Genomic DNA, 114070 nt, shown 5'->3' on the forward strand with positions numbered 1-114070 from the left:
ACTCCGTGGCCTGGGCGTTCACCCTGGCACCGGCCCTGACGACGGCGGCCCTGCTGAGCGTGGCCACCATGATCATCTATCCGTTCGAGATGACGACCATCGCGGTCTTCGGCGGTGACCACGCCGTGGGCACCTTCTACGGCCTCTACAGCACCCTGGCCGGAATCGGCATCGCCACCGGCAACCTGCTCACCGGATGGACCCTGGACGTCGGCGCGCGCCTCGGCCTGCCCGCCCTGTCGTGGCTGGCCCTGACGGTGATCGGTCTCGCCTGCGCCACGGCCGTCGCCGCCCTCGACCGTACGGCGGGCCTGCCCCAGCCCGCCCAGGCCGTCACGGCGTAACGCGCCGGGTGCGGGGCGCGGGGGGCGCCTCCCGCGCCCCGCGCTCAGCTCCCCATCCGGCGCGCCAGGTCACGCACCGCTCCGGCCAGCAGGTCCACCTCGTCCCGCGAGGTGAACAGCGCCGGGGTCACCCGCACACAGGCGCCCCCGACCAGCCCGCCACGACGAACCGTGAAGATCCGGTACCGGTCCATCAACTCGGTGGTGATCGCGGCGTTGTCCGCCTCGGACGTACGGCCGGCGATCCGGAAGGCGGTGATGGCACCGTACATGCCGTCCTCCTCGGGGGTGAGGACCTCCACGTTGGGCACCTCCAGCACCTGGCTCACCCAGCGGTCCCGCAGGAACCGCAGCCGCGCCTGCTTGACCGCGGCGCCCAGCCGGTCGTGGAAGTCCAGGGCGGCGCCGACCGTCAGGACGGGGGCGACGTCCTGGGTGCCGCAGTGCACCCGGGAACGGATGTCGTCGGCGGGATAGGACTCGTCGCAGAAGGCCGGTTCGACGTCGGCCAGACGGCTCGCGCGGATGTGGATGAAGCCCGTGCCCAGCGGCGCTCCAACCCACTTGTGCAGGGAGAACACCCCGAAGTCGGCCCCCAGGTCGGCCATCGTGAAGTCCAGATGCCCCCAGGAGTGGGCGGCGTCCACGATCACGTCCACGCCGCGCTCGCGCGCCATCGCGACGATCCGCTCGACCGGTGTCACCAGGCCGGTGATGTTGTTCATGTGGCTGAGCAGCAGCAACCTGACCCGCGGGTGCTCCTTCAACGCCGTGGCGTAGGCGTCGAGCACCGCCTGCCGGGTCGCGGGCTCCGGGATGGTCAGCCGTTCGACCTGGACCCCCCGCCGCTGCCGTAGCCAGTTCATGGCGTACCGCCCACTGTGGTAGTCCAGGTCGGCGTACATCACCGCGTCGCCCGGCCGCAGCCGCCGATACCCGGCGATCAGCAACTGCAGGGCCTCCGTACCGCCCCGGGTCAGGGCGATCTCCCCGGGCTCCACCCCCACCACGGCCGCCACCCGCCGCCTGACCTGCTCCGCCTCGTCCTTGTAGGTGGTGCGCAGCAGGTGGGAGCTGTACTCGTTGAGCCGGTCCGTCGCCCGGTGGTAGGCCAGGCGCACCGGCTCGGGCATGATCCCGTAGTAGCCGTTCTCCAGGTTCACGAAGTCGTCGCTCACCCGGTACTGCCGTGCCACCGACCGCCAGAAACCCTCGTCCCGGGCGACCTGTTCAGGCGTGACACCGGCCGGTGCGACCGGGACCGGCGTGTCGTTCCCCCGACCGGCGAGGGCCGACGCGTCACCCCCACGACCGGTGAGAGGTACGGCCAGCGCCCCCAGCACGGCCACCATCCTCCGCCTCGACAGGCTCCCCGAAACGTTCATCGAACACCTCCACGCCGACCGGTTCGTCATCACACTGTGCGACCGACCGGCTCCGGGACCGGGCATTCGCGCGGTACGGGCGTGGCGCGGGGCCTGCGGGCCGTACGCCCCACGGGCCAGGTCCGGCCGGTCGCCCGCGACGCCGCTCCGGCGGCGGGTCGGTCATGGAACTCCAACCATGGGCACTGTTTGTTTGGAAGCAGCTACGAAGAGAAGTCGCTCATGATCGGAATCGCACCGCCGACACGGCGGCGTCGGCCTTGGACGCGAGCCGTCGTCGCGACGGTGTCGAAGCCGTATAAGGGGATTTTTGGGTTTTTCCTGGCCTTTGGTTGGAGGGGGTGGGGGCAGCACGGTTTCATGGCAGACCTTCCCTTTCATGACCGTGCCGACTTCGACAACGCCGACCGTGGCTTCGTCGCGAAACTCAGCCCCGCCCTGGTGAAGGGGGCCGACGGGAAGGTCGTCTGGGACAACGACGTCTACGCCTTCCTGGACGGCGACTGCCCGCAGGACGCGCATCCGAGCCTGTGGCGGCAGGCGCAGCTGTGCGTCAAACAGGGGCTGTTCGAGGTGACCGAGGGCGTCTACCAGGTACGCGGGCTGGACCTGTCGAACATGACGATCGTGGAGGGCGAAACCGGCGTCGTCGTCATCGATCCGCTGATCTCCACCGAGTGCGCGGCGGCGGCGTTGCGGCTCTACCGGGACCACCGGGGCGACCGGCCGGTCACCGGCCTGATCTACACCCACTCCCACGTCGACCACTTCGGCGGAGCCCGCGGTGTGACCGACGGCGAGGGAATCCCGATCCTGGCCCCGGCCGGCTTCATGGAGCACGCCGTCTCGGAGAACGTCTACGCGGGCACCGCGATGAACCGCCGGGCCCTGTACATGTACGGCCAGCTCCTGCCGCGCACCGCCGAGGGCCAGCTCGGCTGCGGACTGGGGATGGGCACCTCGGCGGGTACGGTCACCCTCATCCCGCCCACCGTCGACGTCACCCACACCGGGCAGGAGGAGACGATCGACGGGATACGGATCGTCTTCCAGCTCACCCCGGGCACCGAGGCCCCGGCGGAGATGAACTTCCTCTTCCCCGACCGGCGGGCCCTGTGCATGGCCGAGAACGCCACCCACAACCTGCACAACCTGCTCACCCTGCGCGGCGCCGAGGTCCGTGACGCGCGGGTCTGGGCCCGCTACCTGGACGAGGCGATCACGCTGTTCACCGACAAGGCCGACGTCGCCTTCGCCTCCCACCACTGGCCCACCTGGGGCAGGGACGACATCGTCGCCTTCCTGTCGCAGCAGCGTGACCTGTACGCCTACCTGCACGACCAGACCGTACGGCTGATGAACCACGGCCTGACCGGCGTCGAGATCGCCGAGACCATGCGGATGCCGCCCGCCTTGGAGCAGGCCTGGCACACCCACGGCTACTACGGATCCGTCAGCCACAACGTCAAGGCGATCTACCAGCGCTACCTGGGCTGGTTCGACGGCAACCCGGCCCACCTGTGGGAGCATCCGCCCGTTCCGCAGGCCAGACGCTACGTCGAGTGCCTGGGCGGCGCCGCGGCCGTCGTCGCACACGCCCGCCGCTACGTGCGCGAGGGGGACCTGCGTTTCGCCGCGACCCTGCTCAACCACGCCGTCTTCGCCGACGAGGACAACACCGAGGCCCGCGAACTCCTGGCCGAGGTCTACACCCGCCTCGGGCACGGCGCCGAGAACGCCACCTGGCGCAACTTCTATCTGGCCGGTGCCGCCGAACTGGCCGACGGCCCCTCGGCGGGTACGGCCGACACCACCTCACCGGACATGCTCAGCGCGCTGTCCGCCGAGCAGATCTTCGGCTCCCTGGCCATCCGCGTCAACGGCCCGAAGGCGTGGAACGAGCGGTTCACCATCGACTGGCACCTCACCGACCTGGACGAACACCACCGCACCACGATGTCGAACGGCGCGCTGACCCACCGGCGGACGTCGCCGGGGGAGAGCGCCGACCTGACGCTACGGCTGACCAGGCAGCGGCTGCTCGACCTGATCGTCGGGGGCGGCTCCGGCGGTCTTGACGGCATCGACCATGACGGGGACGCCACCGTCCTGCGGAGGCTGGGCGCCGTACTGGAGGAGTCCACGCCGGACTTCGCCATCGTCACCCCCTGAGAGGCCGCCCGAGCGGTCGGCGGCATGGCTGACGGTCCGGCCGTTCGCCCGGTCGGCGGACTGGCTGACGGTCTGACCGCCCGGCCGGGCGGCGGGCCGGTTGACGGGGGCCCAGGCCGCCGCCAGCATGCCGCCCAGCAGGCCCAGGACCATACCGGCCAGGAAACCGCCCAGGTTGGAGTAGACGAAGGAGGCCAGGGACAGCACCACGCTCACCAGGCCGAGGAAGACCCGCTGGCCGGGCTGCAACCAGATGAGCACTCCCGCGAGCACCATGACCAGCGCGACCAGGTAGCCCGCTCCCACCGCGCCGAACATGACGGCCACCGGCAGGGCGTCGATCGTCAGGGAGACGGACAGCAGCTCCAGGCCCGCCGTCACGATGAACAGGCCGCCCCAGAAGGGTCGTGAGCGCCGCCACGATCTCATGGTCCTCCGTTCGCGGGTCAGAAGCGGTTCGCGGGTCAGAAGCATTCGTGCTCGCCGCGCAGGATCTTCAGCCCGAGGTCGGGCAGGCTCAGCGTCGCGGCGGAGACGGCCCGCGCGCTCAGCCGTACGTCGTGCAGGGTGAAGGTCCGGCTCTGGCCGCCGAAGGTGCCCGCCGGGCCTCGGGCGGCGGGCACCCCGTTCAGGGTGGAGGCGTCGCGGCCCAGCTCGACGCCCCGCAGCGTGGCCGCGCCACGGGCCGCCGCGGTGTCGATCACCATGTCCTCGATCGTCACCTCGTTGCCGTCCTGGCCGCCGGTGATCCTGATGGTCACCGTGCCCACGGGGGTCCGCACCAGCGCGCTCTGGCACAGGCCCTTGGCGAACGCCCGCCGTACGCCGGTCACGATGACCGGGATGGCCTGGCCCTCCCGGTCGCGCACCACACCGGCGGACAACGTGAAGTCCTGCCCGCGCAACTCGTCGGTGAAGAGCTTGAACGCCTGCCCTGAGACGACGAACGTGGCGCCGACGACCCCCTGGGCGACGGCGCCGACCAGCAGCGACGTCACCGCCGCGACGGGAAGGAGGATCAGGAGGAAGCGCCTCCAGCGCACGCGCCCCTGCTCGGCCATGATCGCCCCTCACCACCCCGGAAGAGCCGGCGATTCACCACGGAACGCCGTGGCCCGACCCGTTTCAGATCATGAGCGGCATTCGCCGAGCCTGTCGACGCACACGCCGGACCCCCCACCACCTATGACCCGAAGCTGGACAACCTTTCCAAAGACCGGAAAGATCTCTGAACCACACCGGGCCAGGGACGCCGGAGGGCTGTCTCAGGGAAGGCGGTCGCCCCTGCCGATCGGCCCGTACCCGCCAACCCACAGGATCGCGACACCGGAATGCCGCCGGACCCACATGCCCCCCTCTGTCCGGCCGCGGTGGCCGCTACGGCGGCGATCGAGCCGCGGTGTGTTCCGAATGCCATGGAGAAAGGCCGCCACGGCGGAGCGCCACTGTGCGGCAGGTTGGAGGTGACCATTCGAGCCGTCGGTCCCGCGAAGTGAACAGCTGTTCCAGGAAGGCGTGTTGAATCTCGTGACGGACATTGGAAGAAGGCCGGTACCTGAAATCCAGGAAAGGCGGTCGATGTTCGGAACGAATGGTCGCATCGGGCTTCTCAGAGCTGCGGTGAGAAATGAACAGGAGAAGGCCGTGAGATCGGATCGTCAATGATGAGGCGCAGCCGCCGTACCGTCGCTGTGACCGCCTTCGCGATTCTGTCCGTCGTGGTCGCGGGGTCGGTCTGCGTGACCACGGCCGGCTCGGGAGCGCGTCAGCGTTCCGCGGCGGCTTCCAGGGTGGCGCTGGCCGGGGTGAGTCTCCGGGAGAACAACCCGGAGCTCTCCCTGATCCTCGGCGCCACGGCGATGCGGCTGGACCCCGATCCACTCGTCAGGGCCGCACTGATGGACGGCATCATGGCGACCCGGCAGCAGCAGTTGGCCGGAAGCGCCGATATCTGGGCGGCGGCGTTGAGCGCCGACGGTCGACTCGCTTTCACGAGCGACAACGGGAGGGGAGTGCGTGTCCGGCCGCTGCCCGACAGGCGTTCCGTCAGGGACGAGGTGTACATGCCTGCGAGCTTCCTTCTGAAGGACGCCGCGGCGGGTGAGGTGGCGTTGTCGCTCGACGGAAAGGTCGCACTCATAGACACGGCGAACGTGTGGGACCCGCCGGTGGAGATCTGGGATCTGACGAAGCCAAAGAAGCCCCGTCATTCGGCGACCTTCGAAGGAGGTCAGCCGGAGGGGGATGTGGAAAGTCTGACCATCACACCGGACGGCAGAACCGCCCTGGTCAACCGAACCGACTCCGAGACCGATGTGGGTCATGTTCTGGTGCTGGACATCACGGACAGGTCGCATCCGGTCAAGGTGGCCTCGTTGTCTTCCAAGAAGACCGGCTCCGGGAGGCTTGGGGTCGACGCGACCGACAAGGTCGCGGTGATCGTCGGCAAGGACGGGGCCGTGGTGTGGGACATCACGGATCCATCCAAACCGAAAGAGACGGCGAGCATTCGGCGGCCGGGCACCGCTGAATGGAGAAGCGTCGCGCTGGGGCCCGAAGGGGACGTGATGGTGGTGGGGACGGGCGACGGAGCAGTCGTGTGGGACCTGCCGAGCGGAGGTGATCCCGTTCAACGAGGAGCGTTCTCCCAGGGCACGGGTCCCGTTGACATGATGTCGGCGGTCTCGGACCGTCACACCGTTCTGATCCGCCAGGGAATCTATTCTGTCGCGCTGTGGGAGATAACCGACCCGTCCCACCCCTTCAAGGTCGCGCAGCTGGGCGGGGTCGACAGTTTCGCCAGGTCGGTCGCGTTGAGCCGGAACGGAATGACCGCTTTCGTCGGCGTAAATCAGGGGAGCGGGATCTGGTGGAACCTTGCGGAAATCAGCGGCGACCCGTTGCGTGACCTGTGCCGAGGCGGCGCGGCCCCCAGCGGGTTCATTCTCGACAAGGACAAGTGGGATCGGTACGTCGGCGAAGGCTGGGCCGACCATTTCGGAGACCGGACCTTTTTCCAGCCGTGTAGCGACCCCTTGTAGGGAGCAGCCTGACCGGGCCGGCGAGCGCACTCGCCGGCCCGTCGGCGGCGTCCTCACCGAGAATCCCGGCCTCGAACCCCGCCGCCGGGGATCACGACGTCAGTAGCGCCACAGGTGGGCGGTGATGACTTCTTCGAGGGGTTTGCCCTCGGCCCAGGCCTGGTCGGCCGCGCGGACTGCGGCGAAGGCACCCAGGAGTTCCTCGCCTAGGGCGTCGCGGACGCGGTCGTTGCCGAGCAGGGCCGCGCGCTGTTCGTCGGGGGTGGCGGGAAGACGGTGGATGTTCGCCGCTTCGCGGCGCTCCGCTGACCACGTGTCCGGGTTCTCCTGGACGGGCTCCGGCGGGGTGAGACCGTCGGCGATCCCGGCCAGGCTGGAGGCGATGACGACGGCGAGGGCGAGATGGGGGTTGGCGGAGGCGTCGGAGGGCTTGAGCTCGACGTTGGCGTGGGAGGCGCCGAGCAATTCGGTGGCGGGGACGAACCGCAGGGCGGCCTCCCGGTTCTCCACCCCCCAGAAGGTGTAGGCGCTGGAGAAGTAGCCGGGCCTGAGCCGGTGCAGGGAGGGGACGCTGGGCGCCGTGACGGCGGTGATGGCCGGCAGGTCGCGTAGGAGACCGGCCAGGTAGGCGGCTCCCTCGGCGGTCAGGCCGTACGGGCCGTCGCCCCCGGAGAGCAGGTTGACCCCGTCGCGGGACAGCGAAGTGTGCAGGTGCCAGCCGTTGCCGACCCCGGCGCCGGTGATCAGGGGGGCGAAGCCCGCCCGCAGCCCGTGCGCCCTCGCGGCGGCGTGGATGGTCTGCCGGGCGAGCAACTGCTGGTCCGCGGCGGTGACGGGGTCGGCCGCCGCGATGCTGAGCTCGTACTGGGCCGGGCCGTACTCGGCGTGGAACTGGTTGACCCGCACGCCGTTGTCCCGCAGGTCACCCAGGAGCTGGGCGGCGAAGCCGTCGACGTCGAGCAGGACGCGGGGGCCGTAGGCCGGGCCGGGGAGGGCGAGCTGGGTGCCCCCGCCGGGGCCCGGCTCGGTGTGGCTGAGGTGGAACTCCATCTCGTAGCCCGCGCGGAACTCCAGGCCGAGTTCGGCCGCCCGGGCGACCTGACGCTCCAGCGCGTCCCGCTGGTCGTACGGCCAGGCGGAGCCGTCGGCGGCGACCTGCCTGCCGGGGACCCACGCGAACGAGGGCTGTCCGGCCAGCTGGACGATCCGGTCGGAGACGGGGATCAGCCGGATGTCGCCGGACGGCGTGGCGAGCCCCGGGTGGCCGAAGGTGATGCCGTCGTGGGAGTCGAAAACCGCGAACAGCGTGGTGACGCCGACCCCGCGTTCCGCCACGGACGCCAGCTGGTCGACCGGGACCGTACGGGAGCGGGTGATGCCGTTGTTGTCCGCCCAGGCGATGGTGATGCCGACGACGCCCTCCTTCGCCAACGCCTCCGCCTTCGCCTGGAGATCGACGGTCGTCACGTTCTGTGCCATGGATCGCTCCTTGGGAGTTCGGTGGTTGTCAGGCGGTCACGGCGAGACGTGGTCCGGGGCGTGGAGGGTACGGCCGGGCGCGACGGGGATGGCCGGAACCGGTGTGCCGGGCGGGCGTTCTTCGCGTCGAGGGGCACGCTGGCGAAGATACCGTCTGGGGTCACGGCGACGAGGGCGAAGATCCGGATACACGCCGGGAGAGCACCGGGAGCCGGGGCCGTCCCACTCCGGCAGGCGAGGCCGGTCTTCGGAGGCCACGGTTCAGGCGATCACGGCGATCACGGCGATCACGGCGACCGCGGCCGGTCACGGTGGCCGCGGCCGGTCACCGGTGCCGTGGTGCCGGAGGGCGCCTCGGTGGCCGGTCCGACCCAGGCCACCGACCGGCCCGTGGCGACGAGCTTCCCTCGGCCGCCACCGGGCGAAGAAGGCGCGCTCCTACCGGGACTCTCCCATGAGCGCGGCGAGCACCGCCGGAGGCAGTTCGCCGGGCTGACGGGGCACACCGGCCTCGCCGAGGACCTGGACGGCGTGTTCCTCGGGGAGCAGGGCGAGCCAGTCGAGGACGGCGGCCCGGTGGGCGTCGGCGGTCAGTTCGCCGTGCACCCTGAGCCTGGCCAGGCCGCCGTCGGGGAAGACGTCGAGACGGACGTGCGTCACGGGGGCGGCGGAGACCGGGCGGAAGAAGTGGCGCGTGTCCGGCTGCAGCCTGGTCCTGGGGATCAGGTCGAACCACTCGGTGTCCTCGCCGGGACGATCGGCGTCGGTCCCTCTCAGCGTGGCCCAGCCCGCCGCGTTGCCGACGAAGTACGACGTGTCGATCTCCACCCGGCGGACCCGCCCCCGGGCCGCGAGCCTGATCGACACGTGGTCGTTGCCGCCGTCGCGACGGCGGGCGTTTTCCCAGCCGTCGCCCATGGTCGCGGCCCTGCCGGGCAGCAGCAGTTGCACCGGCGAGGAGTAGAAGGTGTTCGAGCAGTCGATCACCGATCCGCCGTTCTCCAGCGCGGCCAGGTCGATCGTGCCGTCCAGGAGACGGGGGTCCGGCACGGGCTCGCCGTACACCCGGAACCGGGCCACCCCGCCGTCGGGGTAGATGCTCAGCCGGACGTGGGTCCAGCGTCGTGGGTCTGTCACCTCGAAGGCGTTCTCGGCGTCGCCCTCGATCGCGCTCCTGCCGACGATCGTCTCCCAGGTCGCCTGTTCGAGCTCGGCCGGTGACGGCGCCCCCTCGACGCTGGTCGCCTCGACCGAGGCGTAGGGCGGGTAGTTGCCCCTGAACCAGGCGGTGTCGATCACCACGCCGCGCACCACGCCGGGGACGCCGAGCCGGATGATCGCGTGGTCGTTCCCCGGTTCGCGGCGGCGCCGGGTCTCCCAGCCGTCGTACACCTTGCCCTTGTGGCCGAAGTCCTCCGTCGAGAACACCGAGGGACCGGGCTTGATCAGGTTCTCGCGTTCGGCGAACAACTCGTCGTTGGCGTACACGACGCTGCCGGCCAGCGCGCGTGAGGCCAGGTCGGGAAGGTGGGTGAAGGTCATGCCTCTCCTCGGTTGAGCAGCTGGCCCCGCGGCGGGCCGTCGATGTCGATCCGTACGCCGCGCAGCCAGGTGCCGCGGACCACGCCGGTGAGCTCGCGGCCGTGGTAGGGCGTGACGGGGTTGCGGTGGTGCAGCCGGTCCCTGTCGACCGTGAACACCTGGTCGGGGGCGAACACGCAGAAGTCGGCCTGGTGGCCCGGGGCGATCCGGCCCTTGCGGGACAGACCGGCCACCCTCGCGGGGCCCTCGGCCATCCAGCGCGCCACGTCGGTCAGGGTGTGGCCGCGACGCCTGGCCTCGGTCCACACGGCGGGCAGGCCGAGCTGCAGCGACGCGATGCCGCCCCAGGCCGCGCCGAAGTCCCCGGTGTCGAACCGCTTGAGCTCCGGTGTGCACGGCGAGTGGTCGGAGACCACGCAGTCGACGGTGCCGTCGGCGAGACCCCGCCAGAGCGACTCGCGGTTGGGCTCCTCGCGGATCGGCGGGCAGCACTTGAACTGGGTGGCCCCCTCGGCGATCTCCTCCGCGGTGAACGTCAGATAGTGCGGGCAGGTCTCCACGGTGATCCGGACGCCGTCGTCCCGGGCCGAGCGGATCATCGGCAGCGCGTCCGAGCTGGACAGGTGCAGGATGTGCACCCGGCAGCCGGTCGTGCGGGCCAGTTCGATGACGCGTGCGATCGCGAGGTTCTCCGCGCCACGGGGCCGGGAGCGCAGGAAGTCCCGGTAGCTCGCGCCGTGCGCCGCCGGGGCGTGATCGATCACGTGCGGGTCCTCGGCGTGCACGATCATCAGCGCGTCGAACGTCCGGATCTCCCGGAGCGCGTCCGCCAGCTCGTCCGGCTCAAGGTGGGGGAACTCCTCCACACCGGAGTGCAGCAGGAAACACTTGAACCCGAACACCCCGGCGTCGTGGAGTCCGCGCAGCTCACGCAGGTTGCCCGGTACGGCACCGCCCCAGAGGCCGACGTCGACGAGCACCCGCCCCTCGGCGGCCTCCCGCTTCACCCGCAACGCGGCCGTGTCGACGGTCGGCGGGAGGCTGTTCAGCGGCATGTCGACGATCGTCGTGACGCCACCGGCCGCGGCGGCCCGGGTGGCGGTCGCGAACCCCTCCCACTCGGCCCGGCCGGGGTCGTTCACGTGCACGTGGCTGTCCACGAGGCCGGGCAGCAGCACCTCGTCGTCGCCGAGTTCGACGACCTCGGCGGCGTCGAGATCCGTGTCCGGCGGTTCGACCGCGACGATCGTCCCGTTCCGCACGCCGACGCCGCACGCCCTCTCCCCGGCGGGGGTGACGACGCGACGGGCACGGAACAGCAGGTCAAGCCCGGCCATCAGGAGGCACCCCCGGTGTGGACCGGCCATCCGGTCACGGTCTTGGGGCGCGGTTTCGCGTAGGTTCGCACCTTGCTCGTGGTGAGGCCGAGCCGGACGAGCCCTTCGGCGAGGGTGACCGCGGCGGCGACGCCGTCCACGACCGGCACCCCGGTGGCGGCGGTGATCTCCCGGTCGAGACCGGCCATCCCCCCGCATCCGAGGCAGATGACCTCGGCCCGGTCGTCCTCGACGGCCCTGCGGGCCTGGGCGACGATCGCGCCGACGGCCCGGCCGGGGTCCTCGTCGAGTTCGAGGACCGAAAGCCCGCCGGCCCGGACCGACGCGCACCGGCCGGTCAGCCCGGCGAGCCGCAGCCTGTCCTCGATCTGCGGCACGGCGCGGTCGAGGGTGGTGACGACCGAGTAGGTGCGCCCGATCAGCATCGCGACCTGCGCGGCGGCCTCGGTGATGTCCACCACGGGGACGTCGAGCAGTTCCTGGAGCCCCTCGCGGCCGTGCTCGCCGTACCCGGCCTGGATCACCGCGTCGTACGGCTCGGCGTACCGGACGACCCGGTCCATCACCGCGACCGCGGCCAGGTAGCTCTCGAAGTTCCCCTCGACCGACTCGGGCCCGAACGACGGGGTGAGGCCGACGATCTCGACGCCCGGCGACGCGTACGCCGCCGCCTGGGCACGGATCGTCTCGGTCATCGACCGGGTGGTGTTCACGTTCACGATCAGGATGCGCATGACGGCCCACCTCGTACGGCCCGCAGTTCGGCGGGGGTGACGCCGGTGAGGTCGCGCAGTTCGGCCTCGCCGACGGCGCCGCAGTCGAGGCCCCGGGCGAGGAACCCGGCCATCGCCCTGGCGGTCGCGGGCTCGTCGAGGAAGCCGGACTCCCGGCGTTCGAGATAGCCGCGCAGCCGGGCCGCCGCGCCTGGCAGCCCCTCCCTGAAGAAGGCGTAGACGGCGGCGTACCGGCTGGGCAACTGGGCCGGATGCAGGTCCCAGCCCTGGTGGACGCCGTCCTCAAGGGCACGCCGTACCAGGCGCGCGTGCAGCCTCCAGGCGGCGCGGACCGTGTCGCCGTCGCCGACCGGGAGCACGTTGGTCGAGCCGTCGCAGACGCGTACGCCGGTGCCCGCGGCGGCGACCCGCATGACGGCCTTGGCGTGGTCGGCGACCGGGTGCTCCACGCTCTGGTGGGCGGCCGAGACCCCGAGTGCCGCCGAGTAGTCGTAGGTGCCGTAGTGCAGGCCCGTGCAGCGCCCGGCCGAGGCGTGGATCATCGGCGCCAGCGGCGAGACGCCGTCCACGCCCATGATCGCCTGTGGTGTCTCCACCTGGATCTCGAACCGCAGGCTCCCGTGCGGCAGCCCGTGGGCGGCCTCCAGCCGTTCGGCGGTCAGCGTCATCGCCTCCACCTGTTCGACGGAGGTCACCTTCGGGAGCGTGACGACGAAGCCGCCGGGCGGCGGGCCGAGGGCCTCCAGGAAGATCGCCAGGGTGCGCAGGCCGCGCCGCCGGGTCGGCGCCTCGAAGCTCTTGAACCGGATTCCGCAGAAGGGCGTGCCTTCACCGGAGGCGAGGGCCTTGGCGGCGGTCCGGGCGGCCGCGTCCTCCTCGGCGTCCGGGCGGTCGCCGTAACCGTCCTCGAAGTCGATCCTCAGGTCCTCGACCGGTTCGCGCTCCAGCTTGGCCAGGACCAGGTCGTACACCTCCGCCGCCGTCCCCGGCGGCAGGCCGAGCGCGTCGGCGAACTCCTCGGCGGTCCGGCCGTGCGCGGCCAGCGCCGTCCGGGCCTGCTCGCCCCACGTCCGTACGGTGTCCGGGGTGTAGCGGTCGGCCGGGACGTAGACGGTGTGCACCGGCTGCCTGCCGGTCGGCTCGCCGGGGTAGGCCGTGCGCAGCCGTTCGTCCGCCGCCGCCAGCCGGACATCCAGCTCGGCGGAAAGCTCGGCGGCGAGGCCGGTGGTGAGGTCGGGGCCGTTCACGATCCGGCCTGGATGACCCGGCCGTCACGGACGACGACCTGAGGAGTCGGCCGGTCCACCACGGCCTGGGCCATGGACTCGGCGCGGACCAGGACGAAGGTGGCGGGGTCGCCGGGCTGGAACCTGACCGGTTCGAGACCGAGCAGGGCGGCGCCCCCGTGCGCCGCGACCTCGTAGCACGCGGCCAGTTCCTCGTCGGTACGGGCGTCGGTGCGGTAGGCGAGCAGGTGCGCACGGTTGATCATGTCGCCGTCGCCGAACGGCGTCCACGGGTCCCGCACCCCGTCGGATCCGAGGCCGACCGGCACCCCGGCCTCGCGCAGCGGCCCGACGGGCGGGATCGGGGACGCGCCGAGCGCGCAGGTGGTCAATGAGACTCCTGCTTCGAACAGCGTCTCGGCGAGGTCCTCGCGGCCCTCCAGGCAGAAGGCGTGGCTGATTGTGGTCGGCACCCCGCTGGACCTCGCCCTGCGGGCGATCTCGACCACCTGCGCGACACCCTCCTCGCCGCGGTCGTGCAGGTGGATGTCGACGGGTACGGCGTGCCGCTCGGCCATGCCGTACAGCAGGTCGAGGTGGCCGTGCAGGTCGCCGTCGACGCCCACGGGGTCGAGCCCGCCGACGATGTCGGCGCCCTCCCGCAGTGACCGCTCCATCAGCTCCGCCGTCCCCGGCGCCGTGAGCAGGCCGAGCTGGGGGAAGGCGACGATCTGCACGTCCAGCAGGTCCCCGCGCGCCTGGGCGGCCTCCCGCACGCCGTGCACGTTGCTCAGCCCGTACACCGGGGCGACGTCCACGTGCGCCCGCCACGCCCGGGTGCCACGGGCGATCGCGCTGTCCATGAGCGCCCCGGCCCGCTCGGCGACCGGCGCGGTCATCCCGGCCCGTGCCGCGACGTCGCCCTCGATCAGGTCACGCAGCGTCCCGGCCGGGGTACGGCTCAGCCAGGGCTGCCCCCAGGTGGTCTTGTCGGGGTGGATGTGCGCGTCGACCGGGGCGGGCAGGGCGAGCAGCCCGCCGCAGTCCACCACCTCGCAGTCCTCGGTTCTGCGTTCGAGGGGGACGACGCGACCGTCCTCGACCAGGACGTCGTGGGGGCGGACATGGGTGAACAGAATCTGAGCCATACCGGCTGATCCCCTTAACCTGAGGGCGACAGTGTCCTAGAATTATCAGACATCAGATGATTAGAGAAGCAGAGGAAGAATGCGCCACGTGGGCCGGACCTCCCTCGTCGACTCCGCCATCCACGAGCTCCGCCAGGAGATCGCGAACGGCGTCTGGCCGGTCGGCACCAAGATCCCCACAGAGGGGCGGCTGGCCGAGACCCTGGGCGTGAGCAGGCTCTCGGTGCGCGAGGCCGTCCGCGTCCTCGTCCACGCCGGTCTGCTCGCCACCCGTCAGGGCGACGGAACCTACGTCACCGCGACCGACGAGAACGAGGTCGCCCTCAGGCGCCGCCTGGACCGCGCGGCCACCATGGACATCATCGACGTACGGCGCGGCCTGGACCTCGTGGCGGCCAGGCTCGCCGCCGAACGACGCGAACCGGCCGACCTCGACGCGCTGCGGGAGACGCTGGAACGGCGCACCGCCGCCCACGAGGCCGCCGACCTCGACGCGTTCGCCGACGCCGACGTTGACTTCCACCTGGCCGTCGCCGCGGCCTCGCACAACCCCGTGCTGCTGGACCTGTACCGGGGCATGAGCGAGGCGGTGCGCGAAACGGTCCGCCGCGACCAGTGCATGGAACACGCCGTGCTCGACGCCGACTCCACCCACCGGGACCTGTACCGGGCGATCGAGGCGGGCGACGCGGCGGGCGCGGTCACGATCGCGCTCGCCATCCTCAACGAGCAGGAGAACGATCTCTGAAGCGCCTCAGGGGAGCCTGATCAGGCGCCGCTCGACGGCGGCGGTCACCGCGGCCGTACGCGTGTCCACGCCGAGCTTGCCGTAGATGTGCACCAGGTGGGTCTTGACCGTCGCCTCGGTGATGAAGAGCCGCCTGGCGATCTCCCGGTTGCCCGCGCCGCTCGCCAGCAGCTCCAGGATCTCCACCTCCCGGGCGCTCAGCGCCGGGCCGGGGTCGCGCATCCGCCTCATCATCCGGGCCGCGACCTTGGCGGACAGCACCGACTCGCCCTTGGCCGCGGCCCTGATGCCCTGGAACAGCTCCTCCGGCGGACACGCCTTGAGCAGGTAACCGGTGGCCCCGGCGTCGACGGCCCGCATGATGTCCGCGTCGGTCTCGTACGTCGTCAGCACCAGGACCTGCGGCGGAGTGGGCAGCTCCCGGATCCGCCGGGTGGCCTCGACCCCGTCGACGCCGTCGCCGAGCTGCAGGTCCATGAGCACGACGTCCGGGGAGCTTGAGGCGACACCCCGCAGTGCCTCGTCCCCACCGGCGGCCTCGCCGACGACCTCCATGTCGGGCTCACCGCCGAGCAGCGCCACCAGCCCCGCCCGGACCACCGGATGGTCGTCGACCAGAAACAGCCTCATCGCTCCTCCTCCCCGTCTCGTGCCGCGCGCCGGTCGGGACCGTGGCCGCGATCCCCGTTCCCTCGCCGGGGACGCTCTCGACGACCAGGACGCCGTTCACCTCCGCCATCCTGTCGCGCATCGCCCGCAGGCCGTATCCCCGGCCCGGCGCGGGGGCCGGGGCGTCGAACCCGGCGCCGTCGTCGAAGACGTCCAGCGTGACCTCACCGTCGAGGTAGGACAGGGTCACCATGGCAGTGCCCGCGCGGGAGTGGTCGCGGACGTTGGCCAGCGCCCCCTGCGCCACCCGCAGCAACGCCGCCTGCACCTCGGGCTCCAGCGGGTGCTGCTCGCCCTCCTGACGGAAACGCACGTCAGGCCCGGTGCCGTTCCCGGTGTCCGCGCAGAGCCTGGCCAGGGCCTCGGGCAGCGAGGCCTCGACCAGGCCCGGGGGCTGGAGGTCGCGGACGAAGCGCCGGGCCTCGTCGAGGTTCTCCGCGGCCGCTGCCGCCGCCCGCCGTACGTGGGCGCGGGCCAGTTCGGGGTCGGAGGCCCACATGCGGTCGGCGGCCTGCAGAAGGATGCCCATGCTGGTGAGCCCCTGGGCGAGGGTGTCGTGGATCTCCCTGGCCAGCCGCTCGCGCTCCTCCAGGACGCCGGTACGGTGCCGGGAGTCGGCCAGCGTTCCCCGGGTGCTGATCAGGTCGTCGATGAGGAGCTGCCGGGCGGCGCTCTCCCGCTGGAGCTCCCAGAAGATCACCGCGGTCATGGCGGCGATGCCGATCGGCGCGAGGATCAGGCTGAGATCGAACTCCCGCGCGATCTTGAGCTGGGCCGCGATCACGACCAGTGTGAGGGCGGCCGCGGCCACCGCGAAACCACGCGCGTTCAGCGACCGCAGGCACAGGAAGAGCAGGGGGACCGCGCACCAGCTGAACGACGGCGCGAGCACCACGAGCACGAGCCAGACCGCCGCCACTCCCGCCAGCCAGACGACGCGCCCGCGTCCGAGGCGGTTCCAGAGGACGACGCCCGCCGTGTAGGTCAGGGCCAGGAGACCGCCGACGACCAGCGAGGCGACGGTCCGCGTCCCCATGTCGTGCCGGGACACCAGCCGTAGGGCGGAGGCGGCGAGCAGCAGGTAGAACCCCGCGTGCATGGCCCAGTTGAGCCAGATACGTTCCCTCATCACCCTCCTTGTCTGGTCTTTCTCGACGTTATCCCCTGGCGAGGATCGGCCCGAGCGGTACGGCCACGCGTCAACCGATCGGTTGACTTCTCCCTCGACCCTTCGGCGTCCGGGAACCGCCCATGCTTGCGATGGCCGGGAACGCCGTCTCCGGAAGCCTTGGGTGTGCAAGGTTCCACCGACCCGCACCTGGAGAAACCAATGACAGTCCGTTCCGCGCGTCCCCGCCTGGTCGTCGGCTCCCTCGCGGGGCTCGCCATCATGGCGGGCACCCTCGGTTTCGCCGCCGCCTCCCCCGCGCAGGCCGCCCCCGCCAAGAACGGGCAGGCCGTCGTGCAGACCGACGTGCTCTCCGCCGACGCCGCCCTGACGATCGCCGACGCCGCGATGAAGGAGGCCGCCAGGCGGAAGCAGCGTGTCACGGTGGTGATCGTCGACCGGTCCGGCGTGACCCGTCTGGTGCTGAAGGGCGACGGCGCGGGCCCGCAGACCGAGGAGTCGGCGCGGCGCAAGGCCTTCACCGCGGTCTCCTTCGGTAAGACGACAAGTGAGCTTGGCAAGGGCGTGACCGGCGGCGGCCCGAACATCGCCGACATTCCGGGCACTCTCTTCCTCGGCGGCGGTGTTCCCGTGGTCTCCGGCGGCGCGCCCGTCGCGGGCGTCGGTGTCGGCGGCGCGCCGAGCGGCGACATCGACGAGGCCATCGCCCAGGAGGGCCTCAAGGCCGTCGCCGGTCGGCTCCGCTGACCGACCCGTCCCGCCGGGCCCCGTCCCGCCGGGCCGGACGTCGTCGGTGGCCGGGAGTCGAGGCAGGGGACCAGGAGGTCAGGGATCCGGGAGGCCGGAGGTCGGGAGACCGGGTATCGGAAGCAGGGGAGAGGGACGATGTGGATGAGGCGCCGGGCGATCCTGCTCTCCGGACTCGGCCTGCTGGCCGCTGCCTGCGGCGGCCGTACGGTGAGTCGCACGGTGAAAGGGGAGAAGGTGCTCAACGAGGAACTGCTGACGCGCGCCGCGCGAGGCGACGTCGCGGGTGTCCGGGACGCGCTCACCTCCGGGGCCGACGTCGGGGCCCGCGACGGGCTCCGCCGTACGGCACTGCTGCTCGCCGTGGCGGGCGACCACGTGGAGGTCGCCGAACTGCTGATCGCGGCCGGCGCGGACCCGAACGCGCTGGACTCCAGGCACGACACCCCCTGGCTGGTCACGGGCGTGACCGGAAGCGTCGCGATGCTCAGGGCCCTTCTGCCCGGCAGGCCCGACCTGACCATACGCAACCGCTACGGGGGCGTCTCCCTGATCCCCGCCTGTGAGCGTGGGCACGTGGACTACGTCCGGGAGGTGCTGAAGACCGGCATCAAGGTCGATCACGTCAACGACCTCGGCTGGACCGGCCTGCTTGAGGCGATCATCCTCGGCGACGGCGGCCGGCCCTACCAGGAGATCGTCCGCCTGCTCATCGCGGCGGGCGCCGACGTCGACCTCGGTGACCGCGAGGGCGTCACCCCACTCGCCCACGCGGTCTCCAGGAGGCAGACCGCGGTGGCCGGCCTGCTCCGCGCCGCCGGAGCGCACTGACGGCTCAGGAGGAGTGGGCCTCAAGGGTGGGCCAGGTGCCGTCCTCGGTGAACTGCTGCGCCCAGTAGTACGGGTTCACCTCGCGAAGGGTGCGAACGCCCCATCCCGCCGGGCTGGAGTCGTCGGGCACACCGACCTGCACGTCGGGCCCCCACAGGGCCAGGCGCTCCTGGCAGACGCCACAGGGAGGAAGAAAGAGGACGCGGTCCCGCGCGGACTCCCGGAAGACGCACACGGAGGCGGTGATCCTCTTGTTGAGCGTGTAGGCCTGGCAGAAGGCCCCGGTCTCATGACACAGGGAAACCCCGCCGTTGAAGTTGTCCAGGCCGACGCTGGTGATGATCTGCCCGTCCTCCAGGTAGACGGCCGCGGCGCCCCCCGGTTCGTCGGCGGGCCAGCGCCGTTCCATCTGCGCGACGGCCGCGTCCACAAGGGCTTGATCAAGTCGCATCCGGTGTCTCCCGTTGTAGAACAGGCCTCCACGATACGAGGCGCGGGCCACGGGAGGCGTCCCGTGGCCCGCGCGTTCACCGGCCCTCGGTTCCGGCCAGAAGGTCGTTCCGGCCAAAGGTCAGCAGGTCAGGGGGTCAGGATGTCGTCGATGGCGGCGTGCAGGTTGGGCTGCGGGCCGATGTGGCGGGGGTCGCTCGCGGGCTGTCCCGTTCCGGTGAGCTTGAGGGTGTCGCGGGCCTGGACGGGGGTGAGCACGCCGCCGTTGGCCTTGGCCACGCCCTGCAGGGAGGCGACGGTTCCGGCGATGATGGCGCTGGCGCTTGAGGTACCGCTGAACCTGCCGGAGTAGATCTTGTTGGGGTTGGTCTCCGAGGGAGTCAGGTCGTTCGCCAAGGGGACGCCCAGCGTCGCGACACAGGCGCCGTAGGCCTGGAGGTCGACGCGGGAGCCGTACGTGGAGAAGGACATCGCGGTCCGCTCGGCGGGCGGGGCCGAGCCGAGGCAGTTGGTGCCGCCGGGGCTGGGGGGCGCTCCGGCGCCGACGATGATGGCGCCCGAGTCGGGGCGGCCCATGATGACGGCGGAGTAGGGGTCCAGGGGATCGTCGAGGTTGCTGCTCGCGTTGCCCCCCGCCTCGACCACGGTCACTCCGGCGGCGACGGCCAGGACGATCTGGTCGTAGACGCTGCTGTCGTACTCCCAGGGGTAGTGCTTGTACGCCTCGGGTTCGGCCCCGAACTCGAAGAGCATGACGTCGCCCGGCTGGGAGTGGGCGGTGGTGTAGGCGACGGGGTCGGGGATCGCGTTGCCGGTCAGGTGCAGGGTGGCGTGCGGCGCGATGCCCGCCATGCCGACGCCGTTGTCGTCCTGGGCGCCGATGATCCCGGCGACGGCGGTGCCGTGGTAGATCGTGCCGGCGTCGGTGGAGCACGGGTCACCGAACGCGGACGGCAGCTGGACGATCTGACCCGCCGCGACGCGTCCCGCGAGGTCCTCGTGGCAGAGGTTCCAGCGGTTGGCCACTCCGCTCAGCTGGGTCGGGGTGATGTGGGTGGTGGTGGTGCCGTCGCCCAGCTGGCCGGTGCCGTTGACGCCCCAGGTGAAGAACGACGAGCCGGCCTTGCCGATGTTGTGGGTACGGCCCGCCGCGACCCATTCCAGGGAGGGGGAGATCGCGGTGGGGGAGGGACGGTCGGCGGTGGTGCCGTCGCCGAGCTGTCCCTGGGCGTTGTCGCCCCAGGCGTAGGTGGTCGAGGTGAGCGAGGAGGTGGTGGCGAGGCTGTGCAGGGCTCCGGCCGAGACGTCGCTGACGTTGGTCAGGCCGGGGACGGCGACCGGGGTCTTGCGGTCCACGGTGGTGCCGTCGCCGAGCTGTCCCTGGTCGTTGTCACCCCAGGCCTTGACGGTGCCGTCGTTGAGGACGGCCAGGGTGTGGTAGCCCCGGCTGCTGATCAGCCTGACGTCGGTCAGGCCGGTGACGGCGGCCGGGGCGGTGCGGTTGGTCGTGGTGCCGTCGCCCAGCTGGCCGGTGCCGTTGCCGCCCCAGGCCTTGACGGTGCCGTCGTTGATGAGAGCCACGGAGTGGCCGTAGCCCGCCGCGATTCCACCGGTCGAGGTGATGACGCCGGTGAGGCCGGGGACGGCGATGGCGACGGGGGAGGCGGAGCCGGCGTAGCCGAGTTGTCCCTGGCTGTTGTCGCCCCAGGCGCGTACGGTGCCGTCGGTCAGGACGGCCAGGGCGTGGTTGGGGCCGACGCTGATGCTCGCGGCGTTGTAGATCCCGGCGACCTGCACCGGGACGGAGCTGTCGGTCAGGGTGCCGTTACCGAGCTGTCCCTGGCTGTTGTCACCCCACGCCCACACGGTGCCGTCGCTCTTCCTCGCCACGGAGAAGTCGTTGCCCGCGGCGACGGACATGAAGTTGTTCAGGCCGGGGACCTGCACCGGGATCTTCCTGGCCGCGGTGTCCCCGGTGCCGAGCTGTCCTTGGCTGTTGTCACCCCAGGCCCAGACATGGCCGAGGGAGTCCAGCATCAGCGAGTGGTCGTCTCCGGCGGAGATCGTCTGCCCGCCGTAGGCGGGGATGATCGTGGACTGGACCTCGATGTCGGTGACGGTGATGCCGTCGCCCTTGCCACCCGTCTGGGTGTGGGCGTACTCGGCGTCCACCCCGCCGCCCGACACCGAGGTGGCCGAGTTGAGGTACTTCTGATGGGGGCGCAGCGGTTCCGAGAAGGAGCGGACGTTCGGTTTGGCCTGGGCGATCTCCACCGAGGGCAGGGCGTTGAGGTCCTTCAGCAGGCCCTCGACGCCGCTCTTGGGGGCGGTGACGACGAACCAGGAGTTGAGGTCGGGCAGTTGCCTGCCGGTCTTCCTCTCCAGCTGGAGGCGCTGCTCGGTGGTCTTCGTCTCGGAGGCCGAGGACAGGGGCCTGATGGAGGCGTCCTTGTACTTGGCCAGGACCTTCTGGATGTCCGCGGTGTCTCCGGAGTCCCTGGCGACCAGGCCCTGCCCGCGCAGCCGTACGGCGAGGCCGGGCTTGAACTTCACCGAGAGCTGGGTCGTGGAGAAGCCCTTGGGCAGGGGGGCGTGGGTGCCCGGGGCGGTGCCCTTGTCCTTGCTGTGGTCGTAGGCCGGGGCGGGCTCGGCCGAGGCGGGATTCGCGGCGACCACGCCGGACAGCGCGCCGACGGCCACGGAGAGCAGGGCCGCGGTGAGCCACCGTGACCGTGGTCCTCCGTGACCCCGGGTGGCGGAGTGAGTTGGCACCGAATTCTCCTCTTCTCGTCGTCCTCTGGGGTGCGCGGGTGCCGCCCGGCGTTCGTGACTTTGGGCGTGCGGGCACGCCGAATGGCGCGTTTCCCGCGCGATGGGTTTGTTGTGGGACCAAGGGAGCCGACGGGTCAGCATAGGCCGATCACATGTGTGAAAATCAACTGTGAATTTGATTTGCACGATTGGCTTCCGGGTGGATGCGCAGCGTCATTGTGCTGGCCGTTGTCGCAGGAAATTGGCTGTGCACCGGCTTGACAACGCCGATTTCGCGTCGTAGGGAATCCATTGGGCCGATGGAGATCGGCGCGTTTCTGCGAAGAGGTTGGAATTCGAAATTTCCCGATGCGTTCCGTCCTGTGGAAATGATTCTGACGGCTTTTCCCGTCACGCGGAACGCTTCCTCGGGCGTGGGTTGACGACCGGTCCGCCGATCCGGCGCGGAATCCGCTTCGGGTGTGGGTCACGCCCTCCGGTCGTTCCCGTCGAACAACCTGTCCAGGTGCAGGTCGATCGCGGCGAGCGCGTCCCGGGGTTCGATCACGTTCAGTTCGATCAGGGGGGTGAGGCCGGTGAGGGCGAGGAGCAGGTTGGTCTCGGTCGCCGGGTCGCGGCCGGGGGCGATGTGCCCGTCGGCGATCGCATGGCGGACCAACCGTTCGACAAGGGCCCGTCCCCGGGTGAGGCCGTGACGCGCCTGCTCGTGGACGGCCTCGTCGTGCAGTGCCTCCAGGACGTAGGCGGTGCTCATCCGGCTGGTCGCGCGGGCGTCGGCGTGCAGGGGGAGCATCTCCATGAGCGTCAGTCGCAGCACGTCACGGGGGTGCGGGTGGTCGCCGAGCTTTTCGAGGCCCTGGGCGACGCGTAGCGAGGTCCGCTCGGACGCGAAGTCCATGGCGAAGGAGAGCATGGCGGTCCGGGAGGCGAAGTAGTGCTGCAGCTGCCCGAGGGAGATGCCCGCCTCCTGCGCCACCACGCGCAGCGTCAGGTGTGTGACGCCGCGCTGCTCCACGACCCGCCACAACGCGCGGGCGATCGCCTCGCGGCGTTCACGGTGATCCACCTGTTTCGGCATCGCCGGTCCCTCCCTCGTGTCCCGGAGTCTTTCCAATACAGTTGACATAATACAGCTGACCTATAATCCTGGCCCCACTCAGGGAAGGAGACGTCATGTCTGGACAGCCGAGGGTGCGGACCACGGAGGGCCCGGTGCGGGGGCTCTGGCGGCAGGGGCACGCGGTGTTCCGCGGCATCCCCTACGCCCGGCCTCCGGTGGGGGAGCTCCGCTTCGCCGCGCCGGCCCCGCCGGACCGCTGGGAGGGGACGAGGCAGGCGACGGAGTTCGGCCCCGTGGTTCCGCTGTCCCTGCCGGTCGACGTGGGCCCGCAGCGGGGCACGGACTGGCTGACGCTCAACGTCGGCACTCCGGACCCGGGCGCGGCGGGACTGCCGGTGCTGGTGTGGCTGCCCGTGGGCGGCTACGTCACGGCGATGTCGAGCGACCCGATGTACGACCCGGCGGCGCTGGCCGAGGCGGGACTCGTCGTGGTGACCGTCAACTGCCGCGTGGGCGCGGAGGGGTTCGCGTTCCTCGACGACGCGCCGCCCAACCGCGGATTCCTCGACCAGATCGCGGCACTGGAATGGGTGCGGCGGAACATCGCCGCCTTCGGAGGCGACCCCGACCAGGTCACCGTGGCCGGACAGTCCGCCGGGGCGGGGTCGGTCGCCGCCCTCCTGACGATGAAACCGGCGCGCGGCCTGTTCCGGCGGGCCGTCGCCCACTCGGTGCCGGGACTGCACAGCACCCCCGCGCTGGCACGGCGGATCACCGCCGCGCTCGCGGACCGGTTCGGGGCGGCGGCCCCCACCGCCGCGGCCCTGCGCGACGTCGACCCCTGGCACCTGGCCGCGGAGCTCACCTCCTTCAACGCCGGTCTCCACGCGCACCGGGAGAGCTGGGGGCGGATCACGGGGACCGGCACCTCCCTGTGCCCCGTCGTCGACGGTGAGGTCCTTCCCGAGACGCCCTGGCCCGCGCTGACCGGTGCGCGCGCGAGCGGGACCGAACTGCTCGTCGGTCACACCCGGGACGAGTTCCGGCTGTTCAGCGTCATGGGCGGACGGCGGGGCACCTTCACCGAGCAGGACGCCCGCACGGCACTGGAACTGCTCGCCCCCCAGCCGCACGGCGCGCAGGCGTACCGCGCCGCGTTCGCGCAGGCCGGCCCTGAGGAACTGGTGGAGGCGGTGTACTCCGACGCGCTCTTCCGCATGCCGTCGCAGAAGCTCGCCGAGGCGAACGCCGCGGCGGGCGGCACCTCGTACCTGTTCGAGCTGCGCTGGAGCGCTCCGGCCCTCGGCGGTGCCCTGGGCGCCTGTCACAGCCTCGACGTCCCCCTGGCGTTCGGCACCCTGGACAGCCCCGTCGGCACACAGCTCATCGGCGACGAGCCCACCCCCGAGGCCGTCGCTCTCTCCCGCGAGCTGAAGGAGGCGTGGATCCGCTTCGTCACCACCGGTGACGCGGGGTGGGCCGCCCACCGGCCCGACCGGCGGCTCACCCGCGTCCTGGACGCCCCGTCGGAGACCCTGCCCTACCCGGAGCAGGCCTCCCGCCGGATCTGGGAGGACCACTTCCCGGCCCCCTTCGACCTCCCGTAGACGCCGCGGCGCCTGCCGATCATCGGTCGAATTCTCCTGTGATGAGCCGCATAGGGGGATCTGTCCGAAAATCGTGGACGGCGGTTTGCGATGATCGTCGGGTGAACCCCCATCCTTCAGGAATCGACCAGGTGCCGGTACGGGAACGGACGCGCCGTTTTCTTGAGAGTTCCCTCCTGCAGCGGGCCGTGGTCGCGGTCATCGTGATCAACGCGATCACGATCGGCTGTGAGACGTCCTCCTACCTCGTCGATCACGTCGGCGGACTGCTCCACGTCGTCGACAGGATCGCCCTGGCGGTCTTCGCCGTCGAACTGGCCGCCCGGCTGTACGCCTACCGTGGGGCCTTCTTCCGCGACCCGTGGAACTGGTTCGACACGATCATCGTGGGCGTCGCGCTGGTTCCCGCCTCGGGCCCGACCTCGATACTGCGCACCCTGCGGATCCTGCGCGCGTTACGCCTGGTGTCGGCCGTGCCCAGCATGCGCAACGTCGTCAACGCCCTGCTGTCCGCCATCCCCGGCATGCTGTCGATCGTCGGCCTGCTCGTTCTGGTCATGTACGTCTCGGCGGTCCTGGCGACACAGCTGTTCGGAGGGATCGCCCCGGAGTACTTCGGCGAGCTGCCCACCTCGCTGTTCACCCTGTTCCAGGTCATGACCGGTGAGGCGTGGCCGGACATCGCCGAGAGGGTCATGGGGCGGGAACCGTGGGCGTGGGTGTTCTTCGTCGGCTACATCCTCATGACGACCTTCGTGGTGCTGAACCTGTTGATCGCCGTCGTGGTCAACGCGATGGACGACCAGAACACCTCGACGGAGGAACAGCGGACCGAGGACCGGCTGGCAGCCATCGCCGAGGACCTGGCCCGGCTGCACGCCAAAATCGACACGATGCATTCCTCCAGGAACGACCACCACACGGCACTCTGACCGCTCCCGGGTCCGGGCCGGACGGCCGATCCTCGTTCAGACCCCCCTGCTGATGGCCGCCGGCGCCTGTGGAACGGGCTGGGCGAGGATGGCCTCCACCTCCTTGGCGGTGAGGTCACCGCACTCGCGGAGAATGTCCAGGGCGGCGCGCCACCGCGCACGCGCGAGGTCGGACTCACCGAGGTCGTGCAGGGCCTGTGCCAGTCCCCACAGTTGCTCGGCCTCACCGGAACGGTTACCGGTCTCGCGGATGACCCTCAGGCTGTCCTGGTAGCGGTCGAGGGACTCGCGGATCCGGCCGGCCAGCCGTACGGACCGGGCGAGGTTGCCCAGGATGAGGCCGAGACGGTACCGGTCGCCCAGGGTCCGGAATATCCCGGCGGCCTCCTCGTGCGCCACGATCGCCTGATCGTGGTCACCGATGCGCTGGTGGACGAGACCCAGATTGGACAGGGCCCGAGCCTGTCCGTTGGAGTCCCCGACCTCCTGGAACAGCAGGATGCTGCGTTCGTGGCAGCGCACCGCCTCCGGCAGGTCGCCGCGCAGGCGTGCGACGAGGCCCAGGTTGTTCAGGGCGCGGGCCATCTGGTGCCGGTCACCGATCTCCTCCCACTGCCGGAGGGCGAGATCGAACTCGGCGAGGCTCTCGTCCAACCGGCCGGTGTTGCCGTACGCCATGCCCAGCAGATTGTGGGCCCGTGCCTCAAGGACCCGCCGGTCGCCGTCGCGGGCGGTCCTGACCGCGATGGAACTCAGCCGGATCAGCTCCGTCCAGCGGTCGCGGACCACCAGCGCCGGATAGGCCTCCAGGGCGAGCAGGGCGATGTCGGCGGTCAGGTCGTCGGAACCGGCCAGTTCGTCCATGATCATCGGCAGATGGGGGGCCACGAAGTCGATCCAGGCACTCGCCTCCGAGCGGTCGTCGAACGCGAAACCGGAGGGATGGGCCGGCGGCGGTCCGGTCGTGAGCGCGGAGGCCTCCTCCGGGTCCAGCAGGAGGGCGGCCTGCTGGGTGAGGGCCAGGTAGTGATCCAGCACCCGGCGCCGGGTGGCGCTCCACCCGGCGGTGTCGGCCCGCACGCGGGCCTGCTCGCGGGCGTAGAGCCGGACCACGTCGTGCATCCGGTAACGGCCGGGAACGGGCGAGTCGATGAGGCGGGCGTCGACGAGCTGTTCCAGGACGGCTTCTGCGGCGGCCCAGGGCAGGCCGGCGAGCGAGGCCGCCAGCGGCAGGTCGAGCTCGGTCACGCCGACCATCGCGAGAGACGCGAAGACCCGCGCGCCCTCCTCACTCGTCTCCCGCAGACTCACCGCGAGGCTCGCCCGCGCGCTCAGCTCACCGGCCTGCAGTTCGTTCAGGCGCCGGTGCTCCTCGGCCAGCCGGTCGGCGATCACCCGGATCGACCAGCTCGGACGGGCCGCCAGCCTGGCGGCCACGATGCGCAGCAGGAGCGGAAGGCGTTCGCAGAACCCGACGACGTCGCCGGCGGCCGTCGGGTCCGCGACCACCCGGCCCGCACCCGCCAGCCGCTCCAGCAACGTCACCGCCTCCTCCTGGGCCAGCGGCTCCAGGTGCACGAACTCGGCTCCGTCCAGGGTGGACAGCACGCTCCTGCTGGTCACGACCGTCACACATCCGCGTTCCGCGGGCAGCAGCGGACGGACCTGCTCGGCGGAGAAGGCGTCGTCGAGCACCAGCAGCAGGCGCCGCCCCGCCAGCACCGAGCGCCACAGCGCGCTCGCCGCCCCTGTTTCGCCGGGCACATCCGTGCCCGCCACACCGAGCTGGGGGAGCCACTGGACGAGGACGTCGTACGGCGTCAGCGGCGCTCCCGCGGCAGACGCGCCCTGCAGGTTGACGTAGAGCTGCCCGTCGGGGAACCCGTGCGCCATCCGATGGCTCGCATGAAGCGCCAGCGCGGACTTCCCGACTCCGGCGACTCCGTCGACGGCCACCACGTGGGCGTGCCGGGGCTCGCCGGGATCCAGCATTCCGCAGAGGACCTTCACCTCCAGGTCCCGGCCGGTGAACATCGGCGGCGGTGCCGGAAGTTGCCGCGGCACCGGAGTGGGCGCGGGGTGGGCGCCGGTCGTGGGGGAGTCGGCGGGAGACGGTACGGCGATGGCCGGATCAGCGGTGAGGATCTGCTGATGGAGGTGCCGCAGCTCCGGGCCCGGGTCGATACCGAGATCATCCGCCAACCGGCTCCGGAGGTCCCGGTAGTGGTTCAGGGCGTCGGCGGGACGGCCGCAGCGGTACAGGGCCAGCATGAGCTGACCGGCCAGGCGCTCGTCCAACGGATGTTCCCTGGTGCGGGCGGCCAGCTCGAAGGGCATTTCCGCGTGCCGTCCGAGCCGCAGCAGGACATCGCCCAGATCCAGCTCGGCGGCGAACCGTTCCCTTCCCAGGGACTCACGTACGGAGTTGAACCACGGGGTGTCCAGGGAGGCGAAGAGATCTCCCCGCCACAGGCCGAGCGCCTGCTCCAGCAGGGAGGCGGCGGTGCCGTCGTCATCGGCCGTGCGGGCCCGGGCGGTCAGGTCGCGAAAACGGTGCAGGTCCACGGTGGAGGCGTCGACCGCGAGGACGTAGCCGCCGGAGGCCCGCGAAAGACGCGCCTCACCGGCGACCGGAGCCAGTGCCTGACGCAGGCGGGACACGTAGCTGTACAGGGTTCCCTCAGCCCGTTGGGGAGAACGCTCACCCCACACCCGGTCCACCAGCTGCTCGACCGATGTCACCCGGTTCGCATCGATCAGCAGCGCCGCCAGCACGGATCGCTGCCGGGCGTGGCCCAGCTCGATCGGCCGACCGTCGGCTCGCGCCTCGACGCCACCGAACAAGCCGAACTCCACGGCCATTCCGTTCACCTTTCCAGCGGGAATTCCGGCCCGGGACGGCCGGTCGGACCAGCCGGTTCAAGGTTGGCCCAAGGTTCGTCCACAGGCAATGGCGCACAGTGGTTCTCGTTCCACCAAAAAAGCGGAAGAGCGGATACGGGAAACACGCCGGCCGCCGGAGGCGGGTGGTTCACCGGAAACCTGGAAAGACCGGAACAGCTTGATTTGGGCAGACCGTGGAGACGCCCTCTCCCAAGGCGTTTCCGTGGCGGTTCAACCGGCCGGGCAGACGGGACGATCCCAGACCGGTGGGCCGTTCGGCCGACGGGCATCCCACCGCAGGAACGGAACGGAGCCATGTCCACCCCCAAGGAGATGACCTGGAATGCTCGTCAGCCGCCTGCTCCTGATCTCAGAGATCACGCTGACCGACATGGTCGTCGGTACGGCCTTTTCCGCCTTGGCCGCGCCGGACGATCCGGCGGCCGAGCGGCCCGCGGTGACCGTCGACGCGGGCGAGGCCTCGTAGGCCGTCGTCGGCATCGACGACCGCATCGACCGGACCATTTTCGCGCGTGCCGAAAATCGGCTTTCGGACAAGGACCGCACCACTCTCACCAACGGGTGTCCCCGGTGAGCCGCCCGAATCAGCAGGCTGACCGGTTCGGAGACCGTGGAACGGCACCGCCGCCTCTCCTACGGCATCGGCGACACGAAGGCCGGTGACCGGGAAAAGGGCGAATACGGCTTCGACTCCGAAGCCGACGACAGGACCACCTGGTACGGCTCGGTGTTCGCGTTCCCTGTGGTCACCCGTACGGCAAGCACATGGATCACCACCGGCGCAGGGGGCCGGCGGGCTCGGGAAACGCCTCCCAGGCCCGTCCCGGCCCTCCGCCGGGTCGGCCCATGATCGTCGGGCTCCCGGTTCGGGAACCGACGACGTGAGGGCGGTCTCGCCGGCAACAGGGGCGTCGGCGAGACCGCCCGAGGCCTGCCGGGCGCCTGTCAGGCGGGGGCGGGGCCGTACGCGGGTCAGGGGTTCGGCGGGCGCCACATCGGGAACATCGGCGGGCCGCCGGGCATGAATATCGGGTCGCCGAGGTCCTGGTAACCGTGGCGCAGGTAGAGCCTGCGGCTGTGGGTACTGCTGGCCTCCAGGTACGCGGGTATGCCCGCCTCGTCGAGCCCGCGGTGGTACCCCTGGAGCAGCCGGGTCCCCGTCCTTTGCCGCTGGTGCCCGGGGAGCACGGCGAGGAACGCCAGATAGTGGTGCGGTTCGTGAGGATGGCGCTTGTCCATCTCCTCTCCCATCCGCCCGATGCGCTCCGCGTGGGGACCGGCCAGCTCCGCCACCCGGGCGTCCCGGCCGGGGATCTCGGGAAGCGGCTCGACGCCCTTGTGGAACCACACGGCCACGGCGGTCATGTCGGCCGTCGCGTGGACCTCGCCGTGGACGAGGGCGCTCTCGGTGGCCATGGAGAAGAAGGGGGGCATCACCTGGCGGCGGTCGTCGTCCGACGGGATCATCCAGGCCGAGATCTCCTGCTCGTGGAAGGAGGTGGCGATGATCGCGCCGACGGCCTCGGCCGCTCCGGGAACGTTCTGGATGCGGATGATCTCTGTCATTCGGCCCCTCCCACGGCGGCCTGGGCGCCCCGCCCGATGTTCGCGTACACCTTCGGCCGGTTGGACCGCAGGGTGAGTCCCCACACGACGCCGAGCCCCACGGCGACGAAGTAGACGGCGGGCATGATCCAGCGCAGCGGGGAGTCGGAGGCCACGCCGAGCACGGTGTCGAAGTTGATCATGACGAGCGCGATGACCACGACCAGCAGGACCGAGGAGATGCCCGGGGCGATCCTGGTCCGCCAGGCGTTCTCCTCGTTGGGGTTCTTGGAGAAGAAGACCAGCACGGAGACCGAGGTGGCCGCCAGCATCATGAGCAGCCCCAGGCCGCCGAACGATCCGACGGTGAAGAACAGCTGGACGACCGGGTCCAGGCCGAAGGCCGCGTACACGACGATCGTGATCAGCCCGATGACGCTCTGCGCCAGTGAGCCGTTGATCGGGGCGCCGGTCCCGGGGGAGGTGCGACCGAAGGTCTCAGGAAGCACCCTCTCCCTGCCGAGGGCGAAGATGTAACGGGAGATCGTGTTGTGGAAGGCGATCAGCGCGGCGAAGAGGCTCGTCACGAACAGGAGAGAGCCGATGGTGGCGATGGTCGCCCCCAGGTGCCGCCCGGCCAGGTTGAACAGCAGGGCCGAGCTCTGCTCACGTGAGGCGTCGACGATCTTGCCCGAGCCGATCGGCACGGTCATCGCCCAGGACGAGACGGCGTAGAGGCCCGAGATGACGGCGAGCGCGACGTAGGTCGCGATCGGCACCGTACGCCTCGGGTCCTTGGTCTCCTCGGAGAACACCACCGACGACTCGAAGCCCGCGAAGGACGCGATGCAGATCGCGACCACCGCACCGATCCCGGGGACGAAGAGGCTTGCGGGGGAGAAGACGTCGAGGCTGTAGCCCGAGGCCGACGGGTTGATCAGATCCGCGACGTCGAACACGATGACGACGGCTATCTCCGTCAGCAGCAGGACCGACAGGACCTTCCCGTTCACGTCGACCCGCATGAGGCCGAGCACCCCGGTCAGCACCCAGGCGACCAGTCCGATGACCCACCAGGGAGGGGAGCTTCCGAACCAGTCAGTGATCGGCTGCTGGGCCGCCGCGCCGATCATGCCGTAGAGGCCCACCTGGAGCGCGTTGTAGGCCAGCAACGCGACCCACGCGGTCGCCACTCCGATCGGCCTGCCGAGTCCTTTCGCGGTGTAGGCGTAGAACGCCCCGGCGTTGACGACGTAACGGGCCATCGTCACGTAGCCGACGGCGAACAGGCCCAGGATGGCTCCGAGCAGGATGAAGGCGAGCGGTACGCCGGTCACGCCGGTCGCGGCGTAGGCGGAGGTCACCGAACCGCCGATGACAGTCAGCGGCGCCGCCGCCGAGATGACGAAGAACACCACCGACGGCACACCGAGGCGGTCCTGGGCCAGTGCGGCGGAGACGGCGCTGGCCCTTCGTTCTGTCACGGACATGGGGAGGATCCTTGGAGTGAGGGGGGTGGGTTCACCGGCGGCTGATGATGGAGTCACCCACGGCAGCCTCGGTCTGGGCGATCAGTTCCTGGAGCGGCGCCGGGAGGGCGGCGACCGAATCGGAGAGATATCCCGGGTTCTGTTCCCACAGGACGAGCCGGCTGCCGCCGGTCACGACGAGCAGCCCCAGCAGGACGTTGTCCTGGACGTTGAGCGGTTCACGGCGTTGGATCGCCAGGTTGACGCGTCCACCGGGCCACGCCGCGATGTTCACGTCGACCGGTGCCTGCCTCCGCGACGGGCGTCTGCCGGGCGGGCGCAGCAGCCCGTCGGCGGTCATCCGGGCCGCCACGTCGGCGAGCGCCGTACGGGCGAAGAACTGCAACCAGGTATGGAGGCGGTGGGCGGGCTCGGCGATGATGTGGTCCAAGGCGGTCCTGGTGACCGCGTCTCCGGGCGGCGCCGTGTCAAGAACGACGAGCCGTATCTGCCCCGCTGCCAATCCCACGGTTGTCCGCCCGGCGAGCATCAGCTCTCCCAGGATGGCGGCGGCCAGCCCCAGACCGGCCAGGCGGGCGTGAAGCCGCGGCCGGCCGGTCGAGTTGTCATGCATGACAAAGAACAGGTCGTCGGCCAATCGGGTTCTTGGGGGATTAACTCCAACCACGAACGGCGATCGTATAGCTAAATCATTAAATCTGTCATTATGTGAACGAAGTTCCGGATCCGGACATAGCTCAGCCTGGTGAGATCCGAAGAAACGGACAGGCGGCCGACAACCTGGAGCTGTGTCGAACGGTCTATCGAAAGTTCCGCCGAATTTGGGAATTCGCCTATTTTTGGCCGGTCGCGGACGGGCGTCGGGGGGCGGTCCGTCAAGGCCTCCCAGGGCCGGAACAACCCCGGTCAGAAGGCTCCCGAGGGTGCCGTCTCGTGAATCCCATGGGGTTTAATACGGTGTTTTTTGGTATTTTCAGACTGGCGTAATACCCCTACGGACCTCCTCGTCGTGACGGTCGGCTCCCGGCCGTCCTGGAGTTCCAGCTGTGTCGCCCGGTTCTCCGGCCCTCACCTCCGGCCAGGGACGGCATGGGCCGGGGCGGTCGGCGTGAGGGGGGCCGCTCCCGAATACAGGCAGGCGGCCCGATCTCCGGGAGCCGACGAGAGGCGCGGGAGGAATGACCGGCCGTGCTCGCCCCGTGCGGGACCTGCTGGACACCTGTTGGACGCAGCCGTCGGTTCGAGACGAGCGGTCGGCCGGTCATGACGGCGGGCGTGGAGCGGTGAGGGCGCTTCCGGACGGGTCGCCCCCGCGCTCAGAAGGCGCGGCCGTCCTCGCCGATGTCTCCTTCGGCTTCGATGCGTTCCTTGCGGACCTGTTCGGTGATGGTCTCCTCGTCGGTGACCTTCTCGGTGGTCATCCGGACCCGTTCCACCGGGACGGTGTTCTTCTCCACCACCGCCCGTTCCTCGTGCAGGGTCACCTCGTGCTCGGCCTCGGAGATGTCCGGGCCCCGCAGCGCGGCGTCCCGGTTCTCCTCGGTGATCGGCTCGCGCTCGATGCGTACCTCCTCTCGGGTGACCGGCACGGTGACCTGCTGCTCCTCGGTGACCACGTACTTCCGCAGCCGCGCCCGGCCGATCTCGTGGCTCTCGGTGTGGGTCGTCAGCCGCTCCTCCGAGCGGGTCATCGCGTCGTCGCCGGTGAGGTCCGCGCGTCCGGCCTCCCGCTCCCGGCCGACGGAGCCCAGGCGCTCGCGCTCCCGCTGGCCGCCGGTGTGCGCCCAGCCGGTCTCACCCGGCTGGTTGGCCTCCCTCCAGGAGGCGTCCAGGTCGATGCCGTAGTAGTTGTACAGCTCGCGCTCCTCCTGTGGCGACATGTGGCCGCCGGACTCGACGTCGATGTTGGGAGCGTCCTTGATGCGGTCCTTGTCGTAGGCGACCTCGACGTGGTCGCCGACCACGTCGGCGCCCTGGATGGGGACGAAGGTCTCGTTGATGCCGAACAGCCCGGTCCGCACGCACAGCCACTCGGGGCGACCGGTGTTGTCGTCGAGGTAGACGTGCTTGACCTTGCCGATCTTGTCCCCGTGGTTGTCGTAGACGGTCTGGTCGATCACCGCTGAGATCTGGTTCTGGGTAATCATCCGGTTTCTCCCTTTTTGTCCGACTCTCTACCGCGTACCGCGATGCCGTGAAAGAAAACCTGATCGGCGGATTTCCCTGTCTCCTCGGGGGTGCGGGCGCCACCGGGAGGCCGGGAAGGGCGGGAACGGCGGTTCGACATCGATCGACCCCGGAACGCCTCCCGGCGGGATGGGCACCATGACGTCGGAGTACTCCGGTTGGCAGCCGCCGCCGGATCCGTCACCAAAGCTGGTGGAGTGGGCAAAGAACGCATGAAATCGCCTCATGCGGGCTCGTGGGAGAAGGCCAGGTCAGCCCGGACCGTGCACCGTCGGGTCATGGCCGGCCGAGCGCCGGTTGTCGAGGTCGAACTCGCGGGGCGTCGTGACGGCTGTGTCGCCGTAGAGCCTGAACAGGCGGATCCCGCTGTCGTCCTGGTCGCTCTGTTCCTCCAGCAGCGACCAGCAGCGCGCGGTCAGGGCGCGGGCTCGGGCGCCGGGCCAGGACGGGGGGAGAAGCTCGGGAGGAAGGAGCGGGTCCGCCTCCATCGCGCGGGTGAACTCCGCGGCCAGCTCCACCGCGACGGTCAGCCGCTGCGCCCCGGACAGATCGGCGGAATCCTCGATGAGCGCGAGCCGGGGCTCCGCCACCGCGGCGAGCCGGTCGTAACGTTCGGCGATCTCGTCCAGCGGCCACATGGCGCGGGTGAGCGCGACGGGATCGGTCTCCTCGCCGCGACGGAGGTCTCGGGTGGTCAGGAAGGTGACGTGGTTGAGGATGTCCAGGCGGCGGGCGTGCTCCTCGACGTACGGCTCCCAAGGATTGGCGCTGAGGTAGAGGCCCCCGTGGATGGCGGCGCCGCCGAGGAAGGTGAGGCAGGCGCGCAGCGCGTCGCGGGCGGGCCGCGCGCTCTCCGGTACGGCGAAGCCGACGAGGTGCCAGGCGCCGTCCCAGGGGGCGAGCCCGGCGTCCTGGCGGAAGGCGTGGGTGACGAACTCGACGTCGAGGCCCATCGCGCGTTCGGTGCCGCCGGTGGCGCGCAGGATCGCCTTGCGCCCTCGTCCCTCCTGGACGAAGCGTCCCTCGGCGACCAGGCGTTTGATGCACAGGCGAACCTGCTGGTCGTTCATGCGCAGCAGGTTCGCGGTCGCGTAGAGGTCGCCGGCGTCGACCGTGAGGTCGGTGCGGACGAGCGCTTCGACGAGCATCCGGGTGGGGACATGGACGTCCATGCTGCGGCCCTCCAAAAGAACTATCGTATTGGGCTCGATAGTCGAATGCATGAAAGATTCTGTGTCGGGCGCCGATGTTCCGTGGTCATGGGGTGTGGTCCACCCTGACGACCTCGTCGCGGCCGGTGCGGGGCGGGTCGCAGTGGGCGGCCAGCTCGTCGAAGTATCTTGCCGGGTCGAGTACGGCGTCCGGCGAGTGGACGCCGGGGGTGCGCACCGTGCCGTCGAGGATCTGCGCCGCCGCGAGCGACAGAGGGATCCCGGTCATCCTGGCCATCCCGCGCGGCGAGGCGATCAGCCTCGCGCCGACCCGGTACGGCCGGCCGTACCGGAGTCCGGTGGCCAGTGCGAAGAAGGGGGGAAGTGAGCCGGGGCCGCGCAGAGAGAGCCGACGTATGGCCGAGCGGGCGAAGCGGGCGGCGGTCGGGGTCTCGATCGCGGCGGCGGCCTGTTCCAGGGAGAGCCTTCCCCGGTCGACCTCATCGCGCAGGGTCATCAGGTAGGCGGCCGTCTCCGGCCTGACCACCATGACGCAGGCGGAGTCGCGGGTGACCGAGCAGGTCGCCGGGAGGGTCAGCGGTTCGGGATGGCCGACGGTGTAGACGGTTCCGGTGCCCAGCCCGGGGTAGTCGAGCCGGACGGGTTCGAGCGGCGGGCCCTCGGCGGGTTCCCCGCCCGACCAAGTCATGATTTTTCCTGACAGCTGGTGCATCCAGTGGACGAGGGCGGCCGAGTTTCCGTCGGACGCGTCGTCGGCGGGGTCGTCTCCGACGAACGGGACGTCCACCGGCCAGGCGGTGAAGACGTCTTCGACGGTGTCCAGTTCTCGGCTCGCCAGCGCGGCCAGCATGTTGCCGGTGCCCGGGCTGGCCCCGGCTCCGACCACGGCGATCACGCCCGCCTCCCGCGCCTCGGCGTCCATGGCGAGCATGTCCAGCGTCGGTTCCCAGTCGTCGCAGATGTCGGCGTAATGGGTACGGCTCTCGATCGCCGCCCGCAGGATCGGCACACCGAGCCGGAAGAAGGGGCCGGTGGTGTTGAGGACCAGGTCGGCATCGTGGAAGAGCTCGCGGAGCCGTACCGGGTCCGAGGCGTCCACCGGCGCGACCGAGACGCCCGGGAAGCGGGCGGCCAGGCGTTCGGCGGCCGCGGTGTCACGGTCGGCGATCGCCAGTTCCGCGATGTCCGCGCGCCCGGCGAGCGCCTCGACGACGGGTCCGCCCATCGCTCCGGCTCCGCCCAGCGCGACCACACGGTATCGCTCGCCCATCGAAGACCATCCCCTTACGGACGTTGAGGAACGCCGGCCACAGCCGCTGGTACCTGGGCGTGGAATGCCGGTCGAGGTAGGTGGGATCGGACAGGAACCGGAGGACGCCCTCGCGCGGGTACCGCCTGGTCTGCTCTCCCACCTGCCGAACGGGGCCGCTCCGGAGGCGTGGTTCCTCCATGGTCACCGCCCGTGCTTCTTCACGAAGTCGGTGAGTGAGTCGAGGTAGCCGGGTACGTAGAGCGAACGGGGGGCGGCGACGTACGTGATCAGACCCCGGACGCTGCCGGGGGTGTCCAGTTCGTACCTGGCCGCGCTGTGGGAGCCGCCCCGGAGCGTCTCGACCGTGAGCAGGCCCTGGGGGACGCCCGCGCGATAGGCGGCCTCGGTCTCCTTGACGTCGACGTTGCGGTCGTGGTCCCCGAGCACGAGAAGAGTCGGGGTGCGCACCCTCGGAAGCTGGTCCGTGACATCGGCGCGGAAGTTCCGGAGAACGAACCGCCACCGGTCCTTGCTCATCGGCGGGTCGTCCAGCCTGGAGGCGAGGTACTCGTCATACCCGGCGCCTTCCTCAAGAAGGCGGATCTGGGCGGCACGTCGGCGGAGTTCGGCGCCGAGCCTGTCGTCCGGCGCGCCCTGGTCCTGGAGTTCGGTCCGCAGGTTGTACTCGCCCTGCCGCAACCAGTTCACCGCCGCCCCTACCAGGATCATGAAGCGCAGGTCGGTACGGTCTCCCGCCACCTTGGGCAGCACCCAGCCGCCCTGGCTGATCCCCCACACTCCCAGCCGATTCGGGTCGATCTCCGGTCGCCGCTTCGCCCAGTCCAGCGCGGCGTCGACCTCCGCGCTGCGATCGCTCATGCTCTGGTGGAGCCAGTTCCCCGGCGCGCCGTCGACGCCGGGCTTGTTCCAGGACAGCGAGGCGTATCCGGCACGTGCGAACGCCTCCCAGATCGGCCGGTAGAACCCGTCCCTGGAGGCGTCCGCCACTCCGTCCCCGTGAGCGAGGACAACCAGCCCTCGCGGCCCCTTCCCCTCCGTCGGCAGCGCGAGCACCGCCTTCAGCGGCTGCTTCGGACCGGGGATGGTCACCCGCACCTCGCGTACGGCGAAATCGTTCTGCACGACGATCCACGCACCGGCCCCGGCGACCAGGACGAGCACGCAGGCGAGGGCGATCCAGAGTGGTCCGACCCGCTTCCTTGCTTTCATGTAACTATCGTAATGAATACGATCGTAGGATTGTCAATAGAAAATTGGTCATGCCGGTACCGTGGCCATCGGCGCCCGCCTCGGAACGGATGGGCCGTGACCAGGCCGAACCCGTGCGCCACCAGGCGGTGGGGGACGGAGAGCCGGGCACGGCGGGGCGCCATCCCTGCCCCGCCGTACCGTTCAGGCCGATGACGTGCGGAAACGCGTTAAGGACAGACCTGCTGGTAGGGCTGTCCGGGGATGTACTGCCGCCATTCCTGCGGGGTGAGGGAACGGCCCACGACGGCGCAGACCTCCGCGGAGGGGTCCTCCGGTATCCTCTCCTGCCACAGCCGGATGGTTCTGTCCTCTCCGCCGCCGGCCAGGGTGGTGCCATCGGGGCTGAAGGCGACGGTGTTCACTGAGCCGTTGTGTCCCATCAGTGGGGCGCCGATCGGGTGGCGGGTGGCCACGTCCCACAGGCGGACGGTCCTGTCCGTTCCACCGCTGGCCAGGGTGGTGCCGTCGGGACTGAAGGCCACCGTGTTCACCGAACTGCCGTGTCCCATCAGGGAGGTACCGATCGGCTGGTGGGTGGCCACGTTCCACAACTGGACGACGCCGTACCAGCTGCCGGTGGCCAGCAGGCGGCCGTCGGGGCTGAAGGCCACCGTGTTCACCGCGCCGCTGTGGCTCAGGAGGGGGGCGCCGATCGGCTGGTGGGTGGTCACGTCCCACAGCTGGGTGGCGCCGTACCAGTTCCCGGTGGCCAGCTTGGTGCCGTCCGGGCTGAAGGCCAGCGTGTTCACCGCGCCCTGGCTCCCCTTGGGGGTGAGGGTACCGATCGGGCGGCGGGTGGCGGCGCTCCAGAGGTGAACGCTCGTGTCGCTGCCGGAGGCGGCCAGCAGGCGGCCGTCCGGGCTGAAGGCCAGCGTGGCGATGCCGCCGGCGGAGCCGGTCACGGGAACGCCGATCGGGCGGCGTGCCGTGACGTCCCAGAGCCGGAAAGTCTTGTCGTTCCCGCCGCTGGCCAGCAGGCGGCTGTCCGGGCTGAAGGCCACGGTGGTGACATCGAGCGTGTGGCCGGTCAGAAGGACACTGTTCTCGTGGCGCGCGGAGGTGTTCCACAACCGGATGGTCCCGTCGTCGCTGGAACTGGCCAGGATGCCGCCGTCCGGGCTGAACGCGATATCCGTGATCGGGCCGGTGTGGCCGCTCAACGGGACGCCGATGGAGCTCTGGGTGTGGGCGTCCCACAACTGGATGCGTTTTTCGCCCTTGCCGACGATGGCCAGCGTGGCGCCGTTCGGACTGAACGCCAGTTCGCTGGTGTAGCCGGTGGGCAGCGGATGGCCGACCCGCCCGTGAGTGGCGACGTTCCACAACTGCACGTTCGCGTTGTCGCCGAAAGTGGCGACGGTGGCGCCGTCGGCGCTGAACCTCACCCGAGGGGAGGGGCCGACGTCACCGTCGAACAACGGACCGTTCATGCGACGGGTGGCCAGGTCCCAGCTTTGCACGTGCGTCTCGTTGACGTAACTGGTGGCGAAAGTGGCGCCGTCGGGACTGAAGGCCACGCCGGTCACGCCGTGGGCGGGAGTGGCGGGCAGGGTGACGGCCGGGCGGCGGGTGGCGACATCCCACACCTGGACGTTCCCGCTGTCGCCGACGGTGTTCAGCCTGGTGCCGTCCGGGCTGAACACCACGAGGGCGACGGCGGTGGTGTGACCGGTGGACAGGGTCGCGGTCAGGCGGCGGCCTGCGACGTCCCACAGCCGTACGTCCTCGCCGGCGCCCGCGGTGGCCAGCAGGCGGCCGTCCGGGCTGAAGGCCATGGTGCGGACATCGCTGTCGCGGGCGGGACCGGCGGGCAGAGTGGCGACGAGGTGACGAGCGGCGACCTGCCACAGTTGCACACTTCCATCGGTGCCCGCGGCGGCCAGCAGGCCGCCGTCCGGGCTGAAGGCCACGGTGGTGACGCCCCCGGCCGGGTTGTTCAGGACGCCGTCCAGGGCGCCGGTCAGTGTGGTGAGCATGGTGTAGCGGGCCTCGGCGGTGGGGGTGAAGTGCCAGGACGCCGCGGCCAGCAGTCCGGCCAGGGCCGGGTCGGTGGCGGCCAGTTCGTCGCTGCTCTTGGCGACGAGCCGGGCCAGGACCTCCCGGCCGCGGGCGTCGGCCTGGCGGGCCGCGGTGATGGCCACCCCGGCGGCGGCCGAGGCCAGGACGCTCAGGACGGTCAGCGCGGCCACCGCCAGACGTGCCAGCTTCCTGCGCCGGACGGTGGCGCGTTCGGCCTGGTCCGCCGCCTCGACGGAGGCCCGCAGGAAGGCGCTCTCCAGCGAGGTGAGGTCCTGCGGGTGGGCCAGCAGGGGCCGGGCGGCGCTCAGGCGGGTTCCCCGGTACAGGGCACCGGGGTCACCACCGAGTTCCTGCCAGCCGGTGGCGGCCTCGGTCAGGTGCCGTTGCACGCGTAACAGCTCGCGTTCCTGATCGATCCATTCGCCCAGGCGCGGCCAGGAGGAGATGAGGGCCTCGTGAGCGAGTTCGGCGGTGTCCTCGTGCAGGGTCACCAGCCTGGTGGCGGCCAGCTGTTCCAGCACCTCGGCGGCGTCGGGGCTCGTGTCGGGAAGCAGCTCGGCGTAGGAGGCGGGGCGGCGGGTGTCTGCCGCCTGCTCACCCGGGTTGATCAGCCGCAGCAGGATCCGCTGTGCCTGGTGGGCCTGGGCGTCCGACAAGTTCGCGTACAGCTGTTCGGCGGTGGCCGTGATCGCCCCATGTATGCCGCCGGCCCGCTCGTAACCGGACAGGGTCAGGGCGTTGCCGCGACGGCGTCGCCAGGTCTCCCGCAGGGCGTGCGAAACCAGCGGCAGGACGTTCGCCTGCCCCGCGGCGTCGGCGATGAGGCGGGCCAGCAGCGCGCTTTCGACCACACAGCCCGCCTGCACCGCGGGCCGGCTGATGGCTCGGCGCAGCTCCTCGACGTTCATCGCCCCGACCAGCAGGTGGGACTCCCGCAGCGCCGCAAGGAGATCGGTGTGTTCGGCGCAGCGGGCGTAGAAGTCGGCGCGTACCCCGAGGACGACACGGACGCGGCTGTTGGCCGCCCGGGCGGCGGTGACCAGCGCCTCGATGAACCGGGCACGCTCGTCGGCGTCTCGGCACAGGGCGAAGACCTCTTCGAACTGGTCCACGACCACCAGCAGTTCGCTGTCCGCGGGCCGGTCGGTCAGCGCCTGCAACACGGCCAGATGCAGGGCACGCGGGGTTTCGTCCAGTTCCTTGCGCAGGGTGGCGGCCGATTCATGACCCAAGGTGGCCAGGCGCGCGGCACATTCGTCCAGGGGATGCGGTCCGGGCGTGAACAGCAACGTCGGCCAGGAAGCCGTTTTCTGTTCCTTTCCGAACGCGGACAGTAACCCGGCCCGCAACAACGACGACTTTCCCGCCCCTGATGCGCCGAGCACCATGAGAAAACGGTGTTCGCGCACGCAGGTCATCAGCTCCTCGGTGAGCCGCTCCCTGCCGAAGAACCAATCGGCGTCTTCCGTTTGAAAAGCAGTCAGGCCGAAGTAGGGATTCCGCTTCTTATCGCTTTCGGCCTTGGTGTTCCCTTCGGCCGATTCTGCGGCGACCGTCTTCCATCGGTCCTCCCATTCATGCACGTCACCTCCGCATGCCTGTACATAGGCGATCGTCACGGCGAGGCTCGGTAGTTTCCGGCCCGCCGCCGCGTCGGCCAGCGTCGCCGCTGAATAGTGAGCCCGGCTCGCCAATTCTCGATAAGGAGGTCCCCCCGATTTCGCGCGTAACAGCCGCAGGTCAGCAGCGAAACGCGTTAACGCACTGTCGTTGTCGTCCAAGGGACGCTCGGCTCGCGGCATCTCCACCCCCGCCCATCAGGTCACCGAGCCATTGTCCGGTGCTTGTTGTCTGGTGTGCAGCCTTCGATACCGGACAACGAACTATGGCTAGGAATGGTTCGCAGACGGACGGCGAGAGCCGGATCCTCGCGAAGCCCCGACTGCGGGGCGGCGGCAGAGAAAAGAAGAGGAAATGAATGCGTTGATTTCCACGACCGGGGGATACGTGAACGAGCAGCCAAAACGACTGTTGAACAAAACACCGGCCACCGCGGAGACCGATCACTGGCTCGCCAAAGCCGACGCGCTGGCGTCGGTGATCGACGAGCACCGGGAACAGGCCGAGTACGAACGGGTGACTCCCGCGCCCGTCATCGACGCGCTCCGGGCCGCGGGCGTCCACCGCATGTGGGTGTCCAAGGACTTCGGCGGCGGCCAGGTGAGCCTGAGAACCGGATCGGCCGTCATCCAGCGTCTGGCGGCCGCCAACCCGTCGGTCGCCTGGCAGATGGGCGTGCAGGGGGCGATCGGACGGCTGTCGGACTACCTGCCCGAGCAGACCGCCCGCAAGCTCTTCGCGGAGAACGACACGCTTGTGGTCGGCGGCGTCAACCCGTCGGGACGGGCGGTCCCGGTCGACGGCGGGTTCCGGCTGAGCGGCACCTGGGCGTTCGCCAGCGGCTCCGCGCACGCCGACTGGCTGATCTGCGCGGCGGTCGTCACCGGCGAGGACGGTACCCCCCACATGACGGACACCGGGCCGGAGACGCGCATGCTCTTCGTCCCCAAATCCGAGTGCCGGATGCTCGACACCTGGCACACCATCGGCCTGCGGGGCACCGGCAGCGAGCACTTCGAGATCGAGGAGACCTTCGTCACGGAGGACTTCACCGTCGCCGTCGCCGACATGCTCCGGCCGCCGGCCGCCCGGCCGTCCCGGGCGTACGCCATCGGCTACTACGACTTCGGGCCGTTCACCTCGGCGTCGACCGCCGTGGGAACCGCGCAGGGCGCCCTTGAGGCGTTCAAGTCACTGGCCACGAGGAAGACACCGGCGGCGGCGACGAACCCCCTGGCGGGCAGTCACACCGTGCAGGAGAAGCTGGGGCGGGCCGAGGCGCAGCTGCGTGCCGCCCGCCTGGCGCTCGTCGACGCCGCGTGGCACGCGGAAAACTGCGGAGAGGACGGCGGCGACGCGCTCAGCGCGCTGATCCGGCTCACCGCCGCGACCGTCGCGGAGAACGCCACGAGCGTCGTGGACACCGCCTTCCGCCTCGCCGGGACCACGGCGATCTACACCTCAAGCCCGCTGGAGCGTTACTTCCGCGACGTCCACACGGCCGTCAAACACATCACCCTGTCGCACACCCATTTCGAGACGGTCGGCCAGTACCTGCTGGGCGGCCCCCTGATGATGCGACGTTAACGCCGGTCACGTACAGAGGAGAGAGTCATGCAGACCATGAAGGCCGTACAGCTTCTCGCCCCGCGTAAGACGATTCTGGCCGAACTTCCCAAGCCCACGGTTCCGGCCGACGGGCTGCTGATGAAGACGCGATGCGTATCGATCTGTTCAACCGACGTCTCCTTCTTCGAAGGCCACCTGTTCCCCTCCGAATATCCGGTGGTCCTGGGCCACGAGTATCTCGGCGAGGTCGTGGAGATCGGTTCGGAGTTCACCGGCCCGGGTATCGAGGTCGGCGACCGCATCGTCTACTGGGGACAGACCGACTACGACGGCTTCGCCGAATATCGGACACTGCGTCCTATATTCTCCGGAGAGATCAAAACGGATGTCTTCGAGGCCGATCGTAATTTCTATGACGACCGGCGGGCGGCCGCCGTCAAAGTGCCCGGAGAGCTCGACGACCTGCAGGCCTCCTTCATCGAGCCGACGACGGGAGTTCTGCGTTCGGTGCTGGCCAACGCGCCCAGGATCGGCGACCGGGTGCTCATTCTCGGTACCGGGCCCATCGGGATCATCGCAGGAAGCATCATCAAGAAACTGCTGGCGCCGCACTCGGTGGTCTCCGTGGACGCCAATCCGCACCGCAACACCCATGCGGAGGCGCATTTCTCCGAGCGCGCCTACTTCCCGGACGAACTGATCGAGGAAGTGCAGGAGAGCACCTTCGACTACGTCTTCGACTGCCTGCCCACCGTCAATGTGGCGGATCCGGCGAAGGACCCGAGGCGGGTCGCGATGCGCAAGCTCAAACCGCGCGGCAGGTACGTGCTGTACGGCGCGTCCCAGGAGATGCAGAGCTTCGACACGTGGCTGATGCTGGCCAAGGGCATCAACATCAGCGCCTCGCCCTTCGACGTCAGCAGTTTCCCCATGCACCACACGGCCAACGTCATCACCGCCGCCATGCAGATGCTGGTCTCGGGGATCGTCGACGGTAAGCGCCTGCTGTCCACCGTCCACCCGTTCGACGACTACGACGGTCTCGTCAAGATCCTTGAGAACTACCGTACGACCACCGGGCTGAAGACGGTGGTCGACTTCCGGGGGGACGCCTGGTGATCCGGGCCGAGTCCGGCGAGTTCTCCGGCACGGCCGCCGAGATGTCGCGGCCCGCCTGATCCACCCGCGCGCCGGAGGCGATGACGTCTGTGCCCGCGCCGGCGATCCACACGGTGACCGGCGTCCGGCGGCGCGTGAGCGAACCGCGCCGCCGGGCGTCCGGGTACGGCGTCACCCGCTGAGCCGATGACCTCCGGCCGTACCGGTCAACCGGTACGGCCGGGCGGGTCAGGTCCGCCGAGCCTCCCGCACCGTTTCTTTCAGCAGAGAAAGAGATCACCGATGTCCGTTGACGCCGTTTCGTTCCGACAAGCCATGGCCCGGGTCCCCGGCCCGGTGACCGTGGCCACGACCGTCGATGCGGCAGGCCGCCGATGGGGCTTCACCGGTAGCTCCTTCAGCTCCCTATCCCTCGACCCACCCCTCGTCCTGCTGTGCCTGGACCGCTTCGCCAGCACGCACGACGCCTTCACCTCCGCCGACCGCTTCATGGTGAACATCCTGGCGACCGAGCACGTCGAGGTCGCGCAGCGTTTCGCCACCTCCGGGATCGACCGGTTCGCGGCCGGTGACATGCGGCCGTACGAGATGAACCTGCCGGGGCTGCCCGGCGCGCTGGTGCGTCTGGCATGTTCCATGCACGCCGTCCTCGACGGCGGTGACCACAGCATTCTCGTCGGCCGGGTCGAGGAGCTCCACACGGACCCGCACCGGATGCCGTTGCTGTACTGCGACCGCACCTTCACCCGTCTCAAAGCCACAGCCGCCCTTTCCTGACGCCCTTAGAGAAGTGGAGAACGACATCGTGCAAACCGCCGACTACGTGATCGTCGGAGCCGGTTCCGCGGGGTGTGTCCTCGCGCACCGGCTGAGTGCCGACCCGCGCATCAGCGTGGTGCTCGTGGAGGCCGGAGGCCCCAGGCCCGAAGAGCACCCCGAGATCCAGGTCCCCGTGCTGTTCCCCAGAATGTTCGGCAGCGCGCTCGACTGGGGTTTCACCACGGTGCCGCAGACCGGGCTGGACGGTCGTACCATTCCCATTCCCCGTGGTAAGGCCCTTGGCGGTTCCTCCGTGATCAACGCGCAACTGTGGACCCGTGGCCACCCGGCGGACTACGACGGCTGGGCGGCGGCCGGGCTCGACGGATGGGCGCACACGGACCTGCTGCCGTACTTCGATCGGGCCGAGGAGAGGATTCGGCTGGCGGGGATGCGTCATCCCGTCCCCCCGACCGCCGACTTCCTCAGCGCCTGCGCCCAGCTCGGGTACCAGCCGGCCGCCGAGAGGCAGGACGGGTACATCCTCGCCCGCGCCACCCACCGGGACGGCCTCCGCTGGAGCTCGGCGGACGGCTATCTCCGCGAGCCGGGCGAGCGTCCGAACCTCACCCTGGTCACCGGCGGCCTGGTGCGCAGGGTGCTCATGGACGGGACCCGGGCGACCGGCGTCGAGGTGGAGACGGAGAACGGGATTCTCCAGATCGGCGCCGGCCGCGAGGTGATCCTCGCCGCCGGAGCGGTGGGGAGCCCGCACCTGCTCATGCTGTCGGGGATCGGCCCGGCCGGGCAGCTGGCCGCGCACGGCATCCCGGTACGGGTGGACGCCCCCGGAGTCGGCCGCGACCTGACCGACCACCTGGTGGTTCCCCTCGCCTTCGCCGCTCGCGGGTTCGAGTCTCCCGGCGCCGCCGCGGACCTGGAGGACATGCGGCTCTACCTCAAGGAGCGGACCGGATCCCTGAACTCGATCATCTCCGAGGCACTGCTCTTCCTGCGCACCCGCCCCGAGCTGACGGCCCCGGACGTCGAGATCGTCCACCTGACGACCCCCTTCGGCGAGCACGAGTCGGCCGCCGGGGACGGCCTGGCGCTGGGTGTCATCGTGCTGCGTCCCGCCAGCCGGGGAAGCGTCGAGCTGCGCTCGGCCGACCCGCACGACGCGCCGGTCGTCGACCCCCGCTACCTGTCCGACCCGGGCGACACGGACCTGCGGACGGCCATCGCGGGCGTGCGCCAGGCCCACCGGATCCTCGACAGGCCGGACTACGCGCGCTGGCGCGGAGAGCCGCTGACCCCGGGCGCGCTGGCCACCGACGACGCGGACATCGCCGCGTACATCCGGCGGACCGGGCTGAGCATCCACCACCTGGTGAGCACCTGCCGGATGGGGGCCGATCCGCTGTCGGTCGTGGACCCGGGCTTCCGCGTGCGAGGCGCCTCCGGCCTGCGTGTGGTGGACGCCTCGGCGATGCCCGGCATCGTACGGGCGCACACCCACGCCCCGGTCACCATGCTGGCCGAACGCGCGAGTGAGCTCATCCTTCAGGACGGCTGACGCTCCGGCCCCGCAGCGTCTGCTTCTTGGCCTTGTTGCCGCACGTGTTCATCGAGCACCAGCGGCGGGTGCCGGGCCGTGAGGAGTCGAGGAACAGGGCGTGGCAGTCGGGGTCGGCGCACTCGTGGACACGGTCGATGGAGGGGCCGGTGACCAGGTCCACGGCGTCCCTGGCGATGAGCGCGAGGACCGCGGGGACCGGGGCGGCGGCCAGCCATCGCAACCGGCCCGAGCCGTCGAGCTGGGGCGCCGGGACCGGGAGCGCGGCGATCCGGTTCACGGTGTCCCCGGCCGTGGAGAGGGCCGCGGTGAGGGCCGCGGCGCGGGCCGTACCGCCCTCCACCGGTTCACGCGCCGCCGCGACCAGCGTGTGGATCGCCTCCCGCAGCTGTCTCGCCTGGGCGTCGTGACCCACCGCCGCGGCCTCGGGCACCGACTCCCAGGGGCCGAACCGGCCCACCCACGCAGCCAGCGCCGCCGAGTCCGGCAGTTCCTCCTCGGGCCGGGCCGTACCGCGATGCCGCAGCGTACGGATGAAGTCCAGGCACAACCGGCCTGATCCGGATCGGAAGCTCGGCGCTGGCGTCATGAATCAACCCTACTTGCGAACCGGTTTAACTGGTACCGTTTTTGGAACCGGTCAAACTGGTTCTAGGTCAGAGAGGACCTTCATGCCCATCGACATGCCCCGGTCAGGGGCCGCCGCGCCGGGGCGCAGGATGATCCTCCTGCTCGCCCTGTCCTGCGGTGTCGGCGTCGCGAACATCTACTTTCCACAGGCCATCAGCCCCCTCGTCGCCGCCGACCTGAACGTGTCTCCCGACACGGCCGCCACGGTCGTGACCGCCGCGCAGTTCGGCTACGCGGCCGGCATCTTCCTGCTGGTCCCCCTGGGCGACCGGCTGATGCACCGGAAACTGATCGTCACGCTGCTGTCCATCGCCGGGCTCGGTTCACTGGTCGCCGGTCTCGCCACCACGCTGCCGGTCCTGGTGGCCGCGAGCGTCCTGATCGGTGCCGCGACGGTCGTCCCGCAGATCATCATCCCGATGACGGCCGGGCTGGTCCCCGAGCAACGACGTGGCGCGGTGACCGGCACGCTGCTGAGCGGGCTCATCGGCGGCATCCTGCTGGCCCGGACCTTCGGCGGCGGCCTCGGCCAGTGGCTCGGCTGGCGCGCCCCCTACCTGGTCGCCGCCGCGGTCGTCATCCTGCTCGCGGTGATCCTGGCGTTCGCCGTACCCACCACGACCCCGTCGTCACGCGAGCGCTACCCCGCCCTGATCGGCACCGCGCTGCGTCTGATGCGCACCGAGCCGGACCTGCGCCGCTCGTGTCTCTACCAGGCGCTGATCTTCGCGGGCTTCACCGCGGCCTGGACCAGCCTGGCCCTGCTGATCACCGGGCCCTACCACCTCGGCGCCTCCGCGGTCGGGCTGATCGCCCTGGTCGGGGCCGCCAGCATGTTCTCAACCCCGATCGCCGGGCGGCTGGTCGACCGTCACGGGCCCAACCCGGTCAATCTGGTCTGCATGGTGGGCGTCATCGCGGCCGCCGCCTTGCTGACCCTGGGCGGTCTTGGCGGTCCCGCCGGGCTGGTCGGCGTCACGGTCGGCATGCTGCTGCTCGACGTGGCCATGCAGTCCGGCCAGGTCGCCAACCAGGCGCGCATCTTCGCCCTGCGCCCCGAGGTCCGCAGCCGCCTCAACACCGCTTACATGACCTGCGCCTTTCTCGGCGGCAGCATCGGCTCCTGGCTCGGGATCCGCGCCTACTCCGCCCTCGGCTGGGGCGGCGTCTGCCTGCTGGTGGCCGTGCTCGCCGTACTCGCGCTGGCCCGCAGCCTCTTCGCCGGCCGCGCCCGCGCCGTTGTCGCACCCGAGCCCGCACCGCAGGCGGATGCCGCCACCCGTTGACCGTTCCGCCGGTGAACGGACGCGGGTGACGTCGGCGGGGAACCGGTCGAGTCCGAGCGTGCGGAGCGGGAAACAAGCAAGGCCCAGGTCGATGACCTGGGCCTTTTGCGATCTGGGCGGGTAGGGGGTCCCGCCCGCCGCCGGGTGGGCGGCGTCCTGGGACCCACCCTGGCCTCCTTGCTGGAGCGTTGACATCTGATATATTAGAGTTTACGTTGCACATGCAAGGAGAGGGGTAGGCATGGGTCAGAGTCGAGTTGTTGTCATCGGCGGCGGTAACGCCGGCTTGTGTAGCGCGTTGGCCGCCCTTGAGGGTGGGGCCGAGGTGACACTGCTCGAAGCCGCCCCGGAGTCCGAGCGTGGTGGGAACTCCGGATTCACCGCGGGGGCCATGCGCTTCGCCTACGACGGCAGGGAGGAGATCGTCCAGCTCGTCCCCGACCTGTCGGAGGAGCAGCTCGCGAAGACCGACTTCGGCAGCTACTCGAAGGAGCAGTTCTTCGACGACATGGCCCGGGTCACGCAGTACCGCTGCGACCCCGACCTGGTCGAACTGCTCGTGACACGCAGCTTCGACACGTTGAAGTGGATGCGCGACAAGGGAGTGCGGTTCCTGCCGATCTACGGCAGGCAGGCGTTCCAGGTGGACGGGAAGTTCACCTTCTGGGGCGGCCTGACGCTGGAGGCCAACGGAGGCGGTCCCGGGCTCGTCGACTCGCTGTTCGACGCGTTCGAGTCGGCGGGCGGCAAGGTGTTCTACGGCCACCGCGCCATCGGCCTCACCGAGGACGGCGGCAAGGTGACCGGCGTCGTGGTCCGGGCGGGCGGGGAGATCCGGACGATCTCCGCCGACGCCGTCGTGCTGGCCTGCGGCGGATTCCAGGCCAACGCGGAGTGGCGCACCCGCTACCTGGGGCCGGGGTGGGAGTTCGCCAAGGTCCGCGGCACCCAGTTCGACGTGGGCGACGGACACCGCATGGCGATGGACATCGGCGCCATGTCGTGGGGCAACTGGTCGGGCTGCCACGCGGTCGGCTGGGACAGCAACGCGCCCGCGTTCGGCGACCGCGTGGTCGGCGACGGGTTCCAGAAGCACAGCTACCCCTTCGGGATCATCGTCAACAGCCGCGGCGAGCGGTTCGTCGACGAGGGCGCGGACTTCCGGAACTACACCTACGCGAAGTACGGCCAGGAGGTCCTGCGGCAGCCGGGGCAGATCGCCTGGCAGGTCTTCGACAGCAAGGTGAACCACCTGCTGCGTGACGAGTACCGGATCCGGCAGGTCACGAAGATCGTGGCGCCGACCCTGGAGGAGCTCGTCCGGCGGATGGACGGCATCGACGAGGAGCGGTTCCTGCGGACGGTCGGCGAGTACAACGCGGCGGTCGACCAGTCGGTCCCCTTCAACCCCAACGTCAAGGACGGGCGGGGCACCTCCGGGCTGGCGGTGCCGAAGTCGAACTGGGCCAACACCCTCGATTCGCCGCCGTACGAGGCCTACGCGGTGACGTGCGGAATCACGTTCACCTTCGGCGGCCTGAGGATCGACACGTCGGCGCGCGTGATCGACGTCACCGGCGAGCCCATTCCCGGGCTGTACGCCTGCGGGGAGATCGTCGGCGGGATCTTCTACTTCAACTACCCGGGGGGCAGCGGGCTCACGGCGGGCTCGGTGTTCGGGCGGATCGCAGGATCGGCGGCCTCGGGCGCGCTCGACCGCTCCGCCACGTCCTCAGCGAGCGTGTGAGGTGGCCGTACCGGGCGGAGTGATCGTCACCGGTGCGGGCGGGGGCATCGGAGCCGAGGTGGCCAAGTGCCTCGCCGCCGCGGGCTACGGCGTCGTCGTCAGCGACCTGGGGGTGTCCGTCGACGGCCACGACCCGGACGGGCAGGTGGCGGAGTCCGTGGCCGAGGTGATCCGGGCCCGGGGCGGTCGCGCCCTGGCCCACCAGCACGACGTCGTCTCCTTCGACGCGGCGGCAGACCTGGTCAGGCGCGCGGTCGAGGAGTTCGGCTCGCTCGACGGCCTTGTCACCTGCCACGGCATCCTGCGCGAACGCATGATCTTCAACATGACGGAGGACGAGTGGGACTCGGTCGTCTCCGTCCACCTCAAGGGCACGTTCAACTGCGTGCGCTTCGCCACGGAGCAGATGCGCCGCCAGCGCGGCGGAAGCATCGCGCTGCTGAGTTCGGCGGCGGGGCTGGAGGGCAGCCCGGCGCAGGCCAACTACGCGGCGGCCAAGGCGGGCATCGTGGGCCTCGCCCAGAGCACGGCGCTGGCGATGGGACGCTACGGCGTCAACGTCAACTGCGTCGTCCCCTCCGCGGCGACGCGCATGACCTCACGACTGACCGACCGGATGCAGGCCAGCAGGCCCGGCGCCGAGCGGCAGGGCCCCGAGCTGGTCGCCGAGCTCGTACGCGCGCTGCTCGACCCGGCCAACCGCCACATCACCGGGCAGACCTTCACCGCGGCCGGTCGCAAACTCGCCCGGTGGGAGCCTCCCCAGGAGCAGGAGAGCGTGCGCCTGGCCGACGAGTTCACCTACTCCGACGTGACCGGCGCGGTCCGGCAGCGGCTCGGAGTCACGCCGCTGCGCCGGTTCGCGGCGCTCGGGCTGCCGACGCCGGCCGCGTCCGACCCCCAGACCACGGACATCCTCGAAGTGGGAGACGGAACATGAACGCTCGGCCGACAGTGAGCTCCCCGCACGATCCAGCCGCCACGCGCGCCGAGGAGACGTCGCGGTGAGCGGGCGCAGTGTGCGGCTGGAGATCGGCACCGCCGTGGGAGCGGCGGACGAGCACCACGTGCGGGTGCGCGGGCTGGATCTCGTCGACGACCTGATCGGCGAGCTGACCTACACCGAGGTCGCGCTGCTCGCGGTGACCGGCCGCAGGCCGACCCCCGCCGAGACCAAGGTGGTCGACGCGGTGCTGGTGAGCCTGCTCGACCACGGCCTGACGCCCAGCGCGCTCGCCGCCCGGCTGACGTTCTGGTCGGCTCCCGAGGCGATCCAGGGTGCCGTCGCGGCCGGTCTGCTCGGCGCGGGAAGCGTGCTGCTCGGTTCGATGGAGGGCTGCGGGCGCCTGCTCACGGACATCGCCGACGACGTCGCCGGCGGCGCCGCGGCCCGTGACGCGGTGGAGACGCGGCTGCGCGCCATCGTGGACGCGGGTGGGCGGATTCCCGGCCTCGGGCACAGCCTGCACCGCGACGGCGACCCGCGCGCCGGGAAGCTGCTCGACGTCGCGCGGGACCAGAAGGTCGCGGCGCGGCACGTCGAGCACCTTGAGCTCGTCGTCGAGCGGGCCGCCGCGCTCACCGGCAAGGCACTGCCGCTCAACGCGACGGGCGCCGCCGCCGCGCTGCTGCTTGAAGTGGGTGTGCCCTGGCGACTGCACCGCGGTTTCGCCCTGATGAGCCGTACGGCGGGCCTGGTCGCGCACATCGGCGAGGAGCTCGAATCGCCCCTCGCCCCCGCGGTGCGCGCCGCGCTGCGGACCGCGAGCCGCATCGAACCGGAGGTGTGAGCGGTGTCGGAGGCCGTGGAGCCACAGCCGGAACCGGGGTGGGAGATCTTCGTCTGCGACGAGTGGCGGGCGCGGGTGCTCCAGGAGATCACAGGCCTGTACGGCCCGCCGTACGCGGACGGAAACGTGCCCTGCCTGGCGTTGCTGCCCCCGACGTTCCTGGTGGCCCATCGGACCGACCCGGACGCCATGGGCGTCCCGGACGCGCCGGTCAGGCTCAACGCCGGCAACTGGTGCCGGTGGGAGGCGCCCGTGACGCCGGGGGAGATCCTGGAGCGGCGCACGGTGATCGAGTCGGTCACCACGAAGCCGGGCCGCGACAGCGACCTGACGTTCTACCAGCTCGCGACGACGTACCGGCGCCGCATGACGCACGACGTGGTCGCGCGCACGTCCACGACGACGATCCGCACGGGCGCCCGGCAGGGTCGCGGCGGTTCCGGGCACCGCACGGAGCCGCCCGCCGACGCCGTACCGGTCATCGAGGTCACCCCGAGCAGCCGCGAGGTCGTGCGGTACGCCGCGGCCACCGACGACTTCTACGAGGTGCACTACGACCACGCGTTCGCGCGGGCGAGGGGTCTGCCGGGGACGATCACCCATGGCCTGCTCAAGCTCGCCTACCTGGCGCGTGCCGCCGTGCAGTGGGGCGGACACGGGACGTTCGTGCGGGAGCTGAGCGCCTCCTACCGAGGGATGGACCGGGTCGGCGCGCCGTTTCGCGTGCTCGCCAGGGCGGACGACGGCGACGGGGACGGGCCCTCGCGTCACCTCACGCTGTACGGCGTCTCCGCTGACGGCGGGGTCAGCACCGTCGGCCGCGCGGTGATCGAGAGAAACGAAGGAGAGGATGGGCAGTGGCTGAGCGACTGACGGTGCAGACGGTACGCGGACCGGTCCCGGTGTCCGAGCTCGGGCGCGTCCTGCCGCACGAGCACGTGGCGTGCGACCTGTTCCGCGTGACACGGCAGATGGGTCTCGCCGCGTTGAACGACCCGGACGAGGCGGTCCGGGACCTGAAGGTCTTCAAGGAACTCGGCGGCGGATCCGTCGTCGAGGCCACCAGCGGCGGGCTCGGCCGTAAGCCCGCCGTGCTCCGGTCGGTGTCCGAACGTGCCGACGTGCACATCGTCATGGGCTGCGGGTGGTACCGGGAGCCCTACTACGAAGAGGACATGAACAAGCTGAGCACGGCCGAGCTGACCGACCGCCTGCTGATCGACATCTTCGAGGGCGAGGGCGGCGTACGGCCGGGCGTGATCGGCGAGATCGGCGCCGACCGTGAGTGGGTTTCCGGGGTCGAGGAGCGGGTGCTGCGCGCGGCCGCCCGAGCCCAGCAGGAGACCGGGCTCGGGCTGATCCTGCACGCGGTCAAGAGCGAGGTCGGCGCCTGGCAGCTCGACGTGCTTGAGGACGAGGGCTGCGACCTGAGCCGGGTCGCGGTCGGCCACTGTGACACATATCCGGACGTCGACTACCACGAGCGGCTGGCCGAGCGCGGCGCGATGGTGATGTACGACGGCAACGGCCCGGGTGACGCGCTGCTCCAGGAGCAGCGGATCGCGAACGCGGTGGAGCTGATCCGCCGCGGATGGGCAAAGAGCCTGCTGCTCTCCCACGACGTCTGCGTACTGGGCATGCGCGAACGCCGTGGTGGGCCGGGTTATTCGTACGTGCTGCGGCAGGTCGGCCCCGACCTGATCGCGGCCGGGGTTCCCGAGGACGTCGTGGAGACGATCTTCAGTGAGAACCCGCTGCAACTGCTCGCCGGGCACCGTCCCGACGGCAACTGAGGAACGCCTTTTCTCCCGGCTCGAACGTTCGGGGACGACCCTGCCGGATGCATTGGCGCCTGTTCTGTCACGTTCCGAGAAAGTGTGAGGATGCCATGAACGACAGGACCGGTCGGACGATCGATCGACGCCTCCTGCTCGCCGGGGTGGCGGGGGCGGGCGTCGTCGCGCTCGCCCCGTCGGCCGCCTTCGCGGCGGAGGAGAGGGCCCGCGGCTCGAAGCCGGGCGGGCGAGAGAAGGTGCTGCCCGCGCAGACGTCGTGGGACCCGGTGCCCGCGATGACCGGCATGAAGCAGGTACAGATCCCCGACGTGCGGCTGGCGGTCTGGGACACCGGCGCCGGAGGCAGGGGTCCGGGCAGGGGCCAGACCGTGGTGCTCATGCACCCGCACACCGGCAACGGCGGCTCGTGGGGCTACCAGCAGGCCGCGTTCGCCGCCGCGGGCTACCGGGTGATCAGCTACTCGCGGCGGGGATACCACGGCTCTGAGGCCGGCCCCGCGGAGCGGCCCGGCACGATGGTCGGGGACCTGACGGCCCTGATGGACGCGCTCGGCGTCGGAAGGTTCCACCTGGTCGGCCTGGCCGCGGGCGCGTTCGTGGCGTTCGACGCCGGCCTGTCGGTCCCGGACCGGCTGCTGAGCTGCACGGTGGGCGCGACGCTGGGAGGGATCCAGGAGCCGTCGTGGAACGAGGTCACCACGGCGATCCTGCCGGAGGGCTGGTTCGGACTGCCCGAGACGTTCCGCGAGCTCGGCCCGTCCTACCGGGCCGCGCGGCCGCAGGCGATGACGACGTGGATCGAGCACACGAAGCTGCCGGTCACGACCGTGCAGCAGCCCCCGCAGAACACGCTGACGTGGCCGGCGATCGAGTCGATCAGGACGCCGACGCTCCTGCTCACCGGCGACTGCGACCTGTACCTCCCGCCGGCGCGTCTGCGCGAGATGGCGGGCCACGTCAGGAACGCCGAGGTGGCGATCTTCAGTGAGGCGGGGCACGCCCCGCACTGGGAGTCCTACCGCGAGTTCAACAAGACGGTGCTGTCGTTCATCGGTAAGCACCGGCGGTAGACCATGGAAGCGGCAGGCATCGGGGCCGAGGAGCCCGTGGACCTGAGAATCGAGGGTCACGTCGCGACCGTGACGCTGGACCGGCCCGACGTGCTCAACGCGGTCGACACGCCGACGTACCGGTGCCTGCTCGCGGTCTTCGCGAAGATCGAGGATGGGGCGGACATCCGGTGCGTCGTGGTGCGAGGGCGGGGCAGGGCCTTCAGCGTCGGCGCGGACCGGACGGAACGCGCCAAGATGACGGACGACGACCTGCGGCGCAGGCGCAGGCTCGTCCCCCGGGTGTTCTCGGCGATGTACCACTGCTCGCGACCTGTGATCGCGCAGGTGCACGGCTACGCGCTGGGCGGTGGCCTTGAGCTGGCGCTCAGCTGTGACCTCGTGGTCGCCGCCGAGGACGCCGTCATGGGGCTCGTCGAGACGACCCTCGGCAGCATGCCCGCGGGCGGCGGCACGCAGTTGCTCCCGCGGCTCGTGGGCATCCCCAGGGCGAAGGAGCTGATCTTCACCGGCCGCCGGTTCACCGGCGCCGAGGCCAGGCAGTGGGGGCTGGTGAACCACGCGGTGCCCGCCGCCGACCTTGAGACCACGGTCGGCGCGCTCGCCGCCGAGATCAGCGCGGCGGCACCGCTGGCGGTCGCGCAGGCCAAGCGCGCCATCGACCTGTCCACCCAGTTGGAGATCGACAGCGGGGTCGCGCTGGAGGCCGAGCTGTACGAGCGGCTCCTCACGAGCGCGGACCGGCTCGAAGGGCTGGCCGCGGCGCGGGAGGGCCGGCGGGCGAACTTCCGGGGCCGATGACAGGGCCAATCACGAAGCCGATGACAGGGCCGGTGACGAGGCCGGTGACGAAAGGAATGCACGATGATCGAAAGGTTGGGATGCGCCATCGGCGGGCTGGCCGACCCGGAGCACCCGGGGGACGTCGCCGCGACGGTGCGGATGATCGAGGACGCGGGCTACGAGTCGGCGTGGTCCTATGAGGCGTTCGGCGCCGACTGTTTCACGCCGCTGGCCTGGTGGGGCTCGCACACGCGCACGATGCGGCTCGGCACCGACATCGCCCAGATGGCGGCGCGCCCCCCGACGGGGATGGCGATGGCCGCGATGAGCCTCGACCAGCTGTCCGAAGGGCGGGCCGTGATCGGGCTCGGGCTCTCCGGGCCGCAGGTCGTCGAGGGGTGGTACGGCATGCCCTTCGAACGCCCGCTGGGCTGGACCCGGGAGTACGTCGCGATCATGCGCGCGACCATCGCCGGGGAGCGCGTCGCGTACGAGGGCAAGACGTACCGGCTTCCCGCTGAGGGAGGATCGGGACTCGGCCGCCCGATCCGGTCCACGCTGCGCGGCGGCCGTACGGACATCCCGATCTGCCTGGGCGCCGAGGGGCCGATGAACATCTCGCTGGCGGCCGAGATCGCCGACGGCTGGCTGCCGACGAACTTCTCGCCCATCGCGGACGAGTGGTACCGGGAGCGGCTGGAGCTGGGCTTCGCCCGCAGGCCCGGTGGCCGGCCGGAGAACTTCGAGATCGCACCCGCGGTCTCGGTGGCGTTCGGCCCGGACCTGGAGTCGGCCGCCGACCGGATCCGCCCGTTCATCGCCTACCAGGTCGGGGCGAACGGGGCGGAGAACATGAACTTCCACCTCAACGCCATCGCGCGGCTCGGGTTCGAGGAGCCCTGCCGGGAGATCCGGGCCAAGTTCGTCGAACGGGACCGTGAGGGCATGGTGGCCGCGGTGCCGACCGAGATGGTCGAGGCGGTCGCGCTGGTCGGGACGCCGGAGAAGATCCGGGCCGACCTGGAGACGAAGTGGAACAGATGCGTCGCGACGAGCCTGATCGCCAGGGCGCGCGTCGACGACCTGCTCAAGCTGGCCGAGGTGTTCCGTACAACCACGGGCGCCGCGCAGGGGCAGCCCGCCTGATTCGTATGACCGTTCGGTCGGTGAGGAATTCGCAAATGGTGATGAGGTACGAGCACTGGATCAACGGCGAACCGACGCCGTCGGCGGGCGGGGAGCGGCTCACGTCGACCAGGCCCGGCACGGACGAGGTCGTGTGCGAGATCCCGTTGGGTGTCCGGGAGGACGCCGACCGGGCGGTGGCCGCCGCGAACGCCGCCTTCGCCAAGTGGGCGGCGGAGAAGCCGATCCGCCGCGGCCGGGTCCTGATGGCCATCGCGGCGGGGCTGCGGCGTGAGCGGCAGCGGCTCGCCGAGCTGGAGGCCGCCGAGACCGGCAAGCCGCTGCGGCAGGCGGACGTCGAGATCAGGGGCGCGGCGGCGTTCTTCGAGTTCTACGCGGGCCTGGTCAACGTGCCGACGGGGGAGATCATCGATCTCGGCGACGGCTACCACGGATACACGCGGCACGAGCCGTTCGGCGTGGTCGGGGTCATCACCCCGTGGAACGTCCCGCTCAACCAGGCGGCCAGGGCGGTGGCGCCCGCGCTGGCGGTCGGCAACGCCGTGGTCTGCAAGCCGTCGGAGTTCACGTCGTCGACCACGCTGGAGCTCGGGAGGATCGCCGCCGAGGCCGGGCTGCCGCCGGGGGTGCTCAACGTGGTGACCGGCATGGGCGACGTCGTGGGCAGCGCGATCGTCGAGCATCCGCATGTCCGGAAGGTCGCGTTCACGGGTTCGGTGCGCGCCGGTCGCATCGTCGGCCGGACCGCCGCCGAGAAGATCATCCCTGTCACGCTCGAACTGGGCGGGAAGTCGCCGAACATCGTGTTCGCCGACGCCGACCTCGACGCCGCCGTCGCCGGCGCGTCGAGGGCGTTCGTCGGGAACGCCGGGCAGGTCTGCTCGAACGGCACCCGTCTGCTGCTGGCCCGCGAGATCCACGACGAGTTCGTGGCGCGGCTGGCCGAACGGGTGCGGGCGGTGAAACCGGGCGAGGACTACGGCTCGCAGACGACGAAGGACCAGTTCGAGAAGGTGCTGTCCTATTTCGACGTCGCGCGCGAGGAGGGCGCCACGCTGGTCACCGGCGGGCGGGCCACCGGCGACGGGTGGCTGATCGAACCGACGATCTACACCGGGGTGACGAACGAGATGCGGATCGCCCGCGAGGAGATCTTCGGCCCGGTCCTGGTGGTCATCCCGTTCGACGACGAGGCCGACGCCGTCGCTAAGGCCAACGACTCCGACTACGGTCTCGCGGCGGGCCTCTGGACGGCGGACCTCGGCCGGGCCCACCGCGTCGCGGCCGCCCTGCAGGTGGGACAGGTCTACGTCAACGAGTGGACGGCCGGGCTGATCGAGGGCCCGTTCGGCGGCCACAAGAACAGCGGCCACGGCCGGGAGAAGGGTGTGGAGGCACTGCGGCACTACACCCAGTCGAAGTTCGTCTCGGTCAGGATCGGCAGGAGCGCGAGCGGTGGGTAGGCACGGCCACCGCTCGTGACGCGTACGGCGGGCGGGGCCGGTGATCTCGGGTGGGCGTCCCCTGGTGAGCGAGGGACATCGGGGGCCCCACCCGGCCTGACGTTGGCCTACACGGCCTACACGGCCTATATCGAGGTCGCGGACGGGCGCTTCCTGGGCCCGCGCGTGGACCGGGACGTCCCGCGCCTGCCCGCCGCCAGCTGGGTGATCGACGGTGTGTCGCTGTCGGTCGCCGGCATCAGCGCCTCGACCTTCTCGGTGGAACGTGTCTTGTGGGCCTGCATCGCGTTGTACGCGGCCTGCGGGTCGCCGGCGGCGATCGCCTCGGCGACCGCGCGGTGTCCCGCGACGGACTCGGCGAGGCTGCCGGGCTGGCTGAGGTTGCGGAACCGCAGCAGGCGCACGCGCCCGTCGAGAACGCCCAGGGCGTCGCGTAACCCGCCGCTGCCGGCCATCGCCAGCATCTTCTCGTGCCGCTCCTCGATCATGCGGACGTACGCGGGGACGTCCTCGGCCTCGGCGGCCCGTTCCAGATCGGCGACCGAGAGCAGCAGGGCGTTGCGCTGTTCCACGGTGCCGCGTACGGCGGCCCACGCGGCCATCATGGGTTCCAGCGCGGTCTTGATCTGGTAGACGTCGGTGATCTCCTGCGGGCTGATCTCCCGGACGAAGACGCCGACGCGCGGGGTGATGGTGACCAGACCCTCCACGCTCAACTGCTGCAGAGCGTCACGCACCGGCGTCCGGGACACACCGAACCGCTCGGCGAGATCGTCGGTCGAGATCCGCTCACCGGAGGCAATCGTGCCGTTGTAGATCAGCGCGCGGATCTCCTCGGCGACCACGTCCTTGGCCGAGAGAATCCGGACCTGTGAATCCAACGATTTCACCTACTCCATTAGCGCTGATGTGCGAACCCCCTGAGGTAATCGTAGCCGCCCGGAAGGGGCGGCCAGTGGCGATCGGGCGGTGTCGTCGGGCGCATCTGAGATGCTGATCCTTGACATGTAGTACATCAGCGCTCACACTTGAGCTTGTGCGCACTTCCCTGAGACTCCGTGTTCTTTCGGCGAAGGACGTCGTCATCGAAGAGATCCGCGCGCTGATCCACAACGGCACGATGACCTCCGGCGACCGGATCTCGACCGACGAACTCGCTGAGCGGTTCGGTGTGTCCCGGACGCCGGTGCGTGACGCTCTGCAGCAGTTGAGCGTGGAGGGTCTGGTCACCATCACCCCGCGCGTCGGCGTCTTCGTCCGGGAGATCAGCCCGCAGGAGATCACCGACGTCTACCAGATCAAGACCGCGCTGGAACCCATGATGGCCGCGTGGGCCGCCGTACGCGGCACCCGGGAACAACGTGCCGCGTTCCGCGGGACCTTCGACGAGCTCGAACGGCTGGCTCACTCCAACGACGTCCAGGAATACGTGCGGGCGCTGGAGGAACGCCGTGAGGCACTGCTCACGATGGCCAGGAGTGACGGGTTGCGAGACTCGTTCGCGGTGCTCGACGGGCGGGTGCGCCTGCTGCGGTTCCGCAACCTCAGCCAGCCGGGCAGGCTCACCGAGTCCGCGGCTCAGCACCGTTCCATCGCGGAGGCGATCGAGGCCGGTGATCCCGACGCCGCCTACGTCGCCATGCGGGACCACATGCTGGACGCCACCGCACGGGTGCGCCTTCTCGTGGTGTCGGAGCAGCCGAACGGCGACCCGGCGCCCACCGCCTACTCAAAGTTGTCGAAACGCACGGAAGGTGCCAGATGATCAACAAGGTCGTGGAGTCGGCGGCCGAGGCCGTCGCCGACATCGAAAGCGGTTCGATGATCGCTTTCGGCGGTTTCGTCGGAGTGCCCGGTGTCCCGAGCACCCTGATCAAGGCGATCGCCGAGCGCGGCCTGCGCGACCTGACGATCATCGCGTGTGAGTCAGGCCGCGGTCGCGCCGGCGCGCAGTCGTACGGGGTCCCCGGCGGCGGCCAGCCGTACATCCCGGAGCCTGAGGACGGCGTCTACCCCGTCGGGTACCTCGCCGAGCTCGGCCAGGTGCGCAAGGCGATCACCACCTTCTCCTCGCTCAACAACCCGAACTTCGACGGGCCGTTGGAGGCGGGTGTCCGCCGGGGCGAGGTGGAGATCGAGCTGATCGGGCAGGGCAGCCTGTGCGAACGGCTGCGCTGCGGGCGCGCGGGTCTCGGCGGCGTCTACACCCCGGTCGGCGCGGGCACGAAGATCGGCGCGGGCAAGGACATCCGTCACTTCGACGGCGTGCCGCACGTCCTTGAGACGGCGCTGCGCCCCGATTTCGCCATCATCTCCGCCTACCAGGCCGACCGGTTCGGCAACCTCGTCTACCGGCACGGCGCCAGGACGACGAACCCCGTCGTGGCCGGCAGCGGCAACGTGACGATCGTGGAGGTCGAGGAGGTCGTCGACTACCTGGACCCGCAGCACATCGTCACCCCCAGTCCGTACGTGGACCGGATCGTCCTGAGTGACAGGCGCCTCATGGTGAGGTGACCAGCGGTCCAGCGAGTTCCAGGACCGAGGCGGTCGGGCGGCCTCGGGTGAATCCATCCTCGGGAAAGGAGTTCGGGGGACACTGGGCCCGAACCCCCGGCCAGGCTATGACGCCAGCTCAACACCCCTCCGCGCCATCCCTGACCAGGGTTGGAATCGCGCGACGCATCTCACAGGACTTCCGTGAGGGAGACGTCATCAACCTGGGCGTCGGAGTGCCCATGCTGTGCAGCCTCTTCATCGAGGACGACGAGGACATCTTCCTGCACAGCGAGCACGGCGTCCTCGGGCACGGCAGGCAGGCCCGTACCCAGGACGAGGTCGATCCGTCGCTGGCCACGGCAGGCAGGCAGCCGATCATCCCCCGTCCCGGGATGGTCGTCATGGACCACGCCGAGTCCTTCGCCCTGATCCGGGGCGGTCACCTCGACGCGACGATCCTGGGAGCGTTCCAGGTGAGCGTGCAGGGTGACCTCGCCAACTTCTGGCTGCCCGGGGCGATCGCGGGCGCGATCGGCGGCGCCCAGGACCTCGCGTTCTGCGCCCGGCGGGTGATCGTCGCCATGCAGCTGCTGCCGCGCCCGCGGCGGTTCGTCAACCGGCTCGACCTGGAGATGACCGCGCCGCGGTGCGTCGACCGGCTGGTCACCGACATCGGCGTGATCGATCTGGAGGACGGCAGGGCGATCGTCCGCGAGCTCGTGCCCGGCTGGAGCCTTGAGGACGCCCAGCGGCTCACCGAGGTGGAGCTCGTGGCCGCACCGGAGGGCATCGCCGAGGTGACGCTCAAGAGCGACAGGGACGACCTGTGGCACGCGGCGTAGCGGACGGCCGGACCGTCGAGACCGTACGCGGCCCGGTCGCGGCGTCGGAACTGGGCCGGATCCTGCCGCACGAGCACGTGGTCTGCGACCTCATCAAGGACCGGCCGCGGCCCGACCCCACCCTGGACGAGTCCGAGGACGCCGTGGCCGACCTCAAGGAGTTCAAGGCGGCGGGCGGCAGCACGATCATCGACTGCACGAACAACGGCCTGGGAAGGAACCCCGGTCTGCTGCGTTCGGTCTCCGAGCAGACCGGCGTGCACATCGTGATGGGCTGCGGCTGGTACCGCGAGTCCTTCTACGAGGAGGACATGAACAAGGTCAGCGTCGCGGAGCTGACCGAGATCCTCCTTGAGGACGTCAGGACCGGGGTGCACGGCATCCGGCCGGGCGTGATCGGCGAGATCGGGGCCGACCACGGCTACCTGTCCGCGGTCGAGGAGCGGGTGCTGCGCGCCGCGGCGAGGGTCCAGAAGGAGACCGATCTCGGGCTCGTCCTGCACGCGGTGAAGAGCGACGTCGGGAGATGGCAGCTCGACGTGCTTGAGGAGGAGGGCTGCGACCTGCGGCGGGTCGCCGTGGCCCACTGCGACATGTACCCCTACCTCGACTACCACGAGCTGCTCGCGAAGCGCGGCGCGCTGGTGAGCTACGACCGCAACGGCCCCCGCAACCCCCACCAGCAGGAACGGCGCATCCGCAACATGGTGGAGTTCATCCGCCGGGGCTGGGCGTCGCACCTGCTGATCTCCCACGACGTGTGCATCCCGGGGGATCGCGCCGGCGCGGGAGGACCCGGGTACGCGTACGCGCTGAAGCAGGTCGTGCCCGACCTGCTGGAGGCCGGGGTCCCCGGGGAGGTCGTCGAGTCCATCATGGTGGACAACCCCGTGCGCCTTCTCGTCGGCTCCTGATCCCTCCCATCCCAGCCATGTTCCATCGACGTCAGGAGAGAACGAGTGACTGACAACCCAGAGGTGGTGCTGTGCCGGACCGAAGGGCGGGTGCGCGTCATCACCCTCAACCGTCCCCGGGTCCGCAACGCGCTGAACGGCGAGATGATGCGGCGCTTCCACCAGGCGGTGGACGACGCCGTCGCCGATCCGGATGTCGGCGCGATCGTCGTCACCGGCAACGGCCCCGCGTTCTCGGCGGGCGCCGACCTCAAGGAGGCCGGGACGGGTCCCCGGCCTGACGACCTGTGGGACCGGTACGCGCACGCGGTCGACAACGACCGGATCTACGAGCGGTTGTCGCGGGTGCCGTTGCCGGTGATCGCCGCGGTCAACGGGTTCGCCGTGGGCGGCGGTTGCGCGCTCGCGGTGTCGTGCGACGTCGTCATCGCGGCCGACACGGCGCGGTTCGGCTATCCCGAGACCAACCACGGGATCGCCCCGGTCACGGTGGCGGTCGGCCTGAGCCGGGTGGTCGGGCGCCTGCAGGCCCTCGACCTGCTGTTGTCGGGCCGGTTCTTTGACGCGGCCGAGGCCCACGCGATGGGCATGGTCACCAGGATCGTCCCCGCCGACGACCTGATGACCGAGGCCGTCGGCTACGCGCAGGCCCTGGCGGAGAAGTCGCCGACCGCGATCCGCCTCACCAAGCGGGTCTTCCGGGCCGTCCAGGAGCTCGACTACGACCACGCCTTCGAGTACGCCCGCGACGTCAGTCTGATGACCCGTGAGGCGATGACCGGCGGTCTCGGGGTGACGAGATCGTCGGCCGGTACGGAGAACCGAGCCGCGGAATAGCCATTGTACATGTGATATTTCAGGTGTAACATTCAAGGCTATACCGCAAGAGAAATCAGCCAAGCGCGGATTTCCATCACTCGGGGACGGGATCGCCGCCGTCTCGGCACGACCCCTATCAATCATTCCTTGGACTTTCGGAATCGGGTCAGTGCCCGGGACATGGGAGCGAACAATGAAGGTACGCAGGGTTGTTGCCCCTGCCGCGCTGGTCACGATACTGGCGGCCGCCGGTTGTGGCGGTGGTGAAGGTCCGGCGACGAACGAGCGGCCGACCATCCGATGGGGCGTGGCCACCGAGGGCATCACGTCGATGGACCCGGTCCGTGCCGTACAGCCGGTCGACCGCAGCCTGTCGATGATGTTGTTCGACGGCCTCGTCCGTTATCAGCCGGGTAACGCGACGGCGCCGTTCGAGCCGGGGATCGCGAAGGAGATCCCGCAGCCCGCGACGCAGGACGGCAAGCAGGTCTGGACGATCGCGCTCCGCACAGGCGTGAAGTGTCCCGCGGGCCAGAAGACCCCGGCGTACGACCTGACGTCCGACGACGTGGTGTTCTCGCTGAAGCGGGCGGCCGACCCCGAGAAGTCGACGTTCGCCTCGGTGTTCGCCGCCTACGACACGGTCGAGGCGGTGGACGCAGGCACCGTGAAGGTGACGATGAAGCAGCCGGTCTCGCCCGCCGCGTTCCTGCCCACGATCTCGAACTGGCAGGGCGGGCTCGTGGTGTGCAAGAAGGCGGTCGAGGCCGAGGGCGAGGACTTCGGCAAGCGCCCCGTGGGGCCGGGGCCGTTCAAGTTCGAGAGCTGGACCCCGGGCCAGCGCATCACGTTGCTGGCCAACGACGACTACTACCTGGGCAAGCCGCTGTCCGCCGGGTGGGACATCCGGTTCATGGCGGACGACACGGCCAGGCAGGCCGCCCTGTTCGGCGGTGACCTCGACGTCGCGTCGCCCACCGCGACCGGCGACAAGGGCCTTGAGGTCATCGACTCCAGGAAGGGGTTCAAGGTCGTCGAGACTCCGCTCTTCGGCACCTGGTACCTGTTGTTTAACACGAAGGTCGGCCCGACCGCCAACCCTGAGGTGCGCAAGGCGCTGGCCTACGCGGTGAACCGCGAAGACTACGTGACCCTGACCGGGAAGCGGACCGCGAAGCCGACGCTCAGCGTGTGGGGGGCCCAGCTGCCGGGCGGCGTCCCCGACGCCCACGTGGAGCAGGCAGGCCTGGCGTACGAGTTCGACGTGGCCAAGGCCCGCCAGATGCTCGCGGCGGCGGGATACCCCAACGGCTTCGACGTCACCGTCACCGCGCCCAGCAACGCGACCACCTTCCAGGTCCTCCAGGCCCAGATGAAGGCGATCGGCGTCAACGTCAAGATCAAGACGGTGGACGTGCCGACCTGGCAGACGGCGATCATGACCGGCCAGGAGCCGCTCATGCTCACCCTCATCTCCTACCGGCCCACGCCGCAGATCCCGTACACGGACTTCTTCTACGGCCCCTCGGCCGTACGGGGCGGCAAGCACCCGGCGCAGAACTTCGGCGGGTACGACGGCGCCGACGCCCTGATCGAGAAGGCGGCCAAGACGTCCGACTCCGCGGAGCAGGCGCGGCTGTGGCAGGAGATCAACGACAAGATCCTCTCGGACGCCGCGGCGAAGCCGCTCTTCGTGGCCTACCAGGCCTACGGCGCGGTCTGCGGGTTCACCATGGGCGGCGTCGAGCCGCCGACCACGATTCCCGGCAACTGGCAGCCGAGTTACAAGTCCACCGTCGATGCCCAAGCGAAGGACTGCTGATCCCACGCGGTGCGGAGAAGCTGTGCGGAAGAGAGGTGCTGTAGTGGCCGAGGTCGAGTTCCAGGTCGTGACCGATGGCGTCGGCGTCATCACACTGAATCGGCCGGAGAAGCTCAACGCGTTCAACTTCGAGATGCACCGGCAGCTGGCGGCGGTGCTCACCGGTGACGAGCTGCAGGACTGCCGCGCGGTCGTGCTGCGGGCCGAGGGCAGGGCGTTCTGCGGCGGCACCGACCTCAGCGAGCTGGGCGACCATTTAGGGCAGAGCAGGACGCCCTCGTTCGAGGTGTCCACCGGAACCGAGATGTCGCACAACTTCCGGTACGCACGGCCCGTGATCATCGCGGCGGTGCAGGGCTACGCGCTGGGTCTCGGGACGCTGGTCGTGAACCTCACCGACCTCGTGATCGCGAGCGAGGACGCCGTGTTCGGGCACCCGGAGGTCACGCACGGCCTGGTCCAGGGCAACGGCATCCCGCGGCTGCGCGAGATCGTCGGCACGCGGGCGGCGATGTCGATGCTCGTCACCGGCAGGCGCGTACCCGCGGAGGAGGCCCTGCGGATCGGCATCGTGAACGAGGTCGTGCCCGCGGAACGGCTTGAGGAGAGAGCCATGGAGGTGGCGCGGCAGATCGCGGCGAACCCGGCCTACGCGGTGCACATGGCGAAGAGGTTCTTCTACGAGTCCGCCGACATCCCCTACGGCGCCGCCGTACAGGCGGGCTACCGGGTCATGCGCACCGCGCAGCTGGCCAGGCGGGAGAACGGGGCGAACTTCCAGTGGTGACCACACCACGGGCGGCGACCGAGCCGGAAGGAGCCCCAAGTGATCGATAAGCTCGCCTGCTCGATCTACACGCTGGGTGCCGAAGCCGCCGAGGTCGCCGAGGCCGCCGGTTACGAGTCGGGGTGGACGTCGGAGTCGTACGGCACCGACTCCTTCACCCCCCTGGCCTGGTGGGGCGCCAAGACCAGGACGATGCGCCTCGGCACGGGCGTCGCGCAGATGGCGGCCCGCGCCCCGACCGCGACCGCGATGGCCGCCATGACGCTGGACCGGCTCTCCGGCGGGCGCGTGGTCGTCGGCCTGGGACTGTCCGGCCCGCAGGTGGTCGAGGGGTGGTACGGGATGCCCTTCGAACGGCCGCTGCGGTGGACCCGCGAGTACGTCGCGATCATGCGCGACACGTTCGCGCGGGAGCGGGTCTCCCACAACGGCGAGATCTACAGGCTCCCGGCGACCGGCGGAACCGGGCTGGGGCGCTCGATCCGTCCGGGCATCCGGGACGCCCGTACCGACATCCCCATCTACCTGGGCGCGGAGGGGCCGAAGAACATCTCGCTGGCCGCCGAGATCGCCGACGGCTGGCTGCCGACGAACTTCTCCCCGGAGTTCGACCACTGGTACCGGGAACGGCTTGAGGCCGGGTTCCGCCGCCGGCCCGGGGGACGCCCCGAGAACTTCGAGGTGGCCCCCGGCGTGGCCGTCGCGTTCGGGCCGGACGTCGAGACGGCCGCCGACGAGCTCAGGCCGGGCATCGCCTTCCAGGTCGCGGCCAACGGCGCCGAAGGCATGAACTTCCACTACAACTCCATCGCCCGGCTCGGTTTCGAGGAACCGTGCCGGGAGATCACCGAGCGGTTCAAGGCCCGTGACCGCGAGGGCATGGCGGCCGCCGTACCCACGGAGATGGTCGAGGCGATCGCGCTGGTCGGCCCGCCCGAGAAGGTCCAGCGGGACCTTGAGACGCGGTGGCACAACTGCGTCGCCACGACGATCATCGCGCGGACCTCCGTACAGAACCTGCCCATGCTCGCCCACGTGTTCGCGGCATCGCGAGCCGCCTGCGGCGCACCCGTGACCTCACGAGCGGAGAACGGCTGATGGCGCGTTACTTCCTGAAGCTGTTCGGGCGGCTGCTGCTGACCCTGGCGGTGGTCTCCACCGCGGTCTTCTTCCTGATCCGGCTCACCCCCGGCGGTCCCGCCGTGGCCATCCTGGGCCAGGACGCGTCCCCGGACGCGGTGGCGCGGCTCAACGAGAAGCTCGGGCTCACCGACCCGGTGTTCCTGCAGTACTGGAAGTTCCTGACGCAGCTCGCCCAGGGCGACCTCGGCAACTCGCTCACCAACGGCCTGCCGGTGAGCGAGACGATCCTGAGTGTGCTCCCGCACACGCTCGAACTCGCGGTGGCGGGACTCCTCATCGGCAAGCTCGGCGGCATCACCCTCGGCATCGTGGAAGCGGTGTGGAAGGACAGGTCGCCCGACGTCATCGGGCGGATCCTGTCGCTGATCGGGCTGTCCTTCCCGAGCTTCTTCGTCGCCGTGCTGCTGATCCTGTTCATCGCGCTGCCACTCGGTCTGCCGACCAACGGGGTCGCCTCCTTCGCGGATCTCGGCGCGAACCTGCAACGGATCCTGCTGCCCGCCCTGGCCATGGGGATCGTGAGCACCGCCTACACCTCCCGAATCACCCGCTCGCTCATGGTCGAGGTCATCGGGGAGAACCACGTCCGTACGGCGCGGGCGAAAGGGGTGCGGGAGGGCCGCGTCCTGGTGCGCCACGTGCTCCAGCCCGGCTCGCTTCCCCTCGTCCCGATCGCCGGTATCTCGTTCATCACCCTGGTGGGGGACGCGGTGCTCATCGAGACGGTGTTCGCCCGCCCGGGGCTGGGCAGCCTGATGGTCAACGCCATGCAGGCACGTGACTACGCGACCGTGCAGGGCTGCATCATCGTGATCACCACGGTGATCGTCCTCGTGAACGCGGCCGTCGACGCCCTCTACCACGTCCTCGACCCCCGAACCAAGACGGTGTGAGGTCCTCCATGGATCCGACAGGCATCCGGCCGCTCCGTATCCACAGCCCTCGGCGCCCGAGCGACGTCGAGACGACACGAATGCCGGTACGAGCATGACGACGAACGACTCGGGAGCGGTGGTGACCGCCGCCGTCCCCCCGCCGGACAAGGGCGGCTCACGATATGTCTCGCAGCCCCGCAGGAGGGGACTGCGCCGGCTCAATCCGCTGCTGATCATCGGCGGGCTGATAATCACCTTTCTGGTGTTCGTCGCGCTCTTTCCGGCCCTGTTCACCTCCCAGGACCCGGCACAGCAGGACCTGGCGGCCCAGCTGGAGCCGCCGAGCGCCGAACACTGGCTCGGCCGCGACCAGTTCGGCCGGGACATCTACACGCGGCTGATCTACGGCACCCAGGTCTCGATGGTCATCGGGGTGTCGTCGGTGCTGCTGGGGATGGCCGTGGGCATTCCGGTCGGGATGATCGCCGGCTACTTCCGTGGGAAGACCGAGCGCGTGATCATGTGGATCGTCGACGTGAAGATGGCGTTCCCCGGGCTCATCCTCGCCCTGCTCTTCGTCGCCCTGTTCGGGCAGGGAGTCTGGAACATCACGCTGGCGATCGTGATCGGGATCATCCCGGTGTTCGCGCGGCTCGCGCACGGTCCCGCCCTGGCGTTCCGGGAGCGGGAGTTCGTGAAGAGCAGCATCGTGTTCGGCGCGCGGGCGCCGTGGATCCTGTACAAGCACATCTGGCCCAACCTGCGCAGCGAGATGGTGGTCATCGCCAGCATGACCGCGGCCGTGACGATCCGGATCGAGGCGGGCTTGAGCTTCCTCGGCCTCGGTCTGCCGCCCCCCACGGCCACGTGGGGTGGCATGCTCCGCGACGGCACCACCTACCTGCAGACAGACCCGTTGTTCTCGCTGGTGCCCGGACTGGCGATCTTCGTCGCCGCCCTGGGCTTCAACCTCCTCGGTGACGGGCTGCGGGATGCCCTGGACCCCCGGACCGCGAACAGTTGACCTGCCGGAGACCGGCCGACCCGAAGGTGTGTCGATGACCGACGTGACCGAGTCCGAAATCCACGAACATCCGCGGACCCCGGCGCCGGACGGATGCCTGTCCGTGCGGAACCTGACGACGGTGTTCACGACCAAGCGCGGGACCGTGGCGGCGGTGACCGATGTGAGCTTCGACCTGCGTGCCGGAGAGACATTGGGGATCGTCGGCGAGTCCGGGTCGGGCAAGAGCGTGACCGCGATGTCCATCCTCGGGCTGATCCCGAAGCCCCCGGGCAAGGTCGTGTCCGGCGAGATCCGGGTGGACGGGAAGGACCTGCTGGCGCTGGACCGCCGCAGCCTGCGGGCGGCGAGCGGGTCGGACGTGGCGATGATCTTCCAGGATCCGATGACCTCGCTCAACCCGGTCCACCGGATCGGGGCGCAGATCGCCGAGGGGATCCTGGCCCACCGGCGCAGGCCGTCGAAGGCCGACAGGGAGGCGGCCCGGCGCAGGGCCGTCGAACTGCTCGCGGCCGTCGGGGTGCCGGCGCCGGAGCGGCGCGCCCGGCAGTATCCGCACGAGCTGTCCGGCGGCATGCGGCAGCGGGTGATGATCGCCATGGCGATGAGCTGCGACCCGAAGGTGCTCATCGCCGACGAGCCGACCACCGCGCTCGACGCCACGATCCAGGCGCAGATCATGCGGCTGCTGCGCGAGGTACAGCAGCGCACCAACGTCGGGATCATGCTGATCACCCACGACATCGGCCTGGTGGCACAGAACGTCGACCGCGTCCTGGTCATGTACGCGGGGCGGGTGGTGGAGATGGGCACCGTCGAGGAGGTGCTGGGAAACCCCAAGCACCCCTACACCGTCGGCCTGCTCCGGTGCACGCCGAGCCGGCTGCCTGCGGACTCCGTCCGGCGGCGGCTCACGCCGATCCACGGCCTTCCGCCCAACCCGACGGACCTGCCCCCCGGATGTTCCTTCGCGCCCCGATGCACTCTCCGCGGCGACCGGGAGCGGTGTCTCCTGGAACAGCCGGAGCTGCGCCCGGCGCCGACGGACGACCACCGGTCCGCATGCCACTTCCTTGAAGAGGTCACCCCCTGAGCGTGTCCCCGCGCTCGTGCTCGACGGTGAGGAGTCGGAACTGATGTTCCACAGCACACAACAAGACGTGGTGGATCCCGCGGAACCGGCCGGTGAGGAACTGCTGCGGATCGAGGGACTCAAGGTCCACTTCCCGCTCGGCAGGCGCAGACGCGGCCGGTACGCCGAGACGGTGTACGCCGTCGACGGCGTGGACTTCACCCTGCACAAGGGCCAGACCGTCTCGCTCGTCGGGGAGTCGGGGTGCGGCAAGTCGACCGTCGCACGGTCACTCGTCGGGCTGGCCCGCCCGACCGCCGGGTCCATCCGGTACAAGGGCATGGACCTGAGGACCGCGAGCCGCAGCCAGATGCGGATGCTGCGGCGGGAGGTGCAGATCGTCTTCCAGGACCCGTTCGCGTCGGTCAACCCGCGGATGCGGGTGCGGGACATCATCGAGGAGCCTCTGCGCGTGCAGGGGCTCCCACGGGACAAGTACGTGGCCGAGGAACTCCTGGAGATGGTCGGGCTCCAGCCCGTGTACGCCAACCGGTTCCCGCACGAGTTCTCCGGCGGGCAGATGCAGCGCATCGGCATCGCGCGCGCGCTCGCGCTGAAACCGCGGGTGCTGGTGCTCGACGAGCCGATCTCCGCGCTCGACGTGTCGATCCAGGCCCAGATCATCAACCTGCTCATGGACCTGCAGGACGAGCTGGGACTGGCCTACCTGCTCATCGCGCACGACGTGGCCGTCGTGCGCGCCGTCAGCCACCGCGTGCTGGTGATGTACCTGGGCCGGATCGTCGAGGCGGGCCCCGAGGTGCTGTCCGATCCCAGTCACCCGTACACGCAGGCACTGCTGAGCGCCATCCCCTCGGCGGAGGTCGGCTCCCGCGGCTCCAGGAAGGAGATCATCCTTGAGGGCGACGTCCCCAGCCCGACCGACCCGCCGAGCGGCTGCCGGTTCCGCACCCGGTGCTGGAAGGCCGCCGACGTGTGCGCGGAGGAGGAGCCCGGACTGCTCGACCGCACCGGGCTGGGCGTGCTCAACGCCTGCCACTTTCCCGTCCGCGAGTAGTGCGCGAAACGCCGAAGGCCCGGAAGCCGCTGTGGCGGCTTCCGGGCCTTTCCCGCGCCGGAAACTAGAGGCGGTAGATGTGGTACACCTTCTGGAAGGTCTCGTGGACGGTCCAGGTGCCGTTCCAGCCGACGGGGAAAACCGCGCTCGACCCGGGCGTGAGCTTGACGGGTTCGCCGCCGTCCTCCTGCACGGTCATGCTGCCGGAGATCACGTAGATGGACTCCTCCCGGTTGGGGTACTCCCAACGGGACGAGCCGGGCGCGCACTCCCAGGTGCCGATGATGAACTTCTTGTCCTCGCTCATGTGCAGGACGCGGTTGCGGGTGAGAATCTCGGCGGGCTCGATGGGCGTGGCACTCGGCGGTACGAGAGGCCGCTGCTTCGAGTCGCTCAGATCAAGGTCTTCGGGGCGAAAGTTCATCGTCATGGATCGCTCCTCACTTCGTCGGGGTCGCCGGACGGCCCGGCCCCGGTCCTCGCCGGGGCCGATGGCGGCGGTGCTGCGTGAAGTCTTCCTTTGAATTCTATACTTGATATATCACATGTCAAATCTGGTGCGTATAAAGCGCGACGGTCGTCACCCGTGCGCCCCGCCGCCCGGCCCGCTGTCCCCGGCCTCCCAGGCGGTCGCGCGGGGGAGGTCGAGGACGCGTTCGAGCCAGGAGCCGCGGGCGGCCTTCGACGCCCGGCTGACCGTGGTTCCTGGAGCCTGCTCCGTGAAGCCGTGGAACGCCCCCGCCCAGATGTGCAGCTCGGCCTGGCCGCCGACCGCCCAGATGCGTGTCGCGTAGTCGACGGCCTCGTCACGGAACACCTCGCAGGCGCCCGCGTCGATGTAGGCGGGCGGGAGGCCGGACAGGTCGCTCGCCCGCGACGGCGCGGCGTACGGGGACACCTCCGGGCCGCCCGCGTCGTCGCCCAGCAGGAAACGCCAGCCCCAGAGGTTGCTGTTACGGTCCCACCAGCCGATCCCGTCGTACTGGTGACTCGACGCCGTGGTGTTCCTGTCGTCGATCATCGGGCAGTACAGCCCCTGCCCGGCGATGGCGGGCCCACCCCGGTCACGCGCCAGCAGCGACACGCCCGCGGCGAGGCCGCCGCCCGCGCTGCGCCCCATCACGACGATCCGTCCGGGGTCGAAGCCCAGTTCGCCGGCGTGCCCGGAGACCCAGACGAGGCCCGCGTAGCAGTCCTCGACCGGCGCGGGATGCGGATGCTCGGGCGCGAGCCGGTACTCGACCGAGACCGCGACGAGCCCGTAGACGTCGACGAGCTCCACGAAGCTCTCCATGGACCAGAACCGGTTGCCCATGCACATCCCGCCGCCGTGGATGTTGTACAGCGCGGCCGGCGTCGTGACCCCTCCCTTTGGGCGCAGGATCGAGACGGTGAGGTCGGGGGCTCCCGCCGGGCCCGGGATCACCCGGTCCTCGAACTCCACCGGGCGGTCGCCGAGGATCTCCTCGATGGGCTTGGTCATCGACCCGCCGCCGTCGCGCCCCGCGCGTACGGTCTCCGGGCCGAGCGGCGGGCCCCCGCCGACGTGGAGCGCCTCGTAGGCGGGCAGAAGGTCGGGGTCGAACGGGACGGGTGTCACGGTCATCGGGATTCCTTCGGGTCTCGGGCAGGGGGGAACGGCCGCGTCCCCGTGTCGGCGGAAACCGGCCTGTGAGGGGGAGTCGTCCAGGGCTCGGCGCCCCTGGGCTCGCAGGCCCCGGTTCCGCGTCCGGCCGGGCGCGTGACGCCGTTTCGAGGGGAAAACAGCTTAGATACTAGATGTGATGTATCAATTCATCTATTATGTGATGGGGCGCCCGGGCCGGACGGCACACGCCGTCCGGCCCGGGAAACCGGGTCTAACGCGCCGGGTCGAACTCGGCGGGATAGACCGTCGTGCCGATCAGCCTGCCGAACCCGTCGAGCGTGAAATGGTCGAGGACCTGCCGGGACTCGTCGAGCCCGAACAGCACGCCCCGCGAACGGACGCTGCGGATGTCACGGTGGTCGGCGACCGTCACCGCCGCGCAGGGGAGCGCCTTCTCCCGCCAGGCGAACAGGAAGATGCCGGGGCGCAGTTCGTAGGCGGTGCACTCGTCGGTGTCCGCGAGCCCCTCCTCGGAACCGGCCAGGCACTGCCAGGCGTACTGCCGCGGTCCGAGGTAGATGTGCTCGTACACGCGGTCGTGGCCGTACTCCCACAGCACACGGCGGCCGGTGAGCGCGGTGGACGGCGCGGGCGGGAGCATGGTCGACTCGACTCCCTCGATCCGCGCCGTCGCGAAGCACTGCAGGACCCGGGGCCGGCCCGGTGAGGGATCGCCGGCCAGGGTGAGCACAGAAAGCGCGTGCCCGCTCGTGAAGTCGAGCGCGAGGCTCACGGACTCCGTCGGCGTCTGCGTGTGGCGGAACTGTACGTAGAAGAGATCGTCCGCGACCCGGAACGCGTCGTAGCGGCCCTCTCCTGAGGCCGAGACGTCGTCTCCGCGCCCCGGGCTACGCGTCCACGTGACGGTGTCCGCACCGAAACGGTGCGTGATGCGGGTGCCGTGGTCGTCGTAGAGCACGACCACGCGGCCGACGAGGGCGGGCGGCGGATCGGTTCTGGTGAGACCGATGTCCGCGGCCGCGAGGAGTCCGTGGACGGGTTGACGGATCGAGGCTTCGGAAAGGTCGCTGATCATGGTTCTCCTCACCGGAGGAAGACGGAGGCGAGGGTGAGCGAGGAGGCCACGGGCGCGGATGGGGCAGCGCCAGTGGCTCCCGCTCGGCTCATCGAGCTCGGTTTCGTCCGCGACGGCGGACTCTGGTCTGTAAGTAAGCGCGCGGCTGTACGCCGGTCGTCAGATGTAACGCTGGTTGTGTGGAGCGGGATGAACGAGACGGAGACGGCGCGGTGGGACCCGGAGAACGCCGTGGCGACGTGACCGATCCGCGCCTCTTGAACAGGATCGTTCAAGACTTACCTCCCTTGCCTCAAAGGCAAAGCTTGCCGATCCCATATGGCATCCCGCCAGGTTCGGTGCTGTCAAGGTGATTTGAGCGGGCACCGGATCGGGTGATCGCCGCACGTCCGGTGCCGACGGTGTGCTCCGGAGCGTGTCGGCGGCCGTCACAGCGGGGGGCGGAGCCGCTCACAGGCCTCGACGTACTCAGCGACGATCCGCTCGACGATCTCGGCCGCGGGGAGCACCGAGTGGATGAGCCCGGCGGACTGACCCGCCTCGGCCTTGCCCCAGGTGACGTCGCCGTACAGCGCGGCGTCCCGCAGCGTCGAGGCCTGGAACGCCTTGCCCCGCACGTCGATGTCCGCGTTGGACTCCTCAAGTTCGATCATTCGGGCGGTGAACTCGTTCGCGAGCGCGCGGGTGACGCCGAGCCCACGACCGACGGCCCGGGTGCCGTCGACGGTCGCGGCGAGGACGGCGGCCTTGTAGTTCGGGTGGACACCCGCCTCGTGGCTGGCGAGGAACCGGGTGCCGAACTGCGCGGCGTCGGCCCCGAGGGCGAGCATCGCGGCGAGGCCCGCGCCGTCGGCGACGCCGCCGGAGGCGATGACGGGGACGCCGGGGACCGCGGTGACGACGGCGCGTACGAGGACCTGCGTGGTGACCATGGCGGGCGGCGGGTGGCCGCCCGCTTCCGCGCCGACGACGATCAGCCCGTCGACGCCCGCCGCAGCGGCCTTGTGGGCGTGCTCGATGCCCGCGACGACGTGCAGGCACGTGGTGCCGATGTCGCGGAAGCGATCGAGGTAGCGCTGCGTCCCGCCCTGGGCCGCGATCAGGATCGGCGGCCTGCGCCGGAGGAGGAGGTCGATCACCTCGTCGGCGCCCCGCCGGTAGAGGGGAAGGTTGACGGCCCACGGCCGGTCGGTCCCGGCGGCCATCTCGTCGAGTGTGCGTGTCAGGTCGGGGATCCGCATCGGGCCGGCGGCGACGACGCCGAGTCCACCGGCCCGGCTCACGGCGAGCGGCAGGGCGGAGTTGGACGAGGCCCAGGACATGCCGCCCTGGATGATCGGCAGGTCGATTCCGAGCAGGCGGGTGACGGAGGTGGAGATCACGCCCCCACCTCGCTGCGCTCCTGGTCGAGCAGCCCGCGCGCGTGGGCCGCGAGCTGGTTCTTCTGCACCTTCGAGCTCGCGGTCATCCCGATGTCCTCGAACCCGTCCACGATGCGGAGATAACGGGGGACCTTGAACCCGGCGAGGTGCGTGCGGGACCAGCTGAGCAGTTCCTCCTCGGTGGCGTCGCCGGACTCGGTGAGCACGACGAACGCGAAGGGAACCTCGATCAACCGCTCGTCGGGGACCCCGACCACGGCGGCCTGGTGGACGCCGGGGTGACGGTGCAGGGCGTCCTCGATGTCGGCGGGCGCGACGTTCTCCCCGCCGACCCTGATGATGTCCTTCGTGCGTCCGACGAAGTGCAGCCGCCCGGCCTCGTCGAGGACGCCGATGTCGCCGGTGAACAGCCACCCGTCGGAGTCGATGGTCGCGGCGGTCTGCTTGGCGTCGTCGAGGTAGCCCCGCATGACGTTCCAGCCGCGGACGAGGATCGAGCCCGGCTCGCCGGGGGCGCAGTCACGACTGCCGTCGAGGGCGCGGATGCGGACCTCGACACCCGGCTGGACGCGCATCGCGCCGGAGGCCCGTACGGCCTCGTCCTCCCACCAGGCGGACAGCGCGACGTTGGGGGAGGCCTCGGACAGACCGTAGGCGGCGACACACTCGGTGGCGCCGAGTTCGTCGATCACGCGCCGGATCACGGTGGAGGACGCCGCGACCCATGCTCCCCGCAGGTACAGCGTCCGCCGGGCGCGGTCGGGGTGGTTGAGCAGCATCAGCGCGATGGTGTCGTTGCCGGAGAAGTGCGTGCACCGTTCCGCCTCGAACAGGCGCAGCGCCTCGGCGGGCTCGAAACGGGCCATGGTCACCAGGGTGGTGGCGTGCTGGATCGACGCGAGCACCGAGAGCGTGCTCCCCGCGACGTGGAAGAACGGCCGCGCGCTGTGGTAGCGATCGCCAGGGCGCAGACCGAGGCGTACCCCGGCGAAGAAGGCGTCGGCGCACATGCTGCGGTGGGTGAGCAGGACGCCCTTGGGCCGCGAGGTGGTGCCGGAGGTGTACTGGACCAGCAGGACGTCGTCCGGGTCGGCGGAGGGCGGTACGGTGCCCACCTCGCTCCCCGCCTCGACGAAGTCCGACCACGCGGTCCCCCATTCGGGGACGTTTTCGCCGAGTACGACGACCGACCTGAGCTCGGGCAGGGCCGGGCAGGCCGGGGTCCCGTCGTGACCGATGCCGATCTCGCGCAGCATCGTGATGAAGTCAACGCGCAGGACCCGGTCGGCCACGAACAGGGTGGAGATGCGGGCGTGGTGCAGCGTGTACTCCACCTCACCGGCGGTGAACCGGGTGTTCACCGGGACGGTGACGGCTCCGACGCTCCCGAGGGCGACGAACAGGGCGACCCAGCGTGGCTCGTTGCCGAGGCAGACGCCGACCCGGTCACCGTGCCCGATGCCGGCGGCGGTGAGGGCCGCGCGGATGCGGGCGACCTCCTCGGCCAGCTCGGCGTAGGTGATCCGTTCTTCGGCGGTGACCACCGCCTCGACGTCGGGAGCGAGCAACGCGGCGCGGTCCAGCGCTTCGTGCGCGGTGACAGGACACGCCGTTCTGAGGTCCATCAAGCTTCCTCCGTCCCGGAGTCGGTGCGCCGGACCTGTGGTCCGCCCGGGGCGACGTACGCGCAGACAGTGATCGCGTCGGTCATCGAGCCACCTCCTCGTGCTGGCTCTAGGAGTACGCAAATCTGTTGACGTTGTCAACACTCTAGGGATCGTTTGTGTGGTCGCGTTCCTGGTGCTCCATGTCCAGCGCGAGGTCGGCGAGCTTGTCGAGCGCCCGCACCAGCACCTTTTGCTCCTCCGGGGACAGGACGGCGAGGAACGTCGCGTCGCGCTCGTTCGCCGCGTGTATGAGGCCGCGGTAGACCTCCACGCCCGTCTCGGTGAGCGCCAGCTGGGACGTCCGCCCCGACCCCGCGGTCCGGTTGACCAGACCCCGCTCCGTCAGCTTGGTCACAATGCGGCTCATCTGCGCTTTGTCCAGACCGGCGCGCCTGGCCAACCGGTTCAGGGTGAGTGTCGGATCGGACGCGATCAGGGCGATCGCCCGCCACTCGCCGAGGGTGACGTCGAACTCGCGGCGGTAGCGCAGGGCCGCGCTGCGGGAGAGGGCCGCCGATGTGCGTGACAGGCGATAAGACAGCAGCTCGGCTATGGGGACGAGATTCCTGACGTTCGCGCGCTCGGACATGGGGAGATCGTAGTAGGCGAGGGCTCGGTGTTGCATCATCAACAACCAGGTCCATCGAGGGTGATCGCCACGGCCGCGTCGGCCGCCTCCTCCACCGGCCGTCCGCCCTTCGCCGGTGCCCTCGCCTCCCTGGCCCTCGCGACGCACGTCGCCGGGGTCCCTCGTGAGACCGCGGCCGACAGCGGCCGCACACTATGACGCACCGAGGGGCTTGTGGCAAGACCCGGGTCGTGCCGCAGAATCTCCGACCGAAGTGAGAATCCACGGAAATGAGGAGAGTCATGACCTCGGCTGAGGAGCGGTACCGGAAGCGTCGTGTTGGGGTCGATGGGCTTGAAATGGCATACGTCGAGGAGGGAGAAGGCGATCCGATCGTCTTTCTTCACGGCAACCCGACGTCGTCGTACGTATGGCGGAACGTAATCCCGTACCTGGCGGGCAAAGGGCGCTGCATAGCCCCGGACCTGATCGGGATGGGCGATTCCGCGAAACTTCCGGCCGGCGGGCCGGGCTCATACCGCTTCGTCGAGCATCGCCGTTATCTCGACGCGTTCCTTCAGGCCCTCGGTGCGCGTGAGCGGGTGGTCCTGGTGCTGCGAGGACTGTCGGAGGCGGAGATGGCCGTCTACCGTCGCCCCTACACGGAACCGGGCGAGTCACGCCGGCCGACGCTGACCTGGCCTCGCGAGGTTCCCGTCGCGGGCGAACCACGCGATGTCCACGACGTCATCACGCGTTACGCGGAGTGGCTCGCCGAGTCCTCGGTTCCCAAGCTGTTCATCGAGGCGGTTCCAGGAACGATGTTCGAAACGCACCGGGCCGTTGCCCGGTCATGGCCGAATCAGGCACACATCACGATCACGGGTGGCCACATGGTTCAGGAAGACGCTCCCGACCAAATCGGGGCGGCCATTGTCTCCTGGCTGCGAGATCTCTCCTGAAAGGGACGACAGAACCCGGACCCGCCTTCACCCTTGGAACGGGAGACGGGAACCGAACCCGCGCTGTCGGCTCGGGAATCCCTCATCGCGTCTGGTTACCGAGCTGGTGACCGTGATTCCCTGTGGTCACTTCTTTGACGGATACGCACCGGGCATGCCGTCCGGACCGGTAGGTCTTCCCCGAACCGGAGCGGTACCGGTCGAATGCGATGTCAGTGGCCGTGCGCCGCCGCCGCAACACTCATCAGCGATAGGAGGTACGGCGCCGCCTCCTCAAGTGAGGGGAAGCATTCGTCCGCCTTGGCCAGCTCACCGGGAGCGTGAGTGGTGGCCACGGCGATCACCGTGCACCCCGCCGCCTTCCCGGCGGCCACCCCGTGCGGGGCGTCCTCGATCACGACGCAGTCGACCGGATCGATCAGGAGAAGTTCGGCGGCCTTGAGATAGCCCTCGGGATGCGGCTTCGACCGTTCGACGTCCTCGCCGTAGATCTGCACCGGGGGCAACGGAAGCGAGGCGAGCCGGAAGCGCCGGTGAACGGGGGTCCGGCTGCCCGAGGTGACCAGTGCCCAGGGCCGCCGGTCCAGCTCGCCCAGCAGGGCTGCAGCCCCGGGCGCCGCCGGGAAGGCGTCACCCTCCTCGACCATCAACCGGTTCAACACCCCGCGCTCAGCGGCGGGGTCGAGGTCGGGGGCGACATCGCGGACGGTGTCCTCAGGCCGACGGCCGTGAGTGAGGCTCCACACCAGGTCTCCGTCCAGCCCGCGCATGCGCGACCAGGCGTCCCAGATCCGTCGATGCGTCGCGGTGGAATCGAGCAACACCCCGTCGACATCGAACAGCAAAGCCTTGATCGCCATGGGACGGAGGATGCCACAGACGGCCGGGACGGCAGTAGACGAAGGGAGTGTCGCTCTCATCCTGGACGGCCCGGCACGGCGGTGCTCCTCATCGGTGCCGCGAGGGGGTGTCTGCCAGGACGCGTTCCAGGGTGCGTCGGCCCATCCGGCTCATGACCGGGTTGGTTTCCAGGTAGTACCAGACAAGTCCCATCGCCTGCGCGAAGGCCCACGCTCTGCCTCGCTCCCATTCGAGGTCGTCACACCTGAGGTCCAGGCGGAGCGCCTGGCGTGGCCCGGCCTCAAGCAGATGCCAGGCGCTCACGAGATCCAGAGCGGGGTCGGCCGGTCCGAAGCCGCCGACGTCGAGAACCCCGGCCAGCCGACCGGCGGACACAAGCACGTTGCCGGGGATGAGATCGCTGTGGTTCATCACGTCGCCCGCTTCGCGGGGGAGGCTCCGAAGGTTCTCCCACATCCGGCGAAGCCGGCGAACGTCCAGGAGCTGTTCACTGTTCCTGAAACAGGTCTCCATCCACGCGTCGTGGGACCGGAGGTCGCCTCCCCGGCCTTTGCCGGAGAACGTACGGCCACGCGTGTCGATCGCGCGCAGGTCATTGATGAGATCAGCCAGGTCGTGGGCGAACGCGACTGATTCGCCCGGGTCCTCCTCGGTGGCCACGACGCCGGGCAGCCATGTCTGCACCGACCATGGAAGCGGGTATCCCGCACCGGGTTCGCCGAGCGCCACCGGCTCGGGCGTGGGAAACCGCGTGCGACCCGCCAGCTCGCGGGCCGCCTCCGCCTCGGCCTCCAGCAGGCGCCGCGTCGAGTCGACCTCTCCGGGCTGCAGAGGGAACCGGGCTGCGAAGCGGTCGCCGATGCGGAAGATGACGTTGACCGTCCCATGGTGGGTGACGCCCGTGACAGGAAGGCCCCGCCACTCAGGGAACTGCTCATCCACCAACGTGCGCGCTGTCTCCGGTGACACCGTCAGCTGATCGGCGTGCATCCTCACGTCGGCAGCCTCCCGCGCCTCAGCCCGCCCCCGCAACGCGTTTCCGGCCCCGCAGGACCGCTTCGACCCATGCCGCCAACCATAAGACCGAACAGACCGATGTCCATGCCCATGACCTGGGCCTTCCCTTTCAGAGCGGGCAACGAGAGTTGAACCCGCGCTGTCAGCTCGGGAATCGCATGGACAACGTCCTGCGGGGATTCTGGCTCGGGCTCCGGGCAGGTCATGGGTCATCCTGCCCAATTGCGCGATGATCAATAATGTGACCCTGTGGAGGGTCATCAACGAGCACTGATCGGCCGCATGGTCGAACATCTCGACCTGTACGCCTCGAACCGGATATCGCTGCCAAAGCTGGTTGAGGATCTTTGGGGGCTGTTTGAGGCGTCGGGCCCTCGTGAGTTTGAGATCAGAGACTCATTTCAGTGGCTGTGGGCCGATCTCGACGGAGAGTGTGACTTGAGGAATCAGCCGTGGGCACCGGCCGGGGAAGCTGATGATGATCGCTTGACAAGGGTGTTAGGCGAACTGCGCTCGTGGGCTACACGAGTGGCCGCAGGCGAACTTCCCGCGTGACCGCACACATCTTCGCCCGCCTGCTCATCCCGTCTGCCGTCGACCCGCCCGCAGGCGGGATGGGCAACCCCCGCCCCGGCCATCGACAGGTCGGCGGTGGTGAACGCGTCCGTGGGGGTCATCCCGGTGCTCTGTCCTGGTTACTGGATGGTCATGCGGTAGCCGTGGTCAGTGGAGTTCGGACAGAGGAAGACGGTGAGGGCTCCGGAACGACCCAGAACGAGCTGGGTGGGGTCACAGGTGTTCTGGCACTCAATGCTCTCCCAGACAAGGTGGCGTTCTTCGAGAGGACGCCAGCGTGGTCCGCTGCCCGCGTCCCATTCGTCGCTGTCCAGTTTGAGGAGCGGCTGGGTCTCGGTGCCGCAGACGTCGCAGGGCAGCGGGTACATGTCGGTGAGGTGCCAGGACTCCCATCCGCCGATCTTGCAACCAGGCGCGATGGACAACAGGTGTTGGTAAGGATGGCCGGCTTCCTCGTCCCATGCGTTGAGGGCCGTTTGGAGCTGCTCGGGGAGCTCCTCGAAATACGGGTATTCAGTGACCCGTTCGGGGTGCAAGACGCAGGGCCGCGGTAGGTAGTACTCGACGGCGCGCTCCCGTTCGTGGACGTTGAGGTGCTTGGTGGAGGCGGTGGTGTGCGGCCGGGGCGGCGGCTCGTGTCGCGGGTCGGTGATGTCGGCGGTGCGGCGCCAGATGAGTTCGATGGCGGGGCCGTTGATGTCGGGCTGGTCGTGGTCGTTGGGGCACCACAGCACCTGCAGGAGGTCCTTGCCCTGGGGGAAGGAGATCTCAGGGAGATCGCGGGCGTAGAACTGCGCGACGGCGACCATGGCCACCGGGGTGTCCGGAGGACGTTCCTCGAAATCATCGAAGCGAAGTCCGGTCGTGCGTCCGCTGTTGAACCACACCCGGAAGGGACGGCTGCAGGCGGGCCAGGGCTCGTCGGCAGGCCACAGGAGGGGGCCGCCGATATGGCTGTCATGCATGCCCGGTGTGCCGGGTCGGGGGTGGAGGCGGACCGTCGTGCGCGCGTAGGCGCCCAACTCGGGGAGCACCTGGGTGATGTCGACCGGCGAGCCGGGGGTGGTGAGGGCCATGGGCAGGGAGCGTAGACGGCGTTACCGACAGGAGAACGGGACGACTACAGCTCGTTGCCGGTGCCGTGCGGCGGCTCGGCGCCGAGGTCGGCGCGTTGGTCAGGCGCGGTGCGGTGACGGCCCGGGTGCCGCCGGCTGGTACCGGCGCCCACGCCCAGGCGGCATGCGGCAGAGGGCTGGGTACGGCGGTGCGGTGTGCCGTCGCTGTGATTTTCACAGGGACAATTCGGCAACCTGTTTCTAGAATGGTGGATATTTCCTTTACGACAAAGGAGTTGACTCAGGTGGATCTCGGAGCGGTGCAGGTAGTCACGCTGGGAGCGGCATGCCTGATCGCCGGGATCGGCGTCTACGCGCTGGTGACCAACCGGTTGCCGCGCTTGCCTTTCTTCCGCACCGCCCGTTATGCGCCTCGACGTTACGGATGGGGAGTTCTGCTGATAGCGGCCTTCGGGTTCACCTCGACGCTGGGTTCGGACGCGATGGAGCCGGGCTCGTGGCAGGACCTGGCATTACTCGTACTGTCGTGTGGATTTCTCGTGTCAGGAACAGGGCTGGTGATGTTCTCAGCGAAGCGGCCCCGGCGGTCTTCCTGAAATCCGCTGCGTCGGTCCGGTAGCTCCGGCTGGCGTTCGTGGAATTCTCGGACGAGGACTTCGCGGAGGTCGCCGATGAGGGCCGGGCGTCGGTTCTGGCGGTGGTGCCATTCCCACCCGGTTGGCACGAGCTGGAAGGCATCTGCCCGATCGGCCGGACCTCTGGCTTCTCCTGTCAGCCACCCGGGCGGTGGAGGCCTGACCTGAGGGAGAGACCAGACGCGGCTTCGGTCCGGAGGGATCGTGCGAGAGACCGGGCAAGGACCCGCCGGTGGTCGCCCGTGGCCTCGCGGGCGAACGAATCTCAGGTACCTCTCAAGACCTGCCGGACAGTCGCTGGGCCCGCTGAGTGTAGGCGCGGGCGAAGTTCGCCGAGGCCATCCGCTCGGCCTGGGTGAACCACCCGTGGACAGCCTCCGGAGCCAGTGAGGGGAGCGTCAGCGCGGCCTGCTGCAGCCGGTCCAGTGCGGCGTTGGCACGGCGGCGTACGGCGGCGAGGTCGACTCCGGTGAGCCTGCCGTGCAGTTTGCGGGTTCGACCGGCGACGAGCACGGTGGAGACGTCCGCGGCGGTGGACTGGAGCACGACGGAGCCGATCGGGTGGCTGGAGCGGACGAGGTCCATGCGAGGGGCCACGACGATGAGGTCGGCCTGCTTGCCGGGTGTGAGGGAGCCGGTGAGCGCGCCGATGCCGAGGGCGTCCGCGCCGTTGCGGGTGGCCCAGTCGAGCGCGTCGCGCACGCCGAGACCGACGCGGACGGGCATGGTGCCGGTGCGGTGCACGGCGTCGTGGTCGAGGCAGCGCTGGAACTGCAGGCCGAGCCGCATCTGGGAGAACAGGTCGCCCGAGCCGACGCAGACGATGTCGGTGCTGATCGCGGGGGTGAGGCCGTGATCGAGGGCGGCGCGGAAAGGCGGGTGGCCCATGCCCATCTGCATTTCGGTCTCGGGGGCGATGGTGACCTTGCCCCCGGTCTCGGCGAGGAGCCTCCATTCCTGATCGGTCAGGGCCGGGCAGTGGATGTGCAGGTGGCCGGGGAGCAGCAGGTCGTGGTCGTGCAGTTCGCGCAGGCCACGCAGCAGGATGGAACCGGTGGCGGCGCCGGTGTGGGAGGCGCCGAGGACGTCCAGGTCGCGGGCGGTGCGGATCTCCTCGGCGGTCTGCTCGAAGGGCAGGATGCCGAAGTCGCTGTAGAGCAGGCCCATCCGCCCCAGGCCGTCGGTGGCGAAGTGCTCCGCGCGCAGGCGGCGGGCGTCGCGCAGCCGGTCGGCGTGGCCGGCGAAGACGGGAGGCTGGAAGTCGAAGGCCTGCATGCCGTACGCGTAGACGAACCGGATCCCGGACGCCTTCAGCGACTCCACGGCCGCGTCGGCGTGCTCGGGGCTGTTCACGCAGTCGCAGCAGTCGAGGATGGTTGTGACACCGGCGTCGAGTGCCTCCAGGGCGCCCACCTGCGCGGCGGCGCCGAGGTCGGCGGCGGTGACGAGCGAGCCGATGCCGTAGAAGGTGGAGGCGAGGAACTCCAGGAGCGACTGGTCGGCTGAGTGGCCGCGCAGCAGCGCCATCCAGGTGTGCCGGTGGCTGTCGATCATGCCGGGCAGGACGAAGCCGCCCGCGGCGTCGATGCGCTCGGCGTCGACGTGGGCGAACTCCTCGGCCGTGCGGCCGACCGCGGCGATTCGGTCGCCCTCGACCAGGACGGCTCCGCCGGGCAGGTCGCCCAGGGCGTCGTCCATGGTGATCACATGTCCGCCGGTGATCAGTGTGCGGTTCATCGTGTACGGCTCCGCGGCTCGAACGGGTCGGGTGACGGTCCGATGGTGGCCGCGGGGGAGTGAGGTGCGCCAATGCCGCTTAGGCGGTCAGGTATGCCGATTCGGAGGTATCTCGTCCTGGTTATGGCTCGCGACGGAAAGCGTATTGGACAACGTCAGGCGGGCGGCGCAGGATGGCGGCATAGGTATCCTAAAGTGGATCCAATCTTCGGCCCTGGTGGGAGTGGACATGGGCAGATGTCACGTCCACGACGTAGTCCGTGGTCACCGGCTCGTAACCCGGCAGATCCACGGCCCAGGTGACCTCGACCGGCGGTGCGAGCGTGCCGTTCGCCGAGAGGGGCACGGTGATCCCCAGCCCCGCCGCGGCGTCGACCAGCGGCCCGAAGCGGTGCCAGGGGTCGGCGTCGGTGATCAGCCCGATCGCGGAGCTGAGGACGTGCAACTCCTGCACCCGCCGCGCCCGCGCGCCGTCCCGGCGCCGCATCGCCTCCAGGAAGGCCCGGTCGAGCTCGACGGCGAAGGCCGGAATGCGGCGGCTGCGGTAATAGAAGCGCTGCAGCCGCGACAGCCGCAGATACAGGTCATGGGCGATCTTGGACAGAGTGGGTCCGAAGGTCGCCTCGTGCAGGGAGTGGAAGGCGGCGTGGTCGCGGTGGAAGTCGCGTGGCTCCTGCGGCCTGTCGCGCATCAGCGCCGACAGCTCAGCCATCCGGGTCAGCGACTCCTCCGAGATCTCCCGGGCCGCCCGGGGCACCATCGGCGCCTGCAACATGAGCAGCGCGGCGTAGAGCTCCTCGGCCTCGTCAAGATCGAGTCCGGCGACGGTGACGCCGTGGTTGGCCCGGGAGAGCACGAACCCCTCAGCCTCCAGCATCCGCAGCGCCTCGCGCAGTGGGGTACGGCCCACACCGAGCCGCTCGCCGAGCTCGCGCTGGGTGAGCCGCTGACCGGGCAGGATGCGCCCGCTGAGGATCAGCTCCCGGAGTTCCTCGTGCACCAGGGCGACCGCGTCACCCGCTCGCGACCTGTCAGATGTATCCACCTTTGGATCATATCTTCGAGTCAGTGAGGAGTCCGAGATCGACCTACTCAACGGACGGCTGAAGCTCCGTCACCTCATCGTGGTGGTGGCCATCGCCGAGCAGGGCAGCGTGGTTCGGGCCGCCCACCACCTGCGCCTGGCCCAGCCCGCCGTGACCCGCTGCCTGCGCGAGCTCGAACGCATCCTGGACGTGGAGCTGTTCGTCCGTGGGCCGCGCGGGGTGCGCCCGACCTTCTACGGCGAGGCGTTCCTGGAGCACGCACGGGCCGCGCTGGCCGAGCTGCGGCGGGCAGGGGAGCGGATCACCGACCTCGCCGACGGGCGCCTGGGCACCGTCCGGGTCGGCACCTTGCTGGCCGGCTCCAGCCAGCTCCTGCCCCGGGCGATCGCCGACCTCAAACGGGCGTATCCGGCAGTCACCGTGGTGGTGTCGGAGGCGACCTTCGACAAACAGGTGCTACGGCTGCTCGCCGGGGAGCTCGATCTGATCGTGGGCAGGCTCACTCCGCTCGACGGCCTGGGCGGTCTGCGGCAGATCCGGCTCTACAGCGAGGCGATGCGGCTGGTCGCCCGCCGTGACCACCCCGTGCGCGGGCGGGCGGGACTGGGCCTGAAGGACCTGCTCGACTACCCGTGGATCCTGCCGCTGGCGCAGACCGCCCTGCGCCAGGAGGTGGAGCGGGCCTTCGGCGCCGAGGACCTCGACCTGCCCGCGGACGTGGTCGAGTGCACCTCGATCCTCACCGTGCGCACTCTCGTGCGGGAGACCGACATGATCGCCGTACTGCCGGAGCTGGTCGCCGCCGCCGACGGCGACCTCGCGCCGCTCGCCGTACCGCTGGAGGGGATCCGGCGGGCGGTGGGCGTCACCGTCCCGCAGGAGAGGTCGTTGACGCCGGCGGCCGGGCTGCTGCTCGGCTTCCTGCGCGAACGCGCCTCCACGCTGGAACCGGTGGCCGACGGGGATCAGAACAGGTTCAGCAGGGCACGGGTGAACGTGGAATCCGCGTCGGCGAGGTCCAGGATGACGTCGTAGTGGTGTCGTTGGGTGCGGACGAGCGGGCGCGGATCGAACAGGCCACCGACCGGGAGCACCGCGCGGACGGCCGACGGCGGCAGGCCGAGCGGCTCCTGCCGGCCGCCGACCGCCACCCGCGGCACCCGGACGCTCCCCAGCCGGTCGGCGAGTTCCGGCGCCGCCCAGCCGCCGTGCGAGGTGGAGACAGGCACCAGCCGCTGAGCGGAGGCAGCGTCGGGCAGGCGGAGCCGGTGACGTCGTGGTCAAGGGCGGTCGGGGTGTTCACGGCTCCCAGCGTCCTGCGTGGCCCTCTCTCGCCGCCAATACCGTTTCGAGCCGCCGGTATACCCTGGCCGACCATCGCACTCTGGGCATATGCCACGAGCGAACCGGTATTAGCGGCCCTGTCCGGTCGGCTGGAAGATTCTGGCCACCGTCCCTCCGACACAGGAGCCCAGCCAGATGAGCGAACACGTGCTGACCGCGATCCGCGACCTGTTGCCCGTCCTCGGAGAACGCGCGCAGGCGGCCGAGGACGCCCGCGTGGTTCCCGCGGAATCGATCAAGGAGCTGCGCGAGGCGGGCTTCTTCCGTCTACTGCAGCCCGTGCGCTTCGGCGGCCACGAGGCCGATCCGGTGACCTTCTACACCGCGGTGCGCATGATCGCCGGCGCCTGCGGCTCCACCGGCTGGGTCGCCTCGGTGCTCGGCGCCCACGCGTGGCACGTCGCCACCTTCCCGGCCGCGGCGCAGGAGGAGATCTGGGGACGCGACCCCGCCGCCCTGGTCTCCTCCGCGTACGCGCCCGTCGGCCGGGCCACCGTCGTCGACGGCGGCTACCGCCTTTCGGGCACGTGGAACTTCTCCTCGGGGGTGGACCACGCCACCGCCGCCATCCTCGGAGCCCTGATCACGGGCGAGGACGGCAGGCCCACCGACTGGGTGGCCTTCCTGGTGCCGCGCGAGGACTACACCGTCCGCGACGTCTGGCGCACCGTGGGCCTGCGCGGCACGGGCAGCAACGACGTGGTGGTCGAGGACGTCTTCGTTCCCGCGCACCGCGTGCTCAGCTTCGCCGACTCCTTCCGCTGCGTCTGTCCGGGGCAGGAGGTGAACCCGAGCCCGCTGTACCGCATCCCGCTCTACTCGCTGATGACCACCACGATCGCCACCCCGCTGGTCGGCATGGCCACCGGCGCCTACGAGGCGCACGTGGCGCACCAGCGGCAGCGCGTGCGGGTGTTCGTGGGGGAGAAGGTGAAGGACGACCCGTTCGCGAAGGTCCGCGTCGCCCGCGCGGCCAGTGAGGTGGACGCCGCATGGCTGCAGCTCACCCGCAACATCACCGAGGTCTACGACACCGCGCGGCGCGGCGAGCCGATCCCCACCGCTCTGCGGCTGCGGCTGCGCCGCGACCAGGTACGGGCCTCCGAACGGTGCATCGCGGCCGTGGACCGGCTCTTCGAGAACTCCGGGGCGGGAGCGCTCGCCGAGGGCACCCCGATCCAGCGGTTCTGGCGCGACGCGCACGCGGCACGGGTACACGTCGCCAACGACCCGGAGGCGGCGCTCAAGCTCTTCGGCGACGGGGAGTTCGGCGAGGACGTCACGGTGGGCATGTTGTGAACCCCTCGCTCTTCCGGCAGGTCCTGGGCCACTTCTGCACGGGCGTGACCGTCGTCGCGACCATGCGGGACGAGCGGCCGGTGGGCTTCGCCTGCCAGTCCTTCGCCGCGCTCTCGCTCGACCCGCCGCTCGTGCTGTTCTGCCCGGCCAGGTCGTCAGGAACCTGGCCGGACGTCGAACGGTCAGGCCGCTTCGCCGTCAGCGTGCTGGCCCACGACCAGCGCGAGACCAGCACGCTGTTCGGACGGGGCGGTGCGGACCGCTTCTCCAGCACCCCCTGGCGGCGCTCGCCCAGCGGCTCGCCACTGCTGGAAGGGGCGCTTGCCTGGGTGGACTGCTCGCTGGAGGCCGTGTACGAGGCGGGCGACCACTACATCGCCGTGGGCCGGGTGCACGACCTGGGCGCCGGTCCGGGCGAGCGGCCCCTGCTGTTCTACCGGGGCGGATACACCGTCACCGAGCCCCCGGCGTCGCCCGCCGGAGCCCAGGAGGGCTTCCTCACCTGGGCCAGGCCGGGAGACTGGTGCTGATCCACCGGCGAAGCCCCGGTCGATTCGAGGAGTAGAGAAAGGGGCCGGGCCACCCCCGCCTGCGCAGGGACGACCGGAGACGCGTCACCGCACGGGACGGACGCCGACGCCGTCGAGGTAGGCCTCGACGGCGCCGAGTTCGGCGGTGCCGACCACGGCCGCGACGTATCCGTCCGGCCGGATGAGCGCCCACTGCTCGGGCGACAGCCCGTACGCGCTCCGGACGTGGCCTCCGGTGTCGCGGATGTCGCCGCCGACGACGTGGATGCGCAGGCCTTCGCGCGGTTCCGGGGCCGGGGCGTCGCCGGGTTCGTAGCCGAGCAGGGTCCAGTGTGGTCCCTGGAACAGGCTGAACAGCCGTGTGGCGAGCCCGCCCGCGCCGGTGACGGGAGCGTCGGGCGCGCGGTCGCCGGACGCCACGCCCTTGTAGGGCTCCAGGCCGGTCAGCGACAGGGACGAGCCCGGATAGCCGACGTCGAGCTGGGTCACCTCGCGGCCCCGGCGCATGTCGCGGTTCTTGGCCGCTTCGAGCAGCCTCTCGGACAGGCCGAGGACCGCCTCGGCGACCGGTCGGCGCTCCTCCTCGTAGGTCGCCAGCAGCGACTCCGGCGCGCCGTCGAGCACGGCGGCGAGCTTCCAGCCAAGGTTGTAGGCGTCCTGGACACTCGTGTTCAGGCCCTGTCCGCCGGTCGGCGGATGGCAGTGCGCGGCGTCCCCGGTCAGGAGCACGCGCCCACGCCGGTAGGCGTCGGCCAGCCGGGCCTGCATCGTGAACACCGATGCCCAGGACACCTCGCGGATCACGACGTCGTCTTGGCCGCCGCGCTCGTGGAGCAGGGCGGTGAGCCCCTCGGCCGAGAGGTCGACCTCCACGTCGAGGGGGACCGGGGCCATGTACTGGAACATGTCGGTGCCGTGGAGCGGGCACAGCGAGACGCTCCGTTCGGGCTTCTCCTCGCCCCAGCGGTGCCAGACGCGCGGCGAGGCGCCGTCGACCCGCACGTCGGCCACGAGCGCCCGCACGTTGAGGGACTTCCCGCGGAACTCGATGCCGAGGGCCTTGCGGACGAAGCTCGATCCGCCGTCGGCGCCGACCAGGTAGGCGGCCCGCACGGTCCGCTCCCCGTCGGGGGCGGCGATCCGCGCGGTCACGCCGTCGGCGTCCTGGTCGAAGCCAACGAGCTCGCAGCCGTACTCCGGGGCGTGACCGAGTTCGGTCAGCCGCTCCCGCAGCCGGCGCTCGGTGAGGAACTGCGGAACGAGCAGCGGGATCTGGTACGGCTCGGCAGGCGTCGGCTCAGGCAGGATCCCGGCGTGTTTGTCGACCGGTCCGTCGTGGGTGTAGGTGCGCAGGGGAGGATACTCACCCCCCGAGGCGACGATCCGGTCGATCACGCCGAGGTCCTCGAACACCTCCTCGGTGCGCGGCTGGATGCCCTTGCCGCGTGAGCCGATGAACGGGTGCGGCGCCTTGTCGATCAACCGGAACGCGATGTTCCTGCGGGCGAGATCGATGGCGAGGGTCAATCCCGCCGCGCCGGAACCACAGATGATCACATCAAGGTCTTCGTCGCGTGTCACGGTTCACCTCTCCGTCGGTGACGGTCGGCCGGGCAGCCATCCCGTCCGATCCAGATTTATGTGTATTTGGCACGGAGTATGTTCCGCAACCGGAGCGGTCGTCAAGCCCTCCCTTGTGGTCGACGCATCGTCCCGGCAGTGTTCCGGCCATTGGAAAAAGCGGTCTGAACTGGCCTTTCGTAACCTTTGCGCATGGAAGAAATCCCGATCCAAGTGTTGCGGTAGCACCGGTGGAGAATTATGTGTGTAATGAGCGCATCTAACCGGAGGTGGCCGTCCGTTCCCACGCCGGTCATGAGGTGACCGATCACCCGTCGCGGGAACGGCACGGCCTCCGCCACGCCTCGCCACCCGCATCCGCGTCGCCGCCGGGCACCGTCGGCCTACCGGAGGCTGCCGGTATCCTCGCCTTGGCATCTCCCCGTCCGTCCGCAAGGGCACGTAAGGCATCGGTGGCGAGCATGGCTTCCCAACACCGCCGGCACATCGCGTTCCGGCGCCTGCACGAATCGCTCGTCGACCTGGTCGCGCTGATGAACCTGCCGCAACGCGACGAGGCCCTCATGGCCGAGGCAGGCATCGATCTCGACCGCTCGTTGTTCAAACTGATCGTTGGGATCCGGCGGTTCGGGCCGATCGGCGTGGTCGAACTCGCCGAACGGGCAGGACGCGACCACACCACCGTCAGCCGGCAGGTGGCCAAACTCGCCGAGCTCGGCTTGATCGAGCGGCGTCCGAACCCGGCGGACCGACGGGTCAAGGAAGCCGTGATCACCAGTGCGGGCCGTCGCGTCACGGACGCGCTTGAGGCGGCCCGGCAGAGGCTCGTCGGCTCCGCCTTCGCCGAATGGAGCGACCAGGACCTCGTCCAGTTCGAGCAACTGATGCGCAGATGCGTCGACGACATGCTCGCCATGTCCGCGGCCGACAAGGAAGAGGGCGGTCAGTAGCGCCGCTCAGCCGAGTGGCCCCGAAACGCCTCCGAGCCGGCCGCGTACCGGTTGCCGAACCTGCCCGAAGACACTCCGCCGGTCGGCCTGGTCACCCTGGCCACGATCCGCCGGCGCATCGAGCACGACGACCGGGAACCGAAGACCGGTCAGGGCCGGGGCCGTCACAGGAGACGTCCTCATCACCAAGTGGACGTCTCGCGCTCCGCGGGCCAACGCGTTCGCGGAACCTCACAGTGGTTCGATCTCAGGGAACGGCGGCGAACTCCACGCGCCTGCTGTCTCCGTCGGACAGGAACGACGCCAGCGCCTGCCCCTGCTCGGCCACGCTGTCGCGCTCGGCTCGTGAGAGGCGGCGCAGTGGGCTGACCAGTACGGCGCCGCCCTCGACGTTCCAGGTCGCGGCGACCCGGCCGTCGACCAGCACGAAGCGGGCGCCGGTGACCGACAGGCCGCGGTGGGCGTCGTCGATGACGCGGGTGCGGTCGTGGTAGCCGAGGACGGCGTTGTCGAAGGCCGGCAGGAACCGTACCGGGGCGGGGACGCCGGGATCGGGGCGGGGCGCGTTGGGGAGATCCAGCAGGTGCCGGCCCCGCTCGTCGCGGAAGCCGACCAGCTCGTCCCGGATCGCGGCGACCGCCGCGGGCAGCCCGGCCAGGCCGCACCAGGCGCGCAGATCGGCGGTGGCCGCGGGGCCGAACGCGGCCAGGTAGCGCCGTACCAGTGCCCGGCCGGCCAGGTCGGGGCCGTCCGGGGAGAGGGGGTCGACCTCGCGGCCCAGCCAGGCCGAGAGCGGAACGTTGCGCACCCCCGCCTTTCTGCGCCACAGGCCACGCGGCGGCATCTGCGCCATCGGAACCAGGGCGGCGACCAGCATCTCGCCCAGCGCCCGCGGCCCCGGCTCCGGCCAGCGCCCGGCCAGTGTCCGCGCCAGCTCGGCCATCGAGCGGGGCTCGCCGTCGGCCGTCACCGCCCGGCTCGCCTCCGCGAGTTCGTCGAGGTCCACCCCGGCGAGCTCACGACGGTAGGTCCCGAGTACGCGCCGGCGCAGCATGTCGTCGTGGCGCGCCCGCCAGGCCAGGACGTCCTCGGCGGCCAGGAGGTGGACGGTGCGGCGCATCAGGTGCGTACGCACCACACTCCGCCGGATCAGCAGGTCCGACAGAACCGCTGGGTCGAACCCACGCACCCGTGACCAGAGCCCCACGAACGGTTCCTGCGGTTCCTGCGCCTGCAGGCCACACAGATGCGTGACGGCGTCGAGGACCGGCATGCCGGCGTGACCGAGCAGCAGCTGCCGGGCGAGCGTCGCGCGGTTGAGCGCCCTGATGTCGAGAACGGTCATCGGATCTGGGCCTCGACGATGTCCTCGGTCTCGCTGTAGGAGTACACGTCGGCGGTGTCGATGACGTTTTCGTCGTGGTCAGGATTGCCGGCCCGGCCGAACATCATGGTGCCCAGGCAGCAGGGGCTGACCCGCATTCCGGTCCGCCCCAGCGGACGCGTTCTCATTCCGGCTGTCTCCTTCGGTTTCTTCGGTGGCCCCGGGGCGTGGTGCGGGAGGCGCGCTCCCGCACCGCGTGTGACGTTCAGCCGTTGTACTCGCTCACGACGTCCACGACCCAGACGACGCCGAAGCGGTCCCTGAGCATGCCGTAGAGCGGGGCCCACTGCGCGGGCCCCAACGGCTGCACGACGGTGGCGCCCTCGGAGAGCTTGTCCCAGTACGCGGTGATCTCCTGCGCGCTCTCGCCACGCAGGGAGAGGAAGAAGGAGTTCTCGCCCTGGTTCCACGGCATCCGCGAGGGCACGTCGTAGGCCATCACGTGGAAGCCGTTGTCGGCGAGCACCTGACCCCACATCACCTGGTCGGCCTCCGCGGGGTCCTGCACGCTCCCGGCGTCCTTGTAGGTGACGACGGCGAGGTCACCGTCGAAAACGGACTGGTAGAACTCCAGCGCCGCGCGGGCGTCGCCACGGAAGTTCAGATGAGTCACGGACTTGACGGTCATATCGGCTCCTGATCATTGACTGTCGTCTCTGGCCGCCGTTGTCCGGCGCGAGACAACAGTCACAGATGAAGAGGACAGGTTGTGGCCGCTTCTCAGGGCAGTATGGGGCCATGCCGAAGACCTCCGCGCGACTGCTGGCGTTGCTCTCGCTGCTCCAGGCACGCAGGGACTGGCCGGGGGCACTGCTGGCCGAAAGGCTGGACATCAGCGCGCGTACCGTGCGCCGGGACGTCGACCGCCTGCGCGAGCTCGGCTACCCCATCGTGGCGACCAAGGGTCCCGACGGCGGCTACCGGCTTGAGGCGGGTACGGACCTGCCCCCGCTGTTGTTCGACGACGAGCAGGCCGTCGCCCTGGCCGTCGCGCTCCAGACCGCCGCCATGTCGGGGGCCGGCATCGAGGAGGCCGCGGTACGGGCGCTGAACACCGTACGACAGGTCATGCCCGCTCGGCTGCGCCACCGGATCGACACCCTTCGGATCACCACCGTCGAGCGGCCGGGCAGCCGGACGGACTCGCCGACCGACAGCGGTGTGATCATGGCGCTCAGCGCCGCGGTGCACGCCTGCCAGGTGCTGCGCTTCGACTACTCGCCGCACAGAGGAGACGACGGCGGCGAGTGGCCCCCGCCGCGCCGGGTGCAGCCGCATCACCTCGTCAGCCGGGGCGGGCACTGGTACCTCGTCGCCTGGGACCTCGACCGTGAGGACTGGCGCACCTTCCGTGCCGACCGGATCACCCCCCGTGCCCCAACGGGACCCCGCTTCACCCCGCGCGAGCTGCCCGGAGGCGACGTGGCCGCCTTCGTGAACGGCAGGTTCCGGGGCTCCGACGGCGACTGGTCCTGCCACGGCGAGGTGATCCTCGACCTGCCCGCCGCCGTCGTGTCCCAGTACACCCACGACGGACTCGTCGAGGAGGTCGGCCCGAACCGTTGCCGCCTCGTCCTGGGCTCGTGGTCCTGGGTCGCCCTGGCCGCCGCCATCGGCAGGTTCGACGTCGACTTCGAGGTGGTCGGCCCGCCCGAGCTCAAGGACGCCTTCGAGCACCTCGCCCGGCGCTACGCCGCCGCCGTGACCGGCCGCGCCCTCCCCTGACCGGGAGGAGGATCCCGCCGCAGGACCTCTCAGGACCTGCCCGCCTGCGGCGAGGCACGCGCCCGGATCCAGGCCGCCGACGGCTACCCCACGTCGGCGGATGCCCCTCCTGTGGGCTTCCACCACGACGGCGTACGGTGCCGCAGACCGCTGGGAGTCGGCTGGAGAGCCCGGTGGTGGATCCGGTCCTGCCTGCTCGGCGTCTCCTGGACGGCGGCCGGCTCGTCCGGCCGTCTCGGGGTGGAGGGGCGGGCCCGTCGGCTACGGCTGGGGGGCGATGTTCTGCCAGCCGCGGTCGAGGAGGTCGAAGGCGCTGGTGATGGCTTCGTCGGCGTCGTGGTGGTCGCGCACGGAGCTGGGCGCTTCGAGGGCGAAGTGGGCCAGGGCGGTGCAGGCGGGGTCGTCGGCGGGCAGGCCGCTGTCCTCGGCGATGGCTTGGGCGAGGGAGGTGGTGTGGCGCAGCCAGAGGGCCCGATGGTAGTCGCCCAGTGCCGGGGTGCTGTTGACCAGGTCGAGGAAGGCCCGAAACTCGGAGGTGCTGTTGGCGCCGGCCCGCCGGAAGCGCAGGGCGTGCTCGCGTAGCGCGGCCGGGATCGACTGGCCGGAAGGGCGGTCGCGTACGGCCGACAGCAGGCTCTTCTCGACGTCCTCGGCCTCGTCGAAGACGAGGGCCTCTTTGACGGGGAAGTGCTTGAACAGCGTGGTCGTGGACACGTCGGCGGCGTCGGCGATCTCGCGGATGCCCACGTCGTCGTAGCCGCGCTCCAGGAACAGCCGCAGGGCGGCGTCGGCGATGGCCTGGCGGGTGGCGGCCTTCTTGCGCTCGCGGCGCCCGATGGGAGCAGGGCTGTCATCAAGCATGAAAGCAACCTACACCATTTGTTGTTCAGGTCAAAAAGTTGACTTGTTGCACTTTTGAATCTGGTGTGGTTCTCTCGGTGCAGCGGTCGGCGGCCCTTGCCTCTCCACCGAAGCCCCTGGGAACAGGAAGTGATCCGCCATGCCCAAAACCGTCCCGAGCCCGCCCCGGCGCTCGCCGTGCCGATCTCCACCGGCGCCGTCCTGCGCGTCGTCGCCGTGGGGGCCGCGCCGTTCACCGTCGAAGCGCCGCTCGGCAAGGCACGCCCCGTACGGGCCTGAACCCCTCTTCTCCCGTCACCACCGGCCGCCAGGCCGGACCACGAAACGGAGCACCACCATGAACACACCCCGCATCGCCGTCATCGGCGCCGGCCCCGGCGGCCTGACCTGCGCGACCATCCTGCAAAAGCACGGCATCGCCGTGACCGTCCACGAAGCCGACGCCGCCGCAGAAGTCCGCGACCAGGGCGGCAGCCTGGACCTGCACGCCGACAGTGGCCAGCTCGCCCTCAAGGAGGCCGGCCTGCTGGAGAGTTTCTTCGCCCTCAGCCGCCCCGAAGGGCAGGAGATGCGCCAGTACGACGCGATCTCGGGAGAGCTCGGCTTCCACCACGTCCCCGACGAAGACGAGGCCCACCGCCCCGAGATCGAGCGCGGCGTGCTGCGCGACATGCTGCTGGACTCCCTCACCCCCGGCACCGTCCGGTGGGGCCACGCCCTACGGGCCGTCGAAGGCCCCTCCGACGGCCCGCGCCTGCTGCGCTTCACTGACGGCACCACCACCGAAGCCGACCTCGTCATCGGCGCCGACGGCGCCTGGTCCCCGGTCCGAGCCGCGATCTCGGCCGCCCTCCCGCAGTACACCGGCATCACCTTCGTCGAGGCCTGGTTCCACGACGCCGACACCCGGCACCCCGACATCGCCGAGTTCGTCGGCAACGGCAGCGCCATCGCCGGCGACGGCGCGCGCGGCATGTTCGCCCAGCACAACGGCGGCGGCCACATCCGCGTCTACCTCATCCAGCGTCTCGCCCTCGACTGGCTCGCCCAGGCCGGTCTCACCCACGACGACACCGAAGGCATCCGCGCCTTCCTCCTGGACGCCTACCGCGACTGGGCGCCCGGCCTGCGCCGCGTCATCACCGACAACGACGGCCGCTACCTCCAGCGCCCCATCAACGCCCTGCTCGTTCCGCACATCTGGGAGCCCAGCCCCACCATCACCCTGCTGGGCGACGCCGCCCACCTCATGCCCCCGCTCGGACTCGGCGTCAACCTCGCCATGCTCGACGCCCTCGAACTCGCCCTCGCCCTCGCCCACAACCCCGTCATCGACGACGCCCTGCGCGCGTACGAGAAGACCATGATCCCCCGCTCCCACCAGACGCAGACCGAACTCGACGGACGCGCCGCCGACCTCATGGCCGACGATCCCTTCAACGCCGAGGACCCGCAGGCCCACCTCAACGCGCAGGACAACCAGCCCCGACCGCCGGCGACATGAAGTCGCACGTTGTGAGTGATCACGAGAAAGGAGGCCCGGCACTGTCGGGACCGTGATCCAGGTCAGTGTCTGAGACCTGTCCCTGCCTGCTCTGGCGTGCGTCGCGGGCGACCGTGGGGGCGGAGCCCAAGGGCGCCCGTTCCGTCCGGGGACCAGGCCGTGGCCATGGAGTTTCCCCAGATGGACGGCGTGGCGCCGTGAAAGAGGACGGCCGTCATGCTCCCTGCTCCGCGGGGGACGGGCTGATGAGTGGCAGATGAAGGACGAAGCGTGCCCCGTGAGAGGGCGCGTTCTGGACATCGAGGGTGCCGTGGTGGGCGTGGGCGATGCCGCGGGCGATGGCCAGTCCCAGTCCGGTGCCGCCGTGATCACGGCTGCGGGCGGTGTCCAGGCGGGTGAAGCTCTGGAAGATGTGGTCATACTCGGTTTCGGGGACTCCCGGACCATCGTCGGTGACGCTGAGCTCCGCCTTACCGATGGTGTGGCGTACCCGCACCACGATGCTGTGCGCGGCGTGACGCTGGGCGTTGTCGAGCAGATTGCGCAGAATACGACAGATCTGCGGGGGGACGACATCGACCATCACACCGGGGTGCGCGTCCAGGCGTACCTCGTGGCGGTCGCCGGTACGGCTGTGGATTTCGGCTTCGGCGAGTTCGGCCAGGTCGACGCGCTTGAAGGCGGTAGGCGGGTCGGCGCCGAGCCGGGCCAGCAGCATCAGGTCGTCGATGATGGCCTGGAGCCGGTTCACATCGCGCAGCGCATGGTCGATCAGCTCGCCCAGGTGGGTCTGGTCGGGATGCAGCTGTGCCTCCTCCAACTGCGCACGCAGTCCGGCAAGCGGGGTGCGCAGTTCATGGGAGGCATCGGTGGTGAACCGCCGCTGGAGTTCGAGGGACCGTTGCAGCGACGCGGTGGCACGTTCCAGTTCCAGGGAGATGGCGCGCTCGTGGGTGTAGCGGCGGGCGTTGTCGATGCACACCGCCGTACGGCTGACCAGGGCCTCGGCCAGGGAGACATCGTCGGCCTCGAACGGATCGGACGCCTGCCGCCGCGTGAACGTCACCACCCCCAGCACCCTGTCCTGGGCCAGCAACGGCACCGCGATGACCGAGGAGGCCGGTTCTCCGGTCACCCGCACCGGCCGGGCGCCGCCCGGATCCGGCCAGAGCACCGTCTCCCCACTCGCCAAACAGCGCGCCTGCTGGGAGGAAGGGAGGTAGCGCACCGGCTCGCCCGCGGCGACCGGGCTCACGTTCTCCTGGGCGCTCCGGACGGCGACCCGGCGCAGGCCGCCGGTGAGCGCCGCGGGCTCCTCACCGCGCGCGACGCCCTCGCTGAGATCGACGGTCACCAGGTCGGCGAACCGTGAGACGGTCACCCCGGTGAGTTCCTCGGCCGTCCGCACCACGTCGAGGGTCTGACCGATGTTCATGGCGGCCTCGCACAGCAACCTCAGGCGCTTGCGCGCCGCGGTGGCGAGTCTGCCGACCTCCGGTTCGCCGAAGAGGAGCAGCCACGGGGCGATGGGGGTGAGCGCCTCCCCCGGGGAGCCGGACGGCGGCCGTGTCTCGTCCTTCTCGCCCATGCCGAGCTCCACGTCGCCCACCACCGGAAGGTGGTCCGCGCCGGGCGCGATCCTCACAGGATCACCACCGCCTACGGCGCTACCGTTGACGACAAGATCCACGTTCGCGGTGTTCTGGTGGTGTGCGACGGTCACCGACGGGGCCGTCGAACGGCCCAGCCGATCGTATGTCGACGTGACGGGGTCGTCGGCGAGGGACTGCCACCGGCCGCCCTGGATCCGGACCTGCGCCACGACGCCGACCATACCGGCGGGTTCCGGCCCAGGCAGGGCGCGCAGTGTGGCGTTACGGCCGTGGGACAGGGAGACCTCGACGGCCGCCCGTTGCCCGTACGCGATCAGCTCGGCGGCCTTCTCCTCCAGCGCGAGACGATCGCCGAGGGGGAGATCGCGGAGCAGCGAGTCGGCCTCCTGAGCGGGCAGGAGGTCGGGCAGGTCCGCGGTTCGCAGGTACGCGTCGAGCAGGGCGCGTTCCTGTGCGGTGCTCTGCTCCAGGAGCCGTTGTTCGATGGCCTCGGCCACCTGACGGGCGAACACGCCCATCGTCGGGTGCGCGTATTTGTTCAGGCACGAGATCGTCACCACACCGCGCGCGTGCCCCGTGAGCGGGTCGAGGATCGGGACACCGGTGGCGGTGAACGGCTGCATGCATCCGGCCAGATGTTCGAAGCCCACCACCTGCACCAAGCGTTTCTCACGCAGGGGAGTGCCCGCGGCGTTGGTCCCGAGAAGTGCTTCGGAGTACTCCACGCCCGGGAAGTGACACCTGGGGTCGAGCGCTCTTTTCAGCTGCAGATCACTCTCATAGCGCTGCAGCATTCTGGCCCGTTCGTCGGTGAGGAGCAGAGCCGTACCCGTGTCCGCGATCGCGACCCGGAACCGCTCGAACACCGGCCTGGCCACCCGGGCGAGGGTGCAGTCCACGTCGACCTCGACCGGATCGGCGAATTCGAGCCGCTCCGGGACGAGCCCGAGCTCCTGACACCTGCGCCACGACTTCAAGATGGCAGGCCGAACACTCCCCTCTGTCGACTGTCCCTCGTAGAACCGCTCAAAGACCCGCTCGGTGCGTGCGGCCATGCTGATCCCCCGAAACCTGCAGCCGACGTCGTTCCTGGCACACCTCTCCAAGATTAAATCGCCAGCATACATAGCAAATCGCGACAAATCCCCAAGTAAGACCAGGTCAGGGCAAATTTCTGTCCAGGCGGCCGCTACTCGCGGCGACCGGCATGGCCGGTGCCGCCGAGGGCGAACCGCGCGACGCGGGCCGGGCGCTCACTTCTCCGCTCACCTTGCCGCGCTGGTCCTCGACATCGGCAGGTTCTGCCGCGTCTGGCTTCAGCCCGACGCTCGACCGCCCCACCGCCTGAACCGCGGGGGTCCGCGAGCCCTCCGGCCTGCCCGCGCCGTTACGCGACCACGACCGGCAACCCCGTCATACGTTGATCCACTCAGCCAGACACCTCTGAATCAAGCCGCCTGCGATAGCGCGACTGCCACGGTTCCGGCGCGGGTGCGGTAGCCGCTGCGGCGGTTGGTGCGCTCGTCGGTCCGCCCGCCGTATCCGGCGCCGCACAGACTGTCGGCCTCGGCGATGGCCTTCCCCATGGATCGCAACGGATCCGGATCTCCGTCTCGAAGCTGCTGAGCCGGCCGGCCCGCGGGTTCCACACCGTTCGGTACGGCCTTCGATCTTGATGTCGCGATCACGAAGGATCATGCGATGGCCGCCCTCATTCACGGCGCCACACCATCCAGCTGGGGAAACTCATGCACCATGTCCGTGGGCGCGACCTGAGCGACCGGAGTTCCCCGCCTGCTCTGGCACGAAATCTCAACGCCGAGCAGCCTTCGACGCCGACGAAAGCCGAGGCCCATTCAAACCCGGACGAGTGGAGCACCTCTGCTCCGAACCGTGCACCTTGATCGTCTTTTGGGCGACGCCTAGGCTCTCATGCCATGGAGATGGGAAGGCCGGACCGCGGCCGCCGACCGTGGCGCGACCGCCTGGTCAGGCGCCGTGTGGTCACAGCCCTCCTGCTGGGGGCCACGGGGCTGGCGGTTCTGGGTACGGTGCTCGTCGTCCTGCCGGGTGAGTTGGTCGCCCACGACCTCGCCGGGGCAAGTGTCGCCGCGCAGGACCGGCTGAAAGCCGTGAACGACGTCCGTACGACACTCGTGCAGGCCGTCGGCGGCATGGTCCTGCTGTTCGGCGCGTACGCCACCTGGAGGCAACTGCGCGTCAGCCAGGACGGCTTGCGCGCCACCCAGGAGGGCTACGTCACCGACAGGTTCAGCCGGGCCGTCGACCAGCTCGGCAGTGACAAACTGGAGACGCGCATCGGCGGACTGCACGCGCTGTGGCGGATCGCAGAGCACTCCGCTCGCGACCGTGAGGCCGTCATCTCCATCAAAGCCGCCTACCTGCGCACGCACCTGCCATGGCCGCCCACCGGGCCGGAAGCACCGACGGCGGACACGCCCATCAACGACGTCGTGCCGCTGGAGGTCCGGGTGGCCGACGCCCAGGTGGCGCTGACCGGCCTCGGCGTGCTGTGCCAGCATCGAGAGCAGCCCTGGGTCAACCTCAGCATCACCGACTTGCGCCGGGCCGACTGCGACGGGCTCTGGCTGCCCGGGGTCAACCTGGATCGCTCCTGTATGGAGGCGGCGGGTCTGTACCACGCCAACCTGACGCAGGCCTCCCTCGTCTCGGTCAACCTGCGGCACGCCGACCTTAAGACCGCGATCCTGCGCCGTGCCCGCTTCGCCCTGGCCGACCTGCGAGGCGCACGGCTGGTCGAAACCGACCTGCGCGACGCGGACTTCACCGAGGCCGATCTGCGCGAGGTGAACCTGCGCAAGGCCGACGCGGGCGGCGCTGTCTTCCGCCGCGCCGACCTGCGCCTAGCCGACCTGCGGGGAGCCGACCTGAGCACGGCCGACCTTCTCCAGGCACGTCTGACCGGTGCGGTGGCCAGCGAGCGCACTCGCTGGCCCGTCGGCTTCGACCACGCGGCCGCCGGTGTCGTCCTCGCCGAGGATCCTGGCCCCGAACCCCTGCCCCTGCTTCAGCCGCCGGGGATAACGATGCAGCACCCACCCCTGAGGTCCATGTCGTGACCGAGGGGCACGTTTGGAGGCTGGTGGGAAGATCCCGGCTGACGCTCCTCGGAGAGACGACGGCGATGGTCCACCGTTCATTTGAGTGAGGAACGTCTCAGGCGACGATCACGGCCGGCTCAGGGACCCAGCCCCGAACCTCGGTCTTCGTGTTCGGAGCGGGTGACGGGAACCGGACCCGCGCTGTCAACTTGGGAATCGGCTGCCGGCCTTGAGGGGCTGAGCTGGGAAAACAGGGGTGAAGGCCGGGGCCGGTCGAGTTCCCGTGGCTCCCTACCTGCTCTGGCACGCCCCCTTCTGATCGGAAGGCCCCCAAATGATCTCTACGACGACTCGGGGTGGCTCGGCCCGACGGCTTGGAAATCCCGGTCAGAGGCTGTCGAGGAACTCCACGAGCAGGCGGTTGACGTCGTCGGGGCGTTCCTGCTGGATCCAGTGGCCGCAGTCCAGGAGGTGACTGCCGGTGAGGTTGGGGAGCGTCTGCGGATAGGCGTCTATGGCGTCGGAGAGCCACATGGTGGAGGCGTCACGGGTGCCGCCAAGGAAGAGGGACGGCTGCTTGATCGGGGAACCCGCGTACGTGGCCAGGTCCTCCCAGTCACGGTCCATGTTGCGGTAGCGGTTGAGGGCACCGGTGAAGCCCGTGCGCTCGAACTCGGCGGCATAGAAGTCGAGGTCGTCCTGCGTCAGCCAGGAAGGCAGCGCGCCGGTGGGGAAACGCTCGCGCAGTGTGCCGCCCTGGGCGACGAAGTGTGGGTCTGAGGAGCCCGCCGCAGTCATCGTGTCCGCCGACAGGGCGCTGTAGAACCCAGCGAGCCAGCCGCGCACGTCGGGCTCGATCTCGGCCTCGGCTCGTCCGGGGCGCTGGAAGTAGGAGACATAGAACTCTTGCTCGCCGCCCATTCCCGCGAACACTTCGCTTGGCCGAGGCCCGCCGGGCGGGGTGTAAGGGACGCTCAACAATCCGACCGCACGAAACACCTCGGGCTCAACGAGTGCGGACTGCGCTGCGATCGTCGCCCCCCAGTCGTGGCCGATGATCACAGCGGAGCTTTCGTCGAGCGCCCGGACCACCGACACGTTGTCACTGATCAAGTCGAGCATCCGGTACGCGGCGGGGTCCTGCGGCTTGGACGAACGCCCGTAGCCCCGTACGTCGAGCGCGACGGCCCGGTAACCGGCTGCCGCCAGCGCGGAAAGTTGCCGCCGCCAGGAATACCACGACTCGGGGAAACCATGGACGAGCAGAACCAGCGGGCCGCTGCCCTGTTCTACGACGTGAATCCGCTCCGCGCCCGCTTCCAGGATCCGGTGCTTCGCCGTCATCGTCCCTCCTCGACCAGGGCTCGTCGGTCGCCCCGACTACAGGGTCGAGGGAGGTCAGGGCCCAAGTTCCTTGCCATTCCGGCAAAAAGGACGCATCAACCCGATCTTCGGCGGCTGGGTAATCACAGAGATCACATCCCGCCAGGTCCGCATCCGGCACACGGGCCTGACCGAGCACGGTCTCGGCGCATCACCTCCTGCGCGGCATCCTCAGCACCGCCGTTGCCGGTGAGCTGATCAAGAAGGCGGGCGTGGAGCACCCGGTCCTCACGGTGCCGATGGACTTCGCGCCGACGGATGCGATGCCGCGCCTTGGTGCTCCTGGCCATTTGTGGCAGGCGATGGCTCGGCGGGTGCGCCCGTACCCAGTGACCGAGGAGCAAGATCACCTGTTCTGACACGACGCTGAGAATCAACCCAGAAAACAATCAAGGCCAGATCCGGAAACCGTCCATGACCTGGGCCTTCGTAAGCGGAGCGGATGGCGGGAATCGAACCGGCGCTGTCGGCTTGGGAGTCGACTGCTGGTGTCGGTGGGCTGAGCTGGGGAAACGGGGGCGCAGGTAGATGGAGTGTGCTTCCCCGTGAGTCTCCGCGAGCGACCGGGGCTCCCCGCCTGTTCTGGCACGCATTTGACTGAGTAACCAAGATCGAGGAGCGGACGGGGCTGGTGCTCATCCTCGCCACGAGTTACCATCGAGTGCATATACTATTGATGGTATGCCTCGGTGGGAGATCGACCTGGAGCCGGAGGTGGAGTCTTGGCTGGACGGACTTTCCTTTCCGCTCTACCAGAGGGTTATGCGGAATGTAGACGACTACCTCGTCACTGGTGGCATCCCTGATGGGGATCACGTGAAGAAGCTGAAGGATGCCGAAGGTGTGCACGAGCTGCGTGTTTCTCTCGACCGTACGACCTGGCGGTTGACCTTCTGGAAGCCGGCCAACGAGGTGATCGTGATCCTGACGGTCTTCCGCAAGACACAGGATGGGACGCAGACCGCCGACATCGCCCGAGCGATCGCTGCTAAGAAGCGGTGTGAGGCAGAGCACGACCTGACCACCACGCACGTGTTCGAGAGGAGCGCATGATGGGTCACAGCCGTTGGGAAACTTACAAGGCGAAGCGTCTGCGCGCGATGGAAGCGGATGCGCAGCCCCACCCCGAATACGAGCAGGCAGGCCGCGACCTGGAACTCGGAGACCAACTGCGCGAGATCCGTAAGCGCCGAGGTCTGTCTCAGAAGGTCGTAGCGGAACGCTCCGGGATGTCCCAACCCGCCCTGTCTCGCATCGAGGGAGGAGGCGGCATTCCGGATATAGCGACACTGCTGCGTCTCGGTGCGGCAATGGGGGTTCGGTTCCGCGTCGAGCTCATCGTCGACGACGACACCACTGAAATCGAGCCTCTAACGGTGCATCACCGACAGCTCATGACCGCATAAGTTGCAGGCAGCCACATCGAGGCACAGTCCGTAGGCTTCCGCTGTTCCTTCCACGGTAGCGGTCTTCGACCGCGACAGGTTTGCCCCGAAGTTGTCAGCACCAGAGGAACGAGGAAGGCCCAGCTCTAGATCACATTCTTGAGCTGGGCCTTTGACGTTAGGGCGGGTAACAGGATCTCGGACCCGCGCTGTCAGCTTGGGAGTCGGCTGTGACCTTGAGGGATTGAGCTGGGAAAACAGGGGTGCAGGTAGGTAGGGAAGGGTTCTCTGTGAGTTCCCTTGAGCGACCGAGGTTTCCTACCTGTCCTGGCGCGGATCTGGCACGCGATCAAGCTTGCGAGGCTGGACAGATGCCCCGGTGTAGGACGCGATCAACGGATTTCTTCCATTAAGTCACCAAACATAGTTGATCTCTAAGTGGGACGAAGTTTTCAAGCCTTGCGAGGTGTGAAAGTTTTATTATATGGATAAAAGAAACTTATTTTGCAAATAGGGCATTTCATCTCATTGGTGGAGGTGTGGAGGATTTTTTGAAATGCCGTGTATGAACAAGAGGTCGTGTGCATCCCCTCTCTGGAGGAGGGGTGGATGATCATTTCCATCGAAAACGTTGACCCAGGGCGCGCCCGGGAACTACTCCGCCGTAACGGAAGGAACCGCCGTCTAGACAAGGGCACCGTGGATCGGTATGCGGAGGCTATGCGGCGCGGCGAATGACAGCTGAGTCATCAAGGGTAAGAGACGACGCGCTGGTCTCCCAGTTCCACCGCGTAGCCCAAGGCTTTGGAGGTCCGGTTCGAAGAGGTTGCGTTGGCGGTGACGGTGCGGGCATGTGGAAATTGAGGTGCCAGAACCGGGCACGCACCCCTAACTTCGGCCCCATGCGCCGCGAATCCGTCCTGCTGAACGTCATCGATGTGGAAGCCACCTGCTGGGACGGACAGCCGCCGCCCGGTTCTGTGAACGAGATCATCGAGATTGGTCTCACCGTCGTGGACCTGTCGGTACGGCGCCGTGTGTCCCGGCATCGTGTCTTGGTACGTCCTGTCCGGTCGGCGGTGAGTGACTTCTGCACCGAACTGACCGGCCTGACGCAGGCCGAGGTGGAACGGGGCGTCACCTTCGCCGAGGCATGCCGGATCCTCGTCGAGGAGTACGAGGCCGGGGGCGTCCCTGGGCGAGCTGGGGAGAGTACGACCGTCGGCAATTTGCTCGGCAGAGTCAGGCCGACGGGGTGGCCTACCCGTTCGGCTATCCAACGGAACGCACCCACACCAACGCCAAGGCCGTATTCGCCGCGGCGTACGGGCTGCGCAAGAAACCCGGCATGGACCACGCTCTACAGATCGCCGGGCTGCCGCTCGAAGGACGCCATCACCGCGGCGAAGACGACGCGTGGAACATCGCGGCACTCGTTCTCGATCTGTTGGGCCGCGGGGCGTGGCCGGTCACGGCCACAGCCGTCTAGGGAAGTGCCTCGACCTGACACCGAGCCCAAAGACGCATCGGTGACCCTCGGGCCGCCCAGGTCCGCTGCCGGGCCGTACGGTGGCCCTGCCCGAGCGAAGCTTCACACCCACGTGGACAAGTACGTCGGAGACGGTGACGAGGCATTCGTCTTCCTCGCGACGGAAGGGAACCGCGGCGGTCGACCTTCACCCGGTCGTGGGCCAGGAAGCTCAAGAAGGGGCCCTGACCGGAGTCCCTTCCATGATTCGCGTCACACGGACAACGGTTCGCCTCCCAGCCGGGTGCGACGCTGCGGGAACTGAGGAACCGTATGAGCCGCTTGACCACCCAGGCCACGCTCATCTACCCGCACCGAGGGAGACCGCCGATGGTACGGGCACGCTCGCTCAGGAGGTCCTCTACGAGAGAGGCCGGGGTGGATCGGACACGGAGGCCGGAAAGATCGAAAGTGGGATGCCCAGGATTTTCCGGGCAGTCGGCTTGTGGGCTGAACCTGTGTGGCTCGTGGATGCTCGGCGAGTGCCGCAAGGGGTGTGCGGTAGTCGAGGGCCGAGTGCGGGCGCCGCCGGTTGCAGAAGCCCTCGATGGAGCGGATGACCTGCTGCCTGGCCTTGGCCCGGGTGGTGAGGACGAACCGGTCCGGGCACTCGGTTTTGAGTGCGGTGAAGAACGATTCGGCCATCGCGTTGTCGTGGCGGACGCCGGTGCGGCCGGCCGGGCGGTGGATCCGCCGGTTGGCGCAGAATCGGCCGGAGGCGTCGCTGGTGTGGTTCGAGCCGTGATCGGTGGGGAAGACGGCGTCCGGCTCGGCCAGGCCGGTGTCGATCGCCATGCGCGGGGCGTCTTTGACCCGTTCGGTGCGGTAGTGGCCGGCCATCGCCCAGCCGATGACGGCCTTGCTGTGGCGGTCGATGACGGTGGCCGGGTGGATGAACCCTTCCCGGTGCGGATATGGGCGATGTCGCTCACCGGTTTGGTCCCGGGCCGGGGTGCGGTGAAGTCCCGGCGGACCGGATCGGGGATGCCGCGGAAGTCGCCCTGCTGGGTGGTGGCCGGCCGGAGCGCCCGCGTCTGGGCGGGGGTCGGTTCCGGCTCGCGCGTCAGCGCCTGGACCGGTTCCGCCGAGCGGTGCTGCCCGGTTCGGGGCGGTGCGGCGTGCACGCGGCGGTAGCCGTAGGTCTGGTGGCTGCCGGAGAGGCGCATGTTGAGGTGCTCGCGTCGCTGGGCGGTGGGCGGGGCGGGCCGTCGGCGCCATTCGTGGTGGCCCGAGCGGGACACCTGCGGTCATCGGCACATCCGGACGATGCTGCGGGTGGCCTTCTGCGCGTCGATCAGCTCGTATGTGGCGAGCGTCATCGCGTCTCGGCGGCGAGGAAGGCGGCGGTGCTTTTTCAGGAACGTCAGCTTTTCGCGCCGTTCGGTGTTCTCGCGTTCCGGTTCGCGGATCCGGGCGCGTTCCGGCCCGGACAGCGGCTGCTCGGCCTTTTGTGCATGTTGACCCGGCTACCGAGGGTGGTGGGGTTCATGCGAGCTCGCGGGCCGCTGAGGAGACCGTGCGGGGGCCGTCCAGCACCATGCGGACGGCTTCCTCCTTGAACTCGGCGAAAACTGCCTGCGACGTCGCGTCACGTACCTATCTCTTCCAGAATCTCTGTCAGGTTATGTGCCTGACTGTCTGGAAATCGTTGAGCACCCCAGAGGACATTCTCGGCTTTGCCTACTTCCGTAACTCGGGCGGCTTGCGCATCGAGATCCAGAACATCAACGACGAGCCGGCCATGGATGCCTGGCTTCGCGGCAAGCCGCTCTGGGCCGACTGGTTCGCTAAGCTTCAGTAGGACATTGCGGACTTCGTTGGCTCGTCGCAGCGGTCAGCCGACGTCGGCCGCTGCGCTGCATTTCTTGTCGTTTCCCTCTACCGCTCGTCTCCCAGGCCGTCGTGGAAACCACAAATCAATGACCAGAAACCTGCGGTTGCAGCCATGAATTGTGACGTGCCCAACGTCTGCTTTCGATGAAACTGGAGGCACTCCCGGCTGGCTCGCCACGGCTGTCAGAGGAATGCGTCATGACACCCCTTGTGCCGATCTCAAAATCAAAGTCAGGCAGCGACCTGCTGTTCAGCTCCCTGACGGGCACCGCTGCGCAAGGCCGGATCGCAGGATGTGCCGTTCTACCCGCAGCTCCACAGCAGTATCGCGGCGAACCTCTCACCGGAGCAGCATTCTTGGCGCAGAACCCGGCCAGCCGATTCTCGGTCATCGAGGCCGCCGAGGCGGCGGTGCGGACGATGGTGAACGCGGCGGCCTCGCGACCGTCCCGGTCGAGCACACATACGGCGTGCTCGGTGGACGCCCAGTCGATCCCGGCGAAGAACAGTGGCGACCACTCTGCGATCTTCCTGCTTGTAGTGCACGGCAGGAGCCAGGCGGAGGCGGGGGAACCGGCAGCGGAGTGGTCACTGACCGGCGCTCTGTGGCGCGGCCCTTCGTCATCGCTTCGCGGTTCCCGGGAAGCAGGGGGCGGCGGCGTCATGAGGGCCCACGAGGAGCGACCGACATAGGTCGTCGCCCCGGCTTCGCCTGGTTCCCATCACAAGCCCTGTCGGAGAGCCTGCACAGAAGAGGGTGCACCCGTGACCAACACATCCGATCTCGTTCACCTCGACCCTGCGGACCCCGCCTTCGCCGCAGACCGCTACGCGGCCTATCGGAGCATCCGAGACATCTCACCGGTCATGCGCACTGTCGTGCACGGGCAGGACTCCTGGCTGGTGACCGGCTTCGCCGAGGTCGAGAAGACGCTCAAGTTCCCGACGAACACCGTGCAGCCACGCCCCGGAGAGCACCCGGCACACATCGGCGAGGGCCCCGCATCCGAGTTCTACCGGCTGTCGATGCCGTCCACCGACGCCCCCGCACACACCCGCCTGCGCAAGCTCGTGGCTCCGGCGTTCCAACCGCGGGCTGTGACCCGAATGCGATCCTGGGTGGAGGAGCTCATCATCGCCGGCCTCGACGAGCTTTCCCAGCACGACGGCGAGGTCGACTTCGTACACGACTTCGCGATGAAGGTCCCAGCGCGGATCGCCTGTCGGCTGCTGCACGCTCCCATGGAAGACGCGGGAACCGTCCTGCAGCGGGTGCCGGCCCTGAACGCCATCTTCAGCCAAAGCGACCTCACCTCGGAGCAGCTCGCCGAGGCCGATGAGGTCGCACAGTTCTACTTCGACTACATCGGCGACATCGTCGACACGCTTCGCGGCAAGGTCGGCGACGACGACGCCGTAGGCGCTCTCATCAACGCGGAAGCGGCCGGGGACCGCCTCTCTCGAAACGAGCTCGTGGTCACCCTGGTCGGCTTCTTCATCGCCAGCTACCACACGACGATGATGGCGATGACCAACGTGGTCAACTCCACCGCCCGCTTCCCTGACCAGTACCGGCTCCTTGCCGGTGACCCGACCCTGGCCGCTGCGGCCTGGGAGGAGAACCTGCGGTTCGACACGCCCATCCACTTTCTCTGGCGTTACGCCGGCGAAGGACTGGAGCTCGACGGCACGCCTATCCCGCAGGGGTCGCACCTGCTGCTCGGCCTGGCCGCGGCGAACCGTGACCCGCGCCGCTTCGACAACCCCGACGTCTTCGACCTTTCACGCCCCGACAACCGCCACCTCTCGTTCACGGCCGGCAGCCACTACTGCATCGGAGCACCGCTCTCCCGGCTCGAAGGCGACATTCTCCTGCGCGAGCTTCCGAAGCGCCTCCCGAACCTTGAGGTGCTGGAGGAGAACCCGCCCCGGTTCCCGGACCTGATCTTCCCGACCATCACCCGGCTCACCGTCGCTCCGCAGGGTCGCTGATGGCACCTGGTCGCGCCCGCAGGGAGAAGGTGAAGAGCCGTGGTGAGCAGGCGCTCAGGTGCGAATACGCAGGCACGTCGGCTTGCCGCGGTCCCCGAGCCCTCGAAGCACCCCCTGCTCTTGCAGATCGCTCGCTCCAAGAGCTCCGCCACGTTCTGCCCTACGGGTCCCCGGCTCGTCACCCCGGACGAGTTCGACCCGAGCGATGCCCGCCTTCGGCTCCGGGCCAACGGCGAGCTTTGACAGGACAGCACCACCGTCGGCATGGTGGCCGATGTCGCCGGACTCATCTCCTCGGTCAGCGCATCGATCGCACCGCGGCCGGGGGACATCCAGCTGACCGGCACGCCCCCGGGGCTCGGCTTCCAGCTGGACCCGCCCAGCTACCTCACCGACGGCGACATCGTCGAAGCGACCATCGACGGACTCGGACACACGCGCACCCACGACGCCACCGTTGCCGCGGTCTGAAACACCACGCTCAGAAAGGAACTCACCTTGCCTTTGGTGACCTACCGCGGGCCGGATGGGGAAACCACCATCGACGTTCCCCCCGGCACCCGGCTGATGCAAGCCGCAATCGACGGCGACGTCGACGGCATCATCGGCGAGTGCGGCGGAAACGTGATGTGCGCTACCTGTCACGTCTACGTCGGGGCGTCCGACGTCGACGTTTTCCCGCCGATGAGCGCCGACGAGGACGAGATGCTCACCTGCACCAAGGCGGAACGGCGCACAACGAGCCGGCTCAGCTGCCAGCTCCCCGCTCCCGCACACGACATCACCGTCGAACTGCCGGAGGACCAGTGATGACCGGCCCACCGATCATCATCGTGGGCGCCGGTTCACACCGCGCTCCTCCTGCGAGACGAAGGTGTCGAGGAGCCGATCATCTTGGTGGACACACTCCCCGGCCCAGCGGCCACCACTGTCGAAGACGTTCCCAACGGAGGATTCGGACCCGAAGCTGGAGTTCCGACGCGCAACATCACCCTGGTCAACGACCACGTCACCGGCATCGATCGAGAGGCGTTCCGGGCGCTCTTCGCCGAGGGCGCCTCGCTCGCCTACAGCCACTGGAGGTGAGGATGGGGGCCTCCTGGAGTCGGCTGAGCAAGTACGGTCCCACTTCTTCCGGCGAAGACGGTGAGCATGTCGCGAACATCCGGCTTGGCGCAGGTGCGCAGCAGGGCGAACTCCTGCTCAGTGAAAAAAATCATCTCGTCGCCCTCACCGTCGTCCATCCGGGGCAGGCGGGTACGGGCGGCGGGGTTGGAGACACGGATGGGCGGGGTGGCCTCGACCGCTCCCTGCAGGATGGCGTATAGCAGGCCGTGCAGGTTCTGGATCGTCTTGGGCGCCAGCGGCCGTCGCAGCCACGCGCGGGGGTTGTCTGGGTCGGGGATGCCGCGGTGGAGGTCGTTCACCCAGGCGGACACGGTCGTCCGGTCGAAGGCCGGGCTCTCGTCGCGTAGGTCCAGGCCGCCGAAGGTCGGCACGATGTGGTTCTTGAGGTCACGCTCGTAGTCGTGGCGGGTGCGTTCTTCTATGCCGGACAGATTCGCCACGAACCGCTGAGCGTATTCGGCGAAGAGAACGGGGTCGGCCTTGACGGGCTGCTCCTCAGGAGGGGGTGCCCAGCCGAAACCGCGGATCCAGTTCTCGGGCCAGTGGTGCCCGCATGCTTCCACAGCCAGTTTGAAGTGAGGGCGACTGCCTTCTGGTCGAAGGACTCCGATTGCCAGGTGCCGGTTCTGGGGCCGCCAAGTCGCCAGTGAACTCGGTAGGTCTTGGTTTTCCCGTCCTTACGGACGCGGGTCTCTATGCGTGCCATGGGGCCAGTTTCAGCTGGTCATAGGGCATGCCAAAGGAAATTCAGAAGATCGTTCGGCGGGTGTGAGCCCATGGTGAGCCCATAAAGATCAAAAGCTTGACCGGTGATCAAGGGATCGCCTGGTCAGGCTCGGTGGAGAAGTGGAGCGGGTGACGGGAATCGAACCCGCGATGTCAGCTTGGGAATCGGCTGCTGACATTGGTGGGGTGAGCTGGGGAAACGAGGGGCAGGTCAGGGCAGGGCGAGTGTCCGTAAGTCCCCTTGGTCGACCGTGGTTCCCTGCCTGTTCTGGCACGGATCTGGCACGCGATCGCTCGCCTGTGCTTACGTGTTCGACGTGATTTCTGATTCAGATATGGGCAGGCGTCTCGAACCTGTTTTGGTGAAGATGAATCCGGCGGTTGGGAAGGCGGAGTACATCACGCCCGCCCTTGTCCTGGGCGTGGTCCCCCTCTTGGTCGCCAACTGGTTCATCGCTGCCGCGATCCTAGGGCGCGACTGTATCGTGTTATACGAGGGCGGCAACATAACAGAGTGTGGTGGGGGGCTTTCGGAGGAAGAGATCTCCGCCACGTCAGGACTGGTCGCACTGGTGATGCTTGCCATCCAGATAGGGCTGATCGTCTTGGTGAGACGGCGCATCCGCTCTGGTCCGCAGTGAGGTTGTGTGGCTGGTGACGGGAGTCGAACCCGCGCTGTCAGTTTGGGAACTGCGTCGATCATGAGTCGTTGGGGCGCCGAGCTGGGTGGAGGGTAGGTCATGAGTAACCGCGGTTGCCCCCCGTCACCCCTACCAATGGCCCGCCAATCCGGTCCCAGCCCTACCTTCTGTTTGGCGATCAGCAGATCGTAATCGGACGCTCGAAAAATGTCTCCAGTACGACGATCGCCTGCGTACTGGAGACGCCGGGAATGTCGTAGATCCGCCGGAGTACGTCCTGCAACTGCTCAGTTGTCGGGGTGCGGACCTTAAGCAAAACCGAGGCGGCACCGGCGATGACGTGCGCTTCTTGTACTTCAGGCAGGGCGGCGAAGGCCGCTGCCGTATCGCCCATCCAGGCGTTCGAGTTGACCATGACGTAGGACAGAACCTCCAGGCCCAGGGCTTTTGGATCCACATCCACGGTCGTGGCGCGGATCGCTCCCCGCTCGCGCAACTTCCGCACTCGCTCGTGAACGGCGCCCGCGGACAGGCCGACACTCTGCCCCAGTGCGGCGTAGGACTGTGTCGCGTCTCGCTGCAACTGTGCGATCAGCACATGATCGTTTTGATCCATGTTCACTCCGATCTCGCCATAGCTTGATACTGTTCAGCAATAGTACGCTATGACTGAAGGAAATTTGATGACGAGTCGATTCAAGGCGGAATTCCTGACGCTCGACGAGCGGTTCGCGGGTTACGACGGAGACACTCATGTCGAGGTGCTCCACGGCGGAAGCAGGAAGACCGAAGGACCTGCCTACTTCCCGGCCGGCCGCTACCTGCTGTGGAGCGACATCCCCAATGACCGCCTGCTGCGCTGGGACGAGACCACCGGCGCGGTCGGGGTCTTCCGCCAGCCGTCAGGCAACGCCAACGGCAACACCGTCGATCGTGAAGGGCGGCTGATCACCTGCGAGCAGGGCGCCCGCCGGGTCACACGGACCGAGCACAACGGCGCCATCACCGTCCTGGCCGACAACTACCGGGGCAAGAAGCTCAACAGCCCCAACGACATCGTGGTCAAGTCGGACGGCTCCATCTGGTTCACCGATCCCCGGTATGGAATCACCGGCTACTACGAGGGCACACCTGCCGAGAGCGAGATCGGCGCGGACCACCTCTATCGTCTCGACCCCGACACCGGGGAACTGACCGTCGTCGCCGACGACTTCGTCCGCCCCAACGGCCTGGCCTTCTCCCTCGACGAGTCACAGCTCTACGTCGTCGACACCCGCAAGCGGCACCTGCGGGTGTTCGACGTCACCGGCGACAGTCTGAAGGGTGGCCGGGTGCTCGCGGAGGCATGGTTCGACGGCATACGGCTCGACTGCTACGGCCGGATCTGGGCCGCGGCCCTCGACGGGCTGCACTGTTACGACCCGGACGGCACGTTGATCGGCAAGCTGCCGCTGCCCGAGGCAGCCAGCAACCTGACCTTTGGCGGAACCAAGCGAAACAACCTGTTCATCACCAACTCGGCCGGAGATCTCTACTCCATCCGCGTGACCTTCGCAGGCGCGAAATGAAGCCTCCCCCAGGGCCCCGGCGAGTCTGTGATTTATCACCGTAGCCTTTTGAAGCGATTCCGAGCGGCGGGTCTAACACGCGGCATGACGCGACGAAACTGCCGAAGGCTCTCATTTGTGCTGGTGAGGGTCAGCAGGTACAGGCGGAAGACCACGCCGCGGTCGTACTGTAGGTCGGCAGAAACACCAGCTCGGCGTCGTTGGCGGCGGCCCAGGATTTGACCTGGGGATGCTTGTGCGGCGAGTAGTTGTCCACGATCAGATAGAGGGTGCCGCCGGGTCAGCGCTCGCGCAGGGACGTGCAGAACGACAGGAACTCCCGCCAGCGCTTGCGCTTACGGATCCGGTAGTAGAGCTTCCCGGTGGCCAGGTCCAGGGCGCGGAGCAGGTGCATGACCCCGCTGTAGCGGTTGTAGGTGGCCCGCAGGCGGCGGGGGTCCTTGCCCAGCCGCCAGGCCTTGCCCTTGCGGGGCTGCAGATTCAAGGGGCCGAACTCATCCACGCAGATCACCCGCCCGTCCTTGGGCGGGGCATCGTAGAGGGCCAGGACACGCTGCACCTTGGCGACGAAGTCCGCATCGTTGCTGCTCTTCCACGTCGTGGTGCTCTGCCATGACACCTTGCCGGCCTTGAGGATCCGCGCCAGGTGCTGGCGGCTGATCGAGGTCACCCAGCCGTACCTCGACCAGGTGAGCGGCGAGCTCCAGGTGGAGAAGGCGGTGATGCCCCACTCGGCGGGGGTCGTCCGGGCGATGAGGCAGATGCGCTCGCGCACCCACTCACTGATCCTTCGTGGACGGCCCCCGCTCCATTTTGGGTCCAGGGCATCAAACCCCCGCTCGTTGAACGCGTGCACCACCTGGCGCACGTAGTCGTCGCTGACCTGCATCAATGCCTTGATAGCGGAAGCGGATTGCCCTTGCGCGGACATCAGCACCACGATCGCCCGCCGCAATTTCACCGGATCCTTGGCCGAGTGGGTGATCCTTTGCAGGCGCCGTCCCTCCTCCATCGTCAACGCACGGACGAACACCTCGGGCTTACGCGCCACGACCACCTCCCAGAACGACGCCGGGACCAGGCTGCCGGGCTCACCCCGTCAGATCAAATGCCCAGCAACGTTCGGAGACGAGCCACTAGCACCCAAGCAGGCAACGGTCCAAAAGCGGCAACGACTACGACGACGAGCAGAGATAAGAAAGTAATTAGACTTCCCCGCCCGGCCGCCTTAACCGCCTTTTCCCGAACGTCACCCATCCTGTATTCAAAATTCTGCACTTGATTTTTCTTGTGCTGCATGTGTAGATATTAATTCGTTTACTCTGTCGCGGGTCTCGTTGGCTAACCTCGGTATGTGATGTGCACCCTGGCCCACTAG

At 69.5% G+C, this 114070-nt stretch carries 101 protein-coding genes and 5 pseudogenes (1 of these 106 running past the window's edge); 57 read left to right on the plus strand and 49 right to left on the minus strand.

What is annotated here, in order from left to right:
• Nucleotides 1-344: the 3' end of an MFS transporter gene (locus ACFOYY_RS04770; RefSeq protein WP_386188148.1), read on the plus strand. 934 nt of this gene lie to the left of the window's left edge; 344 of the gene's 1278 nt are visible here — the last part of the coding sequence; its start codon lies off the left edge, out of view; it ends in the stop codon at nt 342-344.
• A 44-nt stretch (nt 345-388) separates the two neighbouring features.
• On the opposite strand, the gene ACFOYY_RS04775 is transcribed toward ACFOYY_RS04770, so the two are convergent.
• Nucleotides 389-1729 carry an aminotransferase class V-fold PLP-dependent enzyme gene (locus ACFOYY_RS04775; protein ID WP_386188150.1) on the minus strand — a complete coding sequence of 447 codons (1341 nt, stop codon included), beginning with the start codon at nt 1727-1729 and terminating at the stop codon, nt 389-391.
• 360 nt (nt 1730-2089) lie between these two features.
• Here ACFOYY_RS04775 and ACFOYY_RS04780 point away from each other — a divergent pair, with 360 nt between their 5' ends.
• A complete protein-coding gene (locus ACFOYY_RS04780) occupies nt 2090-3901 on the plus strand; it encodes an alkyl/aryl-sulfatase (protein ID WP_386188152.1) in 1812 nt (603 codons plus the stop codon).
• Between the two features lie 120 nt (nt 3902-4021).
• Here ACFOYY_RS04780 and ACFOYY_RS04785 read toward each other — a convergent pair.
• Both ACFOYY_RS04785 and ACFOYY_RS04790 read right to left on the minus strand, forming a co-directional pair.
• Nucleotides 4022-4375 (minus strand): annotated as a pseudogene (locus tag ACFOYY_RS04785) (DUF6114 domain-containing protein); the annotation flags it as partial.
• On the minus strand, nt 4366-4962 hold the full coding sequence (locus ACFOYY_RS04790; protein ID WP_386188155.1) for a DUF6230 family protein: 597 nt from the start codon (nt 4960-4962) through the stop codon (nt 4366-4368). The pseudogene ACFOYY_RS04785 and the gene ACFOYY_RS04790, both read right to left, overlap by 10 nt.
• A 630-nt stretch (nt 4963-5592) precedes the next feature.
• On the opposite strand from ACFOYY_RS04790, the gene ACFOYY_RS04795 reads away from it, so the two are divergent.
• The gene (locus ACFOYY_RS04795) at nt 5593-6942 is read left to right on the plus strand and encodes a hypothetical protein (protein WP_386188157.1); all 1350 of its coding nucleotides are present in this window, start codon (nt 5593-5595) and stop codon (nt 6940-6942) included.
• Between the two features lie 99 nt (nt 6943-7041).
• Here ACFOYY_RS04795 and ACFOYY_RS04800 read toward each other — a convergent pair whose 3' ends face one another.
• The 6 genes from ACFOYY_RS04800 to ACFOYY_RS04825 form a co-directional block, all read right to left on the minus strand.
• On the minus strand, nt 7042-8421 hold the full coding sequence (locus tag ACFOYY_RS04800) for a glutamine synthetase (RefSeq protein ID WP_386188159.1): 1380 nt from the start codon (nt 8419-8421) through the stop codon (nt 7042-7044).
• 438 nt (nt 8422-8859) lie between these two features.
• Nucleotides 8860-9963 carry an allantoicase gene (gene alc / locus ACFOYY_RS04805; protein WP_386188161.1) on the minus strand — a complete coding sequence of 368 codons (1104 nt, stop codon included), beginning with the start codon at nt 9961-9963 and terminating at the stop codon, nt 8860-8862.
• On the minus strand, nt 9960-11300 hold the full coding sequence (gene allB / locus ACFOYY_RS04810; protein ID WP_386188163.1) for an allantoinase AllB: 1341 nt from the start codon (nt 11298-11300) through the stop codon (nt 9960-9962). Before allB ends, alc begins: the two co-directional genes overlap by 4 nt.
• Nucleotides 11300-12034, minus strand: coding sequence for an aspartate/glutamate racemase family protein (locus ACFOYY_RS04815; protein ID WP_386188165.1), 735 nt, complete (start codon nt 12032-12034; stop codon nt 11300-11302). Before ACFOYY_RS04815 ends, allB begins: the two co-directional genes overlap by 1 nt.
• Nucleotides 12022-13281, minus strand: a complete 1260-nt coding sequence (locus ACFOYY_RS04820) for a DUF6986 family protein (protein WP_386188168.1) — start codon at nt 13279-13281, stop codon at nt 12022-12024. The genes ACFOYY_RS04815 and ACFOYY_RS04820 overlap by 13 nt, the downstream gene beginning before the upstream one ends.
• Nucleotides 13278-14408, minus strand: coding sequence for an amidohydrolase family protein (locus ACFOYY_RS04825; protein WP_386188170.1), 1131 nt, complete (start codon nt 14406-14408; stop codon nt 13278-13280). Before ACFOYY_RS04825 ends, ACFOYY_RS04820 begins: the two co-directional genes overlap by 4 nt.
• Before the next feature lie 79 nt (nt 14409-14487).
• Between ACFOYY_RS04825 and ACFOYY_RS04830 the strand changes: the two genes are divergently transcribed.
• Nucleotides 14488-15156 (plus strand): FadR/GntR family transcriptional regulator, encoded by a 669-nt coding sequence (locus ACFOYY_RS04830; RefSeq protein WP_352015687.1) that lies wholly within the window; start codon nt 14488-14490, stop codon nt 15154-15156.
• A gap of 6 nt (nt 15157-15162) precedes the next feature.
• Here the strand turns inward: ACFOYY_RS04830 and ACFOYY_RS04835 are convergent, their stop codons facing one another.
• Together ACFOYY_RS04835 and ACFOYY_RS04840 are read right to left on the minus strand one after the other, a co-directional pair.
• Nucleotides 15163-15786 (minus strand): response regulator transcription factor, encoded by a 624-nt coding sequence (locus tag ACFOYY_RS04835; RefSeq protein ID WP_352015688.1) that lies wholly within the window; start codon nt 15784-15786, stop codon nt 15163-15165.
• Nucleotides 15719-16954 (minus strand): sensor histidine kinase, encoded by a 1236-nt coding sequence (locus tag ACFOYY_RS04840; RefSeq protein ID WP_386188173.1) that lies wholly within the window; start codon nt 16952-16954, stop codon nt 15719-15721. The genes ACFOYY_RS04835 and ACFOYY_RS04840 overlap by 68 nt, the downstream gene beginning before the upstream one ends.
• A 201-nt stretch (nt 16955-17155) precedes the next feature.
• Between ACFOYY_RS04840 and ACFOYY_RS04845 the strand changes: the two genes are divergently transcribed.
• The gene (locus ACFOYY_RS04845) at nt 17156-17701 is read left to right on the plus strand and encodes a GlcG/HbpS family heme-binding protein (protein ID WP_386188175.1); all 546 of its coding nucleotides are present in this window, start codon (nt 17156-17158) and stop codon (nt 17699-17701) included.
• A 138-nt stretch (nt 17702-17839) separates the two neighbouring features.
• Complete coding sequence (locus ACFOYY_RS04850; protein ID WP_386188177.1) at nt 17840-18532, plus strand: ankyrin repeat domain-containing protein; 693 nt, start codon at nt 17840-17842, stop codon at nt 18530-18532.
• A 4-nt stretch (nt 18533-18536) separates the two neighbouring features.
• On the opposite strand, the gene ACFOYY_RS04855 is transcribed toward ACFOYY_RS04850, so the two are convergent.
• The 3 genes from ACFOYY_RS04855 to ACFOYY_RS04865 form a co-directional block, all read right to left on the minus strand.
• The gene (locus ACFOYY_RS04855) at nt 18537-18983 is read right to left on the minus strand and encodes a cytidine deaminase (protein WP_352015692.1); all 447 of its coding nucleotides are present in this window, start codon (nt 18981-18983) and stop codon (nt 18537-18539) included.
• Nucleotides 18984-19111: 128 nt separating this feature from the next.
• Nucleotides 19112-21754: an RCC1 domain-containing protein gene (locus tag ACFOYY_RS04860; protein WP_386188180.1), complete on the minus strand. Its 2643-nt coding sequence runs from the start codon at nt 21752-21754 to the stop codon at nt 19112-19114.
• Between the two features lie 466 nt (nt 21755-22220).
• Nucleotides 22221-22832 (minus strand): TetR/AcrR family transcriptional regulator, encoded by a 612-nt coding sequence (locus ACFOYY_RS04865; RefSeq protein WP_352015694.1) that lies wholly within the window; start codon nt 22830-22832, stop codon nt 22221-22223.
• A 95-nt stretch (nt 22833-22927) separates the two neighbouring features.
• Between ACFOYY_RS04865 and ACFOYY_RS04870 the strand changes: the two genes are divergently transcribed.
• Together ACFOYY_RS04870 and ACFOYY_RS04875 are read left to right on the plus strand one after the other, a co-directional pair.
• The gene (locus ACFOYY_RS04870) at nt 22928-24421 is read left to right on the plus strand and encodes a carboxylesterase/lipase family protein (protein ID WP_386188183.1); all 1494 of its coding nucleotides are present in this window, start codon (nt 22928-22930) and stop codon (nt 24419-24421) included.
• Between the two features lie 101 nt (nt 24422-24522).
• On the plus strand, nt 24523-25353 hold the full coding sequence (locus tag ACFOYY_RS04875) for an ion transporter (protein WP_362779962.1): 831 nt from the start codon (nt 24523-24525) through the stop codon (nt 25351-25353).
• Nucleotides 25354-25389: 36 nt separating this feature from the next.
• On the opposite strand, the gene ACFOYY_RS04880 is transcribed toward ACFOYY_RS04875, so the two are convergent.
• Entirely contained in the window at nt 25390-28215 is a 2826-nt protein-coding gene (locus ACFOYY_RS04880) for an AfsR/SARP family transcriptional regulator (RefSeq protein ID WP_386188186.1), read from the minus strand.
• 364 nt (nt 28216-28579) lie between these two features.
• Here ACFOYY_RS04880 and ACFOYY_RS04885 point away from each other — a divergent pair, with 364 nt between their 5' ends.
• Nucleotides 28580-28723: a hypothetical protein gene (locus ACFOYY_RS04885; RefSeq protein WP_352015698.1), complete on the plus strand. Its 144-nt coding sequence runs from the start codon at nt 28580-28582 to the stop codon at nt 28721-28723.
• A gap of 506 nt (nt 28724-29229) precedes the next feature.
• Here ACFOYY_RS04885 and ACFOYY_RS04890 read toward each other — a convergent pair.
• From ACFOYY_RS04890 to ACFOYY_RS04925, 8 genes are all read right to left on the minus strand, one after another.
• On the minus strand, nt 29230-29823 hold the full coding sequence (locus ACFOYY_RS04890) for a GNAT family N-acetyltransferase (protein WP_386188189.1): 594 nt from the start codon (nt 29821-29823) through the stop codon (nt 29230-29232).
• Nucleotides 29820-31292: an APC family permease gene (locus ACFOYY_RS04895; RefSeq protein ID WP_386188191.1), complete on the minus strand. Its 1473-nt coding sequence runs from the start codon at nt 31290-31292 to the stop codon at nt 29820-29822. The genes ACFOYY_RS04890 and ACFOYY_RS04895 overlap by 4 nt, the downstream gene beginning before the upstream one ends.
• Nucleotides 31293-31323: 31 nt before the next feature.
• Nucleotides 31324-31959 (minus strand): GOLPH3/VPS74 family protein, encoded by a 636-nt coding sequence (locus ACFOYY_RS04900; protein WP_352015701.1) that lies wholly within the window; start codon nt 31957-31959, stop codon nt 31324-31326.
• A 649-nt stretch (nt 31960-32608) separates the two neighbouring features.
• Entirely contained in the window at nt 32609-33439 is an 831-nt protein-coding gene (locus ACFOYY_RS04905) for a PRC and DUF2382 domain-containing protein (protein ID WP_352015702.1), read from the minus strand.
• A 291-nt stretch (nt 33440-33730) separates the two neighbouring features.
• Entirely contained in the window at nt 33731-34651 is a 921-nt protein-coding gene (locus tag ACFOYY_RS04910; protein ID WP_352015703.1) for a PaaX family transcriptional regulator C-terminal domain-containing protein, read from the minus strand.
• Between the two features lie 85 nt (nt 34652-34736).
• Nucleotides 34737-35921, minus strand: a complete 1185-nt coding sequence (locus ACFOYY_RS04915) for a saccharopine dehydrogenase family protein (protein ID WP_386188195.1) — start codon at nt 35919-35921, stop codon at nt 34737-34739.
• Between the two features lie 183 nt (nt 35922-36104).
• The gene (locus ACFOYY_RS04920) at nt 36105-37133 is read right to left on the minus strand and encodes an alpha/beta hydrolase family protein (RefSeq protein WP_386188197.1); all 1029 of its coding nucleotides are present in this window, start codon (nt 37131-37133) and stop codon (nt 36105-36107) included.
• 209 nt (nt 37134-37342) lie between these two features.
• Complete coding sequence (locus ACFOYY_RS04925; protein WP_386188200.1) at nt 37343-40996, minus strand: nSTAND1 domain-containing NTPase; 3654 nt, start codon at nt 40994-40996, stop codon at nt 37343-37345.
• A gap of 172 nt (nt 40997-41168) precedes the next feature.
• Here ACFOYY_RS04925 and ACFOYY_RS04930 point away from each other — a divergent pair, with 172 nt between their 5' ends.
• From ACFOYY_RS04930 to ACFOYY_RS04945, 4 genes are all read left to right on the plus strand, one after another.
• Entirely contained in the window at nt 41169-42401 is a 1233-nt protein-coding gene (locus ACFOYY_RS04930; RefSeq protein ID WP_386188203.1) for an acyl-CoA dehydrogenase family protein, read from the plus strand.
• Between the two features lie 27 nt (nt 42402-42428).
• The gene (locus tag ACFOYY_RS04935) at nt 42429-43502 is read left to right on the plus strand and encodes a zinc-dependent alcohol dehydrogenase (protein ID WP_386188206.1); all 1074 of its coding nucleotides are present in this window, start codon (nt 42429-42431) and stop codon (nt 43500-43502) included.
• Between the two features lie 282 nt (nt 43503-43784).
• Nucleotides 43785-44279 carry a flavin reductase family protein gene (locus tag ACFOYY_RS04940; RefSeq protein WP_352015709.1) on the plus strand — a complete coding sequence of 165 codons (495 nt, stop codon included), beginning with the start codon at nt 43785-43787 and terminating at the stop codon, nt 44277-44279.
• A 13-nt stretch (nt 44280-44292) separates the two neighbouring features.
• Complete coding sequence (locus ACFOYY_RS04945; RefSeq protein ID WP_386188209.1) at nt 44293-45837, plus strand: GMC family oxidoreductase; 1545 nt, start codon at nt 44293-44295, stop codon at nt 45835-45837.
• Here the strand turns inward: ACFOYY_RS04945 and ACFOYY_RS04950 are convergent.
• Nucleotides 45818-46426 (minus strand): CGNR zinc finger domain-containing protein, encoded by a 609-nt coding sequence (locus ACFOYY_RS04950; protein ID WP_386188211.1) that lies wholly within the window; start codon nt 46424-46426, stop codon nt 45818-45820. The two genes, ACFOYY_RS04945 and ACFOYY_RS04950, sit on opposite strands and share 20 nt — an antisense overlap.
• 82 nt (nt 46427-46508) lie before the next feature.
• On the opposite strand from ACFOYY_RS04950, the gene ACFOYY_RS04955 reads away from it, so the two are divergent.
• The 10 genes from ACFOYY_RS04955 to ACFOYY_RS05000 all read left to right on the plus strand — a co-directional run bounded on the left by ACFOYY_RS04955 (nt 46509) and on the right by ACFOYY_RS05000 (nt 57548).
• Nucleotides 46509-47753, plus strand: a complete 1245-nt coding sequence (locus ACFOYY_RS04955) for an MFS transporter (RefSeq protein WP_386188213.1) — start codon at nt 46509-46511, stop codon at nt 47751-47753.
• 241 nt (nt 47754-47994) lie between these two features.
• The gene (tcuA, locus tag ACFOYY_RS04960) at nt 47995-49500 is read left to right on the plus strand and encodes an FAD-dependent tricarballylate dehydrogenase TcuA (RefSeq protein WP_352015713.1); all 1506 of its coding nucleotides are present in this window, start codon (nt 47995-47997) and stop codon (nt 49498-49500) included.
• Nucleotide 49501: 1 nt separating this feature from the next.
• On the plus strand, nt 49502-50440 hold the full coding sequence (locus tag ACFOYY_RS04965; RefSeq protein WP_362779922.1) for an SDR family NAD(P)-dependent oxidoreductase: 939 nt from the start codon (nt 49502-49504) through the stop codon (nt 50438-50440).
• Between the two features lie 64 nt (nt 50441-50504).
• On the plus strand, nt 50505-51290 hold the full coding sequence (locus ACFOYY_RS04970) for a citryl-CoA lyase (protein WP_386188216.1): 786 nt from the start codon (nt 50505-50507) through the stop codon (nt 51288-51290).
• Nucleotides 51291-51293: 3 nt separating this feature from the next.
• Complete coding sequence (locus tag ACFOYY_RS04975) at nt 51294-52163, plus strand: MaoC/PaaZ C-terminal domain-containing protein (protein WP_352015716.1); 870 nt, start codon at nt 51294-51296, stop codon at nt 52161-52163.
• Nucleotides 52148-53083, plus strand: coding sequence for a phosphotriesterase family protein (locus tag ACFOYY_RS04980; RefSeq protein ID WP_352015717.1), 936 nt, complete (start codon nt 52148-52150; stop codon nt 53081-53083). The genes ACFOYY_RS04975 and ACFOYY_RS04980 overlap by 16 nt, the downstream gene beginning before the upstream one ends.
• 95 nt (nt 53084-53178) lie before the next feature.
• Entirely contained in the window at nt 53179-54156 is a 978-nt protein-coding gene (locus ACFOYY_RS04985) for an alpha/beta fold hydrolase (protein ID WP_386188218.1), read from the plus strand.
• Between the two features lie 36 nt (nt 54157-54192).
• On the plus strand, nt 54193-54957 hold the full coding sequence (locus ACFOYY_RS04990) for an enoyl-CoA hydratase/isomerase family protein (protein ID WP_362779914.1): 765 nt from the start codon (nt 54193-54195) through the stop codon (nt 54955-54957).
• 63 nt (nt 54958-55020) lie between these two features.
• Nucleotides 55021-56085 carry an LLM class F420-dependent oxidoreductase gene (locus ACFOYY_RS04995; protein WP_352015720.1) on the plus strand — a complete coding sequence of 355 codons (1065 nt, stop codon included), beginning with the start codon at nt 55021-55023 and terminating at the stop codon, nt 56083-56085.
• Between the two features lie 20 nt (nt 56086-56105).
• Nucleotides 56106-57548: an aldehyde dehydrogenase family protein gene (locus tag ACFOYY_RS05000; RefSeq protein WP_352015721.1), complete on the plus strand. Its 1443-nt coding sequence runs from the start codon at nt 56106-56108 to the stop codon at nt 57546-57548.
• Nucleotides 57549-57673: 125 nt separating this feature from the next.
• On the opposite strand, the gene ACFOYY_RS05005 is transcribed toward ACFOYY_RS05000, so the two are convergent.
• Nucleotides 57674-58429: a GntR family transcriptional regulator gene (locus ACFOYY_RS05005; RefSeq protein WP_362915003.1), complete on the minus strand. Its 756-nt coding sequence runs from the start codon at nt 58427-58429 to the stop codon at nt 57674-57676.
• Nucleotides 58430-58584: 155 nt separating this feature from the next.
• Here ACFOYY_RS05005 and ACFOYY_RS05010 point away from each other — a divergent pair, with 155 nt between their 5' ends.
• From ACFOYY_RS05010 to ACFOYY_RS05065, 12 genes and pseudogenes are all read left to right on the plus strand, one after another.
• Nucleotides 58585-59313, plus strand: coding sequence for a GntR family transcriptional regulator (locus ACFOYY_RS05010; protein ID WP_362779907.1), 729 nt, complete (start codon nt 58585-58587; stop codon nt 59311-59313).
• Nucleotides 59310-60065 (plus strand): CoA transferase subunit A, encoded by a 756-nt coding sequence (locus tag ACFOYY_RS05015; protein ID WP_352014546.1) that lies wholly within the window; start codon nt 59310-59312, stop codon nt 60063-60065. Before ACFOYY_RS05010 ends, ACFOYY_RS05015 begins: the two co-directional genes overlap by 4 nt.
• Before the next feature lie 107 nt (nt 60066-60172).
• Nucleotides 60173-60889, plus strand: coding sequence for a CoA-transferase (locus ACFOYY_RS05020; protein ID WP_386188222.1), 717 nt, complete (start codon nt 60173-60175; stop codon nt 60887-60889).
• A complete protein-coding gene (locus ACFOYY_RS05025; RefSeq protein ID WP_362779903.1) occupies nt 60874-61803 on the plus strand; it encodes a phosphotriesterase family protein in 930 nt (309 codons plus the stop codon). Before ACFOYY_RS05020 ends, ACFOYY_RS05025 begins: the two co-directional genes overlap by 16 nt.
• A 45-nt stretch (nt 61804-61848) precedes the next feature.
• Nucleotides 61849-62640 carry an enoyl-CoA hydratase/isomerase family protein gene (locus ACFOYY_RS05030; protein WP_386188226.1) on the plus strand — a complete coding sequence of 264 codons (792 nt, stop codon included), beginning with the start codon at nt 61849-61851 and terminating at the stop codon, nt 62638-62640.
• A 289-nt stretch (nt 62641-62929) separates the two neighbouring features.
• The gene (locus tag ACFOYY_RS05035) at nt 62930-64444 is read left to right on the plus strand and encodes an ABC transporter substrate-binding protein (protein WP_352014550.1); all 1515 of its coding nucleotides are present in this window, start codon (nt 62930-62932) and stop codon (nt 64442-64444) included.
• A 22-nt stretch (nt 64445-64466) separates the two neighbouring features.
• A complete protein-coding gene (locus ACFOYY_RS05040) occupies nt 64467-65231 on the plus strand; it encodes an enoyl-CoA hydratase/isomerase family protein (protein WP_362779895.1) in 765 nt (254 codons plus the stop codon).
• Between the two features lie 39 nt (nt 65232-65270).
• Nucleotides 65271-66329: an LLM class F420-dependent oxidoreductase gene (locus ACFOYY_RS05045; protein ID WP_352014552.1), complete on the plus strand. Its 1059-nt coding sequence runs from the start codon at nt 65271-65273 to the stop codon at nt 66327-66329.
• Complete coding sequence (locus tag ACFOYY_RS05050) at nt 66329-67267, plus strand: ABC transporter permease (RefSeq protein WP_352014553.1); 939 nt, start codon at nt 66329-66331, stop codon at nt 67265-67267. Before ACFOYY_RS05045 ends, ACFOYY_RS05050 begins: the two co-directional genes overlap by 1 nt.
• 94 nt (nt 67268-67361) lie before the next feature.
• Nucleotides 67362-68273, plus strand: coding sequence for an ABC transporter permease (locus tag ACFOYY_RS05055; RefSeq protein WP_352014554.1), 912 nt, complete (start codon nt 67362-67364; stop codon nt 68271-68273).
• 34 nt (nt 68274-68307) lie between these two features.
• On the plus strand, nt 68308-69366 hold the full coding sequence (locus tag ACFOYY_RS05060) for an ABC transporter ATP-binding protein (RefSeq protein ID WP_362779889.1): 1059 nt from the start codon (nt 68308-68310) through the stop codon (nt 69364-69366).
• 211 nt (nt 69367-69577) lie between these two features.
• Nucleotides 69578-70423 (plus strand): annotated as a pseudogene (locus ACFOYY_RS05065) (ABC transporter ATP-binding protein); the annotation flags it as partial.
• A 64-nt stretch (nt 70424-70487) separates the two neighbouring features.
• Here ACFOYY_RS05065 and ACFOYY_RS05070 read toward each other — a convergent pair.
• The 6 genes from ACFOYY_RS05070 to ACFOYY_RS05095 all read right to left on the minus strand — a co-directional run bounded on the left by ACFOYY_RS05070 (nt 70488) and on the right by ACFOYY_RS05095 (nt 76745).
• Nucleotides 70488-70853 (minus strand): cupin domain-containing protein, encoded by a 366-nt coding sequence (locus ACFOYY_RS05070; protein WP_352014556.1) that lies wholly within the window; start codon nt 70851-70853, stop codon nt 70488-70490.
• Between the two features lie 150 nt (nt 70854-71003).
• Nucleotides 71004-72029: an alpha/beta hydrolase gene (locus ACFOYY_RS05075; RefSeq protein ID WP_386188232.1), complete on the minus strand. Its 1026-nt coding sequence runs from the start codon at nt 72027-72029 to the stop codon at nt 71004-71006.
• Between the two features lie 253 nt (nt 72030-72282).
• Nucleotides 72283-73107 carry a MoaF C-terminal domain-containing protein gene (locus ACFOYY_RS05080; RefSeq protein WP_352014558.1) on the minus strand — a complete coding sequence of 275 codons (825 nt, stop codon included), beginning with the start codon at nt 73105-73107 and terminating at the stop codon, nt 72283-72285.
• A 428-nt stretch (nt 73108-73535) separates the two neighbouring features.
• Nucleotides 73536-74489, minus strand: coding sequence for an NAD(P)H-dependent flavin oxidoreductase (locus ACFOYY_RS05085; RefSeq protein ID WP_352014559.1), 954 nt, complete (start codon nt 74487-74489; stop codon nt 73536-73538).
• Nucleotides 74486-76114: an AMP-binding protein gene (locus ACFOYY_RS05090; RefSeq protein WP_386188235.1), complete on the minus strand. Its 1629-nt coding sequence runs from the start codon at nt 76112-76114 to the stop codon at nt 74486-74488. Before ACFOYY_RS05090 ends, ACFOYY_RS05085 begins: the two co-directional genes overlap by 4 nt.
• Nucleotides 76115-76259: 145 nt before the next feature.
• Nucleotides 76260-76745 carry a MarR family winged helix-turn-helix transcriptional regulator gene (locus tag ACFOYY_RS05095; RefSeq protein ID WP_352014561.1) on the minus strand — a complete coding sequence of 162 codons (486 nt, stop codon included), beginning with the start codon at nt 76743-76745 and terminating at the stop codon, nt 76260-76262.
• Nucleotides 76746-76805: 60 nt separating this feature from the next.
• Between ACFOYY_RS05095 and ACFOYY_RS05100 the strand changes: the two genes are divergently transcribed.
• Both ACFOYY_RS05100 and ACFOYY_RS05105 read left to right on the plus strand, forming a co-directional pair.
• The gene (locus tag ACFOYY_RS05100) at nt 76806-76943 is read left to right on the plus strand and encodes a hypothetical protein (protein WP_386188238.1); all 138 of its coding nucleotides are present in this window, start codon (nt 76806-76808) and stop codon (nt 76941-76943) included.
• Nucleotides 76944-77026: 83 nt separating this feature from the next.
• Nucleotides 77027-77686, plus strand: a complete 660-nt coding sequence (locus ACFOYY_RS05105; RefSeq protein WP_386188241.1) for an alpha/beta fold hydrolase — start codon at nt 77027-77029, stop codon at nt 77684-77686.
• A gap of 212 nt (nt 77687-77898) precedes the next feature.
• Here ACFOYY_RS05105 and ACFOYY_RS05110 read toward each other — a convergent pair whose 3' ends face one another.
• From ACFOYY_RS05110 to ACFOYY_RS05120, 3 genes are all read right to left on the minus strand, one after another.
• On the minus strand, nt 77899-78546 hold the full coding sequence (locus ACFOYY_RS05110) for an HAD-IA family hydrolase (RefSeq protein WP_386188243.1): 648 nt from the start codon (nt 78544-78546) through the stop codon (nt 77899-77901).
• Between the two features lie 88 nt (nt 78547-78634).
• Nucleotides 78635-79489, minus strand: a complete 855-nt coding sequence (locus ACFOYY_RS05115; protein ID WP_386188245.1) for an aminoglycoside phosphotransferase family protein — start codon at nt 79487-79489, stop codon at nt 78635-78637.
• 770 nt (nt 79490-80259) lie between these two features.
• Nucleotides 80260-81216, minus strand: a complete 957-nt coding sequence (locus tag ACFOYY_RS05120) for a hypothetical protein (protein ID WP_386188247.1) — start codon at nt 81214-81216, stop codon at nt 80260-80262.
• A gap of 284 nt (nt 81217-81500) precedes the next feature.
• Here ACFOYY_RS05120 and ACFOYY_RS05125 point away from each other — a divergent pair, with 284 nt between their 5' ends.
• Entirely contained in the window at nt 81501-81812 is a 312-nt protein-coding gene (locus tag ACFOYY_RS05125) for a hypothetical protein (RefSeq protein WP_386188249.1), read from the plus strand.
• A 315-nt stretch (nt 81813-82127) separates the two neighbouring features.
• Here the strand turns inward: ACFOYY_RS05125 and ACFOYY_RS05130 are convergent, their stop codons facing one another.
• Together ACFOYY_RS05130 and ACFOYY_RS05135 are read right to left on the minus strand one after the other, a co-directional pair.
• Nucleotides 82128-83588, minus strand: a complete 1461-nt coding sequence (locus ACFOYY_RS05130) for an amidohydrolase family protein (RefSeq protein ID WP_386188252.1) — start codon at nt 83586-83588, stop codon at nt 82128-82130.
• A gap of 190 nt (nt 83589-83778) precedes the next feature.
• Nucleotides 83779-84633, minus strand: coding sequence for a GntR family transcriptional regulator (locus ACFOYY_RS05135; RefSeq protein ID WP_386188254.1), 855 nt, complete (start codon nt 84631-84633; stop codon nt 83779-83781).
• A 58-nt stretch (nt 84634-84691) separates the two neighbouring features.
• Between ACFOYY_RS05135 and ACFOYY_RS05140 the strand changes: the two genes are divergently transcribed.
• The gene (locus ACFOYY_RS05140; RefSeq protein WP_352014746.1) at nt 84692-85669 is read left to right on the plus strand and encodes a LysR substrate-binding domain-containing protein; all 978 of its coding nucleotides are present in this window, start codon (nt 84692-84694) and stop codon (nt 85667-85669) included.
• On the opposite strand, the gene ACFOYY_RS05145 is transcribed toward ACFOYY_RS05140, so the two are convergent.
• Nucleotides 85600-85863 carry a hypothetical protein gene (locus ACFOYY_RS05145; protein WP_362779867.1) on the minus strand — a complete coding sequence of 88 codons (264 nt, stop codon included), beginning with the start codon at nt 85861-85863 and terminating at the stop codon, nt 85600-85602. The genes ACFOYY_RS05140 and ACFOYY_RS05145 overlap by 70 nt on opposite strands.
• A 250-nt stretch (nt 85864-86113) precedes the next feature.
• On the opposite strand from ACFOYY_RS05145, the gene hsaA reads away from it, so the two are divergent.
• Both hsaA and hsaB read left to right on the plus strand, forming a co-directional pair.
• On the plus strand, nt 86114-87277 hold the full coding sequence (hsaA, locus tag ACFOYY_RS05150) for a 3-hydroxy-9,10-secoandrosta-1,3,5(10)-triene-9,17-dione monooxygenase oxygenase subunit (RefSeq protein WP_386188256.1): 1164 nt from the start codon (nt 86114-86116) through the stop codon (nt 87275-87277).
• Nucleotides 87274-87807: a 3-hydroxy-9,10-secoandrosta-1,3,5(10)-triene-9,17-dione monooxygenase reductase subunit gene (hsaB, locus tag ACFOYY_RS05155; protein ID WP_362779863.1), complete on the plus strand. Its 534-nt coding sequence runs from the start codon at nt 87274-87276 to the stop codon at nt 87805-87807. The genes hsaA and hsaB overlap by 4 nt, the downstream gene beginning before the upstream one ends.
• 84 nt (nt 87808-87891) lie before the next feature.
• Here hsaB and ACFOYY_RS05160 read toward each other — a convergent pair whose 3' ends face one another.
• Complete coding sequence (locus ACFOYY_RS05160) at nt 87892-89388, minus strand: FAD-dependent oxidoreductase (RefSeq protein ID WP_386188258.1); 1497 nt, start codon at nt 89386-89388, stop codon at nt 87892-87894.
• Nucleotides 89389-89849: 461 nt separating this feature from the next.
• Here ACFOYY_RS05160 and ACFOYY_RS05165 point away from each other — a divergent pair, with 461 nt between their 5' ends.
• Entirely contained in the window at nt 89850-90338 is a 489-nt protein-coding gene (locus ACFOYY_RS05165) for a MarR family winged helix-turn-helix transcriptional regulator (RefSeq protein WP_386188478.1), read from the plus strand.
• A gap of 247 nt (nt 90339-90585) precedes the next feature.
• On the opposite strand, the gene ACFOYY_RS05170 is transcribed toward ACFOYY_RS05165, so the two are convergent.
• The 3 genes from ACFOYY_RS05170 to ACFOYY_RS05180 form a co-directional block, all read right to left on the minus strand.
• Nucleotides 90586-91683, minus strand: coding sequence for a winged helix DNA-binding domain-containing protein (locus ACFOYY_RS05170; RefSeq protein WP_386188260.1), 1098 nt, complete (start codon nt 91681-91683; stop codon nt 90586-90588).
• On the minus strand, nt 91680-91850 hold the full coding sequence (locus ACFOYY_RS05175) for a hypothetical protein (protein ID WP_386188262.1): 171 nt from the start codon (nt 91848-91850) through the stop codon (nt 91680-91682). The genes ACFOYY_RS05170 and ACFOYY_RS05175 overlap by 4 nt, the downstream gene beginning before the upstream one ends.
• A gap of 77 nt (nt 91851-91927) precedes the next feature.
• Nucleotides 91928-92350 (minus strand): VOC family protein, encoded by a 423-nt coding sequence (locus ACFOYY_RS05180; protein ID WP_352014577.1) that lies wholly within the window; start codon nt 92348-92350, stop codon nt 91928-91930.
• A gap of 110 nt (nt 92351-92460) precedes the next feature.
• Between ACFOYY_RS05180 and ACFOYY_RS05185 the strand changes: the two genes are divergently transcribed.
• Entirely contained in the window at nt 92461-93447 is a 987-nt protein-coding gene (locus ACFOYY_RS05185; RefSeq protein WP_386188265.1) for a helix-turn-helix transcriptional regulator, read from the plus strand.
• A 261-nt stretch (nt 93448-93708) separates the two neighbouring features.
• Here the strand turns inward: ACFOYY_RS05185 and ACFOYY_RS05190 are convergent, their stop codons facing one another.
• Nucleotides 93709-94308 (minus strand): TetR/AcrR family transcriptional regulator, encoded by a 600-nt coding sequence (locus ACFOYY_RS05190; protein ID WP_386188267.1) that lies wholly within the window; start codon nt 94306-94308, stop codon nt 93709-93711.
• Between the two features lie 129 nt (nt 94309-94437).
• Here ACFOYY_RS05190 and ACFOYY_RS05195 point away from each other — a divergent pair, with 129 nt between their 5' ends.
• Both ACFOYY_RS05195 and ACFOYY_RS05200 read left to right on the plus strand, forming a co-directional pair.
• A complete protein-coding gene (locus tag ACFOYY_RS05195) occupies nt 94438-94587 on the plus strand; it encodes a hypothetical protein (RefSeq protein WP_386188269.1) in 150 nt (49 codons plus the stop codon).
• Nucleotides 94588-94645: 58 nt separating this feature from the next.
• Nucleotides 94646-95812: an FAD-dependent oxidoreductase gene (locus ACFOYY_RS05200; RefSeq protein ID WP_386188271.1), complete on the plus strand. Its 1167-nt coding sequence runs from the start codon at nt 94646-94648 to the stop codon at nt 95810-95812.
• Between the two features lie 214 nt (nt 95813-96026).
• Here the strand turns inward: ACFOYY_RS05200 and ACFOYY_RS05205 are convergent, their stop codons facing one another.
• Both ACFOYY_RS05205 and ACFOYY_RS05210 read right to left on the minus strand, forming a co-directional pair.
• Nucleotides 96027-98402 carry an ATP-binding protein gene (locus ACFOYY_RS05205; protein WP_386188273.1) on the minus strand — a complete coding sequence of 792 codons (2376 nt, stop codon included), beginning with the start codon at nt 98400-98402 and terminating at the stop codon, nt 96027-96029.
• Nucleotides 98403-98888: 486 nt separating this feature from the next.
• Nucleotides 98889-99074: pseudogene (locus tag ACFOYY_RS05210) on the minus strand (IS256 family transposase); the annotation flags it as partial.
• Nucleotides 99075-99362: 288 nt separating this feature from the next.
• On the opposite strand from ACFOYY_RS05210, the gene ACFOYY_RS05215 reads away from it, so the two are divergent.
• Nucleotides 99363-100526: a pentapeptide repeat-containing protein gene (locus ACFOYY_RS05215; protein ID WP_386188274.1), complete on the plus strand. Its 1164-nt coding sequence runs from the start codon at nt 99363-99365 to the stop codon at nt 100524-100526.
• A 369-nt stretch (nt 100527-100895) separates the two neighbouring features.
• On the opposite strand, the gene ACFOYY_RS05220 is transcribed toward ACFOYY_RS05215, so the two are convergent.
• The gene (locus ACFOYY_RS05220; protein ID WP_386188276.1) at nt 100896-101852 is read right to left on the minus strand and encodes an alpha/beta fold hydrolase; all 957 of its coding nucleotides are present in this window, start codon (nt 101850-101852) and stop codon (nt 100896-100898) included.
• Between the two features lie 720 nt (nt 101853-102572).
• Here ACFOYY_RS05220 and ACFOYY_RS05225 point away from each other — a divergent pair.
• From ACFOYY_RS05225 to ACFOYY_RS05240, 4 genes and pseudogenes are all read left to right on the plus strand, one after another.
• Nucleotides 102573-102944: a type II toxin-antitoxin system RelE/ParE family toxin gene (locus ACFOYY_RS05225; protein WP_386188278.1), complete on the plus strand. Its 372-nt coding sequence runs from the start codon at nt 102573-102575 to the stop codon at nt 102942-102944.
• Nucleotides 102944-103297: a helix-turn-helix domain-containing protein gene (locus ACFOYY_RS05230; RefSeq protein WP_386188280.1), complete on the plus strand. Its 354-nt coding sequence runs from the start codon at nt 102944-102946 to the stop codon at nt 103295-103297. Before ACFOYY_RS05225 ends, ACFOYY_RS05230 begins: the two co-directional genes overlap by 1 nt.
• An 881-nt stretch (nt 103298-104178) precedes the next feature.
• Nucleotides 104179-104382, plus strand: a pseudogene (locus tag ACFOYY_RS05235) (exonuclease domain-containing protein); the annotation flags it as partial.
• Between the two features lie 149 nt (nt 104383-104531).
• Entirely contained in the window at nt 104532-104765 is a 234-nt protein-coding gene (locus ACFOYY_RS05240) for a hypothetical protein (RefSeq protein WP_386188489.1), read from the plus strand.
• Nucleotides 104766-105017: 252 nt separating this feature from the next.
• On the opposite strand, the gene ACFOYY_RS05245 is transcribed toward ACFOYY_RS05240, so the two are convergent.
• On the minus strand, nt 105018-106055 hold the full coding sequence (locus ACFOYY_RS05245; RefSeq protein WP_386188283.1) for an integrase core domain-containing protein: 1038 nt from the start codon (nt 106053-106055) through the stop codon (nt 105018-105020).
• A 397-nt stretch (nt 106056-106452) separates the two neighbouring features.
• Between ACFOYY_RS05245 and ACFOYY_RS05250 the strand changes: the two genes are divergently transcribed.
• The 5 genes and pseudogenes from ACFOYY_RS05250 to ACFOYY_RS05270 all read left to right on the plus strand — a co-directional run bounded on the left by ACFOYY_RS05250 (nt 106453) and on the right by ACFOYY_RS05270 (nt 109715).
• A complete protein-coding gene (locus ACFOYY_RS05250) occupies nt 106453-106605 on the plus strand; it encodes a hypothetical protein (RefSeq protein WP_386188284.1) in 153 nt (50 codons plus the stop codon).
• A 935-nt stretch (nt 106606-107540) separates the two neighbouring features.
• Nucleotides 107541-108629, plus strand: coding sequence for a cytochrome P450 (locus ACFOYY_RS05255; protein WP_386188287.1), 1089 nt, complete (start codon nt 107541-107543; stop codon nt 108627-108629).
• Between the two features lie 42 nt (nt 108630-108671).
• Nucleotides 108672-109100 (plus strand): annotated as a pseudogene (locus ACFOYY_RS05260) (fumarylacetoacetate hydrolase family protein).
• A 36-nt stretch (nt 109101-109136) separates the two neighbouring features.
• Nucleotides 109137-109439 carry a 2Fe-2S iron-sulfur cluster-binding protein gene (locus ACFOYY_RS05265; RefSeq protein ID WP_362915077.1) on the plus strand — a complete coding sequence of 101 codons (303 nt, stop codon included), beginning with the start codon at nt 109137-109139 and terminating at the stop codon, nt 109437-109439.
• A gap of 84 nt (nt 109440-109523) precedes the next feature.
• On the plus strand, nt 109524-109715 hold the full coding sequence (locus ACFOYY_RS05270) for a hypothetical protein (protein WP_386188290.1): 192 nt from the start codon (nt 109524-109526) through the stop codon (nt 109713-109715).
• Here ACFOYY_RS05270 and ACFOYY_RS05275 read toward each other — a convergent pair.
• Nucleotides 109697-110320: a hypothetical protein gene (locus ACFOYY_RS05275; RefSeq protein ID WP_386188292.1), complete on the minus strand. Its 624-nt coding sequence runs from the start codon at nt 110318-110320 to the stop codon at nt 109697-109699. The genes ACFOYY_RS05270 and ACFOYY_RS05275 overlap by 19 nt on opposite strands.
• 471 nt (nt 110321-110791) lie before the next feature.
• Between ACFOYY_RS05275 and ACFOYY_RS05280 the strand changes: the two genes are divergently transcribed.
• Nucleotides 110792-111124, plus strand: coding sequence for a hypothetical protein (locus tag ACFOYY_RS05280; RefSeq protein ID WP_386188295.1), 333 nt, complete (start codon nt 110792-110794; stop codon nt 111122-111124).
• Between the two features lie 178 nt (nt 111125-111302).
• On the opposite strand, the gene ACFOYY_RS05285 is transcribed toward ACFOYY_RS05280, so the two are convergent.
• Nucleotides 111303-111740 (minus strand): Lrp/AsnC family transcriptional regulator, encoded by a 438-nt coding sequence (locus tag ACFOYY_RS05285; RefSeq protein ID WP_362785558.1) that lies wholly within the window; start codon nt 111738-111740, stop codon nt 111303-111305.
• Between the two features lie 67 nt (nt 111741-111807).
• Here ACFOYY_RS05285 and ACFOYY_RS05290 point away from each other — a divergent pair, with 67 nt between their 5' ends.
• The gene (locus tag ACFOYY_RS05290; protein ID WP_386188299.1) at nt 111808-112692 is read left to right on the plus strand and encodes an SMP-30/gluconolactonase/LRE family protein; all 885 of its coding nucleotides are present in this window, start codon (nt 111808-111810) and stop codon (nt 112690-112692) included.
• 280 nt (nt 112693-112972) lie between these two features.
• On the opposite strand, the gene ACFOYY_RS05295 is transcribed toward ACFOYY_RS05290, so the two are convergent.
• On the minus strand, nt 112973-113704 hold the full coding sequence (locus ACFOYY_RS05295) for an IS630 family transposase (RefSeq protein WP_386188480.1): 732 nt from the start codon (nt 113702-113704) through the stop codon (nt 112973-112975).
• Between the last annotated feature and the right edge of the window lie 366 nt (nt 113705-114070).

The sequence above is a fragment of the Streptosporangium jomthongense genome, from assembly GCF_042650425.1.
Lineage (GTDB): Bacteria > Actinomycetota > Actinomycetes > Streptosporangiales > Streptosporangiaceae > Streptosporangium.

What these genes read in the sequence shown, in the direction of transcription:
- ACFOYY_RS05220 (WP_386188276.1), bottom strand. Translation starts at nt 101,852, where the DNA reads ATGACGGCGAAGCACCGGATCCTGGAAGCGGGCGCGGAGCGGATTCAC.
- ACFOYY_RS05015 (WP_352014546.1), top strand. Translation starts at nt 59,310, where the DNA reads ATGATCAACAAGGTCGTGGAGTCGGCGGCCGAGGCCGTCGCCGACATC.
- ACFOYY_RS04840 (WP_386188173.1), bottom strand. Translation starts at nt 16,954, where the DNA reads ATGAGGGAACGTATCTGGCTCAACTGGGCCATGCACGCGGGGTTCTAC.
- ACFOYY_RS04800 (WP_386188159.1), bottom strand. Translation starts at nt 8,421, where the DNA reads ATGGCACAGAACGTGACGACCGTCGATCTCCAGGCGAAGGCGGAGGCG.
- ACFOYY_RS05170 (WP_386188260.1), bottom strand. Translation starts at nt 91,683, where the DNA reads ATGACCGTTCTCGACATCAGGGCGCTCAACCGCGCGACGCTCGCCCGG.
- ACFOYY_RS04890 (WP_386188189.1), bottom strand. Translation starts at nt 29,823, where the DNA reads ATGACAGAGATCATCCGCATCCAGAACGTTCCCGGAGCGGCCGAGGCC.
- ACFOYY_RS04815 (WP_386188165.1), bottom strand. Translation starts at nt 12,034, where the DNA reads ATGCGCATCCTGATCGTGAACGTGAACACCACCCGGTCGATGACCGAG.
- hsaA (WP_386188256.1), top strand. Translation starts at nt 86,114, where the DNA reads ATGAGCGAACACGTGCTGACCGCGATCCGCGACCTGTTGCCCGTCCTC.
- ACFOYY_RS04910 (WP_352015703.1), bottom strand. Translation starts at nt 34,651, where the DNA reads ATGGACGTCCATGTCCCCACCCGGATGCTCGTCGAAGCGCTCGTCCGC.
- ACFOYY_RS04835 (WP_352015688.1), bottom strand. Translation starts at nt 15,786, where the DNA reads ATGAGGCTGTTTCTGGTCGACGACCATCCGGTGGTCCGGGCGGGGCTG.
- ACFOYY_RS05080 (WP_352014558.1), bottom strand. Translation starts at nt 73,107, where the DNA reads ATGATCAGCGACCTTTCCGAAGCCTCGATCCGTCAACCCGTCCACGGA.
- ACFOYY_RS05180 (WP_352014577.1), bottom strand. Translation starts at nt 92,350, where the DNA reads ATGACCGTCAAGTCCGTGACTCATCTGAACTTCCGTGGCGACGCCCGC.
- ACFOYY_RS04935 (WP_386188206.1), top strand. Translation starts at nt 42,429, where the DNA reads ATGCAGACCATGAAGGCCGTACAGCTTCTCGCCCCGCGTAAGACGATT.
- ACFOYY_RS05230 (WP_386188280.1), top strand. Translation starts at nt 102,944, where the DNA reads ATGGGTCACAGCCGTTGGGAAACTTACAAGGCGAAGCGTCTGCGCGCG.
- ACFOYY_RS05175 (WP_386188262.1), bottom strand. Translation starts at nt 91,850, where the DNA reads ATGAGAACGCGTCCGCTGGGGCGGACCGGAATGCGGGTCAGCCCCTGC.
- ACFOYY_RS05070 (WP_352014556.1), bottom strand. Translation starts at nt 70,853, where the DNA reads ATGACGATGAACTTTCGCCCCGAAGACCTTGATCTGAGCGACTCGAAG.
- ACFOYY_RS05130 (WP_386188252.1), bottom strand. Translation starts at nt 83,588, where the DNA reads ATGAACCGCACACTGATCACCGGCGGACATGTGATCACCATGGACGAC.
- ACFOYY_RS04830 (WP_352015687.1), top strand. Translation starts at nt 14,488, where the DNA reads ATGCGCCACGTGGGCCGGACCTCCCTCGTCGACTCCGCCATCCACGAG.
- ACFOYY_RS05075 (WP_386188232.1), bottom strand. Translation starts at nt 72,029, where the DNA reads ATGACCGTGACACCCGTCCCGTTCGACCCCGACCTTCTGCCCGCCTAC.
- ACFOYY_RS05095 (WP_352014561.1), bottom strand. Translation starts at nt 76,745, where the DNA reads ATGTCCGAGCGCGCGAACGTCAGGAATCTCGTCCCCATAGCCGAGCTG.
- ACFOYY_RS05185 (WP_386188265.1), top strand. Translation starts at nt 92,461, where the DNA reads ATGCCGAAGACCTCCGCGCGACTGCTGGCGTTGCTCTCGCTGCTCCAG.
- ACFOYY_RS04940 (WP_352015709.1), top strand. Translation starts at nt 43,785, where the DNA reads ATGTCCGTTGACGCCGTTTCGTTCCGACAAGCCATGGCCCGGGTCCCC.
- ACFOYY_RS05165 (WP_386188478.1), top strand. Translation starts at nt 89,850, where the DNA reads ATGGCTTCCCAACACCGCCGGCACATCGCGTTCCGGCGCCTGCACGAA.
- ACFOYY_RS05200 (WP_386188271.1), top strand. Translation starts at nt 94,646, where the DNA reads ATGAACACACCCCGCATCGCCGTCATCGGCGCCGGCCCCGGCGGCCTG.
- ACFOYY_RS05050 (WP_352014553.1), top strand. Translation starts at nt 66,329, where the DNA reads ATGGCGCGTTACTTCCTGAAGCTGTTCGGGCGGCTGCTGCTGACCCTG.
- ACFOYY_RS04955 (WP_386188213.1), top strand. Translation starts at nt 46,509, where the DNA reads ATGCCCATCGACATGCCCCGGTCAGGGGCCGCCGCGCCGGGGCGCAGG.
- ACFOYY_RS05215 (WP_386188274.1), top strand. Translation starts at nt 99,363, where the DNA reads ATGGAGATGGGAAGGCCGGACCGCGGCCGCCGACCGTGGCGCGACCGC.
- ACFOYY_RS05245 (WP_386188283.1), bottom strand. Translation starts at nt 106,055, where the DNA reads ATGACCGCAGGTGTCCCGCTCGGGCCACCACGAATGGCGCCGACGGCC.
- ACFOYY_RS05110 (WP_386188243.1), bottom strand. Translation starts at nt 78,546, where the DNA reads ATGGCGATCAAGGCTTTGCTGTTCGATGTCGACGGGGTGTTGCTCGAT.
- ACFOYY_RS04950 (WP_386188211.1), bottom strand. Translation starts at nt 46,426, where the DNA reads ATGACGCCAGCGCCGAGCTTCCGATCCGGATCAGGCCGGTTGTGCCTG.
- ACFOYY_RS04775 (WP_386188150.1), bottom strand. Translation starts at nt 1,729, where the DNA reads ATGAACGTTTCGGGGAGCCTGTCGAGGCGGAGGATGGTGGCCGTGCTG.
- tcuA (WP_352015713.1), top strand. Translation starts at nt 47,995, where the DNA reads ATGGGTCAGAGTCGAGTTGTTGTCATCGGCGGCGGTAACGCCGGCTTG.
- ACFOYY_RS04925 (WP_386188200.1), bottom strand. Translation starts at nt 40,996, where the DNA reads ATGCCGCGAGCCGAGCGTCCCTTGGACGACAACGACAGTGCGTTAACG.
- ACFOYY_RS05225 (WP_386188278.1), top strand. Translation starts at nt 102,573, where the DNA reads ATGCCTCGGTGGGAGATCGACCTGGAGCCGGAGGTGGAGTCTTGGCTG.
- ACFOYY_RS04930 (WP_386188203.1), top strand. Translation starts at nt 41,169, where the DNA reads ATGAATGCGTTGATTTCCACGACCGGGGGATACGTGAACGAGCAGCCA.
- ACFOYY_RS04845 (WP_386188175.1), top strand. Translation starts at nt 17,156, where the DNA reads ATGACAGTCCGTTCCGCGCGTCCCCGCCTGGTCGTCGGCTCCCTCGCG.
- ACFOYY_RS05020 (WP_386188222.1), top strand. Translation starts at nt 60,173, where the DNA reads ATGACGCCAGCTCAACACCCCTCCGCGCCATCCCTGACCAGGGTTGGA.
- ACFOYY_RS05190 (WP_386188267.1), bottom strand. Translation starts at nt 94,308, where the DNA reads ATGCTTGATGACAGCCCTGCTCCCATCGGGCGCCGCGAGCGCAAGAAG.
- ACFOYY_RS04880 (WP_386188186.1), bottom strand. Translation starts at nt 28,215, where the DNA reads ATGGCCGTGGAGTTCGGCTTGTTCGGTGGCGTCGAGGCGCGAGCCGAC.
- ACFOYY_RS05060 (WP_362779889.1), top strand. Translation starts at nt 68,308, where the DNA reads ATGACCGACGTGACCGAGTCCGAAATCCACGAACATCCGCGGACCCCG.
- ACFOYY_RS05295 (WP_386188480.1), bottom strand. Translation starts at nt 113,704, where the DNA reads ATGGAGGAGGGACGGCGCCTGCAAAGGATCACCCACTCGGCCAAGGAT.
- ACFOYY_RS04920 (WP_386188197.1), bottom strand. Translation starts at nt 37,133, where the DNA reads ATGAAAGCAAGGAAGCGGGTCGGACCACTCTGGATCGCCCTCGCCTGC.
- ACFOYY_RS04865 (WP_352015694.1), bottom strand. Translation starts at nt 22,832, where the DNA reads ATGCCGAAACAGGTGGATCACCGTGAACGCCGCGAGGCGATCGCCCGC.
- ACFOYY_RS04915 (WP_386188195.1), bottom strand. Translation starts at nt 35,921, where the DNA reads ATGGGCGAGCGATACCGTGTGGTCGCGCTGGGCGGAGCCGGAGCGATG.
- ACFOYY_RS04855 (WP_352015692.1), bottom strand. Translation starts at nt 18,983, where the DNA reads ATGCGACTTGATCAAGCCCTTGTGGACGCGGCCGTCGCGCAGATGGAA.
- ACFOYY_RS05290 (WP_386188299.1), top strand. Translation starts at nt 111,808, where the DNA reads ATGACGAGTCGATTCAAGGCGGAATTCCTGACGCTCGACGAGCGGTTC.
- ACFOYY_RS05285 (WP_362785558.1), bottom strand. Translation starts at nt 111,740, where the DNA reads ATGGATCAAAACGATCATGTGCTGATCGCACAGTTGCAGCGAGACGCG.
- allB (WP_386188163.1), bottom strand. Translation starts at nt 11,300, where the DNA reads ATGGCCGGGCTTGACCTGCTGTTCCGTGCCCGTCGCGTCGTCACCCCC.
- ACFOYY_RS04885 (WP_352015698.1), top strand. Translation starts at nt 28,580, where the DNA reads ATGCTCGTCAGCCGCCTGCTCCTGATCTCAGAGATCACGCTGACCGAC.
- ACFOYY_RS04825 (WP_386188170.1), bottom strand. Translation starts at nt 14,408, where the DNA reads ATGGCTCAGATTCTGTTCACCCATGTCCGCCCCCACGACGTCCTGGTC.
- ACFOYY_RS05105 (WP_386188241.1), top strand. Translation starts at nt 77,027, where the DNA reads ATGACCTCGGCTGAGGAGCGGTACCGGAAGCGTCGTGTTGGGGTCGAT.
- ACFOYY_RS04870 (WP_386188183.1), top strand. Translation starts at nt 22,928, where the DNA reads ATGTCTGGACAGCCGAGGGTGCGGACCACGGAGGGCCCGGTGCGGGGG.
- ACFOYY_RS04780 (WP_386188152.1), top strand. Translation starts at nt 2,090, where the DNA reads ATGGCAGACCTTCCCTTTCATGACCGTGCCGACTTCGACAACGCCGAC.
- ACFOYY_RS04985 (WP_386188218.1), top strand. Translation starts at nt 53,179, where the DNA reads ATGAACGACAGGACCGGTCGGACGATCGATCGACGCCTCCTGCTCGCC.
- ACFOYY_RS04995 (WP_352015720.1), top strand. Translation starts at nt 55,021, where the DNA reads ATGATCGAAAGGTTGGGATGCGCCATCGGCGGGCTGGCCGACCCGGAG.
- ACFOYY_RS05055 (WP_352014554.1), top strand. Translation starts at nt 67,362, where the DNA reads ATGACGACGAACGACTCGGGAGCGGTGGTGACCGCCGCCGTCCCCCCG.
- ACFOYY_RS04850 (WP_386188177.1), top strand. Translation starts at nt 17,840, where the DNA reads ATGTGGATGAGGCGCCGGGCGATCCTGCTCTCCGGACTCGGCCTGCTG.
- ACFOYY_RS05120 (WP_386188247.1), bottom strand. Translation starts at nt 81,216, where the DNA reads ATGGCCCTCACCACCCCCGGCTCGCCGGTCGACATCACCCAGGTGCTC.
- ACFOYY_RS04905 (WP_352015702.1), bottom strand. Translation starts at nt 33,439, where the DNA reads ATGATTACCCAGAACCAGATCTCAGCGGTGATCGACCAGACCGTCTAC.
- ACFOYY_RS05090 (WP_386188235.1), bottom strand. Translation starts at nt 76,114, where the DNA reads ATGGACCTCAGAACGGCGTGTCCTGTCACCGCGCACGAAGCGCTGGAC.
- ACFOYY_RS04895 (WP_386188191.1), bottom strand. Translation starts at nt 31,292, where the DNA reads ATGTCCGTGACAGAACGAAGGGCCAGCGCCGTCTCCGCCGCACTGGCC.
- alc (WP_386188161.1), bottom strand. Translation starts at nt 9,963, where the DNA reads ATGACCTTCACCCACCTTCCCGACCTGGCCTCACGCGCGCTGGCCGGC.
- ACFOYY_RS04790 (WP_386188155.1), bottom strand. Translation starts at nt 4,962, where the DNA reads ATGGCCGAGCAGGGGCGCGTGCGCTGGAGGCGCTTCCTCCTGATCCTC.